The 115343-nt window shown below is 73.1% G+C and carries 101 protein-coding genes, 1 tRNA gene and 1 pseudogene (2 of these 103 cut by a window edge); 39 read left to right on the plus strand and 64 right to left on the minus strand.

Annotated elements, in window-relative coordinates; translation table 11 throughout:
- The 3 genes from ACTEI_RS34660 to nagA all read left to right on the plus strand — a co-directional run.
- Positions 1-96 carry the end of an SIS domain-containing protein gene (locus ACTEI_RS34660; protein WP_122981491.1) on the plus strand. The gene continues 840 nt to the left of window position 1, outside the view, so 96 of the gene's 936 nt are visible here — the last part of the coding sequence; the start codon falls outside the window, past its left edge; it ends in the stop codon at positions 94-96.
- 116 nt (positions 97-212) lie between these two features.
- Positions 213-1094 carry an ROK family protein gene (locus ACTEI_RS34665; protein ID WP_122982603.1) on the plus strand — a complete coding sequence of 294 codons (882 nt, stop codon included), beginning with the start codon at positions 213-215 and terminating at the stop codon, positions 1092-1094.
- Positions 1091-2176 (plus strand): N-acetylglucosamine-6-phosphate deacetylase, encoded by a 1086-nt coding sequence (gene nagA, locus ACTEI_RS34670; protein ID WP_122981492.1) that lies wholly within the window; start codon positions 1091-1093, stop codon positions 2174-2176. The genes ACTEI_RS34665 and nagA overlap by 4 nt, the downstream gene beginning before the upstream one ends.
- A 32-nt stretch (positions 2177-2208) precedes the next feature.
- Here nagA and ACTEI_RS34675 read toward each other — a convergent pair whose 3' ends face one another.
- Entirely contained in the window at positions 2209-2853 is a 645-nt protein-coding gene (locus tag ACTEI_RS34675; RefSeq protein ID WP_122981493.1) for an MBL fold metallo-hydrolase, read from the minus strand.
- A gap of 71 nt (positions 2854-2924) precedes the next feature.
- On the opposite strand from ACTEI_RS34675, the gene ACTEI_RS34680 reads away from it, so the two are divergent.
- Complete coding sequence (locus ACTEI_RS34680) at positions 2925-3365, plus strand: MarR family winged helix-turn-helix transcriptional regulator (RefSeq protein WP_122981494.1); 441 nt, start codon at positions 2925-2927, stop codon at positions 3363-3365.
- A gap of 125 nt (positions 3366-3490) precedes the next feature.
- Here the strand turns inward: ACTEI_RS34680 and ACTEI_RS34685 are convergent, their stop codons facing one another.
- Both ACTEI_RS34685 and ACTEI_RS34690 read right to left on the minus strand, forming a co-directional pair.
- Positions 3491-4198: a phosphatase PAP2 family protein gene (locus ACTEI_RS34685; protein WP_239082175.1), complete on the minus strand. Its 708-nt coding sequence runs from the start codon at positions 4196-4198 to the stop codon at positions 3491-3493.
- Positions 4199-4207: 9 nt separating this feature from the next.
- The gene (locus ACTEI_RS34690) at positions 4208-5617 is read right to left on the minus strand and encodes a trypsin-like serine peptidase (RefSeq protein WP_122981495.1); all 1410 of its coding nucleotides are present in this window, start codon (positions 5615-5617) and stop codon (positions 4208-4210) included.
- An 89-nt stretch (positions 5618-5706) separates the two neighbouring features.
- On the opposite strand from ACTEI_RS34690, the gene ACTEI_RS34695 reads away from it, so the two are divergent.
- Positions 5707-6930 carry a DUF4032 domain-containing protein gene (locus tag ACTEI_RS34695; RefSeq protein WP_122981496.1) on the plus strand — a complete coding sequence of 408 codons (1224 nt, stop codon included), beginning with the start codon at positions 5707-5709 and terminating at the stop codon, positions 6928-6930.
- Here ACTEI_RS34695 and ACTEI_RS34700 read toward each other — a convergent pair.
- Positions 6927-8672 carry a potassium channel family protein gene (locus ACTEI_RS34700; protein WP_122982605.1) on the minus strand — a complete coding sequence of 582 codons (1746 nt, stop codon included), beginning with the start codon at positions 8670-8672 and terminating at the stop codon, positions 6927-6929. The two genes, ACTEI_RS34695 and ACTEI_RS34700, sit on opposite strands and share 4 nt — an antisense overlap.
- A gap of 123 nt (positions 8673-8795) precedes the next feature.
- Between ACTEI_RS34700 and ACTEI_RS37590 the strand changes: the two genes are divergently transcribed.
- Both ACTEI_RS37590 and ACTEI_RS34710 read left to right on the plus strand, forming a co-directional pair.
- The gene (locus ACTEI_RS37590) at positions 8796-9740 is read left to right on the plus strand and encodes a hypothetical protein (protein WP_164466230.1); all 945 of its coding nucleotides are present in this window, start codon (positions 8796-8798) and stop codon (positions 9738-9740) included.
- Positions 9741-9823: 83 nt separating this feature from the next.
- Positions 9824-10360: an MSMEG_6728 family protein gene (locus ACTEI_RS34710; RefSeq protein WP_170206146.1), complete on the plus strand. Its 537-nt coding sequence runs from the start codon at positions 9824-9826 to the stop codon at positions 10358-10360.
- On the opposite strand, the gene ACTEI_RS34715 is transcribed toward ACTEI_RS34710, so the two are convergent.
- Entirely contained in the window at positions 10258-10710 is a 453-nt protein-coding gene (locus ACTEI_RS34715) for a GNAT family N-acetyltransferase (RefSeq protein WP_122981497.1), read from the minus strand. The genes ACTEI_RS34710 and ACTEI_RS34715 overlap by 103 nt on opposite strands.
- Positions 10711-11037: 327 nt before the next feature.
- Between ACTEI_RS34715 and ACTEI_RS34720 the strand changes: the two genes are divergently transcribed.
- The gene (locus tag ACTEI_RS34720; protein ID WP_122981498.1) at positions 11038-11856 is read left to right on the plus strand and encodes an alpha/beta hydrolase; all 819 of its coding nucleotides are present in this window, start codon (positions 11038-11040) and stop codon (positions 11854-11856) included.
- Between the two features lie 112 nt (positions 11857-11968).
- On the opposite strand, the gene ACTEI_RS34725 is transcribed toward ACTEI_RS34720, so the two are convergent.
- Positions 11969-13057 (minus strand): ABC transporter ATP-binding protein, encoded by a 1089-nt coding sequence (locus ACTEI_RS34725; protein ID WP_122981499.1) that lies wholly within the window; start codon positions 13055-13057, stop codon positions 11969-11971.
- 137 nt (positions 13058-13194) lie between these two features.
- Between ACTEI_RS34725 and ACTEI_RS34730 the strand changes: the two genes are divergently transcribed.
- Positions 13195-13268 (plus strand) — tRNA-Thr (locus tag ACTEI_RS34730).
- Between the two features lie 274 nt (positions 13269-13542).
- Here the strand turns inward: ACTEI_RS34730 and rlmB are convergent.
- From rlmB to ACTEI_RS34750, 4 genes are all read right to left on the minus strand, one after another.
- Positions 13543-14667, minus strand: a complete 1125-nt coding sequence (rlmB, locus tag ACTEI_RS34735; protein ID WP_122981500.1) for a 23S rRNA (guanosine(2251)-2'-O)-methyltransferase RlmB — start codon at positions 14665-14667, stop codon at positions 13543-13545.
- On the minus strand, positions 14667-16082 hold the full coding sequence (gene cysS, locus ACTEI_RS34740) for a cysteine--tRNA ligase (protein ID WP_122981501.1): 1416 nt from the start codon (positions 16080-16082) through the stop codon (positions 14667-14669). The genes rlmB and cysS overlap by 1 nt, the downstream gene beginning before the upstream one ends.
- A gap of 78 nt (positions 16083-16160) precedes the next feature.
- The gene (locus ACTEI_RS34745) at positions 16161-17816 is read right to left on the minus strand and encodes a S8 family serine peptidase (protein ID WP_122981502.1); all 1656 of its coding nucleotides are present in this window, start codon (positions 17814-17816) and stop codon (positions 16161-16163) included.
- Positions 17817-17895: 79 nt separating this feature from the next.
- Positions 17896-19251, minus strand: coding sequence for a class II fumarate hydratase (locus tag ACTEI_RS34750; protein ID WP_372443205.1), 1356 nt, complete (start codon positions 19249-19251; stop codon positions 17896-17898).
- Positions 19252-19498: 247 nt separating this feature from the next.
- Here ACTEI_RS34750 and ACTEI_RS37595 point away from each other — a divergent pair, with 247 nt between their 5' ends.
- Entirely contained in the window at positions 19499-20005 is a 507-nt protein-coding gene (locus ACTEI_RS37595) for a hypothetical protein (RefSeq protein ID WP_164466232.1), read from the plus strand.
- A gap of 193 nt (positions 20006-20198) precedes the next feature.
- On the opposite strand, the gene ACTEI_RS34765 is transcribed toward ACTEI_RS37595, so the two are convergent.
- The 3 genes from ACTEI_RS34765 to ACTEI_RS34775 form a co-directional block, all read right to left on the minus strand.
- Positions 20199-21869, minus strand: coding sequence for a fumarate hydratase (locus ACTEI_RS34765; RefSeq protein ID WP_122981506.1), 1671 nt, complete (start codon positions 21867-21869; stop codon positions 20199-20201).
- Positions 21870-21941: 72 nt separating this feature from the next.
- The gene (locus ACTEI_RS34770; protein WP_122981507.1) at positions 21942-23222 is read right to left on the minus strand and encodes an outer membrane protein assembly factor BamB family protein; all 1281 of its coding nucleotides are present in this window, start codon (positions 23220-23222) and stop codon (positions 21942-21944) included.
- A gap of 63 nt (positions 23223-23285) precedes the next feature.
- Entirely contained in the window at positions 23286-23771 is a 486-nt protein-coding gene (locus ACTEI_RS34775; RefSeq protein WP_122981508.1) for an Lrp/AsnC family transcriptional regulator, read from the minus strand.
- A 221-nt stretch (positions 23772-23992) separates the two neighbouring features.
- On the opposite strand from ACTEI_RS34775, the gene ACTEI_RS34780 reads away from it, so the two are divergent.
- Together ACTEI_RS34780 and hisC are read left to right on the plus strand one after the other, a co-directional pair.
- Positions 23993-25132 (plus strand): RDD family protein, encoded by a 1140-nt coding sequence (locus ACTEI_RS34780; protein WP_122981509.1) that lies wholly within the window; start codon positions 23993-23995, stop codon positions 25130-25132.
- Positions 25129-26211 carry a histidinol-phosphate transaminase gene (hisC, locus tag ACTEI_RS34785; protein ID WP_122981510.1) on the plus strand — a complete coding sequence of 361 codons (1083 nt, stop codon included), beginning with the start codon at positions 25129-25131 and terminating at the stop codon, positions 26209-26211. Before ACTEI_RS34780 ends, hisC begins: the two co-directional genes overlap by 4 nt.
- Before the next feature lie 216 nt (positions 26212-26427).
- Here the strand turns inward: hisC and ACTEI_RS34790 are convergent, their stop codons facing one another.
- Positions 26428-27657 (minus strand): MFS transporter, encoded by a 1230-nt coding sequence (locus ACTEI_RS34790; protein ID WP_239082176.1) that lies wholly within the window; start codon positions 27655-27657, stop codon positions 26428-26430.
- A 97-nt stretch (positions 27658-27754) separates the two neighbouring features.
- On the opposite strand from ACTEI_RS34790, the gene ACTEI_RS34795 reads away from it, so the two are divergent.
- Positions 27755-28834 (plus strand): ROK family protein, encoded by a 1080-nt coding sequence (locus ACTEI_RS34795; RefSeq protein WP_239082177.1) that lies wholly within the window; start codon positions 27755-27757, stop codon positions 28832-28834.
- On the opposite strand, the gene ACTEI_RS34800 is transcribed toward ACTEI_RS34795, so the two are convergent.
- From ACTEI_RS34800 to ACTEI_RS34825, 6 genes are all read right to left on the minus strand, one after another.
- A complete protein-coding gene (locus tag ACTEI_RS34800) occupies positions 28831-29982 on the minus strand; it encodes an outer membrane protein assembly factor BamB family protein (protein WP_239082178.1) in 1152 nt (383 codons plus the stop codon). The genes ACTEI_RS34795 and ACTEI_RS34800 overlap by 4 nt on opposite strands.
- A 33-nt stretch (positions 29983-30015) precedes the next feature.
- The gene (locus ACTEI_RS34805) at positions 30016-31011 is read right to left on the minus strand and encodes a hypothetical protein (protein ID WP_239082179.1); all 996 of its coding nucleotides are present in this window, start codon (positions 31009-31011) and stop codon (positions 30016-30018) included.
- Positions 31012-31353: 342 nt separating this feature from the next.
- Positions 31354-32490, minus strand: a complete 1137-nt coding sequence (locus ACTEI_RS34810) for a hypothetical protein (RefSeq protein WP_239082180.1) — start codon at positions 32488-32490, stop codon at positions 31354-31356.
- A 202-nt stretch (positions 32491-32692) separates the two neighbouring features.
- The gene (gene ispF, locus ACTEI_RS34815; RefSeq protein ID WP_122981514.1) at positions 32693-33181 is read right to left on the minus strand and encodes a 2-C-methyl-D-erythritol 2,4-cyclodiphosphate synthase; all 489 of its coding nucleotides are present in this window, start codon (positions 33179-33181) and stop codon (positions 32693-32695) included.
- 232 nt (positions 33182-33413) lie between these two features.
- Complete coding sequence (gene ispD / locus ACTEI_RS34820) at positions 33414-34142, minus strand: 2-C-methyl-D-erythritol 4-phosphate cytidylyltransferase (RefSeq protein WP_122982608.1); 729 nt, start codon at positions 34140-34142, stop codon at positions 33414-33416.
- Positions 34143-34186: 44 nt separating this feature from the next.
- Entirely contained in the window at positions 34187-34672 is a 486-nt protein-coding gene (locus tag ACTEI_RS34825) for a CarD family transcriptional regulator (protein WP_014447856.1), read from the minus strand.
- A gap of 334 nt (positions 34673-35006) precedes the next feature.
- Here ACTEI_RS34825 and ACTEI_RS34830 point away from each other — a divergent pair, with 334 nt between their 5' ends.
- Positions 35007-35795: a hypothetical protein gene (locus tag ACTEI_RS34830; protein WP_122981515.1), complete on the plus strand. Its 789-nt coding sequence runs from the start codon at positions 35007-35009 to the stop codon at positions 35793-35795.
- A 98-nt stretch (positions 35796-35893) separates the two neighbouring features.
- Here ACTEI_RS34830 and ACTEI_RS34835 read toward each other — a convergent pair whose 3' ends face one another.
- From ACTEI_RS34835 to ACTEI_RS34845, 3 genes and pseudogenes are all read right to left on the minus strand, one after another.
- Complete coding sequence (locus ACTEI_RS34835) at positions 35894-36346, minus strand: DUF6023 family protein (protein WP_122981516.1); 453 nt, start codon at positions 36344-36346, stop codon at positions 35894-35896.
- Entirely contained in the window at positions 36343-37401 is a 1059-nt protein-coding gene (locus ACTEI_RS34840; RefSeq protein WP_122981517.1) for a type III polyketide synthase, read from the minus strand. Before ACTEI_RS34840 ends, ACTEI_RS34835 begins: the two co-directional genes overlap by 4 nt.
- Positions 37402-37514: 113 nt before the next feature.
- Positions 37515-38270: pseudogene (locus ACTEI_RS34845) on the minus strand (methyltransferase domain-containing protein); the annotation flags it as partial.
- Between the two features lie 528 nt (positions 38271-38798).
- Between ACTEI_RS34845 and ACTEI_RS34850 the strand changes: the two are divergent.
- The 4 genes from ACTEI_RS34850 (at position 38799) to disA (ending at position 43185) form a co-directional block, all read left to right on the plus strand.
- Positions 38799-39626 (plus strand): UbiA family prenyltransferase, encoded by an 828-nt coding sequence (locus ACTEI_RS34850; protein ID WP_122981519.1) that lies wholly within the window; start codon positions 38799-38801, stop codon positions 39624-39626.
- Between the two features lie 94 nt (positions 39627-39720).
- Positions 39721-40467: a hypothetical protein gene (locus tag ACTEI_RS34855; protein ID WP_122981520.1), complete on the plus strand. Its 747-nt coding sequence runs from the start codon at positions 39721-39723 to the stop codon at positions 40465-40467.
- A 31-nt stretch (positions 40468-40498) separates the two neighbouring features.
- A complete protein-coding gene (radA, locus tag ACTEI_RS34860; RefSeq protein WP_122981521.1) occupies positions 40499-41923 on the plus strand; it encodes a DNA repair protein RadA in 1425 nt (474 codons plus the stop codon).
- An 83-nt stretch (positions 41924-42006) separates the two neighbouring features.
- Positions 42007-43185 (plus strand): DNA integrity scanning diadenylate cyclase DisA, encoded by a 1179-nt coding sequence (gene disA, locus ACTEI_RS34865; RefSeq protein WP_122981522.1) that lies wholly within the window; start codon positions 42007-42009, stop codon positions 43183-43185.
- A 207-nt stretch (positions 43186-43392) separates the two neighbouring features.
- On the opposite strand, the gene ACTEI_RS34870 is transcribed toward disA, so the two are convergent.
- The 4 genes from ACTEI_RS34870 to ACTEI_RS34885 form a co-directional block, all read right to left on the minus strand.
- Positions 43393-43902, minus strand: coding sequence for a 2'-5' RNA ligase family protein (locus tag ACTEI_RS34870; protein ID WP_122981523.1), 510 nt, complete (start codon positions 43900-43902; stop codon positions 43393-43395).
- A 3-nt stretch (positions 43903-43905) separates the two neighbouring features.
- Positions 43906-44664: an adhesin gene (locus ACTEI_RS34875; protein WP_122981524.1), complete on the minus strand. Its 759-nt coding sequence runs from the start codon at positions 44662-44664 to the stop codon at positions 43906-43908.
- A gap of 83 nt (positions 44665-44747) precedes the next feature.
- A complete protein-coding gene (gene def, locus ACTEI_RS34880; RefSeq protein ID WP_307837874.1) occupies positions 44748-45251 on the minus strand; it encodes a peptide deformylase in 504 nt (167 codons plus the stop codon).
- Complete coding sequence (locus ACTEI_RS34885; protein WP_122981526.1) at positions 45248-45754, minus strand: glycine cleavage system transcriptional repressor; 507 nt, start codon at positions 45752-45754, stop codon at positions 45248-45250. Before ACTEI_RS34885 ends, def begins: the two co-directional genes overlap by 4 nt.
- Before the next feature lie 21 nt (positions 45755-45775).
- On the opposite strand from ACTEI_RS34885, the gene ACTEI_RS34890 reads away from it, so the two are divergent.
- Positions 45776-46669 carry an HhH-GPD family protein gene (locus ACTEI_RS34890; protein WP_122981527.1) on the plus strand — a complete coding sequence of 298 codons (894 nt, stop codon included), beginning with the start codon at positions 45776-45778 and terminating at the stop codon, positions 46667-46669.
- A 147-nt stretch (positions 46670-46816) separates the two neighbouring features.
- Here the strand turns inward: ACTEI_RS34890 and ACTEI_RS34895 are convergent, their stop codons facing one another.
- From ACTEI_RS34895 to ACTEI_RS34945, 11 genes are all read right to left on the minus strand, one after another.
- The gene (locus ACTEI_RS34895) at positions 46817-47362 is read right to left on the minus strand and encodes a hypothetical protein (protein WP_122981528.1); all 546 of its coding nucleotides are present in this window, start codon (positions 47360-47362) and stop codon (positions 46817-46819) included.
- A 131-nt stretch (positions 47363-47493) separates the two neighbouring features.
- Positions 47494-50016: an ATP-dependent Clp protease ATP-binding subunit gene (locus ACTEI_RS34900; protein WP_122981529.1), complete on the minus strand. Its 2523-nt coding sequence runs from the start codon at positions 50014-50016 to the stop codon at positions 47494-47496.
- A 372-nt stretch (positions 50017-50388) separates the two neighbouring features.
- Positions 50389-50745 (minus strand): histone-like nucleoid-structuring protein Lsr2, encoded by a 357-nt coding sequence (locus ACTEI_RS34905; RefSeq protein ID WP_122981530.1) that lies wholly within the window; start codon positions 50743-50745, stop codon positions 50389-50391.
- A gap of 104 nt (positions 50746-50849) precedes the next feature.
- A complete protein-coding gene (gene lysS, locus ACTEI_RS34910; protein WP_122981531.1) occupies positions 50850-52358 on the minus strand; it encodes a lysine--tRNA ligase in 1509 nt (502 codons plus the stop codon).
- Between the two features lie 138 nt (positions 52359-52496).
- The gene (locus tag ACTEI_RS34915) at positions 52497-53255 is read right to left on the minus strand and encodes a type III pantothenate kinase (RefSeq protein WP_122981532.1); all 759 of its coding nucleotides are present in this window, start codon (positions 53253-53255) and stop codon (positions 52497-52499) included.
- A gap of 75 nt (positions 53256-53330) precedes the next feature.
- Entirely contained in the window at positions 53331-54188 is an 858-nt protein-coding gene (gene nadC / locus ACTEI_RS34920; RefSeq protein WP_122981533.1) for a carboxylating nicotinate-nucleotide diphosphorylase, read from the minus strand.
- A gap of 112 nt (positions 54189-54300) precedes the next feature.
- Positions 54301-55947, minus strand: a complete 1647-nt coding sequence (locus ACTEI_RS34925) for an L-aspartate oxidase (protein ID WP_122981534.1) — start codon at positions 55945-55947, stop codon at positions 54301-54303.
- A 61-nt stretch (positions 55948-56008) separates the two neighbouring features.
- A complete protein-coding gene (locus ACTEI_RS34930) occupies positions 56009-56944 on the minus strand; it encodes a septum formation family protein (protein WP_122981535.1) in 936 nt (311 codons plus the stop codon).
- A gap of 187 nt (positions 56945-57131) precedes the next feature.
- Complete coding sequence (panD, locus tag ACTEI_RS34935; RefSeq protein ID WP_122981536.1) at positions 57132-57560, minus strand: aspartate 1-decarboxylase; 429 nt, start codon at positions 57558-57560, stop codon at positions 57132-57134.
- The gene (gene panC / locus ACTEI_RS34940) at positions 57560-58393 is read right to left on the minus strand and encodes a pantoate--beta-alanine ligase (protein ID WP_122981537.1); all 834 of its coding nucleotides are present in this window, start codon (positions 58391-58393) and stop codon (positions 57560-57562) included. Before panC ends, panD begins: the two co-directional genes overlap by 1 nt.
- On the minus strand, positions 58390-59271 hold the full coding sequence (locus tag ACTEI_RS34945) for a Rossmann-like and DUF2520 domain-containing protein (RefSeq protein WP_122981538.1): 882 nt from the start codon (positions 59269-59271) through the stop codon (positions 58390-58392). Before ACTEI_RS34945 ends, panC begins: the two co-directional genes overlap by 4 nt.
- 227 nt (positions 59272-59498) lie before the next feature.
- Here ACTEI_RS34945 and ACTEI_RS34950 point away from each other — a divergent pair, with 227 nt between their 5' ends.
- Entirely contained in the window at positions 59499-60443 is a 945-nt protein-coding gene (locus ACTEI_RS34950; protein WP_122982609.1) for an SAM-dependent methyltransferase, read from the plus strand.
- Between the two features lie 162 nt (positions 60444-60605).
- Positions 60606-61730, plus strand: coding sequence for an NADH-quinone oxidoreductase subunit D (locus ACTEI_RS34955; protein ID WP_122982610.1), 1125 nt, complete (start codon positions 60606-60608; stop codon positions 61728-61730).
- A 1-nt stretch (position 61731) separates the two neighbouring features.
- Here the strand turns inward: ACTEI_RS34955 and ACTEI_RS34960 are convergent, their stop codons facing one another.
- The 4 genes from ACTEI_RS34960 to ACTEI_RS34975 form a co-directional block, all read right to left on the minus strand.
- Positions 61732-64164: a hypothetical protein gene (locus tag ACTEI_RS34960; RefSeq protein ID WP_164466234.1), complete on the minus strand. Its 2433-nt coding sequence runs from the start codon at positions 64162-64164 to the stop codon at positions 61732-61734.
- A gap of 96 nt (positions 64165-64260) precedes the next feature.
- Positions 64261-65262, minus strand: a complete 1002-nt coding sequence (locus ACTEI_RS34965; protein WP_122981540.1) for a glycine betaine ABC transporter substrate-binding protein — start codon at positions 65260-65262, stop codon at positions 64261-64263.
- 137 nt (positions 65263-65399) lie between these two features.
- Positions 65400-66116 carry an ABC transporter permease gene (locus ACTEI_RS34970; protein WP_122981541.1) on the minus strand — a complete coding sequence of 239 codons (717 nt, stop codon included), beginning with the start codon at positions 66114-66116 and terminating at the stop codon, positions 65400-65402.
- Positions 66117-66135: 19 nt separating this feature from the next.
- On the minus strand, positions 66136-66858 hold the full coding sequence (locus tag ACTEI_RS34975) for an ABC transporter permease (RefSeq protein ID WP_122982611.1): 723 nt from the start codon (positions 66856-66858) through the stop codon (positions 66136-66138).
- Between ACTEI_RS34975 and ACTEI_RS34980 the strand changes: the two genes are divergently transcribed.
- Complete coding sequence (locus ACTEI_RS34980) at positions 66831-67838, plus strand: ABC transporter ATP-binding protein (protein ID WP_122981542.1); 1008 nt, start codon at positions 66831-66833, stop codon at positions 67836-67838. The two genes, ACTEI_RS34975 and ACTEI_RS34980, sit on opposite strands and share 28 nt — an antisense overlap.
- Positions 67839-68011: 173 nt before the next feature.
- Here ACTEI_RS34980 and ACTEI_RS34985 read toward each other — a convergent pair whose 3' ends face one another.
- The 7 genes from ACTEI_RS34985 to folP all read right to left on the minus strand — a co-directional run bounded on the left by ACTEI_RS34985 (position 68012) and on the right by folP (position 72497).
- Positions 68012-68494: a hypothetical protein gene (locus ACTEI_RS34985; protein WP_122981543.1), complete on the minus strand. Its 483-nt coding sequence runs from the start codon at positions 68492-68494 to the stop codon at positions 68012-68014.
- 48 nt (positions 68495-68542) lie between these two features.
- Positions 68543-68824, minus strand: coding sequence for a hypothetical protein (locus ACTEI_RS34990; protein WP_372443206.1), 282 nt, complete (start codon positions 68822-68824; stop codon positions 68543-68545).
- Positions 68825-68840: 16 nt separating this feature from the next.
- Positions 68841-70067 (minus strand): ABC transporter permease, encoded by a 1227-nt coding sequence (locus ACTEI_RS34995; RefSeq protein ID WP_122981545.1) that lies wholly within the window; start codon positions 70065-70067, stop codon positions 68841-68843.
- Between the two features lie 127 nt (positions 70068-70194).
- On the minus strand, positions 70195-70728 hold the full coding sequence (locus ACTEI_RS35000; RefSeq protein ID WP_122981546.1) for a DUF3180 domain-containing protein: 534 nt from the start codon (positions 70726-70728) through the stop codon (positions 70195-70197).
- Complete coding sequence (folK, locus tag ACTEI_RS35005) at positions 70725-71252, minus strand: 2-amino-4-hydroxy-6-hydroxymethyldihydropteridine diphosphokinase (RefSeq protein ID WP_122981547.1); 528 nt, start codon at positions 71250-71252, stop codon at positions 70725-70727. The genes ACTEI_RS35000 and folK overlap by 4 nt, the downstream gene beginning before the upstream one ends.
- Positions 71249-71614: a dihydroneopterin aldolase gene (gene folB / locus ACTEI_RS35010; protein WP_122981548.1), complete on the minus strand. Its 366-nt coding sequence runs from the start codon at positions 71612-71614 to the stop codon at positions 71249-71251. Before folB ends, folK begins: the two co-directional genes overlap by 4 nt.
- A gap of 73 nt (positions 71615-71687) precedes the next feature.
- Entirely contained in the window at positions 71688-72497 is an 810-nt protein-coding gene (gene folP / locus ACTEI_RS35015) for a dihydropteroate synthase (protein WP_122981549.1), read from the minus strand.
- A 363-nt stretch (positions 72498-72860) separates the two neighbouring features.
- On the opposite strand from folP, the gene ACTEI_RS35020 reads away from it, so the two are divergent.
- From ACTEI_RS35020 to ACTEI_RS38830, 7 genes are read left to right on the plus strand one after another with little or no spacing between them, the layout of a single operon-like run.
- The gene (locus ACTEI_RS35020) at positions 72861-73157 is read left to right on the plus strand and encodes a hypothetical protein (protein ID WP_122981550.1); all 297 of its coding nucleotides are present in this window, start codon (positions 72861-72863) and stop codon (positions 73155-73157) included.
- 1 nt (position 73158) lies between these two features.
- Positions 73159-73521: a hypothetical protein gene (locus tag ACTEI_RS35025; RefSeq protein ID WP_122981551.1), complete on the plus strand. Its 363-nt coding sequence runs from the start codon at positions 73159-73161 to the stop codon at positions 73519-73521.
- A gap of 28 nt (positions 73522-73549) precedes the next feature.
- The gene (locus ACTEI_RS35030; RefSeq protein ID WP_122981552.1) at positions 73550-76915 is read left to right on the plus strand and encodes an ATP-binding protein; all 3366 of its coding nucleotides are present in this window, start codon (positions 73550-73552) and stop codon (positions 76913-76915) included.
- A gap of 1 nt (position 76916) precedes the next feature.
- Positions 76917-78893 carry an MFS transporter gene (locus ACTEI_RS35035; protein WP_122981553.1) on the plus strand — a complete coding sequence of 659 codons (1977 nt, stop codon included), beginning with the start codon at positions 76917-76919 and terminating at the stop codon, positions 78891-78893.
- Between the two features lie 3 nt (positions 78894-78896).
- Positions 78897-79442 carry a hypothetical protein gene (locus tag ACTEI_RS35040; RefSeq protein WP_122981554.1) on the plus strand — a complete coding sequence of 182 codons (546 nt, stop codon included), beginning with the start codon at positions 78897-78899 and terminating at the stop codon, positions 79440-79442.
- Positions 79439-80563 carry a M23 family metallopeptidase gene (locus ACTEI_RS35045; protein ID WP_122981555.1) on the plus strand — a complete coding sequence of 375 codons (1125 nt, stop codon included), beginning with the start codon at positions 79439-79441 and terminating at the stop codon, positions 80561-80563. Before ACTEI_RS35040 ends, ACTEI_RS35045 begins: the two co-directional genes overlap by 4 nt.
- Positions 80563-81165: a hypothetical protein gene (locus tag ACTEI_RS38830; protein ID WP_122981556.1), complete on the plus strand. Its 603-nt coding sequence runs from the start codon at positions 80563-80565 to the stop codon at positions 81163-81165. Before ACTEI_RS35045 ends, ACTEI_RS38830 begins: the two co-directional genes overlap by 1 nt.
- Position 81166: 1 nt before the next feature.
- Here ACTEI_RS38830 and ACTEI_RS35055 read toward each other — a convergent pair whose 3' ends face one another.
- Complete coding sequence (locus ACTEI_RS35055) at positions 81167-81601, minus strand: hypothetical protein (protein ID WP_239082182.1); 435 nt, start codon at positions 81599-81601, stop codon at positions 81167-81169.
- A 411-nt stretch (positions 81602-82012) separates the two neighbouring features.
- Here ACTEI_RS35055 and ACTEI_RS35060 point away from each other — a divergent pair, with 411 nt between their 5' ends.
- The 3 genes from ACTEI_RS35060 (at position 82013) to ACTEI_RS35070 (ending at position 85806) form a co-directional block, all read left to right on the plus strand.
- Entirely contained in the window at positions 82013-84613 is a 2601-nt protein-coding gene (locus tag ACTEI_RS35060; RefSeq protein ID WP_122981558.1) for an FtsK/SpoIIIE domain-containing protein, read from the plus strand.
- Between the two features lie 210 nt (positions 84614-84823).
- Positions 84824-85519 carry a hypothetical protein gene (locus tag ACTEI_RS35065; protein WP_122981559.1) on the plus strand — a complete coding sequence of 232 codons (696 nt, stop codon included), beginning with the start codon at positions 84824-84826 and terminating at the stop codon, positions 85517-85519.
- A 26-nt stretch (positions 85520-85545) separates the two neighbouring features.
- The gene (locus tag ACTEI_RS35070; protein WP_122982612.1) at positions 85546-85806 is read left to right on the plus strand and encodes a hypothetical protein; all 261 of its coding nucleotides are present in this window, start codon (positions 85546-85548) and stop codon (positions 85804-85806) included.
- 49 nt (positions 85807-85855) lie between these two features.
- Here ACTEI_RS35070 and folE read toward each other — a convergent pair whose 3' ends face one another.
- The 6 genes from folE to dacB all read right to left on the minus strand — a co-directional run bounded on the left by folE (position 85856) and on the right by dacB (position 93118).
- Positions 85856-86503 (minus strand): GTP cyclohydrolase I FolE, encoded by a 648-nt coding sequence (gene folE, locus ACTEI_RS35075; protein WP_122982613.1) that lies wholly within the window; start codon positions 86501-86503, stop codon positions 85856-85858.
- The gene (gene ftsH / locus ACTEI_RS35080) at positions 86500-88512 is read right to left on the minus strand and encodes an ATP-dependent zinc metalloprotease FtsH (protein ID WP_122981560.1); all 2013 of its coding nucleotides are present in this window, start codon (positions 88510-88512) and stop codon (positions 86500-86502) included. Before ftsH ends, folE begins: the two co-directional genes overlap by 4 nt.
- Before the next feature lie 296 nt (positions 88513-88808).
- Positions 88809-89384, minus strand: coding sequence for a hypoxanthine phosphoribosyltransferase (gene hpt / locus ACTEI_RS35085; protein WP_122981561.1), 576 nt, complete (start codon positions 89382-89384; stop codon positions 88809-88811).
- Between the two features lie 65 nt (positions 89385-89449).
- Entirely contained in the window at positions 89450-90442 is a 993-nt protein-coding gene (gene tilS, locus ACTEI_RS35090; protein ID WP_122981562.1) for a tRNA lysidine(34) synthetase TilS, read from the minus strand.
- A 2-nt stretch (positions 90443-90444) separates the two neighbouring features.
- A complete protein-coding gene (locus ACTEI_RS35095; protein ID WP_122981563.1) occupies positions 90445-91503 on the minus strand; it encodes a zinc-dependent metalloprotease in 1059 nt (352 codons plus the stop codon).
- A 70-nt stretch (positions 91504-91573) separates the two neighbouring features.
- Positions 91574-93118 carry a D-alanyl-D-alanine carboxypeptidase/D-alanyl-D-alanine endopeptidase gene (gene dacB / locus ACTEI_RS35100; protein ID WP_239082183.1) on the minus strand — a complete coding sequence of 515 codons (1545 nt, stop codon included), beginning with the start codon at positions 93116-93118 and terminating at the stop codon, positions 91574-91576.
- A gap of 789 nt (positions 93119-93907) precedes the next feature.
- Here dacB and ACTEI_RS35105 point away from each other — a divergent pair.
- Positions 93908-94408, plus strand: a complete 501-nt coding sequence (locus ACTEI_RS35105; RefSeq protein WP_122981564.1) for an inorganic diphosphatase — start codon at positions 93908-93910, stop codon at positions 94406-94408.
- Positions 94409-94517: 109 nt separating this feature from the next.
- On the opposite strand, the gene eccD is transcribed toward ACTEI_RS35105, so the two are convergent.
- Positions 94518-95951 carry a type VII secretion integral membrane protein EccD gene (eccD, locus tag ACTEI_RS35110; RefSeq protein WP_122981565.1) on the minus strand — a complete coding sequence of 478 codons (1434 nt, stop codon included), beginning with the start codon at positions 95949-95951 and terminating at the stop codon, positions 94518-94520.
- Between the two features lie 129 nt (positions 95952-96080).
- Between eccD and eccCa the strand changes: the two genes are divergently transcribed.
- The 3 genes from eccCa (at position 96081) to ACTEI_RS35125 (ending at position 102184) form a co-directional block, all read left to right on the plus strand.
- Positions 96081-100007 (plus strand): type VII secretion protein EccCa, encoded by a 3927-nt coding sequence (gene eccCa / locus ACTEI_RS35115; RefSeq protein ID WP_122981566.1) that lies wholly within the window; start codon positions 96081-96083, stop codon positions 100005-100007.
- Between the two features lie 457 nt (positions 100008-100464).
- Positions 100465-101781: a type VII secretion-associated serine protease mycosin gene (gene mycP, locus ACTEI_RS35120; RefSeq protein WP_372443208.1), complete on the plus strand. Its 1317-nt coding sequence runs from the start codon at positions 100465-100467 to the stop codon at positions 101779-101781.
- A 184-nt stretch (positions 101782-101965) separates the two neighbouring features.
- Entirely contained in the window at positions 101966-102184 is a 219-nt protein-coding gene (locus ACTEI_RS35125; RefSeq protein ID WP_122981568.1) for a hypothetical protein, read from the plus strand.
- Here ACTEI_RS35125 and ACTEI_RS35130 read toward each other — a convergent pair.
- From ACTEI_RS35130 to ACTEI_RS35150, 5 genes are all read right to left on the minus strand, one after another.
- Positions 102162-103340, minus strand: coding sequence for a MarP family serine protease (locus ACTEI_RS35130; RefSeq protein WP_122981569.1), 1179 nt, complete (start codon positions 103338-103340; stop codon positions 102162-102164). The genes ACTEI_RS35125 and ACTEI_RS35130 overlap by 23 nt on opposite strands.
- 27 nt (positions 103341-103367) lie before the next feature.
- Positions 103368-104096 (minus strand): NUDIX hydrolase, encoded by a 729-nt coding sequence (locus ACTEI_RS35135; RefSeq protein ID WP_122981570.1) that lies wholly within the window; start codon positions 104094-104096, stop codon positions 103368-103370.
- Positions 104093-104650: a TlpA family protein disulfide reductase gene (locus ACTEI_RS35140; protein WP_239082184.1), complete on the minus strand. Its 558-nt coding sequence runs from the start codon at positions 104648-104650 to the stop codon at positions 104093-104095. The genes ACTEI_RS35135 and ACTEI_RS35140 overlap by 4 nt, the downstream gene beginning before the upstream one ends.
- Positions 104647-105429, minus strand: coding sequence for an endonuclease III (gene nth / locus ACTEI_RS35145; RefSeq protein ID WP_122981572.1), 783 nt, complete (start codon positions 105427-105429; stop codon positions 104647-104649). The genes ACTEI_RS35140 and nth overlap by 4 nt, the downstream gene beginning before the upstream one ends.
- Positions 105430-105521: 92 nt before the next feature.
- Entirely contained in the window at positions 105522-106709 is a 1188-nt protein-coding gene (locus ACTEI_RS35150) for a CapA family protein (protein WP_122981573.1), read from the minus strand.
- 205 nt (positions 106710-106914) lie between these two features.
- On the opposite strand from ACTEI_RS35150, the gene ACTEI_RS35155 reads away from it, so the two are divergent.
- From ACTEI_RS35155 to ACTEI_RS35165, 3 genes are all read left to right on the plus strand, one after another.
- Positions 106915-107592, plus strand: a complete 678-nt coding sequence (locus tag ACTEI_RS35155; protein WP_014447921.1) for a Crp/Fnr family transcriptional regulator — start codon at positions 106915-106917, stop codon at positions 107590-107592.
- 213 nt (positions 107593-107805) lie between these two features.
- Positions 107806-109182, plus strand: coding sequence for a carboxyl transferase domain-containing protein (locus ACTEI_RS35160; RefSeq protein ID WP_122981574.1), 1377 nt, complete (start codon positions 107806-107808; stop codon positions 109180-109182).
- An 11-nt stretch (positions 109183-109193) separates the two neighbouring features.
- A complete protein-coding gene (locus ACTEI_RS35165; protein WP_122981575.1) occupies positions 109194-111197 on the plus strand; it encodes an ATP-binding protein in 2004 nt (667 codons plus the stop codon).
- Between the two features lie 76 nt (positions 111198-111273).
- On the opposite strand, the gene ACTEI_RS35170 is transcribed toward ACTEI_RS35165, so the two are convergent.
- Together ACTEI_RS35170 and ACTEI_RS35175 are read right to left on the minus strand one after the other, a co-directional pair.
- On the minus strand, positions 111274-112266 hold the full coding sequence (locus tag ACTEI_RS35170; RefSeq protein ID WP_122981576.1) for a serine/threonine-protein kinase: 993 nt from the start codon (positions 112264-112266) through the stop codon (positions 111274-111276).
- A gap of 31 nt (positions 112267-112297) precedes the next feature.
- Positions 112298-115343: the 3' portion of an adenylate/guanylate cyclase domain-containing protein gene (locus ACTEI_RS35175; protein ID WP_122981577.1), read on the minus strand. The gene runs 584 nt beyond the window's last position; only the last 3046 of its 3630 coding nucleotides appear in the window; its start codon lies off the right edge, out of view; its stop codon occupies positions 112298-112300.

The raw sequence follows: 115343 nt of genomic DNA on the forward strand, positions 1-115343 counted from the left end.
CGGGTGGCCGTGCTGCTGGCCACCACCCAGGGCCTCGACCCGGACAACCCGGGCGGTCTGCAGCGCTCCATCGTGCTCTCCGACCAGCTGTCGTGACCGACGGCGCCGAGCAGCACCCGGCCGGGCCGGGAGACCACCACGCCGGCCCGGACACCACCGGGCCGGCGCCGTCCGATCCCGTCGTCGTCGCTCTCGACGTCGGCGGCACCGGGATGAAGTGCGCCCTGGTCCGCCCGGACGGCCGGGTGCACCACGAGGAACGCCACCCCACCCTGGCCGGGCGCGGCCCGGAGGCGGTCACCGGGAACATCCTGGCCGTCGCCGAGGGGCTGGCCGCCCGGGCCCGCGCGGACGGGCTCACCCCGGTCGCGGCCGGCATCGCGGTGCCCGGGGTGGTCGACGAGGTCACCGGGGTCGCGGTCTGGTCGGCGAACGTGGGGTTCCGGGACGTGCCGCTGCGCGACCTGGCCGCCCGCCGGCTGGGCCTGCCCGCGGCGCTCGGGCACGACGTGCGCGTCGGCGCTCTCGCCGAGGCCCGCCTCGGCGCCGGGCGCGCCCGGCGGCACGTGCTGTTCGTCGCGATCGGCACCGGCATCGCCGGTGGCCTGGTGGTGGACGGCGCCGGATACCCCGGCGCGCACGGCGCGGCCGGCGAGATCGGGCACGTCACGGTCCGGCCCGGCGGCACGCCGTGCGGGTGCGGCCTGCGGGGCTGCCTGGAGGCGGAGGCCTCGGCGAAGGCGATCGGGCGGCGGTACGCCGAATTGTCCGGCCAGCCTCGCGCCACCGCCTTCGACGTGGCCACCCGGGCCGCGGCCGGCGAGCGGCTGGCCACCGGGGTGTGGCAGGACGCGGTCGAGGCGCTCGCCGACGGCCTGCTCACCGCGCAGGCGCTGTACGACGTCGGCGTGATCGTGCTGGGCGGCGGCCTCGCCGAGGCCGGCGACCGGCTGCTCGCGCCGCTGCGGGACGCGTTCGCCCGGCGGGTCACCTTCCACCGCAGCCCCGAGATCGTCCGGGCCGAGCTGGGCGACACCGCCGGCTGCCTGGGCGCCGCCCTGCTCGCCCTCGATTGTCTGGGGACCACCGCATGACTCGCCTATCCGGCCGGATCGTCACCCCCGGCGGGGTCGTCACCGGACACCTCGACCTGTCCGGCCCGGCCATCGCCGCGATCGTCCCGGACGACACCGCCGGCGACGACGTGATCGTGCCCGGCTTCATCGACCTGCACTGCCACGGCGGCGGCGGGCACACGTTCACCACCGGGGACCCGGCGGCGGCCCGCGGGGCGGCGGCCTTCCACCTCTCGCACGGGACCACCACGCTGCTGGCCAGCCTGGTCAGCTCGCCGTTCGAGCTGATGCGGTCGGCCACGCTCGCCTACCGGCCGCTGGTCGAGCAGGGGGTGCTGGCCGGGATCCACTTCGAGGGGCCGTACCTGTCGGCGGTGCGGTGCGGAGCGCAGAACCCGGCACACCTGCGGAACCCGGTCCTGGCCGAGCTGACCGAGCTGATCGAGTTGGGCGCGGGCAGCGTGCGGATGATGACCGTCGCCCCCGAGCTGGACGGCGCCCTGGACGCGATCGCCCTGCTGCGCGACGCCGGGGTGCTCGCGGCGATCGGGCACACCGACGCCTCGTACGCTCAGACGCACGCCGGCGTGCGGGCCGGCGCGACCGTGGCCACCCACCTGTTCAACGGGATGCGCCCGCCGCACCACCGCGAACCCGGACCGGTCGTCGGCCTGCTCTCCTCGACCGCGACCGTCGAGCTGATCGCCGACAACATCCACCTGCACCCGGGGATGCTGGCGTTCGCCGCGCACAGCGCCGGCCCGGGCCGGTCGATCCTGGTCACCGACGCGATGGACGCCACCGGGATGCCGGACGGCGCCTACGAGCTGGGCGGCCAGGCGGTCGTGGTGGCCGACCGGGTGGCCCGGCTGGCACAGGGCGGCGCGATCGCCGGCAGCACGCTGACCATGGACCTCGCGCTGCGCAACGCGGTCGCCGCCGGGCTGCCGCTGACCGACGCCGTGGCCATGTCGTCGACCACCCCGGCCCGGCTGCTGGGTCTCACCGACCGGGGCGCGCTGGCGCCCGGCCTGCGCGCCGACATCGTCGTGCTGACCGCGGACCTGCGACTCAAGCGGGTCCTCCGCGGCGGCGCGTAGAGCGCCGCCCGGACCGGTCCGGCGCGAGGCGCTCACGTCAGCCGGTGCGACTCGCCGGGGGCCAGCCGGGTGTAGGGCACGCCGGTCGGGGCCGGACCCTGCGGACCGAGGAAGGCGCCGACCATGCTCACGCCCACCTGGTTCAACGCGCCGTCGTGCACGGCGAGGGCCCGCTCCGGCCGGACCTCGCGCACCCAGTCGATCAGGTCGGCGACCCGGGACCACGGGCCGTGCACCGGCAGCAGCAGGGTGCGCACCGGGGCGTCCGGCACGGTGAGCGCGTCGCCGGGGTGGAAGACCGCTCCGTCGACCAGGAAGCCGACATTCGCCACCCGTGGGATGTCCGGGTGCAGCTCGGCGTGCCACCGGCCGTAGACGCGCACCTCGAAGCCGTTCGCGGTGAACGCGTCGCCCTCGCCGACCACGTGCACCCGCGCCGGGTCGCCGTCGAACGCCGCGGCCACCGACGCGTTGGTCCAGACCTGCAGGGCCGGGTTGGCGGCCAGGGCGGCGGCCAGCCGCTGAGCGCTGAAGTGGTCGACGTGCTCGTGCGTGATCAGCGCCGCGTCGGCGCCGGCGAGGGCGTCCTCCGGCGTCAGGCCGCCCGGGTCGATGACCAGGCGACGGCCGTCGCGCTCCAGCGTCACACAGGCATGGCCGTGTTTGGTCAGTTCCATGAGAGCCTCCCGAGGGATATACAACACCGCTGTACATCTCGAACTGTACAACGCCGCTGTATAGTTTCGGCATGGCGTCGGACACCGAAGACATCGCCGAGCAGCTGCGGCAGGCGGTCGGACGCCTGGTGCGCACCACCCGGGCGCACGCCGACACGCTGCCGCACACGCACGCCGAGACGCTGGGCTACCTGAGCCGCCTGGGGCCGCGGACGATCGCCGAGCTGGCCGCCCTGCGACGGGTGAGACATCAGAGCATGAGCCGCACGGTCGGGGAGCTGGAAGCGCTCGGGTTCGTCAGCCGGGCCGCGAACGAGGCCGACGCGCGCAGCTTCATGATCGAGCTGACCCCGGCGGGGGCGTCCGCGCTGGAGACCGACCGGGCGGCGCGCCGCAGGTGGGTGGCGGCCCGGATCGCCGGCCGGCTCACGCCGCAGGAGCAGCGCCTGCTGGCCCGGGTGCCGGCGCTGCTGGACCGGCTGTCGGACGACGCGGGCCGAGCCGGGGCGTGACACGACGGCCGGCCGGGAGCCGCGCCGCGGCCGGCCGGGGGCGCGGACGTCGCGCACCCGCAGGCACGGGGCGTGGCGTCGAAGCCTGCGGACGGGACTCCACCGGGCGTACCCGGTTCGGATCCTCAGAGGCCCGCCGGGCGCTCCCAGCCGCGCAGGTCGGGCAGCGGGACCCGGTCCCACGGGACGCGTTGCACGAGGCGGGCCAGGACCAGGCCGAGGAGCAGCCCGGCGACCGAGTCGGTGAGCCAGTGGAAACCGGTGTACAGCGTGGTGCTGAAGACGATCACGACCGGGAGGACCCGCAGGGCGAACCACTCCCCGCGGGTGAGCGCGCGACGCAGCAGGGCCGCGGCGAGGATCGCGAACACCGTGAACCACACCAGCGAGTTGCCCACGTGGCCGGACGGGAAGCTGCGGCTCTCCACGCCGCTGGCGACCGGGTTGAACATCTCGGTCCTGAACGGTCCCGGATAGCGCGGCGCGGCACGGTCGAAGAACAGCTTCATCGGGCCGATGGTCAGGTAGGTCACCACGTAGGCGGCGACGAACGGCAGCGCCGCGCGGACCGAGCGGGTCCGGTGCACCAGCAGACCGGTCAGGATCAGCCCGACCGGGGTCAGTACCTGGCCGCCCTGGCCCAGGTAGTTGAGCACCCGGGCGCTCCAGTACGGCACCGCCGGCTGGTGCGTCAGCGCCCAGTCGGCCACCCGCTGGTCCAGGCTCAGCAGGTGGCCGTCGACGAGCGCCCCGGTCAGCGCCACGAATGCCGCCACCAGCAGCAGGTCGGGCCACCAGGGCAGGGCGCGGCGCGCGGGGATCGTCCGGGTCACGCATCAAAACTAGAGGTACGCGCGCAACCGCCCGGCCAGCAGGTCGCCACGGACGCCGGAGTTCGGGCAGCCGCCGAAGTGGTGCAGCGCCACCACCTGGTTGGTCCTGCGGGACAGCACCGGCGAGCCGGACGAGCCGCCCGCGGTGTCGCACAGGTACGACACGTCGGAGTGCGCGGCGTAACCGGTGTAGTCCGGGTTGTCGACCGCGCAGTTGGCGGCCCGGTCGCCCTTGGCGCCGGCGATCCGGGCCGGTTCACCGGCCGGGTGCTGCGGCACGTAGAGCTCGGCGCCCTTGGCCGGGCGCACCGGGTCGAGGGTGAGGTAGCCGAATTTCTCGATCGAGGCGAAGCCGTCGACGCTGAACAGCGTGTAGTCGAGCACGTGGTCGGTGGAGAGCACCTGGTCACCCCAGACCTTGGTGGGCTTGAACACGTCGAAACCGCCGCACCGGGCGCACTGGTAGTTGAACCACACCTCGGTGTCGTACGCCTCGCCGGAGGTGGTCAGGCAGTGGTTGTTGGTCAGCATCCGGTTCTTCGGTCCGACCCGCCAGCCGGTGCACAGCTCGGTCCCGTTGATCAGCAGCCGGGCGACCGCCTTGGACTTGACGTAGGCCACCGGATCGCTGGACTGGTAGCAGACCGCGTCGGCGGAGGTGTCCACCCCGCAGATCGACTCCTCCCGGCCGGTCCGCCCGGGCCGCCCGAGGCCCGGCTCCGGCACCCGGGCCTGCTCGGTACGGCTGAACCCGCGCGCCACCCGGTCCACCGTCACGCCGAGCCCGTCCAGCGCCGTGCGCAGCCCGAGCGGATCGGCCGCCCGGTGCACCTCGACCACGGCGGTGTCCCCGGTGATCGACATGGCCCAGCGGTGCTCGTCGCCCGGTTCGTACCGGTACGACTCGGTCCGGGCCGGATTCGAGACGGTCACGTAGTCGCCGGGCAGCATCGCCAGCCGGGCGAAGTGCAGCTTCACGTACGACGCGCCGGGGTAGCGGAAGGTCTCCTCGCGCGGGCCGGCCCGGTAGCCGAGCAGCGCGCCGACCGAGAGCAGCTCGCCGACGCGCTGACGGCGGGCGGTCGGGCCGGGGGCCGGGGCGGACTCCAGCACACGCCCGGTGGCGGCGGTGCTCGCCGGGGCGGCCGGCGACCGGCGGCCGGACCGCGGGGCCGGTTCCCCGGCGGCACGGGAGCGGGGCGGCGCCACAGCCCCGGCCCGCCCGGGACGCGCCGGGGAACCGCTGGTCGTGGCGGGCAGCGACGCCTCGGCCGCCACCGGGGTACGCGGCACCCCCGGGGCCTGGTGCCAGGTGCGGACCGGACCATCGCTGCCGCGTGTCGCCGTCATCGCGCCGGCCACCCCGGCCAGCACGAGGGCGGCGCACGCTCCGACGACGATTCCTGCCTTGCGTCGCATGCCACTCCCGAACGTCGTAGGCGTTTTGGCACCTGTGTAACGAGCCACGTACGAGCGCGACGCGCGCAGCGAACGGGCACACTTGGGCGGTGCGCATCACCTCCGCCCTCATCGACCCCGCGCTGCTGGACCTGCCGTGGCACGTGCCGCTCGAGGAGTGGCCGGCCGACCACCTGGTCGCCCTGCCCCAGGGCATCTCCCGGCACGTCGTGCGGTTCGTGAAGCTGAACGACGTCGTCTACGCGATGAAGGAGACCCGGGAGCGGATCGCCGAGAAGGAGTACGACCTGCTCCGCGCCCTGGAACGGATCGACTTCCCGGCGGTGCAGGCGGTCGCCATCGCCACCGACCGGCGGACGCTGGACGGCGAGCCGCTGGAGACCGTGCTGGTCACCCGGCACCTGCAGTTCTCCCTGCCGTACCGCGCGCTGTTCTCCCGGGTGCTGCGCCCGGACACCATGAACCGGCTGCTCGACGCGCTGGCCGCCCTGGTGGTGCGGATGCATCTGACCGGCTTCTCGTGGGGCGACTGCTCGCTGTCCAACACGCTGTTCCGGCGGGACGCGGGCGCGTTCGCGGCCTACCTGGTGGACGCGGAGACCGGCAATCTCTACCCGAAGCTGTCCGAGGGGCAACGCAGCGAGGACATCGAGATTCTCCGGCTGAACATCTTCGGCGAGTGCCTCGACCTGCAGGCCGCCGAGCTGCTGCACGAGTCGATCGACCCGGAGAGGGTGGTCGACGACATCGTGGCGCGCTACGAGCGGCTGTGGCACGAGGTGACCTACGAGCAGGAGGTCGCGCGGGACGCCCGGCACCACATCGAGCGGCGCATCCGGCGGCTCAACGAGATGGGTTTCGACGTCGCCGAGGTGTCGATGTCCACGATGGACGGTGGCTACCGGGTGCGGCCCAAGGTCGTCGACGCCGGTTACCACACCCGCCGGCTGATGCGCCTGACCGGCCTGGACGCCGAGGAGAACCAGGCCCGGCAGCTGCTCAACGACCTGGACGCCTACCGCGCGGAGAGCGCGCTGACCGACGAGCAGCAGGCGGCGCACCGCTGGCTGACCGAGGTCTTCGAGCCGGTCGTCCGCGCGGTGCCGGCGCACCTGCGCCGGAAACTGGAGCCGCAGGAGATCTTCTCGCAGATCATCCAGCACAAGTGGCTGCTGTCCGAGCGGGCCGGCCGGGACGTCGGGATGGCTCCGGCGGTGCAGTCGTACCTGACCGAGGTGCTGGTCAACAAACCGGACGAGCAGGCCGTGCTGGGCGTGGACGCGGACGAACTGGACTCCGCGATGGCCCCCTAGAGGACCGGTTTCGAGCGTTCGACCAGGGCGCGCAGGCCGCGCTGGCGGGCCGCGACCAGGATCCGGTCGCCGGCGGCCAGCACCCGGCGCGGATCCGGCCGCCAGTCCATCCACTCCTGCGCGGCCGCGGACATCGCGATCACCCGGGCCTCACCCGGGTGATCGACCGCGCTCAGCGGGGCGCCGTCGAGGTCGGAGCCCTCCCGGACGGTGACCGTGCCGACCAGCAGGGCGTGCCGGTCGACCGGGATGCTGGCGTGCACGTTGCGTTCCAGCAGCGCGGCGGCGAAGACCGGGGCGCAGAGCCGGGACACGCTACGCGACGTGTTGATCTGGAAGGCCGACTCGATCCGCCGGGCGAAGTCGTCGTCGAACAGCCGCAGCACCACCCGCAGGTCCTCGCGGATCGCCCGGGCGTACAGCGCGGCCTGCAGGTTCACCGGATCGTTGGTGGAGACCACGACCAGCGCGCGGCAGGTGTCGATCGACGCGGCCCGCAGCGTCTCCTCGCGGGACGCGTCACCGACGATCACCGGTATGCCGCGCCGCTGCGCGGACTTCACCCCGCGGGCCTCGGCGTGCCGGTCGATGGCGACCACCCGGACACCGAGGTCGTGCAGCCGGCGCAGCACCTGGGTGCCGACGTTGCCGAGCCCGACCAGCACGATGTGCTCGCGCAACTGCCCGGCGAGCCGGCCCTGGCTGAGCGCCAGCCGGGCGTTCACCATGCCGTCCACCACCGCGGCGGTGATCAGCGGCAGCAGCGCCAGCCCGGCGACCGTCAGCACCAGCTGGGCGGCCTGCGCGACCGCGTTGCGCTGCTCCTCCACATCGGACGCGCCGACCGCGGTCATCAGGGTGACGTAGATCGACTCCCAGAGGTCGTGGTCGGTCTCGTCCCAGGCGTTCAGCACCGCGCCGGCCAGGACCGTGGTGACCAGCGTGATCAGCACCGCGACGCCGAGCTTGCGGTTGAGCGCGGCGCGCAGCGCCCGGCCGACGGCGGTCAGCGGGTGGCGCCGGCGACCGGCCCGGGCCAGCAGCCGGCGGGTGACGTCCTCACCGGGTGGGCGGCCGGCGGCCTCGGCCAGCACCAGGTCGTCCGGCCGGGCCGCGGGGGCCTCCGGCTCGGCCGGCAGCACCGCCACCTCGCCCGCGGTCCCGGTGGCCAGGGTGGCCATCACGCTGCGGCCGGGCACGTCGCCGCGGTGGGCGACGTAGAGGGTACGGCCACCGTGGCGGAAGTGGGTGGGCGCGACCTCGCCGAGCGCCGCCGCGACGAACGCCGGAGCGGCCATCTCGGCGTCGGAGAGCACCACGTAGTCCGGGAAGATCCGGCTCACGCTGCCGCCCAGCCCGGTGTTGAACATCCGGACCACCACCCGCAGCTTCTCCTCCACCTCGCGGGCGCAGAGGGCGGCGTGCAGGTTGACCATGTCGTCCGGCATCACCAGGGCGAGCGCGGCCGCCCCGGCCAGCCCGGCGTCCCGGAACGTCCGCTCGTCCAGCCGGTCGGCCTGGCGCAGCGCGACGCCGCGATCCTCGAGCACCTTCAGGTCGGGCACGTCTGGCCGGATGCGGTGCGGGGTGATCACCGTGAGGCGGATCCGGTGCCGCGAGTTCGCCAATTCCTCGGCGAGTGTCCAGACCAGCGCGTCCGCGCCGCAGACGACCAGGTGGAGCCGGGTGTCACCGCCGGGATCGCGGGGGTGACCGGCATCCGGACGGGTTACGGCACTCACGTTCACGAATCGTAGTCAGCCGTTACCGCCCCGTGGGGCCACCCGTTGCCCCATCCGACACCATTCGTCCGAGTTGGTGGGTATTTACCCGAGCCCATCGTCCGAAGTGGCTGGAGAAGATCAGTGCGCAAGTTGTGGTACGCCGGAGCCGGAATGATCGCCGGCGGGATCCTCGTCCTCGGGGCGGCCCCCGCCCAGGCGGACGTCGCGTCCCCCGACAAGCCGAAGCCGAGCCCCGCCGAGACGCCGGACGACGACCCGATGGGTACCGCGCTGGCCTGGACCAGGGGCCTGCGTCTGTCCGGTCCGACCGGCGACGACCCGGTGGGCCGCGACGGCGTCTTCACCCTCGACCGGGGCACGCAGCGACTCTTCCAGGTCACCTTCGGCCAGGACGACGCCGCCGGGGACGAGCCCGGTAAGGAGAAGGCCACCCGCGCCGACCGGCACCGCGCCCGGCCGGCCCGCGAAGCCGGCCGGGGCGGCAACCGGTTCGCCGGCTCGGTCAGCTCGCCGCTGCTCGGCGGCGCCCGGGTCACGGTCACCGGCGCGCTGCTGCCGGACGGGAGCCGGGCCACGGAGAGCGGCCCGGCCGCGCGCCTGGCCCCCGCCGACCGGGACGTCCGGCCCGCGTCCGGGATGCCGCCGGGCGGCTCCCCGATCGCCCCCGGCGACCTGCTGCCCGGCCCCACGCCGCAGCCCTCGGACAGCCCGGCCCCGCCGTACGGGCCGGCCGGCCCGGCCCGCCCCGGCTTGGACCCGTCCGCCCCGGCCGTGGTGAGCCCGTCCGCCCCGGTGGCGGAGGACCCGTCCGCCCCGGCGGCCACGGACCCGTCCACCCCGGCAGCCACGGACCCGGCTGCCGCGGCAACCGTGGAGCCGTCCGCCGCGGCAGCCGGGGACCCGGCCGGCACCGACCCGTCGGTCCTGGTGGACCCGGCCGGCACCGGCCCGTCGGTCCTGGTGGATCCGGCCCCCTCCGGGACCCCCTCGCCCGCGCCGTCCAGCACACCGACCGCCAAGATCGACGATCCGCGCCTGAACGAGGAGCCGATCGACGCGAACTGACCACCGCACGATCGGGAGCGCGCACCGCCACCGCGGTCGCGCGCTCGCCGTTTCAGCCCCCGCGATCAGGGAAAATCCCGGTGATGCAGACGTTCCTGCCGTACCCGGACTTCCTGGAGAGCGCGGCGGTGCTGGATGCCAGACGGCTCGGCAAGCAGCGGGTCGAGACGATCCAGGTGCTCCGCGGGCTCACCGTCCCGGGGTACGGCTGGCGCAACCACCCCGCGGTGGTCATGTGGCGTGGCTACGAGGAGGCGCTGGTCCGGTACGGCCTGGCCATGTGCGAGATCTGGACCGCCACCGGCCGCGCCGACACCTGCGCCGCCACCCTCACCGCCGACCTGCGGGCGTACAAGGGCATCACGGTGGTCCGCAGCCAGCCGGAACTGGCCCGGGTCGTGGCCCTGCCGCCCTGGCTCGGCCACCCGGAGCTGCACCGCAGCCACCAGTCCGCGCTGATCCGCAAGGATCCGGACACCTACCGCCCGATCTTCGGCGACGTGCCGGACGACCTGCCCTACTTCTGGCCGGGCGCCGGGACCGAGTTCGGCCAGTCGCCGATCAGATCCCAGCTCAACAACGTGAACGTGGTCTCCTCGAGCGCCCCGGCGGACCGGTAGGTGGCCAGCGCGGCCGCGTTGTCGGTCTCGGTCGCCACCCACATGCCGTAGCAGCCGTGCGCACGGGCCACCGCGGCCAGCGCGTTGACCAGCGCGGTCCCGATGCCCTGCAACCGGGCCACCGGGGTCACCCCGAGCTCGTAGATCAGCATCTCGGTGCCCTTGTCCGGGTGGGTGGTCTCGACACCGGAGATCATCCCCACCGGGCGGTCCGCGTCGTCGTAGGCGAACAGCAGGTGGTGCGTCGGGTCGCCGAGGAAGCGCCGGGTCGCCTCGGCGATCGGGGGCGCGTCGAAGAGGTCGGCCCCGCGGTGGATCTCATCGGCGGACGTGACGCGTTCGATACGCATGGGGCCACCCTAAGGCGAGACCGGTGCGCGATGGCCGGCCATCCGGTGTGGACCCGGCGCAGTCGCGCGCTGGACGGTGCCGGCGCCTGTCGCTAGGGTGGCGATGTGCCCCGGATGGGCCGACACGATGGAGGCACCAGCTTCAGCCGTCGCTGAGCTACGACGCGTCACCCGCGTGACCTGCCGATCGAGCCCATCCGCAGATCCCCGGCACCACCCCACGGGCGCACCCCGCTCGTGCCGGGCGGTCCCGGCTCCCGGCTCGGAACAGGTTCTCGGCAAGCTGCAAGCCGGCCTCCGTCGTCCCCACCACGACGAGAGGAACGGATGACAACCGACACGAGCGGCGCCACCGCCGGGCGTCCGGACGCCGCACGGCGTGACCATGCCACCGGCGCGCCGGACATCACCGTCTACCCGGCCGAACGGTTCCCCGGCCCGCGGCCGGCGGTGCTGGTGCTGCCCGGCGGCGGCTACCGGTTCCACGCCGAGCACGAGGGCGAGGGGTACGCGCGCTGGCTGAGCGGGATCGGGCTGCACGCGTTCGTCCTGCGCTACCCACTGATGACCGACCACCGGTTCCCGGCGCCGCTGGAGTCCGGCCGTGCCGCGCTGGAATGGATCCGTGCCGGTGGGCACGGGCTGGACGTCGGCCGGCACGTCGGCGTCATCGGATCGAGCGCCGGCGGGCACGTCGCCGGCCTGCTGGCGACCGGAACGGTGATGTCCACGGAGAAGCTGGCCGCGCCACCGCCACGCCCGGACTTCGCGATCCTCGCCTACTCACCGGCGGACCTGCGCCTGCTGCCCGACGCGCCGGTGGAGTGGATCCTCGACGGGCGGATGGACCTGCGCGACGAACTGTCGCCGGCCCGCAACGTCGACGCCGGCACCGGGCCGACGTTCCTCTGGGCCACCGCCGAGGACCCGCCCGGATTCCCGAACGCGCTCGCCTACGCGACCGCCCTGTTCCACGCCGGCATCCCGGTCGAACTGCACATCTATCCCCGCGGGCGGCACGGGCTCGGCCTGGCGGACGGCGTCGCCTACGGCGCGCACGGCGACCTCCACATCCCGCACACGGCGCGCTGGGCACCGGCGTGCGAGGCGTGGCTGCGGGCGGAGGGATTCCTCCCGGCCGGCTGAGCCGGCCACGGACGCCGTCCCGCCGGTCCGGACCGCTCCCGGCCGGCGGAGAACGTCCGTACCCACGGAAAAGGCCGCCCGGCGACGGGCGGCCTCACCGTGGAACGTCAGATCAGACCCGGACGCCGGTACCGGCGTGGAAGACGTGGATCGCCTCCGGGTTCGGCTTGATGTAGACGGTCTCGCCCATGTGCGGCATGTAGCGCCGCTCGGTCCGGACCACGAACCGCTCCGAGCCGCCCGCCAGGTCGGCGTGGCCGTACACGTTCGCGTCCGAACCCAGGTCCTCCACCAGGTCGACCTTGATCGGCAGCGCGCCGGCCGACTCGGTGACGACGGCGGCGGCCTCCGGGCGGAAACCGATGGTGACCTTGCCGTCCCCGCCGTTCTGCGCGGTGGCGACCTGCTCGCGGGTCAGCGGGACGGTCAGCGCGCCGAAGCTGGCGCCCGCCTCGGTCAGCGGCACGGTCTTGATGTTCATGGCCGGGGAGCCCATGAAGCCGGCGACGAAGACGTTGCCGGGGGTGTCGTAGAGCGCCCGTGGGGTGTCCACCTGCTGCAGCACGCCGTCCAGCATGACCGCCACCCGGTGCCCCATGGTCATGGCCTCGACCTGGTCGTGGGTGACGTAGACGGTGGTGACACCGAGCTTCGCCTGCAGCGTGGCGATCTGCGAGCGGGTCTGCACACGCAGCTTCGCGTCCAGGTTCGACAGCGGCTCGTCCATGAGGAACACCTGCGGCTGCCGGACGATCGCGCGGCCCATCGCGACACGCTGACGCTGACCACCGGAGAGCGCCTTCGGCTTACGCGACAGGTACTCCTCCAGCTGCAGCAGCGAAGCCGCCTCCTTGACCGCGCGGTCGATCTCCGCCTTCGGCGTCTTGCGCAGCTTCAGGGCGAACGCCATGTTCTCGTACACCGTCATGTGCGGGTACAGCGCGTAGTTCTGGAACACCATGGCGATGTCACGGGACTTCGGCGGCAGGTGGGTGACGTCCTTGTCGTTGATCAGGATGCGGCCGCGGTCGACATCCTCCAGGCCGGCGAGCATGCGCAGGCTGGTGGACTTACCACAACCGGACGGGCCGACCAGGACGAGGAACTCGCCGTCGCCGATCTCGAGGTTCAGCTCGTTGACCGCGGGGCGCTCGGAACCCGGGTAGATCCGGGAGGCCTTCTCGTACGTGACGGTAGCCATGGTGAATCGACTTCCTTTCCACCGGCAGGAACGTGCCGGACGATCCGAGTAGAAGGAACAGCCCCGCCACCGTATTTGTTTTTGACCGACCTGCCAAGATGGCGGCCGCGGGTCGGGACGTTATGCTGAGGCCATTCGCCCCTGTAGCTCAGCTGGCCAGAGCACCCGTCTTGTAAACGGGAGGTCGTCGGTTCGATCCCGACCGGGGGCTCGGCGGCGGCCGCCCGGTGTCCGCGGAGTGCGCGGACCTCGGCCGCGCACGCATTCTGCCCGGGGCCGACCCCCGTACCCCCGCGTTACGGAGGTTGCGGCGGCTGGGCCGGGTCGGGCTTCGTTCCTCGCCCGATTCGGGTTGCTGCCGGTGCGGCGGAAGTGACGCCCGGAGTCGCTCGGGTCTGCTGGGGGCGACGCCGGGGGAATTCCGGCTGGCGGAGACATGGAAAAGGGCCCGGCGGTTGATCGCCGGGCCCTTTTTCCGTACGACGTCAGGCCCGCATGCGGCGGCGGGACACCTCGGCGAGGGTGACGGCGGCGGCGACGCTGGCGTTCAGCGACTCCACGTCGGAGGCCATCGGGATGCGCACCCGCAGGTCGCAGGTCTCGCCGACGAGCCGGGACAGGCCCCGCCCCTCCGAGCCGACCACCACGATCAGCGGCCCGATCGCCGCCTCCAGCTGGTAGAGGTCGGTCTCGCCGTCGGCGTCCAGGCCGATCGCGGTGAAACCGGCCTTCTGCGCCGACTTGATCGCCCGGGTCAGGTTGACGACCTGGGAGACCGGCACGCGGGCGGCCGCGCCGGCGCTGGTGCGCCAGGCGGTCGCGGTGATGCCGGCGGCCCGCCGCTCGGTCAGGAACACGCCGTGCCCGCCGAACGCGGCCACCGACCGGATCACCGCGCCCACGTTGCGCGGGTCGGTGATCCCGTCCAGGGCCACCAGCAGCGGCGACGTCTGCTCCAGGGCGGCGGCGACCAGGTCGTCGAAGTCCTCGTACGCGAACGGCGGCACCTGCAGGCCGACACCCTGGTGCAGCACCCCGCCGGTCATCCGGTCCAGCTCGTTGCGGCTGACCTCCAGGATCGGGATGCCCCGGTCGGCGGAGGTCCGGACGATCTCGGCGACCCGCTCGTCGATGTCGATGCCCTGCGCCACGTACAGCGCCGTGGCCGGCACCAGCGCGCGCAGCGCCTCCACCACCGGGTTGCGGCCGAGCAGCAGCTCGGGGCCTTCCTTGGTGGGGTTGGACTTGCGGCCCGGCGCGACCCGCGGGCCGCGCGGACCGGCCGCCCGGCCACCCCGCACGGCGCTGGGACGGCTGACACCGGCGCCCCGGCCACCGCCGCGACCCCACGTGGTGTCCTTGGTACCGGGCATGCCGACCTTGGGCGCGCGGCCCTCGGCCGCCGCCGCGCGGCGCTCCTTCTCCTGCTTGCGCGCGGTCTTGTCGGGCAGTTTCTCGGTGCCCGAGTACGCCTTGTGCCAGGGCCGCTCGTCGGCCGGCAGGGTCTTGCCGCGCCCCTTGAGCCTGGCGCGGTTCTTGCCGCCCGAGCCGACCGGGGCGCCCTTCTTGGCGGTCGCCCGCTTGCTCGCGTTCTGTGAATTACCCGGCATCAGTGCTGCTCTCCTACCGTCCAGCGCGGACCGGCCGGAGTGTCCTCCACCTGAATACCCGCGTTCTTGAGCTGGTCGCGCACCTGATCGGCGGCCGCCCAGTCCTTCCGTGCCCGGGCCTGCGCCCGCTGTTCCAGAGCCAGGGCGACCAGCGAGTCGACCACCGGCTTCAGGTCGTTGCCGCCCTCGCCGCCACCCCAGGCGTCGTCGAGCGGGTCGAGGCCCAGCACCCCCAGCATGGCGCGGACCGCGGTCAGCGCGCCGCGGATCGCCGGCTCGTCACCGGCGGTCAGGGCGGTGTTGCCCTCCCGGATGGTGTCGTGCACCACCGCGAGCGCCGCCGAGGTGTTCAGGTCGTCGTTCATCGCCTCGGCGAACGCCGGCGGGACCGCCTTGGGCCGGCCCGGGCCGACGATCTCGGCCGCGCGCTGCACGAAACCCTCGATCCGCTTGTACGCCACCGCGGCCTCGCGCAGCGCGTCGTCGGTGTAGTCGATCCGCGAGCGGTAGTGCGGGCTGCCCAGGTAGTAGCGCAGCTCGACCGGGCGGATGCCGGCCTCGGTCACCGCGGTCAGGTCGATCACGTTGCCCAGCGACTTGCTCATCTTGGAGTCGCCCAGGTTCAGCAGCGCGTGGTGCACCCAGAACCGGGCGAACCCGAGCCCGGCCGCCCGGGACTGGGCCTGCTCGTTCTCGTGGTGCGGGAAGGTCAGGTCGAGGCCGCCGCCGTGGATGTCGAACTCGTCGCCGAGATAGCGCCGGGCCATCGCGGAGCACTCGATGTGCCAGCCGGGACGGCCCCGCCCCCACGGGGACGGCCAGTACGCGTCCTGCGGCTCGTCCGCCTTGACGCCTTTCCACAGGGCGAAGTCGCGCACGTCGCGCTTGTCGCGCTCCGGCGCGTCGCCGGCCGACCGCATGTCGTCCGGTTTCTGCCCGGACAGCGCGCCGTACTCCGGGAAGGAGCCGACGTCGAAGTAGACGTCGCCGTTGGCGGCCGCGGACGGGTACGCGTGACCGCGCTCGATCAGCGCGGCGATCAGGTCGTGCATCTCGGTGATGTGCCCGGTGGCCAGCGGCTCGTAGGTGGGGGCCAGCACGTTGAGCGCGCGGTAGTCGCGGTCCAGCAGGAGCCGGTTCGCGTAGGCGATGGCCCAGTACGGCCTCTGCTGCTCCAGCGACTTCTGCAGGATCTTGTCGTCCACGTCGGTGACGTTGCGGACGAAGGCGACCTCCAGCCCGGTGTGCAGCAGCCAGCGGCGCAGCACGTCGTAGTTGACGGCGGACCGCAGGTGACCGATGTGCGGAGGTGACTGCACGGTGACGCCACACAGGTAGATCCCCACCTGACCGGGCGTCATCGGGACGAAGTCCCGGACCGATCGGGTCGCGGTGTCGTACAGGCGCAGAGTCACCGTACAAGGGTACCGACCCGGCGCCGGGGACGACCGCCCCGCCCGCGGGACACGGACGGGGCGGTCGTCGAGGGACGATCAGCGGCCGCCGACCGCCGCGTACGCGTCCACGATGCCGTGGCCGTAGAACCCGTTGAAGTTCGTCCCGCCCTCGCAGAGCGCGTCGAACTCGGCCGGGCGGCCCTCCTGCGCGTAGCTCTGCAGGCGCGGCTCCGGGCACGCGTGCTCGACGGCCGTGCGGTACAGGATCCGCTCGACCACGCTCGGCAGCAGGATCTTGCCGCCGCGCCGGAGGTCGGGCAGGCCGTAGCGGCTGACGATCAGGGCGCCCACGCCCGCCGCGTGCGGCGTGGCCATCGAGGTGCCCTGCAGGTACGTGTAGTAACCGCACTGGCCGGCCTTGGTGCAGTCCTTGAACACCGTGCTCTCGCCGGCCGGGGTGATGTTGCCGGCCTCGTCGACCAGCCCCTCCTCCTTCAGCACCTTCAGCGGGTAGCTGGAGAGGATGCGGTTGCCCGGCGTGTTGTAGGTGTCGGTGCCGAACCCGTCCCGGGCGAACCCACCCGGCGCGGAGACCGAGATCTGCTCCAGGCCGTAGTTGGAGTAGTCCGCCTTGCGGGTGGACGGGCCGACCGCCGACACGCCGATCACGTGCGGGCCCTCGACCGGCAGGTCCCAGCAGGACGAGTTGTCGATCGGCCGCGAGTACGGGTCGCCGCCGTAGTCCGGGCTGGAGACGTCGGTCCGCGGCTTGCCCAGGTCCTCGTGGTTGTTGCCGAGCGCGCCGAAGAGCGTGACGCCCCGGGCGTGCGCGTAGTTGAGGGCCCGCTTCATGGCGGTGATGATCGCCTGCTGCTCGGCCTGGTCCTCGGGGCTGTCCGCGGGGTTGGCCGTGCAGTTGTAGAGCCACGGGTCGACGTAGAACGACATGTTGACCACGTCGAGGCCCTTGTCGCCGGCGTACGTCAGGGCGTTGACCACCGGGTCGAGGAAGAAGAACCCGGAGTCCTGGCCGCCCTTGAGCTCGACCAGGGTGACGTCCGGCGCGACACCGGAGAGGCCGGTGCCGTTGAGCGCGGCGCCGATGGTGCCGGCCACGTGCGTGCCGTGCCCGCCGTCGTCGGTGCCGACCGGGTCGAGGCAGCCCGCGGTCTCGCACTCACCGTCGATGGCGACGATGTCCGGCGCGAAGTTGCGGGACAGCCGGGTGCTGAAGTTCTGGCCGAGGTCCGGGTTCGACGCGTCCAGACCGGTGTCCAGCACGCCGACCGTGACGCCGCGGTCGCCCTTCTCGATCTTGCGGGCCTTGTCGGCCCGGATCATGGACAGGCCCCACAGCTTGTCGTCCAGCGGGTCGGCCTTGGCCGGGCCCTTGCCCTTGCCCTTGCCGCCCGCCTTCAGACCGTGCTCGACCCTCTCCAGACCGTTCGGCGCGTACCCGATGGCCTTGCGCTCGGACGCCCCGATCAGGGCGGGCGAGGCGGTCGCCTTGGTGTCGAACTTGGCGTCGGTCGAGGTCACCCGGTACACGCCGACGGCGTCGTTACCGCTCACGACGGTGCCGCCGGCTGCCTTGATCGCGGCAGCCGCGTCCGACGCGGAGACCCCGTCGGCGGCGACCACCGTGTAGTCGACCGCGGCCGTCGGCTCCGCCACGGCGGAACCGGGGACCACGGTCAGAAACGCCAGACCCGTCAAGGTGACGACGGCTCCGGTAGCGAGACGTCTTCTCATGGAATGCGCTCCTCCTGGGAGTTGGTCTTCGCATCCCATCGGGAAAGATCGTTCATGGCAAGGTCGAGGAGAGTCTATTTCACGGCCTTGTCATCTTCAGAACATCAAGGGCCTGATCGAGCTGCTCCTCGGTTAGAGTGCCGGCGCTCACGTGCCCGCGCTCGATCACCACCTCGCGGATGGTCCGGTTGGTCGCCAGCGCCTGCTTGGCGATCGCGGCGGCCTCGTCGTACCCCAGGAAGCGGTTGAGCGGGGTGACGATCGACGGGGAGCCCTCGGCGTACCCCCGGGCGATCTCCTCGTTCGCCTCCAGGCCGACCACGCACCGGTCGGCGAGCTGGCGGGCGGCCGCGGCCAGCAGCCGGACGGACTCCAGCACGTTGCGGGCCATCACCGGGAGCATCACGTTCAGCTCGAAGTCGCCCTGGGTGCCGGCGAAGGCGACGGTCGCGTCGTTGCCGATCACCTGGGCGCAGACCTGCCGGACCGCCTCGGGCACCACCGGGTTCACCTTGCCCGGCATGATCGACGAACCCGGCTGCAGGTCGGGCAGGCGCAGCTCGCGCAGCCCGGCCCGGGGACCGGAGCCCATCCACCGGATGTCATTGGCGATCTTGTAGAGGCCGGCCGCCACCACCCGCAGCTGCCCGGACGCCTCGACCAGCGCGTCCCGGGCGCCCTGCGCCTCGAAGTGGTCGCGGGCCTCGGTCAGCGGCAGCCCGGTCTCCTGCGCGAGCAGCGCGATCACCGCGGGCGCGAAACCGGGCGGGGTGTTCACCCCGGTGCCCACCGCGGTGCCGCCCAGCGGCAGCTCACCCAGCCGCGGCAGGGTGGCGGTGAGCCGCTCGACGCCGTTGGTGACCTGCCGGGCGTACCCGGAGAACTCCTGCCCCAGGGTGACCGGGGTGGCGTCCATCAGGTGGGTGCGCCCGCTCTTGACCACGTCGGCCCAGGTCTCCGCCTTGGCGCGCAGCGCGCCGGCCAGGTGTTCCAGCGCGGGGATCAGGTCGTCGCTGACCGCCTCGGTGGCGGCCAGGTGGATCGAGGAGGGGAACACGTCGTTGCTCGACTGGGACGCGTTCACGTGGTCGTTCGGGTGCACCGGACGGTCCAGGGCACGCGACGCCAGGGTGGCGATCACCTCGTTGGCGTTCATGTTCGACGAGGTGCCCGAACCGGTCTGGAAGACATCGACCGGGAACTGATCGTCGTAACCGCCGGCGGCGACGTGCGCGGCCGCCGTCGCGATCGCCTCGGCCAGATCCTTCTCCAGCACCCCGAGCTCGGCGTTGGCCCGCGCGGCGGCGCCCTTGATCCGGGCCAGCGCGCGGATGTGCGCCGGCTCCAGGCCACGGCCGGAGATCGGGAAGTTCTCCACGGCGCGCTGGGTCTGCGCCCGCCACAGGGCGTCGGCCGGCACCCGCACCTCGCCCATCGTGTCGCGTTCGATCCGGTAGCCGCTCTCGTCAGTCGTCACCGGACCATCCTCTCTCGACCGCAGGCACGGCGCAGTCGATCGTGCCGTTCGCGAGCTCGGCGGGTGTCCCGGTGACCACGTCCGGCCGGGCGCCGCGGGCGGTCCCCGCAGGTACTCCACCGTTCCCGCCCGGTTGGACGGGAACCGGAACGGAACGTACCGTCGGCGGAGTTTCCGGCCTCCCCCCGACGAAGAGGATCCACTGATGCGACCCGCCATCCTGGCCGTCCTCGCCGGCGTGCTGCTGACCGGTGCCGCCTGCGACAGCGATGCGGAGGTCCACGAGACCGGCGCGGCGGCGGCCCCGTCCCCCACCACGGCGGCCACCAGCGCGGCGCCCGACTACTCGGCCGACACCGCGGAGGTGTGCGGACGCCTGGACAAGGTCTTCACCGGCGAGCTCAACGACTTCGGGTCCGCGATCGGCAAGATGATCGCGTACAAGGAGGCGAAGCAGGCCGACAAGGCCGCCGAGGCGGAGAAGGCGGCGGCGGCCGAGCTGAGATCGGCCGGCGGGCAGATCCGCAAGGAGACCAGCGCCGCGCTGGACCCGGAGCTCAAGGCCGCCGGCGAGAGTTCGGCGCGGAAGCTGGAGGCGAGCGCCAAGGACCGCGCGTACATCAAGAGGATCAGGAGCACCACGGATCTGGACCGGACGCTGAAACCGCAGCTCGCCGAATGGTTGAGCCCGGTGGCCGGGTACTGCGCCTGACCCGCCGGCCGCATGGCGCCCGGCGCCGTCGCGCTCCCGGTGCCCGGGGAACGACCGGGCCGCGGCCGAGGACGTGCCGAGCCTCGGCCGGATGACCGCGAGGTCGGCGCGGCGGTCGGTCCGTACGCGCACGTGGCGGCCTCCCCACGGTCATCCGGCCCAGGGGGAGCCGGTCACCCGCCGACGGGCCCGGTCACGTCCGGGAACCGATGCTCAGGACGGGCTTGGTGACCTCGGCGAAGAAATCGTTGCCCTTGTCGTCGACGACGATGAAGGCGGGGAAGTCCGCCACCTCGATCTTCCAGACCGCCTCCATGCCGAGCTCCGGGAACTCGAGCACCTCGACGTGCCGGATGCAGTCCTGGGCCAGTCGCGCCGCCGGACCGCCGATCGAGCCGAGGTAGAACCCGCCGTGGGTCTGGCAGGCCCGGGTCACCTGCGCCGACCGGTTGCCCTTGGCGAGCATCACCATCGAGCCGCCGGCGGCCTGGAACTTCTCCACGTACGAGTCCATCCGCCCGGCCGTGGTCGGCCCGAACGACCCGGACGCGTACCCCTCCGGGGTCTTCGCCGGGCCGGCGTAGTAGACCGCGTGGTCGCGCAGGTACTGCGGCATCGGCTCGCCGGCGTCCAGCCGCTCGGCGATCTTGGCGTGCGCGATGTCCCGGGCCACCACCAGCGGGCCGGTCAGCGACAGCCGGGTCTTCACCGGGTACCTGCTGAGCTCCGCGCGGATCTCGGCCATCGGCCGGTTCAGGTCGATCTTGACGACCTGCTCCGACTCCAGGTGGTCGTCGGTGACGTCGGGCAGGAAGCGGGCCGGGTCCGTCTCCAGCCGCTCCAGCCACACGCCGGACGGGGTGATCTTGGCTACCGCCTGGCGGTCCGCCGAACAGGAGACCGCGATGGCGACCGGGCAGGACGCGCCGTGCCGGGGCAGCCGGATCACCCGCACGTCGTGGCAGAAGTACCGGCCGCCGAACTGCGCGCCGATCCCGAAGTCCCGGGTCAGCTCCAGCACCGCGGCCTCCAGCTCGAGGTCACGGAAGCCGTGCGCCTGCATGGAGCCGGCGGTGGGCAGGTTGTCCAGGTACTTCGCGCTGGCCAGCTTCGCGGTCTTGAGCGCGTGCTCGGCGCTGGTCCCGCCGATCACGATCGCCAGGTGGTACGGCGGGCAGGCCGACGTGCCGATCAGGCGCAGCTTCTCGTCCAGGAACTGCATCATCCGCTGCGGGTTGAGCAGCGCCTTGGTCTCCTGGTACAGGTACGACTTGTTGGCCGAGCCGCCGCCCTTGGCCATGAACAGGAACTTGTACGCGTCCGGCTGCCCGTTCGGGTCCTCCGCGTACAGCTCGATCTGCGCCGGCAGGTTCGTCCCGGTGTTCTTCTCGTCCCACATGGTCAGCGGGGCGAGCTGCGAGTAGCGCAGGTTGAGCCGGGTGTACGCCTGGTACACCCCGAGCGCGACGGCCTCCTCGTCGCGCCCGTCGGTGAGCACGTGCCGGCCGCGCTTGCCCATCACGATCGCGGTGCCGGTGTCCTGGCACATCGGGAGCACGCCGCCGGCCGCGATGTTCGCGTTGCGCAGCAGGTCCAGGGCGACGAACCGGTCGTTCGGCGACGCCTTCGGGTCATCGATGATCGAGCGCAGCTGCGCGAGGTGCGCCGGGCGCAGGTAGTGCGCGATGTCGTGCATCGCCTCGGCGGTGAGCTGGGTCAGCGCGGACGGCTCGACGGTCAGGAAGCGGCGCCCGCCCGGGCCCTCCACGACGTCCACGCCCTCGTCCGTGACCAGGCGATACTCGGTCAGGTCGTCGCCGGTCGGCAAGAGCGGCGAGTAGGTGAAAGCGGCGCCTCTGCTCATGAGCGGCAAGCCTAGGGCAGCGGGCCCGGGCGATGCGAACCCGGCACCCGGCGGGTGTCGATGCCGCGCCGGTCAGCCGTACGGCAGATACGCCATGTCGCGCCCGGAAACCAGGAGCAAACCGCCGGGTCCGGCGGTGAAGACCTTCGCGTCGGTACGCACATCGGCACGTACCGCCCCGGACGCCGGGTCCAGGGCCGTCACCCGTCCGGACGAGACCACGATCACCGCGTGCGGGGTGACCGCCGCGCCCGCCTTCGCCCGGCCGTTCTGCCGCCACACCATCCGGCCCTTGGCGAACGACCAGCCGCGGATCGTGTCGCCGGAACGGATCACCGCGTACCGGTCGTCCACCGCGAGCACCTCGGCGCTCCGGTCGCCGTACCAGAGGATCCGCCCGTCCGACCCGCTGATCAGCTCCTGCCGGCCGTACGGGTCCACGCCGAGCAGCACGTCGTACCCACCGGCCGGGTCCCGCTCCGGCCGGCAGTCGCTCTCCGCGGTGCGCAGGTTCAGGCCGTCGCGCTTCCACACCACCCGGCCGCTCGGCGGCGAGGTGGCCACCACGCCGTAATAGCAGGTGCCGTCGCGGGCGGTGCCGGTGACGGTGAGCACCCGGCCGCCGACCACCGCGATCCGCTGGCCGGCACCCGGCCGCACGGTCTGCGCCACGCGGCCGCGGGCGGTGTCGACCACCCGGATCCGGCCGTCGTCCGGGATCCCGAGCAGGCCGGGCATCACCGCCGGGCCGGCCGCGTCGTCGTCCACGTCGGCGCTGCCGAGCCGGCGGGCGTCCGGCAGGTCCGGGTTGGCCGCGTGCAGCACGAAGCCGATCCCGCCGGTCGGCACCGACCAGAGCCGCGTGCCGGCCCGCGGGTCCCAGGCGGTGAGCCGGCAGTCGTCGCCGTCCGCACAGCGCAGGTCGACGATGCCGTTCTGGTAGGTCCAGACCGCGGTGGCCTCGGTGTCCGACCGGCGTACCGTGCCGGTGCGCGGGTCCAGCACCTGGTAGCCCTTGGTGAGCAGGCGCCCGGTGACCACCACGGCGTCCGCGCCGCGCCCGGCGACCGTGGCCCAGTCCGCGTCGGCCTCCCACAGCCGCACCGCCGTGGTCAGGTTGTACGCCTCGACCGAGGTGCGGTACTCGACGATCACCGACTCGCCGGCGATCGCCACGCTCTGCGGCGCGCCGCCGAGCTGCTGCTGCCATCGGGTGCCGGGGGCGAGCGGCCCGCTGGTGCTGATCCACTTCCACAGGCCCGGGAACGGGTTCCACATCCCGGTCGCGGCCAGCACGGTGACGGTGACGGCGGCGACCAGCGTGAGACCCTTCACCGCTCCGGAGGAGGCCATGCGGGCACATTAGTGAGCCCGATCCACCTCTCCACAGGAGCGTAGAAAGCCCGTGTCGTGGGCTTATATCCGAGTTGCCGCCCGGGCCAGTGGCACCGTCCGGTACGGGATCAGCTCGGCCAGCGCGATGATCGTGTGCGCCCGGCGGATGCCCTCGTACCCGACGATCTTGTCGATCACCCGTTGCAGGTCGGCGTTCGAGCGGGCCACGATCCGGCACAGGATGTCGCCACCTCCGGTGATCGTGTGCGCCTCCAGCACCTCGGGGATCTCGGCCAGGTGGTCGGCCACGGCGTCGTGCCCGTACCGCTGACTGATCTCCAGGGTCACGAAGCTCATCACGCCGAAACCGATCGCGGCCGGCACCACGTCCGGGCCGAAGCCCTTGATCGCGCCCCGGGCGGTCAGCTTGTCCAGCCGGGCCTGCACCGTGCCGCGGGCCACACCGAGGCGCCGGGACAGCTCCAGCACACCGATCCGCGGCTCGGCGGCGAGCATGGCGATCAGTCGCGCGTCGAGCTCGTCGAGCTGGACAGTGTGTTCAGTCATCCCCGCCCCTCACCTTACCGATCGTTCAGATTGACCAGGACGGAATGGGACTGTTGCCCATCGGGGTGCGGCCCGTCAATCTCGACGCGGGTCCGCCGGCTCACCGGCCGGCCGCGGCCCACCCGGCCCGCCGTATCCTTCGAGGTGATCGAGCGCCGCGGCGACCTGTGACGTGACCTGCGCGCAGGGAACCGTCAGATTGTCGTGATAAAGGTTTGCGCATGAGTTCCCTTCCCGCGGGTTGGTACAAAGACCCGGCCGACACCAGCACCCAGCGTTACTGGGACGGTGAGGGCTGGCTGGGCCAGGCCATCCCGGCCGACGCGGTGCCACCGGACGGGCCGCCCGCGGTCGAGGCGGAACCGCCCGCGCCGACGCCGCCACCGGCGCCGCCCACCCCGCAGCCGTACGCCGCGCCGCAACCACATCCGGGTCACCCGGGCCATCCGGGCTACGGCCCGCCGCCCGGCTGGATCCCCCCGGCCGGCCAGCCCCCGGCCGGCTGGCAGCAGCCGCCGCCGGGAGCACACCTCCCGCCCGGGGCACAGCCACCCCCGCCCGGCTGGCAACAGCCCCCGCCGGGAGCACACCTCCCGCCCGGGGCACAGCCACCCCCGCCCGGCTGGCAACAGCCGCCGTCCCCGCCCGGCTGGCAACAGCCGCCGTCCCCGCCCGGCTGGCAACAGCCGCCGTCCCCGCCCGGCTGGCAGCAGCCGCAGGGGTGGCAGCCGCCGCAGCCGCCGCACGCCTACCTCTACCCGGTGCCGGAGGCCCGCCCGCACGGCCTGCCGCTCGCCGGCCTGGGCCAGCGCCTGCTCGCCCGGCTGATCGACATCCTGGTCGTGCTGCTGCTCAACGTCGTGGTCAACGGCTGGTTCGCCTACCAGTGGTGGCAGGACTTCTGGCCGATCTACACGCAGTACGTCGACCAGATCATGGCCGGCGGCGACCCCGCCATGATCCAGCCGACCGCCCGGATGCAGACCCTGCAGATGGCCGTCATCCTGCTCGCCACCCTGCTCTGGCTGGGCTACGAGGCGCCGGCCATCAGCGGGCGCGGCCAGACCCTCGGCAAGCGGCTGATGGGCATCAAGGTGGTCGGGCTGGACAGCACCGCCCCGATCGGCTTCCGGCGCGCGTTCGCCCGCTGGGCGCAACTGGGCATGTGGACGCTGCTCTGGTGGTGCCTGGTGGGGGTGGTGATCCAGCTGCTGGACTCGCTCTCCCCCACGTTCGACCCGCGCCTGCGGCAGGCCTGGCACGACAAGGCGGCCCGGACCGTCGTCGTGGCGCTGCCGCCGCGCGCCCAACCGACCGTCGAGGCCGCGCCGCGCGGCGACCACCCAGGAGGACCACGATGACCCGCCTGACCCGCGCCGATCTGGACGCGCTGCCCCCCTACGTGCCCGGTCGCAACGTCGCCGACCTGGCCCGCGAGCTGGGCATCGCCGAGGCGATCAAGCTGGCCAGCAACGAGGTGCCGTACGGACCGCTGCCCGGCGTGGTGGAGGCGGTCACCGAGGCCGCCCGGCAGATGCACCGGTACCCGGACATGGGCGTGCTCGCCCTGCGCGACGCCCTGGCGCAGCGTCTCGGGGTGGCCGCCGACCGGGTGGTCACCGGCTGCGGCTCGGTGGCGCTGGCCGAGATCCTGGTCAAGGCCACCTGCCTGCCCGGCGACGAGGTGCTCTACTCCTGGCGGTCCTTCGAGGCGTACCCGATCGTCGCGGCCGGGGCGGGCGCGACCAGCGTGCGGGTGCCGAACACCCCCGGACACGGCCACGACCTGCCGGCGATGGCCGACGCGGTCACCGACCGCACCCGGCTGATCTTCGTGTGCAACCCGAACAACCCGACCGGCGCCGCGCTGCACCGGCCGCAGCTCGACCGGTTCCTCGCGGCGGTGCCGTCGGACGTGCTGGTGGTGCTCGACGAGGCGTACCGGGAACTCGTCACCGACCCGGGCGTGCCGGACGGCCTGGCCACCTACGGCGACCGCGCCAACGTCGTGGTGCTGCGCACCATGAGCAAGGCCTGGGGCCTGGCCGGTATGCGGATGGGTTACCTGGTCGCCCAGCCGGAGGTGGCGGCGGTCGTGCGCAAGGTGCTGACCCCGTTCTCCACCAGCCTGGTGGCGCAGGCGGCGGCGCTGGCCGCGCTGCGCCAGGAGGACGAGGTGATCCGCCGCTGCGCCCTGGTCACCGCGGAACGCGAGCGGGTCACCGAGGCGCTGCGCAAGCTGTCCGTCGACGTGCCGGAGAGCCAGGCGAACTTCGTCTGGCTGCCGATCGGTGAGCGGACCGCGGCGTTCGCCGCCACCTGCGAGAGCCGCGGTGTGATCGTGCGCGCCTTCCACCCGGACGGCGTGCGCGTCACCATCGGCACCCCGGAGGAGAACGACGCGTTCCTGGCCGCGGCGGAGGCGGCTCTGGCTGCCTGACCCGCCGCCGCGACGCACCTGGCCGGTCCGCGAATCCGCCGCGGGCCGGCCAGGCTTTCCTTGCGGCCGTCGATGACGTTACCGCCGCGCCGGCAAGGTGCGGCGGCTCCGCGCGCGCTTACCCCTAACGGGTGTCCGCGGCGCTCGGCGGTGGCTCCGCGCGCTTATCCCTGACGGGTGGTCCGCGGTGGCGCTCGGCGGTGGCTCCGCGCGCGCTTACGCCTGACGGGTGTCCGCGGTGGCCGCCGCGGAGGCCCGGTGGTGCTCCGCGGCGCTGATCCGGACCGGGAAGACCTCCCGCGACGCCAGCACCAGCAGTCCGGCCAGCACCGCGAGCACGGCGGCGAGCAGCGGCAGCGTGCCGAGCCGGCCGGCCGCGACGAGCCGCTCCCCGACGAACGCCCCGCCGCCGATCCCGATCTGGAACGCCACCACGTACACCGCGGAGGCGGCGTCCCGGGCGGTCGGCGCGACCCGCATCGGCGCCGCCCCGAGGAAGACCGGGATGGCCGTGAACGCGCCGCCCCAGAGCAGGGTGGCCAGCACCGTCGGCGCCGCGCCGAGCACCGGAGCGAGCAGGGCCACCGCCCCCGCCTGCACCGCGAGCAGGATCAGCAGCAGCGGGCCGGGGCGCCGGTCGACGTGCCGCCCGGCCAGGAACGTCGTCACCAGTCCGACCACGCCGTACCCGAGCAGCAGGGCGCTGAGCGCGGTCCCGTCCAGCCCGGCGTCCCGGCGGACCAGCGGCGCGATGTACGTGTACGCGGTGAAGTGCCCGATCACCAGCACCGCGGTCACCAGGCACAGCCGCGCCACCCGCCGGTCGCGCAGGATCCGGACCGCGTTGCGCAACTGCCGTCCGGGCCCGGCCGCCATGTCCCGGGGCAGCGGCGGCAGCTGGGGCAGCACCGCCAGCAGCAGCGCCACGCAGACCGCGCCACCGACGGCCATCAGCGCGACCGCGAACCGCCAGCCCAGCCACTGCCCGAGCGCGGTGCCCAGCGGCACGCCCAGCACGATGGCGAGCGAGTTGCCCAGGAAGGTCAGCGCGGTGGCCCGGCCGACCTGCTCGGGCGGGGCCAGCCGGGCGATGATCGGTCCGATCACCGACCAGAAGACGCCGTGCGCGAGCGCGCAGATCAGCCGGGACAGCGCCAGCACCGGGAAGGTGGGTGCGAAGGCCGCGGCCGCCTGGGAGACCGCGAAGATCGCTACCGTGGCGGCGATCAGGGTGTGCCGCGGGATCCGCATGGTCAGCGCGGTGAGCGGGATCGTGCTGAGCGCGGCGACCAGGGCGTAGCTGGTCAGCAGCAGGCCCACCCGGGCCTCGCTGACGTGCAGGCCGGCCGAGATCTGCGGCAGCAGGCCGACCGGCAGGGTCTCGGCGGCGACGTAGAAGAAGGCGGAGGCGCCGAGAACGACCAGCGGGGGGCGGTGGAGTTGCACCTCCCCACAATAAGCTCGTAGCAAGAGCATAAACAGGGGGACGGATGTGACGACGCGCTCGACCGAACTGCTCCGCGTGGTGCACCACAGTCCGGGCGTGACCAGGGCGGACGCCGCGCGGCTGCTGGGCGTCGGCACCGGCGCGGCGACCGAGCTGGTCAGCAAGCTGAGCCGGGCCGCGCTGCTGACCCAGGGCCCGGCGGCACCGAGCGGCACCCGGGGCCGGCCGACCACCGTGCTGCTGCCGCACCCGGACGGCCCGCTGGTTCTCGCCGTCGCGATCACCCCGGAGACCTGGCGGGTCGAGGCGGTCGAGCTGGGCGGCGCCACCGCCGCGGAACGGCACGGCCGGCACGCCGGCGCCACCTGGGCCGGGGTCCGCGGCCCGGTCCGGGCCGCGATCGACGAGCTCCGCCGCCGGTACGGGCCTCGCCTGCGCGCCGCCGGCATCTCCGCGCCCGGCACGGTCTCCCCCGACCTGCGCCTGCGGGCCGTCACCGCCGGCTGGCACGACGTCGATCTGCGCACCCTCTGCCCGGACGCCGAGGTGTTCGTGGCCGGCAACGACGCCACCCTGGCCGCCGCCGCCGAGTCGCACCGCGGCGCCGCGGTCGGCGCGTCGGTCGCCCTGCACCTGCGGATCGAGGCCGGCCTGGGCGGCGCCGTGGTGGACGGCGGCCGCCCGGTGATCGGCGCCCGAGGCGCGGCCGGCGAGTTCGGCCACATGCCGTTCGGCGATCCGGCGGTCCGCTGCCCGTGCGGCGCGCGCGGCTGCTGGGGGATCGCGGTGGACGGGCACGCGCTGGCCCGGCTGCTGGGCCAGCCCGCCCCGGTCGACGCGATCACCTACGCCCGCCGGGTGATCGCCACCGCGTCCCGCGCCACCGCGCCCACGACGCCGGAGGCGGCCGCGGTCCGGGCCGTCGCGGCGACCCTGGGCCGGGGCATCGCCGGGCTGGTCAACGGGCTCGACGCCGACCTGGTCACGCTCGGCGGCCTGGGCGCCGACCTGCTGGCCACCGCCCCGGACGAGATCGGCGCCGCCTACCGGGACGGCCTGATGTCGATCCACCGCCGGTCGCCGCCACCGATCGTGACCGCCGCGCTCGGCGACCACGGCCCGATCGCCGGGGCCGCCGAGGAGGCCTGGTCCGCGCTGCTGCCCCGGCTCGCCTAGTACGCGGCGACCAGCACCGTGTCGAGCGTGTAGTAGTAGAGCGGCGACTCCGGATCGTCCGGCCCGTCCTCGCGCAGCCGCTCGATCGCCAGGTAGTGCTCGGCGATCATCAGGCCGCCGATGTCCCACCGGTCGTCCTCCCGGCCGTAGGCCAGGTGGTACCGGAACCGCTCCGCACCGGTCGCCGCGTCCACGCCGACCAGCCAGTGCTCCGGGGTCAGCAGCAGCACCGCGCTGGACGTGCCGCCCAGCACCCGCGCCGGCCCCGGCCGGTGCCACGTCGTGGCCCCCTCGGCGGTGGCGGCGGTCACCGCGCCGTCCCCGGCCGACACGATCGTCCCGGCGGCGACCGTGGCGTCCGCCCGGTCCAGCGCGACCGCCCGGCGCGGCGTGCCCGGCCCGGTCAGCCAGCCCCGGCCCGCCGAGTCCCGGACACCGGCGCAGTTGGAGCGCGCCACCGAACAGCCGACCGGGGTGAACGGCCCGGCCGGCCAGCCCGCCGCGGGCCGTCCGGTGGCCAGGTCGTAGGCGCCGGTCGCGCAGGCGTACACGCCGCCGGTGGTGGTGAAGCCGTCCGCGCACCCGGCCGGGACCGTGACGCTCCAGCGCCGGGCGCCGGTGCTCACGTCGTACCCCAGCAGGGTCTGGTCCGCGGTGACCACGACGGTCCCGGCGGCGATCCGCAGACCCGGCGGGTTCCACACCGCCGCGGCGCCGGTCCGGTGGCCGGCGTAGTCCGGCGCCGCCGGACCGCCGGCCCGCCAGACGATCTTCCCGGTACGCCCGTCGAGCGCGATCACCGCGCCGTCGGACCACCGGCTGACCACCGTGGCGCCCTCCGCCACGACTCCGCTCAACTGCTCCGGCCAGCGGCGCAGCGACCACCGGGACGTGTAGACCGCCTTGCCCCAGATCGGCTCGTCGGCGCGCACCTGGTGCTTGGCGGCGTAGACCCGCAACCGGTCCTCGATGATCAGGGGCGCCACGTTGATCCGCCCGGTCACGCCCGGAGCGGAGACCACCTCCAGCGGGTACGGCCGGGTCGCGGTGTCCAGCACCTCGGCCGGCCGCAGGATGCGCCATCCGACCAGAACCGTAGCCAGCAGCAGGAGCACCGCCACCGAAGCACGCAGCAGCACCCGGGTCACGGGCGAAAGTATTCCAGGTTCACTTCCGGACGATCACTCGTACCCACCGCTGACCAGTCCGAGCCGGACCAGCTCGGTGAGCGGCTCGACGACGTTCGCCGCGCCGAAGCCGGCGAACAGCGGCCGCGCGTCGTCGCGGTGCGACCGGGCCGGCTCCACCAACGGCACCGGATGGGTCGCGGCGAGCGCCTCCGCCACCTCGGCCACCTCCCCGCCGTCCGCCGCGAGCAGCGTGGCGACCAGCACGTTGAGGAAACCATGATGGGTGAACCCGGTCTCCGGGTCGGTGTGCCGGGTGGCGTGCCGCAGGCCGGCGGCCAGCTTGAACGGCAGGTCGCGGTCACGGCAGGCGCAGATCACCGCGGCCAGCTCGACCGGGGTCGGGAACAGCTCGGCGGCCAGCCCGCCGACCCGGAACTTCGGGGCGAGCGGAAGGCCCTCCCGGCGCGCCTCGGCGACCGCGTCCAGGGCGCCGAGCAGGCCCCAGCTCAGCGGGATCTCCGCCCAGACCCGCAGGCCGCTCGCCCGGTCCGGGCCGGGCTCGCCGCCCGCCCGCCGCGGGCCGGGCTCGCCGTTCGTCAGATCCGGGGCACGCCCGCCGGCCACCCGGTCCGGGCCGTTCTCGCCGCTGGTCCCGGGTTCGCTCCGGGCGCCGATCGCGGCGGCTCCGGCCGTCTCGGTGGCCGCGAACGAGCGCAGCGTGGCCAGGCCGGGCTGCGGATCCTCGCCGCGGCGGGCCACCGCCGCCTCGACCTGCTCGACCACCATGCCCGCGGCGCGCAGTTTCTCCACCATCGCCGGCAGCGCGCCCACCGGGATGTCACCGACCAACGCGGCGGCGAGCCGCGGTACGGGCTCCGCGCCCACCGCCGAGGCCGGAATCAGCAGGGCGCCGATCAGACCCGAATACCACGCCGTGGTGTGCTCGCGATGTTTCGCCGCGGCCTCGGCCAGACCGATCGGACTGGGCGGCAGCAGGGACGCGTCATCGACTAGCCCGGCGTACAGCGGAGGCATCATCGTCGACACGATTTCGAACCTAACGGACCATCCGGGAGCCGGACAACAGTGTGGTCACACCGCCCCGCCGGCCAATCCCACGGTCAGCCCGGTGGGCAGCGATTTCTCGGCGCGGATCCCCGGGGTCCGGAGGCGCGCCCCGGGCACGGGCACGGCGTGTGCGGCACGCCCGTCCGGCCCCGGCAGGCCCGTCCGGCCCCGGCCCCGGCCCCCGGCAGGCCCGTCCGGCCCCGGCACGCCCGTCCAGCCCCGGCACGCCCGTCCGGCCCCGGCTCCGCATCCGGCCCCGGCTCCGCGTCCGGCCCCGGGCCGCCCTGTGGCGGGCCCGGCCAGGACGGCGGCGCGGCGCGGTCACCGGCGGCCGAGCAGCACCACCAGCTCCGCGACCGCGGCCAGGACCATGCCCCCGATCAACGTGGGCAGGCCGCCGACCGCCGCGTAGGCCACCAGGAACAGCGGCGCGGCGAAGGTCAGGTACAGCGCGGCGGCCAGCCACCGGTCACCGGCCCGCAGGCGGGACAGCACCATGCCCACCGGCTCGGCCGGCCGGCTGCGGAACCAGAGCACCACCGCGGCGAAGACCAGGACGCCGATCAGGCCCGCCCAGACCCGCGAGATCCCGACACTGACCAGCGTCATCGCGGCGGTGAGCACGGCGGCGACCAGGGTGCCGTTGGCGCCGTACCGGATCGTCTGGAGCACCGCGCCGGCCGAATCGGCGGAGACGTCCAGCACCGGCTTGCGCGGCCGGCTGACCGCCGGCGGCTCGGACCAGTTCGACGGGGCGGGACGCACCGCCGGCTCCTCCGGCCGGTCCTCCGGCGGCGCCTGAGCGGGCGGGACGCCCAGCGACGCCTCCTCGGCCAGCTCCTCCAGCGCACGGGCCCAGCGCCGCCGCTCCAGCCGCACGATGCCCACGTCCTGGCCGGCATCCCCGATCGTCGCGTCCAGCTCCAGCGCCTCCGCATATGCCCGCTGGGCCAGGTCGAACAGCCGCAGCCGGGCCGCGACCACGGCCAGCACCAGGTGCGCCTCCGCCTCGGTCGGCGCGATCCGGACGCCGTTCCACGCGGCGTTGAGCGCCTCCTGACCGTTGCGCGACTCACTGAGCAGCGCCGCGCCGGTCCGTTGCGCGTACGCATCCTCCGGCCACGTCCGCAGGATCTCGCCGGCCACCCGGGCCGCCTCCCCGAACCGCCGGCTGTCGGTCAGCGCCATCGCGCGCACCACCAGCGGCGCCACCGTGGCCGGCCCGGTCGCGGCGGCCCGCTCGGCGGCCGCCAGCGCCTCGACCGGCTGCTCCGCGGCGAGGTGGATGCGGGCCAGCGTGGCCAGCAGCGCGCACTCGTCGGGCGTGGCGCTGGGCGCGGCGCTCAGACCGGCCGCGATCTCCTCGGCGGCCTCGTCGTAGCGGCCGAGGTCGGCGAGCAACAGCGCACGCTGGCGGTGCTCCTCCGGCGTGGTGTCGGACTCCATGGGGGCGGGCACAGTCGGAGCGTAGGCGGTCTACCTGTAAATCACATGGGCCGGGGGTGAGCCCGCACGACCGGAGGCGCGGTTCACGGCCGGTCACCGGCTGCGGCCCGGGATCGGGGTCGCCGGGCCGGAACGCTTCCCGGCCGGTCACCGGTCCCGCCGACCGGGTCGTCGCGGAGTCCGGCGAGCACCACCCGCGCGCCCGGGCCGGTGCCTAACCGGCCGTGCCGGCCTCGGGGTACACCATCGCCACCGCGATCCCCGCCAACCCCTCGCCCCGACCGGTGAGCCCCAGCCCGTCCGTGGTGGTCCCGGCCACCGTCACCGGAGCCCCGACCGCGGCGGAGAGCACCTCCTGCGCCTCCGCCCGGCGCTTGCCGATCTTCGGGTGGTTCCCGACCACCTGCACCGAGACGTTGCCGATGGCGAACCCGGCAGCCCGCACCAGGCGCGCCGACTCGGCCAGCAACATCACCCCGGCGGCACCCGCCCACTCCGGGCGGCTGGTCCCGAAGTTGCTGCCCAGATCACCGAGCCCGGCCGCCGACAGCAGCGCATCACAGGCCGCGTGGGCGGCGACGTCGGCATCCGAGTGACCGGCCAGTCCGGGCTCCCCGGGCCACTGCAGCCCGGCCACCCAGCAGGGCCGCTCATCGTCGAATGCGTGCACGTCCGTTCCGATGCCCACCCGCGGAATGATCACGCCGTCACCCTAGCCACCGGCGGGTCCCGGGCACGTTGCTGGTCACCCGCCGCCGACGACGCGTCCCGGCCCGGCGGGGCAGCACAGAACGGTACCGCTCGTCACCCACCGGCGCGGCCCGCGACGCGGCCCGGCCCGGCAGGGCGGCACAGGACGGTACCGCTCGTCACCCACCGGACGCGGCCCGCGACGCAGCCCGGCCCGGCAGGGCGGCACAGGACGGTACCGCTCATCACGCACCGGGCGGTGCGGCCTGCGGCGCGTCCGGGTCCGGCAGGGTGAGGAGGTGGGTGGCGAGTGCCAGATCGATCGGACGGGTGATTTTCAACGCCAGATCGGAACCGGGAACGCAGCGGACCGGGGTGCCGAGTTTCTCGACGGCGCCGGCGTCGTCCGTGTGCGAGTCGGCGGCTGCGGCGTGGGCGGCCCGCAGCACCGGCGCCCGGAAACCCTGCGGGGTCTGCACCGCCCGGAGCACCGCGCGGTCCACCGTGCCGAGCACGGTCTCGCCGGCGTCGACTTCCTTGATCGTGTCGACCACCGGAAGTACCGGGATCACCGCGTCGGCCCCGTCCCGGACCGCGGCGGCGACCCGCTCGACCACCGACGGTGGGGTGAGGCAGCGGGCCGCGTCGTGCACCAGCACGATCGGAACGTCGTCGGGAACGGCCGCGAGCGCGGCGGCCACCGACTCCTGCCGGTCGGCGCCGCCGGCCACCACGGTGACCGGAGCCACCGGCGTGAGCAGGGTGAGCACCGCGTCGACGTCGGCGGGCGGGGCGGCCACCACGATCATCCGGACCGACGCCGCCGCGGCGAGCCGCCGCACCGCGTGGACGAGCAGCGGCTCACCGTCGAGCAGACGCAGAGCCTTGGGCGCACCCGGACCGAGCCGGACCCCGGCACCCGCGGCCGGAACGACGACCGCGACGTCACCGCGAGCATTGAGCTGCGCGGTCACGTCGCGGTCGGCGGGCATGGTGCTGTGCGTGATACGTCGGTGGATCAGGCCTCGGTGAGGACCTTGTCGAGCAGCACCTCAGCCTCATCCTTGGTGCTCTTCTCAGCGAGGGCCACCTCACCGACCAGGATGTCGCGGGCCTTCGCGAGCATGCGCTTCTCCCCTGCCGAGAGACCGCGCTCCCGCTCGCGACGCCAGAGGTCGCGAACAACCTCGGCAACCTTGAGCGGGTTACCGGAAGCGAGCTTCTCCAGGTTGGCCTTATAGCGCCGCGACCAGTTGGTCGGCTCCTCGGTGTGCGGAGCGCGGAGGACGTCGAAGACCTTGCCCAGGCCTTCCTCGCCAACCACTTCGCGCACGCCGACTTCCTCGGCGTTCTCAGCGGGCACCCGAACCGTCAGATCGCCCTGGGCGACACGCAGAACGAGATACTGCCTTTCAACGCCCTTGATGACCCTAGTCTCGATTGCCTCGATGAGTGCGGCCCCGTGGTGGGGGTAAACAACGGTCTCGCCGACACTGAAAACCATAGGTTCGAAACCCCTTTCGCTGTGTCTAGGGTAACACGCTCAGGCGACGGTGTCTCGCCCTGACGGTCACTGTTAGTGCAGCTCAGAGGCCCTGTGACGGGGCTTTCTACTGCTTGACAGCAGAGCGGGAAGCTGCCTAAGTAACGCAAAGTGACCGGCGAGTCACCGCTCCCGCCAACGAGTCGGAATTTCCGGACCTGATGGCTTTGCGAGATCCAGCGTATCGCTGCGGTCGGGACCGCCCCATCACTGGCGATGCGGCGTAGCGTGCGAGACGCTGGACGGAAGTTCCCCGACCAAAGCAAGATCTGGTCAGTCACGGGGGAGGTGAGTCATGGCAGGCGCGAGCGACAACGGCGGCTGGCCGCCGGACGGCGGTTCCTCGGACGAACTGCCCGACCTCCCCGAGGAGTGGGGCGTCATCGTCATCCCGGACGATCTGTCCGAGCTGTCCGACGAGGTGGAGGCGGTGCGCGCCGAGCTGCACCTGGCCCCGCCACCCAACCGCTGGCAGCGGTTCGCACGCCGGCCCGCGGTGCGCCGGCTGCGCCGATTCGGCGCCCTGCTGCTGCGCGCCCCGGTCCTGATCGTCTCGATGGCCATCCTGGTCACCGTGGCCAGTCTGTACGCGTCGACGTGGCCCGGACCGCCCCGGCAACCGGCCACCCAGCGCACCTCGGGCAGCACCCCGGCGCCGAGCACCACGCTGCCCGCGCTCGATCTGCTCGCCGCCGACGGGCACGCCGTGCCCCTGCGCGGGCAACTACCCGTGGTAGTCATCCTGACCGACGGCTGCGACTGCGACCGACTCGTCACCGAGACGGTCGGCTCCGTCCGGCCGGAGATCGCGGTGCTCGCGGTCTCCACCGCCGCGCCCTCGGCCGCCGTCCCCTCGGACGCCGTCCCGGAGAGCGGGCTGACCACCGCGCAGCCCCCGCGCGCCGACGGCAAGAACGTGCGCTACCTGCAGGACCCGGCCGGCGCCCTGCGCGACCACCTGGGCCTGACCGCTCCCGACGGCACCGCCGCCGCCATCCTGGTCAACCGGACCGGGACCATCCTGCGCACCTTCTCGCACGTCGTCTCGGTCAAGTCGATCCAGGCCGACCTGGAACGCCTCTGAGCCCGGCTTATCGCGTCGCCCACCCGGGGCGGCGCGCCGGAGCGAGCCGCGCTGGCGACGGCACGCTGCGCTCGGTTGCGCGCCACGCGGGAACGGGGTCAGTTCGGGTCGCGCTGGAGGGTGTAGCGGAAGACGAGCGGGCCCGACTCGTCCGCCACGACGCGCAGGAACAACCGGGTGCCGACCGCGACGCTGAACACCTCGGGGGTGCGCGGCCCGGAGCAGGGCAGCCCTCGCCCCGACTCGTCGTCGCCCAGGCTGACCCGGACCCGGCTGCCGTCCGGCCCCGCACACACCACGGACACCAGGAACGCGCCGCCGGTCAGGTCCTCGACCGTCGAGAACTCGTCCTCCGCGTTCAGCGCCAGGGTGTCCGACTTCTCCTGTTCCTCGGTCTCGGGCAGCAGCTGCTCGGCGGCGAGCCGCCAGTTCAACATGCGGGGATCGGACTCCGCGCGGGGCGCCGCCCGCCACCACCAGATCCCGCCCGCGACCACGAGCAGGGCGGCCAGGCCGTGCAGGATCAGGCCGCGCTCCCGTTCGCTGCTCACTCCGCGACTGTAGAGAATTCGAGCAGCGCGCCGTAGAGGGTGAGACCGGGACCGAACGCGAGCACGACGATCCGGCGCGGCGGCCGCGCCCGGCGGCGCAGGGCTTCCACCTCCAGGAGCACGGTGGCTGAGGAACAGTTCCCGTACGCCGAGAGCACCTCCCGGGAGGCCGTCAGCGCCGCGTCGTCGAGGCCGAGCCGTTCCTGCACCACGTCGAGGATCTTCGGGCCGCCCGGGTGCACCGCCCAGCCGTCCACCTCGCCGATGGTCAGCCGGTGCCGGCCGAGCAGGTCGTCGACCAGCGCGCGCACGTGGGCCGCGAGGACCGAGGGCACCTGCGGGGACAGCCCCATCCGAAAGCCCAGGTCGGTGACCTCCCAGGTCATGTGCCCGGCCGTGGTGGTGTCGGTGACCGCGGCGATCTCGCGTACCGCGTAGCCCGCTCCGCCGGGGGTGAGCACCGCGGCGGCCGCCGCGTCGGAGAACAGCGCGTGCGAGACGATCTGCTGGACGTCCGCCGCTCCGGTGCCGGCGGGCTGTATGTGCAGGCTGGTCAGCTCGGCGCAGAGCAGCAGCGCGGGACGCGCGCGAGCGGTCACGAAGTCGCTGACCGTGCCGAGCCCCGGCAACGCCGCGTAACAGCCCATGTGTCCGACGAAGAGGCGCTGCACGTTCGGTGACATGTCCATGTCCCGGGCCAGCAGGATGTCCAGCCCGGGCGTGGCGTACCCGGTGCAGGAGCAGACCGCGAACAGCCCGAGCTCGGACGCGGCCAGCCCGGCGTCGGCCAGCGCCCGCTCGACCGCGGCGCGCCCCAGCGGCACCGCCTCGTCCTGGTAGCGACGCATGCGGCGTTCGGTGGACCAGCTCGACACGTCCTCCAGCAGCGGGCTGACCGCGGCCTGCCGGGTGACCACCCCGGAATTCGCGAAGATCCGCCGGGCCAGGCCGCTGCGGCCGCCCGCGTAGTGCCGCGCGAAGAAGCCCTCCCACAACTCGTCCTGCACGGCGGAGGGCGGCAACGCCACGCCCATCCCGCTGAGCACCGCACGCATCAGGCCCCCGACCCTCGGGCCGGCCGGGCGACGCGGCCGGACCCGGGCGGCGACGCGCCGCCGTCCGAGCAGGCCCCGGGCTCCGGGCGCACCGCGGCACCGCGACCACCACCGGCGGCCGTGTCGGAGGACGACGCCGCCGCGGGCGGACGGCCGGTGGGTTTGCGCCCGATCCCCTGATAGAGGACCGCGGTGGAGAAGGTGGGCACCATCCGTCCGAGCGGGCGGCCGTCCGGGGCGCCCCGTGCCGCCAGCCACCGCACCAGCCCGGGAACGCTGGGCCGCACCCCGCGCACAGCCAGCCGGACGCCGTGCCGGGCGAACTCGGACCGCAGCCGCGCCGGCGCGACGAACAGCGCCGGGTCGTGCACCCCGACCGGCGCCAGCCCGAACCGCTCGCCCAGGGTCACCGTGACGAACCGGCTGAGCGCGGTCGCGTTCACCGTGTCGAGCACCACCAGGCCGCCCGGCCGCAGCACCCGGCACAGCTCGGCGACCGTGCCACGCAGATCGGTGACGTGCTCCAGGATCTCACCGGCCACCACCACGTCCGCGATGGCGTCGGCGAGCGGGAGCGCGGCCACGTCGGCGGCGACCGGCAGCACCTCGCGCTCGGCCGCCCGGAGCAGCCCGGCGGGCCGCAGGTCGGCGCCGACGTGCCGGTAGCCGAGGTGGCGGACGTGCGGGGCGAGCAGGCCGCCGCCGCATCCCGCGTCGAGCAGCACGCGGCCCGGCCCGGGGGCGGGCGGGATCAGCCCGGCGCGGGCCGCGGCGAGCCAGTGCAGCAGCTCGAACCCGCCGCCGGGCCGCCACCACTCGTCGGCCAGGGCGTCGTACTGGCGCGGATCGTTCCGCCGGATCGACAGCATGTGATCGAGCCTGGCACGGTTGCCGCGCACCCACCACCGGACGCGCCTGGCTGTGGAAAACCCGACCGTCACGGGACACAGTCCCTGCGGGAACCGGACCGACACGGGACACACTCGCTGCCGGGAACCGGACCGACACGGGACACACTCGCTGCCGGGAACCGGACCGACACGGGACACAGTCCCTGCGGGGAACCGGACCGTCACGGGACACACTCGCTGCCGGGAACCGGACCGTCACGGGACACACTCGCTGCCGGGAACCGGACCGTCACGGGACACAGTCCCTGCGGGGAACCGGACCGTCACGGGACACACTCGCTGCCGGGAACCGGACCGTCACGGGACACACTCGCTGCCGGGAACCGGACCGTCACGGGACACAGTCCCTGCGGGGAACCGGACCGTCACGGGACACACTCGCTGCCGGGAACCGGACCGTCACGGGACACACTCGCTGCGGAAACGCCGACGGGCGCTACGGCCACCGCATGGCAGCCGCGCCGGATCACCCGCAGACTGCTTGACATGCTGCGTCCGCTCGCCCTGCTGCGCTCGTCCCATCCGGAGCCGGGGGCCGCCGTCACCGTGGCGATGAGCCTGCTCGCGTTCGGTGCCGGGCACCGCGGGGTCCGCCTGCTCTGCGTGATCCTGTCCGTGGCGGCCAGCCAGCTCGCCGTCGGCTGGGTGAACGACTGGCTGGACGCGGACCGGGACCGGCGTACCGGACGGCTCGACAAGCCGATCGCCTCCGGTGCGGTCGCCGGCCGTACGGTGGGGATCTCGGGGTTGTCCGCGGCCCTGGCCGCGCCGCTGGCGGCGCTTGCGCTCGGCGCGCCGGCCACCGTGGCCATCGCCCTGGCCACGGTGTTCGGGCTGCTCTACGACTGGCCGCTGAAGTCCACGCCGCTGTCCGTGCTGCCCTATCTGGTGGCCTTCGGGCTGCTGCCGGCGTTCGTGGTGGTGGCGCTGCCCGGGCATCCCGCGCCGCCGGCCTGGCTGGTCGCCGCGGCCGCGCTGCTCGGCGCCGGCGCGCACTTCGCCAACGTGCTGCCCGATCTGGACGACGACGCGGCGACCGGGATCCGTGGGCTGCCGCACCGGATCGGCGCCGGCGCGTCCCGGCTGGCCGCCGCGGCGCTCCTGCTGGCCGCGACGGCCACGCTGGTCCTCGGACCGCCCGGGGCGCCGTCGTGGTCCGGGTGGGCGGCCGGCGCGGTCGCCGCCGTGGTCCTGCCGATCGGTTGGTACGCGACCCGCCGCGCCCGTGGCCGCCCGGTCGCGCTGTTCCGCGCGGTGATCGGGGTGGCGCTGATCGACGTCCTGCTGCTGATCTCCAGCGGGCCGGTGGTGTGACCCGCCACGGCCGGATGGATGGGTCGGCGCGCGCGGCCGTTTGCCGCCCATTAGGCTGATCACACACCTTGGTGTCTCTCTTTGGAGGATCGTGATGCGCTCGCTCGGAACCCGTCGCGCCGCCCTGGTCGCGGGTGCCGCCACGGTCGCTGTCATCGCGCTGGCGGGGTGCTCGGCCGGGCAGGTCGCCGAGACCGCCATGCTGGACACCCCGATCGTCGGTGTGGACGCGAATTCCGCCGACGACAGTGTCTTCGTGCGTGACGCCACGGTGCAGTACAACGGCCTCGAGGGTTACGCCAAGGACGCGAACGCTCCGCTGCAGCTGAGCCTCTACAACCAGACCACCACCGAGCTGACGGTCACCATCAGCAGCCGCCCGACGGACCAGCCGCAGGTCGTCTCGGCGCGGCAGGTCGGCACGGTGGGCGCGGCGGCCCCGGTGACCGGCAACCAGCCGTCCGCCGCCAACGCCACCGAGATCCCCGGCGAGGAGCCGCCGAGCGCGTCGCCGTCGCAGCCGGCGACCGCGCCGCAGCCGGGCGTCTCCGTCCAGCCCGGCGCCGCGGAGCAGCCGGCCTCGGCGCCCGCGGCTGCCCAGGTGACCCCGGCCAACATCAAGATCGCCCCGCTGGGTTCCGCCCTCTTCCGGCCGACCGACCGGCAGCCGCTGCAGGTCATCGGGCTCAGCGACGCGCTGAAGCCGGGCATGTCGGTGAACCTGGTGCTGCAGTTCAGCAACGGCAGCGCGCCGCTGGAGATCCAGGTCCCGGTCGCCATCCCGCTGTCCCCGGCCTCCCGCGCGCCGGGCAACGAGGGTGAGGACATCGAGAGCGAGTGACGATGTCGTACCCGGCGGCTAACTTGGCCGGGTGACGACCTCGCGTACCAGTTCCAAGGCAGCCCGGCCGGCCTACGTCTGCGACGCCTGCGGCCATCAGCCACCGAAATGGCTGGGCCGCTGCCCGGAGTGCGGCGAGTGGGGCTCGATCATCGAGTCCACGGTGTCGGCGCCCCTGGTCTCCGGCCGGGTGGTCAGCTCCCGGATGCCGGCCGAGCCGGCCCGGCCCATCTCGCAGATCAGCGCCGCGCCCGCGCGGGCCGTGCCGACCGGGGTCGGTGAGCTCGACCGGGTGCTCGGCGGCGGCCTGGTGCCCGGCGCGGTGGTGCTGCTGGCCGGCGAGCCCGGCGTCGGCAAGTCGACCCTGCTGCTCGATGTGGCCCAGCAGTGGGCGAGCGGCGCCGGCACCCCGTCGCTGGTGGTCAGCGGCGAGGAGTCGGTGAGCCAGGTCCGGCTGCGGGCCGAGCGGCTCGGCGCGCTGCACGAGCGCCTGTTCCTGGCCGCGGAGAACGATCTGGGTACGGTGATCGGCCACCTCGACGCGGTCAAGCCCGGCCTGCTGGTGCTCGACTCGGTGCAGACCGTCTCGGCGCCCGGCACCGAGGGCGTGCCCGGCGGCGTGACCCAGGTCCGCGCGGTCACCGCGGCGTTGGTGTCGATCGCCAAGGAGCGTGGCATCGCCACCGTCCTGGTCGGTCACGTCACCAAGGACGGTCAGGTGGCGGGCCCCCGGGTGCTGGAGCACCTGGTCGATGTGGTGCTGCACTTCGAGGGCGACAAGCATTCCTCGCTGCGCCTGGTCCGCGGGGTGAAGAACCGGTTCGGCGCGGCCGACGAGGTGGGCTGCTTCGAGATGCACGAGGGCGGGATCAGCAGCCTGCCGGACCCGTCCGGGCTGTTCCTGACCCGCTATCAGGAGCCGGTGCCGGGCACCTGCGTCACGGTCGCGATGGAGGGCCGGCGGGCGCTGGTCACCGAGGTGCAGGCGTTGATCGGGGCGGAGGTCCAGGGCTCGCCGAGGCGTACCGTGTCGGGCCTCGACAGCGCCCGGCTGGCCATGGTCCTGGCCGTGCTGGAGCGCCGCACCAAGCAGTTGAAGCTCTACAACCGCGAGGTGTTCGCGGCCACCGTGGGCGGTATCCGGCTGGTCGAGCCGTCGGCCGACCTGGCCATGGCGCTGGCCGTCGCGTCCGGCGGGCTGGACCTGGCGATGGCGCCGACGCTGGTCGCGATCGGCGAGGTCGGGCTGACCGGGGAGATCCGCCGGGTCGGTGCGGTCGGCCGGCGGCTGGCCGAGGCGGCGCGGCTCGGGTTCCGGGTGGCTCTGGTGCCGCCGGGCTGTGGCAGCGGCAGCGAGGCGGGCACGCCCAAGGGCATGGAGGTGATCGAGGTCGGCGACCTGCGTTCGGCGCTGCAGAGCGCGGCGCGGGCTTCCGCGGATCATGCCACTCGGTGACCCACCGTGACGAATCATCACGCTACGGAGCATTCATCGAACCATGCCTCGTTGCTGCGGATGACAGTTCGTAGACTGTACCGGTGCCGCTCGACCGCGATGGTTCCAAGTCCGCCAGTTCAACGCCGCGCCCCGGCGTCAACGGCGCGGGCCACCGCGCGGTGACCCCGGCCGCGGGCGCCGGCCTGACCGGGGGCGCCAGCGATCCGCTCCGGGCCAACCTCGCCCTGATGGCGCCCGGCACCGCGCTGCGCGACGGCCTGGAACGGATCCTCCGCGGCCGCACCGGCGCCCTGATCGTGCTGGGCTACGACTCGGTCGTCGAGCAGATCTGCACCGGTGGTTTCCCGCTGGACGTGGAGTTCTCCGCCACCCGGCTGCGTGAGCTGTGCAAGATGGACGGCGCCGTGGTGCTCTCCAGCGACGGCACCCGCATCGTCCGGGCGGCCGTGCACCTGATGCCCGACCCGTCCATCCCGTCCGAGGAGTCCGGCACCCGGCACCGCACCGCCGAGCGGGTGGCCAAGCAGTCGGGCTTCCCGGTGATCTCGGTGAGCCAGTCGATGCGGATCATCGGGCTCTACGTGAACGGGCAGCGGCACGTGCTGGACGACTCGGCCGCCATCCTGTCCCGGGCCAATCAGGCACTGGCCACCCTGGAGCGTTACAAGCTGCGGCTGGACGAGGTGTCCGGCACACTCTCCGCACTGGAGATCGAGGATCTGGTCACCGTGCGCGACGCGGTCTCGGTGGTGCAGCGGCTGGAGATGGTCCGCCGGATCGCCGACGAGATCTCGGGTTACGTGGTGGAGCTGGGCACCGACGGCCGGCTGCTCGCCCTGCAGCTGGACGAGCTGATGGCCGGCGTCGACTCGGACCGCACCCTGGTGATCCGGGACTACCTGCCGTCCGGGCGCAAGGCGCGGACACTGGACGAGGCGCTGGTCGAGCTGGACCTGCTCACCGCGACCGAGATGATCGACCTGGTCGCGGTGGCCAAGGCGATCGGCTACCCGGGTGCCTCCGACGCGCTGGACGCGGCGGTGTCCCCGCGTGGGTTCCGGCTGCTGGCCAAGGTGCCCCGGCTGCCGGCGCAGATCGTGGACCGGCTGGTGGACCACTTCGGGAGCCTGCAGCGGCTGCTGGGGGCGACGGTGGAGGATCTGCAGGCGGTCGAGGGGGTCGGGGACGCCCGGGCGCGGGGCGTGCGCGAGGGGCTGTCCCGGCTGGCCGAGGCGTCGATACTGGAACGCTACGTCTGACCGTCCCCGGATCGCCTCGATCGGGGGAATCCGCGCGGTCGCGCCGCCTCGTACGCCGCGGCGCGGCCGGTCACCCGGCGCGGTCCGGTGACCCGGACGTGCCCCCGGGGACGGGCGTATTCACCGACCGTGATCCCGCGAGGCGGGCTGCCGGGGACGGGCGTATTCACCGACCGTGATCCCGCGAGGCGGGCTGCCGGGGCCGGTTCACACCGGATGGGCGATGTCGCGCGCGTGGTCGGCGATCGCCGCGCCGGTCACGCTCGCCGTGAGCGGCAGAATCTCCAGACAGCGCCGGATCGCCGGGGCCATCATCGGGTTCGGCACCCGCAGCGAAACCGTGCAGTGCGGCACCCAGCGCCCCGGCAGGTAGTGTTCCCACACCGCCACCCCGCCCGCGGCCAGCCGGTCGTGCACCGTCCGGTGATGGGCCATCAGCTCCGCTGACATGGTCACGCCGAGCCAGAGCACCCGCCCCACGAACTGGCCGACGAAGTCCATCCGCAGGGTGAGCCCCCGCCCGACGGTCAGGCCGGCCAGGGCGGCGCCCGCGGCGTCCGGATCGATGGCGCGCGCCGCGGCGAGCGACACGTGCGGGCGGTGCTTCTGGTGCAGCGAGCCGAGGGTGGGGATGCCCTCCGCCTCCAGGGCCCGCCACAGCGTCCGGACCCGGCGCGTGGCGTCGACGTCCAGGTAGAGCTCCAGCGCGGCGACCAACCGTCAGGGGTTGATCGTCACGGCGACCGGGTCGCTGATGATCTGGTCCAGCCGCCCGCGCAGCTGGTAGTCCCCGGCGGGCGGGGCGGCTCCGGCCGGGACCGCCCCGGTGCACGTGCTGGACTGCCGCCCGTTCCAGGTGATGTTGAAGACCCGCTCGGCGCCCGGCGCGAACGACTGCACGTCGTTGCCCTTGACCGGGTTGCACTTGTCGGACGACCAGTACTTCTGGACGCCCTGCTCGACGTACAGCTCCTGGGCCTCGGCTCCGACGTCGCGCGTACAGGTACGCGTGCCGACGTTCTTGATCCGGATGGTGATCGCCAGGGGCGCGCCGCGCCGGAGCTTGGTGGTGGCCGGGATCGGCGTCACCGACATCTCGGTGTCCGTGCAGGAGCCGGCCCCCGGGACATTGACGTTGGTGTCCGCCCCGGTGCCGTTGGGGGGCAGCAGGCCGCTGTCACCGTCGCCGGTCGACTGGGTCTGGACGCCGTCCGGGTCCGGGTACGCCTGACCGCCGGCCGGCGCGCTGTCGAGCAGCCCGTCGGCATCCGGGGTAGCCGACGCGGACGCCGACGCCGGGTGCGAGGCGGGTGCCGGCGTCGGGTACTGCGACGACGCGTTCTTGGTGCCCGGTTTGCTGCCGTCCTCGTGCGAGCACGCCACGAACCAGACGATGATGCCCAGCAGCAGGGCGCCGAGCACGACCGCACGCCGCCGCCAGTAGACCGCGGGTGGGAGGGGACCAACCGTCGTACGCATGATGTGGCCCACCGTAAACCCGGATCCGCCGGGCGTTGCGCGCGACGCGCCGGATAACCGACACCAAGAACGCGGACCGCTCGTTATAGGTAGACCTTGCGCCGGTATATCGCGTGCGCACCGGCCACCCGATCGAGGAACAGCTTTCCCGCGCAGTGATCGATCTCATGCTGCAGGGCGCGCGCCTCGAACGCGTCCGTGGTGATCGTGACCGCCTCGCCGGTGCCCGGTCGCCGGCCCTCGACCACGATCCGGGCGGCCCGTTTGACGTCGCCGGTCAGATCGGGGACCGACATGCACCCCTCCCGGCCGAGCCGCCACCGGCTCGCCTCGACGATCTTCGCGTTGCAGAGGGCGAACGTGCCGTGCGTGGTGGCCGCTTTCGGATGCCCGGTCACGTCCACGCAGAACACCTGCGCCGGGACGCCGACCTGCGGCGCGGCCAGCCCCACGCAGCCGGGCGAGACCCGCATGGTCTCGATCAGGTCCTGGGCCAGCCGGACGATCTCCGGATCGGCCGGGTCGACCTCCTCGGCGACCGTGCCGAGCACCGCCGCGGGCGCGGTGACCACGGTCAGCACGGTCACAGCAGCTCCGATTCGGCCCGCCGCAGCGTCACGTCGACACCCAGCTCGGCCCCGGCGACCGCGAGCCGCTCGGCCAGCTCGTCGGCCCGCCCGGGCGGCAGGTCCACCTCGGCGACCAGCACGTAGAGCGGGCCGGTGAGCCGCGTGGTGAGATCGGTGATGTTGCCGTCGGCGGCGGCGACCACCCGGGTGACCGCGGCGACGATCCCGAGCCGGTCCGCGCCGTGCACGCTCACCAGGTACGGCTCACCGCGCACCACGCCGTCCGCCTCCGGCCCGACCGCCCGCACCGTGGCGAGCAGGCCGGGGCCGAGGCCGGAGAGCGCCTGCCGCACCTCGGCCGCGCCCGGCCCGGTGCAGATCAGGGTCATCGCGAAGTGGCCGCGCAGCCGGGTCATCGTCGAGTCGCTCAGGTTCGCGCCGACGGCGGCCAGCGCCTCGGCCACGTCGGCGACGATCCCGGTCCGGTCCGGCCCGATGACGGTGATGGCGAGCTCATCCACCCGCCTACAGTAAGTCCTGCTATGACTCTCGCGGACGAAGCCATCAACTGGTACGACACCCATGCCCGTGACCTACCGTGGCGGCAGCCGGAAACCACCCCCTGGGGTGTCCTGGTCAGCGAGGTGATGCTCCAGCAGACCCCGGTGGTCCGGGTGGAGCCCGCCTGGCGGTCCTGGATGACGCGCTGGCCCACCCCGGCCGCGCTGGCCGCCGATCCGCAGTCCGAGGCGGTACGCATGTGGGGCCGGCTCGGCTATCCACGGCGGGCGATGCGGCTGCACGCCTGCGCGGGGGCGATCGTGGAGCGGCACGGCGGCCGGGTGCCGGACGATCTCGACCAGTTGCTGGCGCTGCCCGGGGTGGGGACGTACACCGCTCGTGCGGTGGCGACCTTCGCGTACGGCCAGCGGCACCCGGTGGTGGACACCAACGTGCGCCGGGTGGTGTCCCGGGTGGTCGAGGGCAGGCCGGACGCCGGCCCGGCGACCACGGCGGCCGACCTGACCGCGATGGCGGAGCTGCTGCCGCAGGAGCCGGCCCGCGCGGCGCGGGCCAGCATCGCGTTCATGGAGCTCGGCGCGATCGTCTGCACGGCGCGGGCGCCGAAGTGCGTGGACTGCCCGTTCCACGCGGTCTGCGCGTGGCGGCTGACCGGCGAGCCGCTGCCGGCCGGGCCGAGCCGCAAGCCGCAGCGTTACGCGGGCACCGACCGGCAGGTCCGTGGCCTGCTGCTGGAGGTGCTCCGGCACGCGACCGGCCCGGTCCCCCGGCAACGCCTGGACGTGGTCTGGGCCGACGAGGTGCAGCGCGCCCGCGCCCTCGCCGGGCTGGTCGAGGACGGCCTGGTGGAGCGGTTCGGCGCCGATTTCATCCTCGCCGGGGACACGCCCCGGGGTGAGATCCAGACCCTCTGACGGTACCGGCGCCGGCCTCCCCCGCCGCGCCCCGATCCGTTCCCGCTTCCCGGGCCGGCCGCACCGGGCGGCGCCCGCCGCGCGGTCCCTCCGTGGCGCGCCTGTCGCGGTGACGCCGGGTGCGGCCGCGCACGCCGGAGCGGCGCATCAGATCTGCCGCAGCCAGGCGACGAGGAACAGCGCCCCCGCCGCGCCGGCCAGAGCCGCCACCGGCAGCACCCAGGCGCCGCCCGGCTCGCCGGCCAGTCGCGCCGTCCACCGCCGGTGCAGCGCCGCGATGCCGGCCAGCGCGGCGATACCGGCCGCCGCGAGCGCGACACCGACCAGGAGGTGCGCCGCCCAGGCCCGGCCACGTCCGGGGCCGCCCCAGGAGGTGTCGTACGGACCGGGATCGATCCATCCGTAGCCCACGCCGCGCGCCACGAACAGGATCCCGACGCCCAGCGGGATCAGCGCCAGCAACCCGAGCAGCAACCCGGCCAGGGCGTTCCCGGCGGCCGGTGCGGGGCGCTCGGGCAGCGTGGCCGGGTGGGGCAGCCGGCTCTGCCAGCCGTTGGCCAGTTGGACGGCGCTAGCGGTCAGCCCGAGCAGGGTCAGTCCGAGGCTCGCGGCGCTGATCATCGGCAGGCCGGCGCAGTAGAGCACGGACTGGGCGATGCCCCGGAACGGTCGCCGGTCGATGCTCGTCGTCATGGCCGGGAACCTATGGGGCGGTTCGGGCGGACGGCGTCACCCCACGGTACGCACCCACGGTCGTACCGGGGTACGACGTGCGACGGCCCGGCTGCGTTCGCAGCCGGGCCGTCGCGCCCTACGTCAGCGGGTCACTCCTCGCCGGTGGTCGCGCCGAGGTCGGCCGGCACCGCGTCGGGCACCGACACGCCGCGGTCGGCGCCTCGGAAGACCAGCTTGGACTTCTCCACGTTGGCCGGGTCGCCCTCGCAGTCCACCACCACGATCTGGCCGGGGCGCAGCTCGTTGAAGAGGATCTGCTCACTCAGCGTGTCCTCCAGGTCCCGCTGGATCGTCCGGCGCAGCGGCCGGGCGCCCAGGACCGGGTCGAAGCCCTTGTTCGCCAGGTACTTCTTCGCGTTGTCGGTCAGCTCCAGGCCCATGTCCTTGTTCTTGAGCTGGCCCTCGATACGCGAGGTGAAGATGTCGACGATCTGCAGGATCTCGTTCTGGCGGAGCTGGTGGAAGACGATCGTGTCGTCGATACGGTTCAGGAACTCCGGGCGGAAGTGCTGCTTCAGCTCGTCGTTGACCTTGACCTTCATCCGGTCGTAGTTGCTCTCCTCGGCCTCGGAGGCCTGGAAGCCCAGCGACACCGCCTTGGCCACGTCCCGGGTGCCCAGGTTGGTGGTCAGGATGATGACGGTGTTCTTGAAGTCCACGATCCGGCCCTGGCCGTCGGTCAGGCGGCCGTCCTCCAGGATCTGCAGGAGCGTGTTGAAGACGTCCGGGTGGGCCTTCTCGATCTCGTCGAACAGGACCACGCTGAACGGCTTGCGGCGCACCTTCTCGGTGAGCTGGCCGCCCTCGTCGTAACCGACGTAGCCGGGAGGGGCACCGACCAGGCGGGACACCGTGTACCGGTCGTGGAACTCGGACATGTCCAGCTGGATCAGCGCGTCCTCGCTGCCGAACAGGAACTCGGCGAGCGCCTTGGACAGCTCGGTCTTACCGACACCGGACGGGCCGGCGAAGATGAACGAGCCGGACGGCCGCTTCGGGTCCTTCAGGCCGGCCCGGGTACGCCGGATCGCCTTGGACACCGCCTGGACCGCGTCCTCCTGGCCGATGACGCGCTTGTGGAGCTCGTCCTCCATGCGCAGCAGCCGGGAGGTCTCCTCCTCGGTGAGCTTGTAGACCGGGATGCCGGTCCAGTTGCCCAGGACCTCGGCGATCTGCTCGTCGTCGACCTCGGACACCACGTCCAGGTCGCCGGCCTTCCACTCCTTCTCCCGCTGGGCCTTCTGGCCGAGCAGCTGCTTCTCCTTGTCGCGCAGCTGGGCGGCGCGCTCGAAGTCCTGCGCGTCGATCGCGGACTCCTTGTCGCGACGCACCTGGGCGATGCGCTCGTCGAAGTCACGCAGGTCCGGCGGCGCGGTCATCCGGCGGATGCGCATCCGGGCGCCGGCCTCGTCGATCAGGTCGATCGCCTTGTCCGGCAGGAACCGGTCGGAGATGTACCGGTCGGCCAGCGTCGCGGCGGCCACCAGGGCGGCGTCGGTGATGCTGATCCGGTGGTGCGCCTCGTAGCGGTCGCGGAGACCCTTGAGGATCTCGATGGTGTGCGCCAGCGACGGCTCGCCGACCTGGATCGGCTGGAAGCGGCGCTCCAGCGCGGCGTCCTTCTCCAGGTGCTTGCGGTACTCGTCGAGGGTGGTCGCGCCGATGGTCTGCAGCTCGCCACGCGCCAGCATGGGCTTGAGGATCGAGGCGGCGTCGATCGCGCCCTCGGCGGCGCCGGCGCCGACCAGGGTGTGGATCTCGTCGATGAACAGGATGATGTCGCCCCGGGTGCGGATCTCCTTGAGCACCTTCTTCAGGCGCTCCTCGAAGTCACCGCGGTAGCGGGAGCCGGCGACCAGCGCGCCCAGGTCGAGCGTGTAGAGCTGCTTGTCCTTCAGGGTCTCGGGCACCTCGCCCTTGACGATGGACTGGGACAGGCCCTCCACCACGGCGGTCTTGCCGACGCCCGGCTCGCCGATCAGCACCGGGTTGTTCTTGGTACGGCGGGACAGCACCTGCATGACCCGCTCGATTTCCTTCTCCCGGCCGATCACCGGGTCGAGCTTGCCCTCCCGGGCGGCCTGCGTCAGGTTGCGCCCGAACTGGTCGAGGACCAGCGAGGTGGACGGCGCGGCCTCGCCGGTGGCGGTGCCCGCGGCGGCCGGCTCCTTGCCCTGGTAGCCGGAGAGCAGCTGGATCACCTGCTGGCGGACCCGGTTGAGGTCGGCGCCGAGCTTGACCAGCACCTGGGCGGCGACGCCCTCGCCCTCACGGATCAGGCCGAGCAGGATGTGCTCGGTGCCGATGTAGTTGTGCCCGAGCTGCAGCGCCTCCCGCAGGGAGAGCTCCAGCACCTTCTTCGCCCGCGGCGTGAACGGGATGTGCCCGCTCGGCGCCTGCTGGCCCTGGCCGATGATCTCCTCGACCTGCTGCCGGACACCTTCGAGGGAGATGCCGAGGCTCTCCAGAGCCTTCGCGGCAACGCCTTCTCCCTCGTGGATCAGGCCCAACAGGATGTGCTCTGTACCGATGTAGTTGTGGTTGAGCATCCGGGCCTCTTCTTGGGCCAGGACGACAACCCGTCGCGCTCGGTCGGTGAACCGCTCGAACATGCCCTCGTGCTCCTCACGTGCCGTGCGCCAATGCTGAGCCTGTCTCAACAGCTGGCGGGGCCAGCGCACGGGCATCGGTGATGCCCGTGCTGTAACTCTATCGCCGCCCGGAGCATCCGCTGAGCCCTCGCAGCCCCTCGAAACGATCCGCAACGTTGATTTAGCCAACTTCGCACGCTCAGCGGCTCTTCCCCCACCCGAACGTGTACGCGCACAGCGAAATCCGCCCGGTCCACAACCTGTGGACAACACTGCCCGCCCTGTGGATAACCGTACTCAGGGAGACCCGGCGACGGGCCGGAAGCACGCGGAGAGGGCGTGCCGATCACGGCACGCCCTCTCCGCCGGGCGCCCGCGGCGCCCGCTACGACGTCAGGCCCGGCCCGGGCCCTTCGCGTGGTACTCGTCGACGATCTCCTGCGGGATGCGCCCGCGGTCGGAGATGTCGTACCCGGCCTTCTTCGCCCACTCCCGGATCGCCTTGTTCTGCTCCCGGTCCGCGGCCGCACCGCCCCGGCCGCGCGCCGCGCGACCGCCGACGACCACACCGCCGCGGGCCACCTTGGTGCCGGCGCTCACGTACGGAGCGAAGACCTCCCGCAATTCGGCGGCGTTCTTCTCCGAGAGGTCGATCTCGTACTGAATACCGTCGAGCGCGAACTTCACCGTCTCGTCGGCGTCGCCGCCGTCGATGTCATCGACCAGCTTGTGAATGATCTGCTTGGCCACGCGCCGTTATCCTCCCGAACACAGGTTCTCTCCCACGCAATGGGAGAACAATAACGCCAGGGGCACATCGCCCGTCAATGGCGGGGGCGATAATTGATGGACGGCTACTCCGCGCGGACCAACGGGAAGAGGATCGTTTCCCGAATGCCCAGGCCGGTGAGCGCCATCAAGAGCCGGTCGATTCCCATTCCCATGCCGCCGGTCGGCGGCATTCCGTACTCCATCGCCCGGAGGAAATCCTCGTCCAACTGCATCGCCTCGGCGTCCCCGCCGGCCGCCAGCAGCGACTGCGCGTGCAGCCGTTCCCGCTGGACGACCGGGTCGACCAGCTCCGAATACGCGGTGGCGAGCTCGAAGCCGGCCACGTACAGGTCCCACTTCTCGGTCAGGCCGGGCGTCTGCCGGTGCGGGGCGGTCAGCGGCGCGGTCTCCTCCGGGTAGTCCCGGACGAAGGTGGGCGCCTGCAGGGTGTGCTGCACCAGATGCTCGAACAGCTCCTCGGCGAGCTTGCCGGCGCTCCACCTGGGGTCGACACCGAGCTGCACCTTCTCCGCGTAGCGCCGCAGCTGCGCCAGCTCGGTCCGGACGGTGACCTCCTCGCCGAGCGCCTCGGAGATGGCGCCGAAAAGGGTGATCGTGTTCCACTCGCCGCCCAGGTCGAGCTCGGTGCCGTCGTAGTGGGTGACCACGTGCGAGCCGGCGACCGCCTGCGCGGCCTCCTGAATCCACTCCCGGACCTGGACCTGCATCACGTTGTAGTCGGCATACGCCTGATACGCCTCGAGCATGGCGAACTCCGGAGAGTGCGTGGAGTCCATGCCCTCATTCCGGAAGTTCCGGTTGATCTCGAAGACCCGGTCGATGCCGCCGACCACGGCGCGCTTCAAAAACAGTTCCGGGGCGATCCGGAGATAAAGATCGGTGTCCAGCGCGTTGCTGTGCGTCACAAACGGCCGGGCGGTGGCGCCACCGTGCAGCAACTGCAACATGGGCGTTTCCACCTCGAGATAATTACGCTGGAACAGCGACTCGCGCAGGCTGCGGACCACGGTCGCCCGGGTCCGCACCGTGTCCCTGGCCTGCGGCCGGACGATGAGGTCCACGTACCGCTGCCGGACCCGGGTCTCCTCGGAGAGCGGCTTGTGCGCGACCGGCAGCGGGCGCAGCGCCTTGGCGCTCATCGACCAGGAGCCGGCGAGCACGGAGAGCTCGCCGCGCCGGCTGGTGATCACCTCGCCGGTGATCGCGACCAGGTCGCCCAGGTCGACCAGCCGCTTCCAGTCCTCCAGCCGCTCGGCGCCGACCCGGTCCAGCGAGAGCATCGCCTGCAGCTCGGTGCCGTCGCCCTCGCGCAGGGTCGCGAAGCAGAGCTTGCCACCGTTCCGGATGAAGATCACCCGGCCGGTGATCGAGACCTGGTCGCCGGTGGCGGTGTCGGTCGGCAGCTCCGCGTACTGCTTGCGGATCTCGGCCAGGGTGATGGTCCGGGGGACGGTGACCGGGTAGGGCGGCACGCCCTCGGCCAGCATCCGGTCCCGCTTCGCCCGGCGGACCTTCATCTGCTCGGGGAGATCCTCGGCGGGGTCGGTCGCTGGCGTGTTCTGCTCGGTCACGGCACGTCTTCCTGTGGAGTGGGGCGGGGCAAGGACCTGGAAAGCCTACTCAGGCCGGTCGGTGGGATCGCATCGGTTTCCGCCGCGGGGCCGGCGCGGTACGGCCGCACCGGTTCCCGCCGCGGGCGCCGGCACGCGTCAGACGTTCCGCTCGTACACCATCCGCAGGCCGATCAGCGTGATCATCGGCTCGTGCGCGGTCAGGGTGCGGCACTCGTCCTTCACCAGCCAGGCCAGGCCGCCGGTGGCGATCACCGCGCGGACCGGGCCGATCTCCTCGACCATCCGCTCCACGATCCGGTCCACCTGGCCGCCGAAGCCGTAGTAGAGCCCGGCCTGCAGGCACTCCACGGTGTTCTTGCCGATCACCGAGCGCGGCTTGGTCGGCTCGACCTTGCGCAGTTGGGCGGCCCGGGCGGCGAGCGCGTCGAAGGAGATCTCGATGCCCGGGGCGAAAGCGCCGCCGAGGAACTCCCCCTTCGCGCTGATCACGTCGAAGTTCGTGGTCGTGCCGAAGTCCACCACGATCGAGGGCCCGCCGTAGAGGGCGTGCGCCGCCAGGGTGTTGACCACCCGGTCGGCGCCCACCTCCTTGGGGTTGTCGATGGCCAGCTGCACCCCGGTCCGCACGCCCGGCTCGACGATCACACTGGGCACGTCGCCGTAGTACCGCTTGAGCATGGTGCGCAGGTTGCGCAGCGCGGCCGGCACCGTGGAGCAGGCGGCCACCCCGGTGATCTCCACCGCGTCACCGGCCAGCAGACCCCGGAACATCAGCCCGAGCTCGTCGGCGGTCGAGTTGGCATCGGTCTTGATCCGCCAGTTGTGCACCAGTTTGTCGCCGTCGAAGGTCGCCAGCACGGTGTTGGTGTTGCCGATGTCAATGCAAAGCAGCACGGGTGCCCCTAAGAATCACAATCAAGACCCCTAATTTGTACGCGCCACGGCTGCCCCCGACCGCGCCAGGTCGCCTCAACGCGGCCGCAGATCCAGCGCGATGTCGAGGATCGGCGACGAGTGCGTCAGCCCGCCCACGGACATGTAGTCCACGCCGGTCGCCGCGTACGCCGCCGCGGTCGCCAGGGTCAGGTTCCCGGTCGCCTCCAGCTCGGCCCGCCCGCCGACCGCGCCGACCACCTCGGTCAGCAGCTGCGGCGACATGTTGTCGCAGAGCAGGAACGTGGCGCCGGCCGCCACCGCCTCCTGCGCCTCGGCCAGCGTGGTCACCTCGACCTGCACCGGCACGTCCGGGAAGGTCTGGCGCACCAGCCGGTACGCGGCGGTGATGCTGCCCGCGGCCAGCTTGTGGTTGTCCTTGATCATGGCGACGTCGTACAGGCCCATCCGCTTGTTCGTGCCACCGCCGACCCGGACCGCGTACTTCTCCAGCGACCGCAGCCCCGGCGTGGTCTTGCGGGTGTCCAGCACCGTCGCCGTGCTGCCGGCGAGCTGGTCGGCCCACCGGCGGGTGTGGGTGGCCACCCCGGACATCCGGCTGATCAGGTTGAGCGCGGTCCGCTCGGCGGTCAGCAGCGCCCGGGTCGGTCCGGTGATCACGGCCAGCACGTCGCCCCGGACCACCCGGTCGCCCTCGGCGGCGATCTGCCGGAACTCCGCGTGCCCCTGCGAGGTGACCGCGAAGACCTCGGCGGCCACCGGCAGGCCGGCCACCACGCCGTCGGCGCGGGCGACCAGCTCGGCGGTGTCCACCTGGCCGGCCGGGATGGTGGCCTCGCTGGTCACGTCGCGGGCCGGCTCGCCGAGGTCCTCGGCGAGCGCGGTCAGCACGATGCGCTGCACCTCGTTGAAGTCCAGCCCGTAGTCGATCACGCGGTGCCCCTTTCGGCGTGCTGTGCCGGCCCCGGCCTCGCTGCGGCGCAGTCGGTCACGTGGCCCCGTTCGGCGTGCCGGCCCGCCCCCCGCTGCGCTGCGGTCCGGACGATCACGCCATTTCCTGGAAGGTCTGGGTCATCATCCCGTCCGCGCCGACCGCGTCCAGCAGGTGGCCCCGCCACTCGTCGGCCGCGTTCGGGTGATCCTCCCGCCAGTGGCACCCGCGGGTCTCCCGCCGGGTGCGCGCCGAGGCGACCAGCGCGGTGGCGACGGTCAGCAGGTTGGTCGCCTCCCACGCCGCGGTGTTCGGGGTGGCGCGGGACTCGGCCAGCCGGCTCAGCTCCTTGGTCGCGGTCTCCAGCGAGTCGGCGGAGCGCAGCACGCCCGCGCCGCGGGTCATGGCGCGCTGCACCTCGGGCCGGATCGCCGGGTCGGCCACCCAGGCCGGGGTCATGTTCGCCCGCACCGGTTCGGCCTGCGGCGGCAGGTCCCGGTGGATGTCGTCGGCGATCCGCTTGGCGAACACCAGACCCTCCAGCAGCGAGTTGCTGGCCAGCCGGTTGGCGCCGTGCACGCCGGTGCAGGCGACCTCGCCGCACGCGTACAGGCCCGGGATGCTGGTGCGGCCGTGCAGGTCGGTGCGGACCCCGCCGGAGGCGTAGTGGGCGGCCGGGGCGACCGGGATCAGCTCGGTCGCCGGGTCCACGCCGGCGCCCCGGGTGGAGGCCATGATGGTCGGGAAGCGCTGCTCCAGGAACTGTTTGCCGAGGTGCCGGGCGTCCAGGTAGACGTGGTCGGCCCCGGTGGCCCGCAGCACCCGGTAGATGCCCTTGGCGACCACGTCACGCGGGGCCAGTTCGGCGAGCTCGTGCCGGCCGAGCATGAACCGCTCGCCGTTCTCGTCGACCAGGTGCGCGCCCTCGCCGCGCAGCGCCTCGGAGATCAACGGACGCTGCACCGAGGTCACCCCGGAGGAGACGAACGAGGTCGGGTGGAACTGCACGAACTCCACATCGGTGACCTCCGCGCCGGCCCGCAGCGCGAGCGCCACGCCGTCGCCGGTGGAGACCGACGGGTTCGTGGTGGACGCGTAGACCTGACCCATCCCGCCGGTGGCCAGCACCACCGCACGGGCCAGCACCGCGCCCACGCCGTCCTCCGAGCCCTCGCCGAGCACGTGCAGGGTGATCCCGCAGGCGCGGCCGTCGGCGGCGCGCAGCAGGTCCAGCACCAGGGCGTGTTCGACGAGCCGGATCCACGGGTCACGGCGGACCGCGGCGTGCAGCGCGCGCTGCACCTCGGCGCCGGTGGCGTCGCCGCCGGCGTGCACGATCCGGTCCGCCCGGTGGCCGCCCTCGCGGGTCAGCATCAGCGAGCCGTCCGGGTTGCGGTCGAACTCGGCGCCCCGGCGGATCAGCTCGCGGATGCGCGCCGGGCCCTCCTCCACCAGCACCCGCACCGCCTCCGGGTCGCACAGCCCGACCCCGGCGATCTCGGTGTCGTAGGCGTGGGCCTGCGGGGTGTCCAGCGGGTCGAGGACCGCGGCGATCCCGCCCTGCGCCCAGCGCGTCGAACCGTCGTCGATGTTGACCTTGGTGACCACCGTGACGTGCAGACCCTGCTCACGCAGGTGCAGGGCGGCGGTCAGCCCGGCGATGCCGGAACCGACCACCACCACGTCGGTGGTCTCGTTCCAGCCCGGCTCGGCGGCGGCGAGCCGGCGCGGCAGGGCCGGCAGATCCGCGAGAGGTGACATGTGGTCAGTACACTCCGCCCCCGCGCACCCGTCACGCCGGGGGCACCATCAGTGGTCACCGTTACTTGTACTGGACCGGCAGGGCCTTGGTCCCCTTGCCCTTGAGCGACGAGGTCAGCTCGGCGCCGTCCAGCCAGAGATAGCACCGCACGCCCCGGTCGCCCTGGGCCCACACGTCCGCGTTGCCGGGCAGCGACACCACCCCGGTGCGGAACTGCAGGTTCTTGTCGTCCGGCACGCCGGTGTACGCGGCCACCACGCCGCGGCAGCCGTCGTGGAACTCCTCCCAGGCGGCATCCCCCTTCGGGTACGACGCGTCCGCCGGCGCCTGCCACACCCCGGCGAACTCGGCGTTGTGCCGCTGCCCGCAGGAGGCCGCCGGCATGGTGTCGATCGCGCCCCGGGCGTCCAGCCCGATCGCGTAGCAGCCCAGGTCGAGCGGGCTGCTCGTGGCCAGCGCGCCGCGCAGGCTGCCCTGCCGCTCCACCAGAGCCCCGTTGTCCTCGATCGAGTCCAGTTCCACCACCTCGCAGCGGAACCAGCGGGAGCCGCCGGTCCACGCGGCCGGCGACGGGTGGGTCACCCCGATCCACAGCCGCGCGGTACGCCAGGGACCTGCCACGTACTCGGTCGTCGCGCGGTCACAGACGCGGTACGCCGCACGCGCCCCGGCGGAGGTCTCCACCGGCGGCTGCTCGGCGTCCGCGGCCGCGCCGGTGTACGTGCCCACGAAGACCGTCTCGGTGCGGTGCTGCACCGCGCAGTCGACCTCCTCGTAGGTCGCGCGCGGTCCGGTCGCCGCGAAGTTGGCCAGGTGGCATGTCCCGGACATCGGCTCGAACCCGGTCGCCGGGGCCATCGCGCCCCAGTCGTTGGTGAGGTCGCCGTCGACGTTGCCGGGGTTGCCGCATCCGGCCGCGAGCAGCAGCATCACGCCCAGCGCGGCGGCCCGGTCGACGCGTGGACCGGGACCCGATCGGGCACGCCAGTGTCGCATGAAGGGCCCTCCCACACGCCGCCGATGTCCGATTTATCGATCATATGGTGATCACACCGGTTCATCGGCGACGTTCGGGAAAGTCACTCCCGGCACGCACGGGCCGCGACGCGCGGGCGCGGGCCCGGCACGAGGGGCGCTCAGCACGGGTCGCCGGCCGGCACGAGGACGCGACCCGCGCCACGGATCAGTGCGCGGACAGCGTCAGGTCGCCGCGGACCAGCTCACCGGCCATCCCGGCGACCGCCTCGGCCGGGTCCGCGCCCAGCTCGATCACCCGGTTGTCGGCGTCCACGTGCACCACCCGGGGCTGGTAGGCGCGAGCCTCGGCGTCGTCCATCTGCCCGTAGGAAATCAGGATGACCAGGTCGCCGGGGTGCACCAGGTGCGCGGCGGCGCCGTTGATCCCGATCACGCCGCTGCCGCGCTCGCCGGGGATCACGTACGTCTCCAGCCGCGCCCCGTTGGTCACGTCGACGATCGCCACCTGCTCGCCGGGCAGCAGATCGGCCGCCTCCATCAGGTCGAGGTCGACGGTCACCGAGCCGACGTAGTGCAGATCGGCCTGGGTCACGGTGGCCCGGTGGATCTTCGACTTGAGCATGGTGCGGAGCATCAGGCTTCCTTCCGGAGAACGATCGGAACGTTGTCGATCAGGCGGGTGGCGCCGACCCGGGCGGCCACCAGCAGCCGGGCCGGGCCTTCCGCGGGCACGGGGCCCAGGTCCGGGCCGGTCAGCTCCAGGTAGTCCAGGCGTACGCCGGGCTCCTGGGCCAGCACGTCCCCGGCGGCGGCCAGGACCGCCTCCGGATCGCCGTGCCCGGCGCCCGCGCGCAGCGCGCGGGACAGCGCCAGCGCGGCGGTCCGCTCCCGCGGCGAGAGGTACCGGTTACGGCTGGAGAGCGCCAGGCCGTCCCCCTCGCGTACGGTCGGAACACCGACGATCTCCACGCCGAGCTCCAGGTCGAACACCATCCGGCGGATCAGCGCGAGTTGCTGGAAGTCCTTCTCGCCGAAGTAGGCGACGCCGGCGCGGGTGAGCCGCAGCAGTTTCTCCACCACGGTCAGCATCCCGGCGAAGTGCCCGGGACGGCTCGCGCCCTCCAGGATCGCGCCGAGCGGGCCCGGGTTCATCGTGATCGACGGCGCCCCGCCGGGGTAGACGTCGTCCCGCCCGGGAGCGAAGACCACCGCCGCCCCCTCGGCACGGCAGGCCGCCAGGTCCTCGTCGAGCGTCCTCGGGTACTTCTCGAAGTCCTCGTTCGGCCCGAACTGCAGCGGGTTCACGAAGATCGTCACGACCACGAACGGGGAGCGCTCGCGGGCCACCCGGATCAGCTGCCGGTGCCCCTCGTGCAGCGCGCCCATCGTCATCACGACCGCGATCTCACCGGTCGCGGCGTCGAGCGCGGCGGCCAGCTCGTCGCGGGTGTGCGCCACCCGGGTCATGCCGCGCTCCCCACCGTGCGCGGCGCCGTCCGGTCGGTCGCGGCCCGCGACAGCACGTCGAGCAGGGCCGCGGCGTCGTGCGGGCGCAGCCGCCCGGCCGCGACGGCACGGTCCGCGGTGCGCCGGGCCAGGCTCAGGTACGCCGGGACCGCCTCCGCCGGCATCCGGTCCAGGTGCTTCGCGACCGTGCCGGCATCGCCGCGGGAGACCGGCCCGGTCAGCGCGGCGTCGCCCATCCGCAGCGCGTTGTCCAGCGCCGCGGTCAGCAGCGGGGCGAGCACCCGCCCGGGCTGTGCCACACCCGCCGCGCGCAGCACGTCGGCCGCCTCGTTGACCAGCGTGACCAGGTGGTTCGCGCCGTGCGCGAGGGCCGCGTGGTAGACCGGCCGGGCCTCCTCGGCGATCCACTCCGGCACGCCACCCAGGTCGGCGACCAGGCGGGTGGCCAGCGCCCGGTCCCGGGTGGTCACCCCCCAGGCGATCCCGGGCAGCCGGGCCAGGTCGGTGTCCGCGCCGGTGAAGGTCATCGCCGGGTGCAGGGCCATGCCCCGCACGGGGCCGAGCACGTCCAGGCCGTGCGCCCCGGAGGTGTGCGCCACGATCTGGTGCGGCCGCAGCGCCCCGGTGCCGGCCAGGCCGGCCACCACGCCGCGCAACGCGTCGTCGGGCACGGCGATCAGCAGCAGGTCGACGGCGGCGCGGGCCACCTCGTCGGCGGGCCGGATCGCGGCGTCCGGCAGCAGGCGCGCGGCCCGCTCCCGGGAGGCGGTGGAGACGGCGGCGGCGGCGACCACCCGGTGCCCGGCCGCGTTCAGCGCCGCGCCCAGCACGGCGCCCACCCGGCCGGCGCCGATGACGCCGACGGTCAATGCGTTCATGGATCCAGTCCTCGTGTCGGGGTACCGGTCGAGCGCCAGTATGCGCCGTCGTAACACGCGCGTAGCAACCACGTGTGAACAACCGCACCGGCCGGGTTGCCCCGCGCGTACCCCGGACGCCTCTGCCCGGCCGGGGCCACGCGTGGTATCCCGCCCGGAGCGCCGGCCGGGCCCCGCGAGGGCGGCACTAGGCTGGCCCGGTGGCGGCGATCGGGTGGCGGCTCGCGATGCAGTCCGCGCTCTACGGGCCGGACGGGTTCTTCGTACGCCCACGGTCCGGGCCAGCTGATCACTTCCGGACCAGTGTGCACGCGTCCCCGCTGTTCGCCGAGGCCCTGCTGCGGTTGGTCGAGCGGGTCGACGTCGCGCTCGGGCATCCGGCGCGGTTCGACCTGGTGGACGTCGGCGCCGGGCGCGGGGAGCTGCTCGGCGCCCTGTGCGCGAGGCTGCCCGCGGGCCTGGCCGCCCGGGTCCGCCCGGTCGCGGTCGAGCTGGCCCAGCGGCCCGACCGGCTGCCCCCGGAGATCACCTGGCGGCGCGACGTTCCCGAGACGGTCACCGGGCTGCTGCTGGCCACCGAGTGGCTGGACAACGTGCCGCTCGACATCGTCGAGACCGATGAGCGCGGGCGGCTGCGCAAGGTGCTGGTCGACCGGGCCGGCCGCGAGACGCTGGGCGCCCCGGCCGACCCGGCCGAGGTCCTCTGGTCCGCCCGCTGGTGGCCCGGGCCGGGCCGGATCGAGATCGGCGCACCCCGGGACGCCGCCTGGGCGGACGCGGTGAACCGGGTCCGCCGCGGTGCCGCCCTCTGCGTCGATTACGGTCACCGCCGCGACGAGCGGCCGGCCTGGGGCACGCTGGCCGGATTCCGCGGGGGCCGGCAGGTCACGCCGGTTCCGGACGGCGACTGCGACGTGACGGCGCACGTCGCCATGGACTCGGTCGCGGGCGCGAGCGGTCTGCCGTACCAAATCGTCCGTCAGCGTGACGCCCTGCGCGCGCTCGGGATCAGCGGCGCGCGCCCACCGCTCAGCCTCGCCTCCAGCGACCCGGCGGCCTACCTGCGCGCCCTGTCCTCGGCCGGCGCGGCGGCCGAGTTGACCGCCCCGGGCGGCCTCGGCGCGCACTGGTGGCTGTGGCAGCCGGTCGGTCTGGACCTCCCGCTCCGCTGAGGACCGGCCCGGCCGCCGGGGCGGAGCCGCGCACGCGCCACGGCCCCGGGCGGAGCCGCGCACGCGCCACGGCCCGGACGCACCGGGCCGGCTTCGAACCTGGGCCCGACCGGGCACCGCCGACCGTGCGACGATGCGTCTGTGACGGACGCGCTGCGGGAGATGACGGTCGGGACCGGATCCGGGCTCGAGACGGCGGACATGGTCCTCAACATCGGTCCGCAACACCCGTCCACGCACGGCGTGCTCCGCCTCAAGCTGACCCTGGACGGGGAGCGGGTGGTCGCCTGCGAGCCGATCGTCGGCTACATGCACCGCGGCGCCGAGAAACTCTTCGAGGTACGCGACTACCGGCAGATCATCATGCTGGCGAACCGGCACGACTGGCTGTCCGCGTTCTCCAACGAGCTGGGCGTGGTACTGGCCGTCGAGCGGCTGATGGGTATCGAGGTGCCCGACCGGGCGGTGTGGCTGCGGATGGCCCTCGCCGAGCTGAACCGGGTGCTGAACCACCTGATGTTCCTCGGCTCCTACCCGCTGGAGATCGGCGCGATCACACCGATGTTCTACGCGTTCCGGGAACGGGAGACGCTGCAGGCGGTGATGGAGGAGGTCTCCGGCGGGCGGATCCACTACATGTTCAACCGGGTCGGCGGCCTCAAGGAGGAGGTGCCGGCCGGGTGGACCAAACGCGCCCGGCAGGCGGTCGCGGCGGTCCGGCGGCGGATGCCCGACCTGGACGGCATCATCCGCCGCAACGACATCTTCATGGCACGGACCGTCGGCGTCGGCGTCCTGTCGGCCGCCGACGCCGCCGCCTACGGCGCCTCCGGCCCGGTGGCGCGGGCGAGCGGACTGGACTTCGACGTACGCCGGGACGAGCCCTACCTCTTCTACGACCAGCTCGACGTGCCGGTGGTGACCCGCACGGCGGGCGACTGCCACGCCCGTTTCGAGGTGCTGCTCGACCAGGTGTACGTGTCGCTCGACCTGGTCGACGAGTGCCTGGACCGGGTCGAGCGGACCGGCGGGCCGGTCAACGTGCGGCTGCCCAAGGTGGTCAAGGCGCCGGAGGGACACACCTACGCGTGGACCGAGAACCCGCTCGGGGTGAACGGGTACTACCTGGTGTCGCGCGGCGAGAAGACGCCGTGGCGGCTCAAGCTGCGCACCGCGTCCTACGCCAACGTGCAGGCGCTGGCCACCCTGATCCCCGGCTGCCTGGTGCCCGACCTGATCGCCATCCTCGGGTCGATGTTCTTCGTCGTCGGAGACATCGACAAGTGACTCACCAGCGGCCCCGGGCCGCGGCGTCGTCCCGGTAACCGGGCATACCGGCGAAGTCCGCCAGCGAGCCGACGTTGGTGTCGTTGGCCGACGGGCGGTGCCGGCGGGCCCTGTACTGGCCGGAGTCACCGGGAGCGGGCGCGTGGCCGCCGCTGTCCGGCTCGGCGTCGCCGGTGTGGTAGCCGCCGTTGTCGGGTCCGTAGCCGTTCACCGGGTGGTCCGGGTCGTAACCGTTCGCCGGGCCGTCCGGGCCGTAGCCGGTCGCCGGGCCGTCCGGGCCGTAACCGTTCGCCGGGCCGTCCGGGCCGTAACCGTTCGCCGGGCCGTCCGGGCCGTAACCGGTGAGCGGGGCGTTCCCGGGGTAGCCGTTCGGCGGGACGTGCGGGCCGTAACCGTTCACCGGGGCCGGGGGACCGTAACCACTATCGGGGTCGTCGCCGCCGTAACCGGTGCCGCCGTAACCGTTCGCCGCGCCGTCCGGGCCGTAGCCGGTCGCCTGGCCCTCGGGGGCGTAGCCGTTCGCCGGGTCCTGCGGGCCGTAGCCGTCCACGGGGTCGTCGTATCCGGGGGTGAAGTCGCCGTCCGGCCGGGCGGCTCCGGAGTAGCCGCGCGGCGCGCCGAAATCGCCGTCCGGGGCGTCCGGACGACCGTACACCGGTCCGGGCCGGACGGCGGCGGCCGCGCGGGCGGGCGGGCCGGCCGGGACGGAGGCCTGGCCGGCGGAGCCGTAGACACCCTTCTGCGCCGGGATCCCGGCCGGGCCCGGCATCGGCCCGGTGCGGGGCGCACCACCGCCGGGCGCACCACCGCCGGGCGCTCCACCGCTGCGGGGCGCGGCACTGCCGGCCATGCCCCCGGGTGCTCCCCCGCCGCGGGGAGCGCCGCCGCCGGGTGCCCCTCCGTTGCGGGGCACGTTGCTGCCGGGGGCCCCTCCGCCGCGGGGGGCGCCGCCGGGCCCTCCCCCGCCGCGAGGGGCACCGCTGCCGGGAGCCACCCCGCTACGGGGGGCGCCGCTGCCGGGAGCCACCCCGCTACGGGGAGCGCCGCCGCCCGGGGCTCCGCCACCTCGGGGGCCGCTGCTGCCGGCGGCTCCGCCACTTCGGGGCACGCCGCCGCTCGGCATTCCGCCGGGGGCGGGAACTGCGCCGCTACCCGGCATCGCGCCGGCATTCGGTGGGGTGACCGCGGCCCGGGCGGCGCCGACGGCCGGCGGGGGCACCGAGGCGGCGCCGCGCTGCCGGGGCATCGGGCCGGTGGACGGCGCGGGCCCGGGAGCCGCGCCGGCCGGTCCGGAACCGACCGAGGCCGACCCCACGGAGGCGGACCCGACGGAGGCGGACCCGACGGAGGCGGACCCGACGGAAGCGGACCCGACGGAAGCGGAACCGACCGAGGCCGAACCGGCGGCCGGGCCGCCGCCGGTGGCCGAGCCGGTGGCCGAGCCGGTGGGGACGGCGGCCGAAGCACGACCCGCCGGGCCGCCGGGTGACATCGGACGGGCGCTGCCGGCGGCCACCGCGCGGCCGTTGCCGGGGCGCGCCGGCTCCGGAGCGGGGACGGCGGATCGGCCGTAGTCGTCGTAGTACTCGTCCGGCTGATCGCCGTAGCCCGGATCCGGGCCGTAACCGGCCTCGGCGTCGTAGCCGGCGCCGGGGTCGTAGCCGGGGTCGCCGTCGTAGCCGGCCGGCCCGGGGCCGTAGGTGGCGGGATCGTCGAAGCTCTGCGGGCCGCGCACGTTCGGCGGGCCGGTGAAGCCACCCTGCGGCGCACGCCCGTTCGGCTCGAAGCCGCCGCCCGGGGCGAAGTCGCCGGACGCGAAGCCCTCCGGCGCGAGGCCGTCCGGAGCGAACTCACCCTGCGCGAAGCCGCCCGGAGCGAACTCACCCTGCGCGAAGCCGTCCGGAGCGAACTCACCCTGCGCGAAGCCCTCCGGAGCGAACTCACCCTGCGCGAAGCCCTCCGCGCCGAAGCCGTCACCGGGACCGCTGTCCGGGCCGAAGAAACCGCCGTCCGACTCGAGCTCCGCTGCGCGCTCACCGCCGCGAGCCGACTGCGCAGAGTAAGCGCCGGCGGTCCCCGCGGCGACCTGCGCCCGCCCACCCGGTTTGCGCGGGGTCAGCGGCGGACGGTTCGGGTCGGAGCCGCCGGCCGGCGTCGCCAGCTCGGCCCGCAGCTTGTCACGGAGCCGGTCGACCTCCTCCGCCACCCGGTCCTCGACATCCATCCGGAGCAGCACCGGATCGCTGCGAATCAGCACCGACGCGCCGATCAGCACGACGCTGACCGCGATCAGCAGCACGGCGAACCGGGCCGAGTTCGAGTTCCCGCCGACCAGCACCACGGCGGCCGCGAGCGGAGCGAGGATCACCCCGGCCCAGACGAGGCCGCGAAGCAGGCGTGCGCTGTGTCCCGCTGGAGAGTCCCGTTCCGGCATGGGGGCAGATGTTACCGAGAGTGCGTCCGGGACGAAACGGCCGAACGCCGAGTGGCATACACCGACCCGGCGTTCCGCACGTCGTTCGACCGGTTGTCAGCCGGCGGCGAGCGCACCGTCCGAGCTGAGGACCAGACCCACCGAGATGGTGCCCTGCTTCAGGGCGTTCTTGGTGAGCGGGCCGCCGGCGTCCAGCGTGTCGAACCGGCCGGCCTGGAAGTTGTACGTCGTGACCAGGCCCTGCTGGCACTTGGGCCGCTGCGGGCACTCCGCCGGGCCGCCCAGCACGGTGGCCGCGCCGGAGCACTTGCTCGCCAGGTCGGAAAGCGTGCTCACGGCGTACTTCTGGGCGAACGCCGTGGTGACGGCGAACGCGTTCTGGTCCTGCGCCGTGCTGGGCTTGCCGAAGACCAGGCCGCGCTTGTCCCCGAGAGACTTGAGGGCGGCCACCGTGGCGTCCAGATCGGACGACGACGGGTCCGTGGCGTTCTTGTCCACCTTGCCGGACAGGAAGGTCGCCAGGGTCGCGGCATACTCCGGGACGACGGTGATGTCGCCCTTCTCCAGGGCCGGCTCGTACAGCTCCCGGTTGCCGATCTGCTGGACCTTCACGGTGTAGCCGGCGGCGGTCAGCACGATGCTGTACAGCTCGCCGAGCGTGGCGCTCTCGCTGAAGTTCGCCGCGCCGACGGTGACCTTGCCGCCCTGGCCCCGGGCGATGCCCGCGGTCAGGTTGTTCGCCGTGGCGAACTCCTGGGCGGCGGCCTTGGACGACTTGCGGTCGATGTCGACGGCCTTGTTCAGCTCGATCAGCTTGGCGGTGTCGAGCGCCGCGGACACCCTGTCCAGCGCCGCGATCAGCTCGGCGCTGGCGGCCTTCTTGTTGACGGCCGGGATGACGTTGTCGGTGTTCTGCAGCTTCTTGTCGTCGGTCAGGACGACCAGCTCGTTCCCGGCGACCGGGGCGCAGCCCGCACCGCCGGCGGCAGCCGCGGACGGGGGCGCCTCGGTGCCGGAGGAGCCGGCTTCGCCGCAACCGGCAAGAACGACGACGGCCGCGGCGAGGGCGCCGGCCGTGCGGAGGAGATTCAGATGCATACTGCCGCCTTCTGTGCCCCGGTGCCGCCCGGGTGGCGGCTCCGCGTGTCCGACGGGCAGCCGGATGCGTGCCCGCTCTGTGTTTCCGTCATTCCTACCGTGTGGGTATGACAAGATCACCCATTGATGCCGGAGCGTTATCCGGTAGTCACCTCCGCGGCCGGCCGGCGTCGCCCCCGGACCCGCAGCGCCGGTGGGGTGACCAGGCGCTGGAGCAGGGCGAGCAGCCCCTCGACGAGCAGCGCGAGAAGGGCCACGGCCAGGCCGCCGGCGACGATCTGGCCGCCGCCGCCGTTGCTCATCCCGAGCCCGAAGCCGGCGCTGATGATCTGCCCCAGGCCGCCGCCGTTGACCAGCGCGGCCAGCGCCGCGGTCGCCACCACCTGCACCGAGGCGGTCCGCAGCCCGGCGGCGAGATAGGGCACCGCCAGCGGCAGCTCCACCTGGCGCAGCAGCTGCGCCCCGGACAGACCCATCCCGCGGCCCGCGTCGCGGATCTCCGGGTCCACCGACCGCAGCCCGGTGTACGCGTTCGCCAGCAGCGGCGGCACCGCGAAGACCGCGAGGGCGACCACGACCGGCGGCTTGCCGAAGCCGAGCGGGGTCAGCGGCAGGATGGTCAGCAGCGCCAGGGTCGGGATGGCCAGGGTGAGGTTGGCGACCGTGACCACGGCCCCGCCGCCCCGGCCGCGGTGCCCGAGCCAGATGCCCAGCGGCCAGCCCACCGCGCAGCCCAGCAGCACCGCCCACAGGCTGATCACCAGGTGCTCGGTGAGCCGGTCGAGCAGTCCGCCGGGGTTCGTCCAGTTGAGCGGGTCGTTGAGCCAGACGATGCCCTCGTTGAAGTAGTTCATGCCGCCCCTCCGCGGTCGCTCATGCCGCCCGTCCCCGGGTCCACGGCGTCAGCAGCCGGCCGACCCCGGCCAGCAGCAGGTCGAGCACCAGCGCCAGAGCGACGCAGAGCAGCGCCCCGGTGAGGATCTCCGCCCGGTAGAAGTTGTTCCGGAACCCGCCCAGGATCAGGTCGCCCAGGCCGCCCTGGCCGATCAGCGAGCCGACCGTGACCAGCGCCACGGTCGAGACGGTGGCGAGGCGGAGCCCGGTGAGGATGCCGGGGAGCGCGAGCGGCAGCTCGACCCGCAGCAGCCGCCCGAACCGGCCGTACCCCATGCCGGTCGCCGCCTCGACGACCTCGGGCGGCACCTGGGTGAGTCCGGCCAGCGAGTTGCGGACCAACACCAGCAACGCGTACAGCACCAGGGCGATCAGCACCGAGGTGGTGCTGGTGGTGCCCACCAGCGGGGCCAGCAAGGACAGCAGCGCCAGCGACGGAATCGTGTAGAGGATGCCGGACAGTGCAAGAATCGGCGCGGTCAGCGGTTTGATCCAGTAGGCGATCACCGCGAGCGGCACGGCGACGACCAGGGCGATGAGCACGGTCTGCGCGGTCAGCTCGGCGTGGAAGCGCAGGGCGGTGCCGATCGCGTCGGCGTTCTCGTGGACGTACCGCCAGGAGAACCACGGATTCCCCGGGCCGTCATCGGCTGGTGCGGCCACCGGCGTCAACGATGCCGGGCCCCAGGACAGGAGAGACATACGTGGACGCTACCGCGGCATCGATCAATCTGGTGGACGTCGGCAAGGTGTACCCGGACGGCACGGTCGCCGTCGACGGGTTCAGCCTGGAGGTGCGCGCCGGTGAGCTGGCCGTGCTGATCGGCGCCTCCGGCTCCGGCAAGTCCACCATCCTGCGCATGATCAACCGGCTCATCGAACCGACCCGCGGGACCATCACCATCGATGGCCGCAACGTCCTGGAGCAGGACCCGGTGCGGCTGCGCCGGCAGATCGGTTACGTGATCCAGAACGTCGGGCTGTTCCCGCACCAGACCGTCCGGGCCAATGTCGGCACGGTCGCCCGCCTGCTCGGCTGGGACCGCAGGCGGATCAGCGAGCGGGCGGACGAGCTGCTGGAGATGGTCGGGCTGGACCCGGCCCGGTACGCCAGGCGGTACCCGCACGAACTCTCCGGCGGCCAGCGGCAGCGGGTCGGGGTGGCCCGGGCCCTCGCCGCGGACCCGCTGGTGCTGCTGATGGACGAGCCGTTCTCCGCGGTCGACCCGATCGTGCGGGCCCGCCTGCAGGAGGAGTTCCTGCGCCTGCAGGCCACCGTGCGCAAGACGATCGTGCTGGTCACGCACGACATCGACGAGGCGATCCGGATGGGCGACCGGATCGCGGTGCTGGCCGACGGCGGCCGCCTGCTGCAGTACGCGACGCCGGGCGAGCTGCTCAGCCGCCCGGCGTCCACGCAGGTGCGCGACTTCGTCGGCGCGGACCGGGGCATCCGCCGCCTGGCGGTGACCCCGGTCCGGGACGTGATGACCGCACCGGACAGCGCGGCCGTCGACGGCCGGCCCACCGTGGACGTGTCCGCCACGCTGCACGACGCGCTCGCCGTGATGCTGACCGAGGACACCCCGGCCGTGCTGGTCACAGAGGACGGGAACCCGGTCGGTCAGGTCACCCGTGCAGCCGTCTTCGAGGCCCCCGTACCGAAAACCACCCCGGTCTGATCCCGGCCGGCTCTCCCCGTTCCGTTCCGCCCCGACCGCGGCCGGCAACGCCTGTCGCCCGGCGATGACGGGAGCGCCGGAAACGGTGAACGAAGCGGCACCGTTTCCGGCGCTCCCGTCATCGGCTCAACGGGGCGACATGCCGCCGGGCGAAGCGCGGCGGACGAACCCGGTCAAGCCCGTCCGCCCAGACTGGCGAGGCCGACGATCCAGCCGACGAAAAGGCCGTACTGGGCGCCGCTGCCGGCGGACTGGAATGCGGCCAGCAGGGACGGGTTGCTGAGGAAGAGCGTGGCGAGCAGGGCGGCGAACCCGCCCGCGAAGACGTACGCGGCCCAGCCGGCGAAGAACTGGCTGATCGTCCCGCGCGCCCGGGCGAGCTGCGAGCCGGGCAGCAGCAGGAGGAAGACCAGGGTCAGCAGGACGACCAGGATCGCCTTGAGATCGCCGACCACCACGTCGCGCAGCGAGTCGGCGGTGTCGAACTGCCAGGCCGGCCAGTTCAGCAGGCGCAGCCACCAGCCGCCGGCGGTGTTCGCGTCGGTGGTGTCCATGGCCCAGTCGCCGTACCAGGGGCTGCCGAAGACCAGAACGAGTATGAGCGCGGCGAGCGTGCCCGCGCCGGGTGCGGTCTTGTATCTGTTGCCGAGAGCCATGGCCGCGCTATTTCCCGGCCCGCCGACGGGCTCAAACGACAGGCGTCACTACTTGCTGAGGTAGTCGATGAAGGCGGCCCGCAGCAGCGGCTCGTGCGCGCCGAGGTCGCGTCCTTCCAGCTCACGCCAGAGCGCGACGGCCTCGTCGACGGTCGGCCCGATCGAGTGCGGCGCGCCGTCGAGCGAGGCGGCCTCGTCGGCGTCCGGCAGGTGCTTGAGCACCGACCAGAAGAAACGGACGTCACGCTGCTCGCGGGCCTTGGCGAAGGCGCGCTCGCGCAGCTCTTCGGTGGGCAGGGCGTCCAGTTCGGCGAAGCCGGGCGTGGTCATGTCCGAAAGCATACTTTCAGCGGCTGGCGTTCCACGGACCGTCGTCCCAACGGTCGCCGCGCGCGGCCGGGGTGTTCCAGGTCTCCGGCAGGGTCGGCGACCAGGTGCTGAGTCCGGTGGACGGCGCGGCGTTCCAGTCCTGGACGGTGGCGGCGCGGGCCAGCCGACCGTACGACTCGACGACCCGGGTGGCGATCAGGCCGGCGACCACCACCGAGCCGGCGATCGCGAAGAGCGAGATGTCCAGCTCCCTGCGGCTCTGGTAGTCCAGGAACAGGGTCAGCCCGATGACCGCGAAGAGCGTGCCGAAGATCCCGCCGCGCCGGCCGAACGCGCTGGTCCCGCCGAGCAGCGCCAGGCCCAGCCCGATGCCGGTCCACTCCAGCCCGGTGCCGGGCCGGATCGGACCGGCGGCCTGTCCGGCCAGTATCGTCCCGGCCCCGGCCGCGAAGACCGCGGACAGCATCAACGCGACCAGCACCGGCAGGACGACCGCGGCGCCGCGCCGACCGGCCGGGTCGCCGACCGGGCGCATCCGGCCCAGGAAGCGGCGCACCGGCCCGATCGCGCCCAGCACGCCGCCGAGCACGGCGAGGATCGCGAAGCCGCCGAAGAGTACGAAGGCGCGGTCGGTGGGCTGCCAGTCGCCCTGCACCGCGACCGGGGCGACGCGCAACTGGTCGAAGGTGATCACCGCGAACCCGGCGGCCAGGGTGGCCGCCCAGCCCGGCACGTGCAGCACGAGCACCAGCAGGCCGACGATCAGGCCACCGGCGGCCGCGATGATCAGGGCCGGGACCAGCGCCCGGAGCGTGCCGTCGTCGCTGTTCTCGGCGAACTGGAACTCGGCGGCCAGCACGATCGGGCCGATCGCCAGGTTGGGCACCCCGGCGCGCAGTGACAGACCGGCGCCGAGTGTGATCAGGCCGATCGCCGCCCCGGTGACCAGCAGGCCGTCCAGGGCGGGCCGCTGCAGGGCGGCGGCGTCCTCGCGCCAGAGCAGGAAGCCGAGCACCCCGGCGACGACCAGGAGCACGACCTCCCAGCCCAGGTGCACGCCGAGCCGGTCGCGGCCGTCGTCCTCGGCGGGCGCGGGCGAGGCGGTCACCGGCGCGGACAACGACTCATCGAGGGTGCCGCCGCCCGCCGTGTCGTCGAACTGGACGCGACGGCGGTACGCGGCCGGGTCGGTCTCCCCGGTGCTCTCGCCGGGACGACGGATCGTCGTGTCGTCGTACGCCATGGTCCGCGCCTCCTTACGCCTCCACGAGCGGTTCGAGGCGCACGCTACTCCCGGACAGGCCGCCCGCCGCAGAGGATACGGACGCGAGACGGCCTGGAGTTCACGCCCCGGAAGCCTGCGACGCGCGTCAACGCCCGCCGGCCGGGCGGTCGGAGTCGTCGTCCTGCCGGTCCGGCCGGTGCGGCACCCGGCAGGACCGTTCCAGCCAGAGCGCGGCGCCGACCAGCGCGCCCGCCGCGACCAGCGTGGTGGCCACGGTCGGCACGTCCGACCGGGCGGCGTCGGTGGGCTCCAGCACCAGCCACGCCAGCACGCCGGCGGAGAAGCCCGCGGTCAGCGCGCCGACCAGCGACGACGCCTTGGCCAGCGCGACGTAGCGGGCCACCAGCAGCGGCTCCACCGGGGGCGCACCGGGCTTGCGCTGGATCCGGGCGCTGGTGTTCTGCGCCAGGTAGGCCTCGGTGAGGGTCAGCGCGACCAGCACGACCGCCGCCGTCCAGGGCAGCGGGGCGACCCGGTAGAAGAACTGGTTGTAGCCGAGCAGCAGCCAGCCCAGGGCGGCCCCGACCAGCGCGGCCAGCACCAGAGCCGAGGCACTCGTCGGCTGCAGTGACGGGTCGGTCCGGCGCCCGCCGGGGGCGTCGTCGGGGTTGGCGCTCACGTCGTCGACTCTAGCGACAGATCCGGACGTGGCGTCATCGCGGCGACATCCCCAGCGAGTTCCGGCGCGTTCAGCAGCGCGGCGAGCGGACCGTGCCCGGGCAGCTCGCCGTCGGCCTCCAGGTCGAGCCACGGGCGCAGCACGAACGCGCGCAGGTGCGCACGCGGATGCGGCAGGGTCAGGTAGGGATCGTCGCTGACCACCGGACGGCCGTCGGCGTCCCACACGGCGATCACGTCGACGTCCAGGGTGCGCGGTCCGAACCGGCGCGCCGGGTCCCGCTCGCGGCCCGCGGCCGCCTCACAGGCGCGGGCCCGCTCCAGCCAGTCGCGCGGGGCGGCGGCGGGATCCGCCGCGAGGACCACGGCATTGAGGTACGACGGCTGCTCCGTGTCGCCCCACGGCGGCGTCTCGTAGACCCCGGAGACGTGCCGGACGCACCGGCCGAGCACGGCCACCGCCGTGCGCAGGTGCGCCGCCCGGTCGCCCAGGTTGCTCCCGATCGCCAGCACGGCCCGGCTCATGCCGCACGCTCCCGGCGCAGGGTCACCGCGACGTCGGCGAACTCGTGCGGGATCGGGGCCTGCGGCTTGTGCACGGTGACCTCGGCGGCGGTCACCCGGGGGTCGCCCAGACAGACGTCGAGCAGCCGGTCGGCCAGGCGTTCCAGCAGGTTGACGGGCTCGCCGGTGAGCACCGCGACCAGCGCGGTGGCCAGTTCGCCGTAGTGCACGGTGTCGGTGACGTCGTCGGTCGCGGCGGCCCGGCTCAGGTCCAGGTCGAGCCGGACGTCGACGAGGAAGTCCTGGCCCTGCTCGCGCTCGAAGTCGTACACCCCGTGCCGGCCGCGGGCGCGCAGCCCGGTCAGCGTGATCCGTCCGTTCACGATTCTCCTCCTCTGGCTCGGTTCCACGTCAGCTCGGCCCCGGCCCGGGGGCGGGCAGCCCGAGGTCGTACCTCTAGTTCCTGGTGAGTCGCGGCGACCCGGTGGCGCGCCACACGGCCAGGGCGTCGGCGGTCTCGCGCACCTCGTGGACCCGGACACCCCAGGCGCCGGCGGCGACGGCCAGCAGTGAGGTGGCGAGGGTGGCCGCCTCGCGGCCGGACACCGGTCGCGGCGTGCCGTCCGGTCCGGCCAGCAGGCGGCCCAGGTAGGTCTTGCGGCTGGCGGCGAAGAGCACCGGGTGGCCGAGGTCGACCAGGACGTCCAGGTGGGCGCTGAGCGCCCAGTTGTGTTCCGCGGTCTTGGCGAAGCCCAGACCCGGGTCGAGGACGATCCGGGTGGGGTCGACGCCGGCCGCGACGGCCGCGTCCACGCGGGCCCGCAACTCGTCGCGCACCTCGGTGACCACGTCGCGGTAGTGGGCGAGCCGCTGCATGTCCCGGGAGTGGCCGCGCCAGTGCATGAGGATCCACGGGCAGCCGGCCGCCGCCGCGACCGCGGCCATCCCCGGGTCGGCCAGCCCGCCGGAGACGTCGTTGATCATCACCGCACCGGCCGCCAGGGCGGCCTCGGCCACGGCGGCGCGGGTGGTGTCGATGCTCAGCGGCACCCCGGCGGCGGCGAGACGCTCGATCACCGGTACCACCCGGGCGGTCTCGGTGGCGGCGTCGACGCGTTCCGCGCCGGGGCGGGTGGACTCGCCGCCGACATCGACGATGTCCGCGCCCTGACGGAACAGCGACATGCCATGTTCCACCGCGGCGTCGAGGTCGGCGTAGCGCCCGCCGTCGGAGAAGGAGTCCGGCGTGACATTGAGGACACCCATCACGACCGGGTGATCCGTGTGGAGCAGTTCAGCGCCGATGACCTGGGCTTCTGTCGACGAAGTCAGCACGCGTCGAGAGTACGGGGCCGAGGTGGTTCGAACAGGTGTACGATGCGCCGTGACGCAGACCCCACCAGCCCTTCACCTTGGGTAACGAAACGGACGCTTGTTGCTCGCAAGTACGAGCCGTACTCTTCGGATCTGGGCATCATGAAGTGACCGAAGAGAGCAGACGAGCATGGCAGTGCCCGAATGGCTCACTCGACGTAGTGGGCTACAGGCTGCACGATATGGGCGTTGCCGCACGGCTTCACAACTGCAGCGTGTCCGTACCCCCCATACCGGACACGGGGAGGTTTACCGATGATTGCCACCGAGCTCGCCGGTCACGTCGCGACGGCGTTCCACAGCGGCACGCTCGCTGCCGCGGCCGATCCCAAGGGCATCAACACCGAGGGCATCGTCACCTTCTTCGCGAGCAACATCGCACCGATCCTGCTGGCGGTGCTCGGCGTCATCTTCATCGGCCGGGCCAGCCGCGGTGAGATCTCCAAGGTGCTCACCAGCTCGGCGATCGCCGTGGTGGGCCTGGCGTTCATCGCCGGAGCGGCGACCCTCTTCTTCCTCGGCGACTACCTGATCAAGCTGATCTTCAACTGAGATGCGGCTCCGGACCGACGACGACATCTACCGGGCCCGCCTGGTCTATCTCGGCCCGCCCGGCTACACCCTGCCCGTCCACCTGCCGTACGCGCAGTACGGCATGTTCGTCGTGCTGGTGCCGCTCTTCATGGCGATCCACTACCTGATCACGCTCGACTTCGACCCGTTCCCGGCCTGGGAGATCGCCCTGGCCATGGTCACCACGTCGTACGTGTTCCGGCATGTCGACCCGGACCGGCCGGCCCGGGTGGTCATCCGCACCGCGCTCACCGACTGGCGCCGCACCCGCGAACCCGCCGTGGAGCGACGCGATCCGAGACTTGTCGCCACTCGCATCCGCGTCCGGGAGGAGTTGGTATGACCTCATCGACCCTCGGTGGTGTTCACGCATGACCGCCAACCCTCCGCACGGGCATCCCCGCGCGGCTGCACCCTCGCCGGGCAGGCAGAGTAACGGTGTGCGTCCGGACCACTACTCCCCGCCCGAATCGCTGGACGGCGCCGAAGAGTTCGTCACCGCGCCCGGGCACGGCGGCGTGGGCGTGTTCCAGGCGCCACAGACCGTCCGCGCGCCGAGCGCCCCGGTCGACACCACGATGGACATCGACTCCCCGTTCCTCGACCTCTTCGGCGGAACCGGCGCCCCCGCCCGGCCGAGCGCGCCCACCCGTCCGAGTGATCTTCCGGTGGATCCCGCCGAGACCAACGGGCATCGCGCCAACGGCTCCGGGCCGGTCCCGCCGCCGACCCCCCCGGTCACGGATCCACCGGGTGGTGGCGCCGGATCGACGGCCGTCCCGGTCGACGTGCCGTCGTCCGCCCCGCCCGCCTCGAACGGCTGGCCGGACGCCCCGTTCACCCGGGCCCCGAGCGGTCCCGAGCCGGACTTCTACCCGGAGCCGGCGGCGGTGCCCGACGACCCGGACGCCGACGACTGGTCGGAGTACGACGAGTGGCCGCCACCGCGGCAGCCGGCGAGCCCGCCCGCGACCGTGGAACCGGTCGCCACCCCGCCGCTCTGGCAGAACGTGGCCACACCCGGCCGGCCGGCGCCCGCCCCCGAGCCGGTCGCGGCCGCCCTGCCGGTACCCGTACCCGAAAAGGCGCCCGCCAAGCGCAAGCCGAGGACTCCGGCGAAACGCGAGGCGGCCGGCCGCAAGCAGCCGAAGGCGCCGCGTCCGGCGCCGCTGCGCCCGCAGAAACTCAAGTTCAACGACCGCGACCCGGCCATCGAGCTGGCGATCAGCGAGATCGCCGGGCACCTCACCTTCACCCAGAGCACCGTCACGGCCTGGTACTACCTGCCCGAGGTGCGCTGGGCGTTCCGGCCGGACGCGGAACGCGAGGCGCTGCTCAGCGCGATCTCCGAGCAGTACGCGGGCCTGGCCGGCTTCCGGCTGCACCTGCGGCGCACCACCCGCCCGTTCCCGGCCGACGAGTGGGCGCGCACGGTGGACTCGTTCACCGCCAAGCCGCTGCCCGACGTGCACGGCGCCACGTCCTGGTCGGACCATCTGGTCGCGGCGCAGCGGCACCTGCTGTCGGTCAACCACGCGGAGGGGCAGACCTATCTCGGCGTCACCTTCGCCCGGCGCTCGCTCGGCGACACGTTCTCCGAGCGGGTGCTGCGCGTCTTCGGCCGCGGCACCTCGGAGAACGAGCGGCGCAAGCTGGGCCGCACGGTCGAGCAGTTCGACGAGGTGCTCAACGCGTTCGGGATGCGCGGCCGGCGGGTCACCCCGCAGGAGCTGGAATGGCTGCTGTTCCGCTCGGTGGCGCTGTGCATGGCGCCGCCCGGGCTGCTCTCCCCGGTCTCCAACGGCCACTGGGAGACCGGCGACCTGCTGGCACTGACCGAGCAGGTGGAGCGGTACCGCACGCCGTACGGCTCCACGGTGAAGCTGGTGAACCGGATGACCGGTGAGGAACGCCACATCGCGGTGCTCTCGGTCGGCCGGATGGAGCCGCTGGAGATCCCCGAGAAACACGAGCCGTGGCTGCACTTCCACGAGCGGCTCCCGTGGCCGATGGAGCTCTCCTCCCGGCTGGACATCCTCGGCTCGGGCAGCTCCTTCAAGAACCTGGAGCACCGGCTGCGGATGATCCGGTCGCAGCAGCTGGACTACGCCGAGCACGGCATCGACGCCCCACCGGAGCTGGAGCGGCTGGCCAAGCGCGCGCTGGTGATCGGCGACGAGATGACCACCGGCCTGCCCACCGAATCGGCCCGGGCCCACGGCTGGCACCGGATCGCGGTCGGCGGCGCCAACCGCGAGGAGTGCCTGGAACGCGCCCGGCGGCTGATCCAGCTCTACTCCCGTGAACTGCGGATCTCCCTGCAACACCCGAAGAACCAGGATCAGCTGGCGCGCGAGTTCATCCCCGGCGAACCGATCGCCAACACCGGGTACGTCCGGCGGATGCCGGTCAAGCTGCTGGCCGCGGCGCTTCCGCAGGCCGCCTCCACGGTCGGTGACCGGCGCGGCGACCTGATCGGGCGGACCGCCGGCACCTGCCGCCGGCCGGTCTTCCTCGACCTGCACTTCCCGATGGAGGTACGGGAACGCTCCGGACTCGGCGTCTTCGTGGCCGAGCCGGGCGGTGGCAAGTCGACGCTGATGGGCGCGCTCGGCTACCTCAACGCCCGCCGCGGCGTGCAGGTGACCCTGCTCGACCCGTCCGGGCCGCTCGCCCGGCTGTGCCAGATGCCGGAACTGCGTCCGTACAGCCGGGTGCTGAACCTCACCGGATCCGAGCAGGGGACGCTCGCGCCGTACGCGCTGATCCCGACCCCGATCCGCTCGGAGTTCCCGACCGGCCCGACCGGCGACCGGGAGTTCGAGATCGCGGTCTCCAACGCCCGCGCCGAACGCCGCATGCTGGTCCAGGACATCTGCTCGATGCTGGTGCCGCCGCAGGTGGCCAAGGAGGCGTCCACCGCGACGCTGCTGCGGCACGCCGTCCGGCAGGTCCCGGCCGAGGAGACGTCCACCCTCGACGACGTGGTCGCCACCCTCCAGGGCCTGGACGACGACGGCAGGGAGCTGGCCAACCTGCTGCTGGACACCGCGGAGATGCCGCTGGCGCTGCTCTTCTTCGGTCGCCCCCCGCAGCACCTGCTCGGCGCCGACTCCGCCCTCACCGTGATCACCATGGCCGGCCTGCGGCTGCCCGACCTCAAGATCGAGCGGGAGTACTGGTCGGCCGAGGAGTCCCTCGCCCTGCCGATGCTGCACACCGCCCACCGGCTCGCCGTGCGACGCTGCTACGGCGGCTCGATGTCGTCCCGCAAGATGGTCGGCCTCGACGAGGCACACTTCATGGAGGGCTGGCGGTCCGGACGATCGTTCCTGGTCCGGCTCGCCCGCGACTCCCGGAAATGGAACCTGGCCGCGCTGGTCGCCTCCCAGAACCCGCGCGACATCCTCGGCCTGGACGTGCAGAACCTGGTCTCCACGGTCTTCGTCGGCCGGATCGCCGAGGACCAGGAGATCGCCTCCGAGGCGTTGCGGCTGCTGCGGGTCCCGGTCCATGACGGCTACGAAGCGACGCTCGCGTCGCTGTCCCAGGTGGACACGTCATCCCAGCACCGGCTGGGCTTCCGCGAATTCGTCATGCGCGACGTGGACGGGCGGGTCCAGAAGGTTCGCGTCGACGTCTCGTACGTCGACGGGTTGTTGGAGCACCTGGACACGACGCCTGGAGCGGCGCAGCAGCCTGCGGTGGTGCCGCTCCCGTCCGACCTGGAGGTTTGAGATGGTGCGGCGGGGGTTGGCGCTGTTTTCGGCCATGGTTGTGCTGGTGGTGGCGTCGATCGCCTGGGCGGTCGCCGCACCGTCGGGGGCGTACGCAGCCCCCGGCAAGGCACCCGGCGGGCCCTGCAGCCTGGAAGAGTGGAAGAAGGACTTCCGGCAATGTGTCAACCGCCTCAAGGATGCAGCAGGCGAAAAGGCGTCCTGCGAAAGCGCACCTACACCCAGCACCCCTGACTCTGGCCTGGCGGGATGGTTCGCCGAAAAACCAGAAGCGTCCAATCAGCCAGGCCCCAAAGGCATGTACACCCTTTACGGATATGCCGGATACAGCTTTCCAATCTACGACCAAGAAGGCGGTTGCACCGCACCACTGACAGAAGCCGACTCGCGAATAGAATCGACCATCGCGAACGGTGAGTTCATGGTAGCGACGGCGATTATCGGCGCATCGAACGCACTCCGTGAGCGAGCTTGGGACCCGCAGTCGCTCTGGGGCTGGGCCGACACGCTGGTTCAGCAGGCAACTACGGCGGTCTACCAGAAGGTTTTTACGGCATTCGGCGTTATCACCCTGGCAATTGTCGGCATCTACCTCATCTGGCGGTCTCGGCAAGCGGACATGGGGGCAGCAACGACAACTGCCGGCTGGGCCATCTTGGTCATGGTCGGCGTCACCGCGATCGCTGCCTGGCCTGTTCGGTCAGCCAATCTCGCCGACCAAAGCCTCGTAACCTCGCTCAGTGTGGTGCACGACGCTGTAGGCCCCAGAGCCCAGAGCCCAGCGTCCGGTACCGACTGCAAGCTGGGTAAGGCCGACGCCTGCACAGACAAGCGGCCACCGGCAGTTCGCGCCAGCGACACAGCCACCGAAACGATGCTCTATCGAAACTGGCTTCGGGGCGTTCTTGGATCTGCCGACAGCGAAACCGCACAAAAGTACGGTCTCGCCCTTTATGATGCCCACTCTCTACGCTGGGACGAGGCCGAGGAGATCCGCAAGAACCCAGCCATCCGAGAAGCAACACTAGAGCGCAAGAGAACTCAATGGTCGCTCGTTGCACAACAAATCAAGACCGAAGATCCGGAGGCGTATGACTACCTCCAAGGGACCAATGGCATGGAACGGATTGGCTCGGGATTCATCGCCGCCCTAGCTGCACTGATGTTCGCCATGTTCGACCTAACCGCCTCGGTTCTTGTGCTCCTCGGCTTCCTGATCTTCCGATGGGCGGTAATCGCGGTTCCTATTCTAGGAACAATTGGTCTCCTGAGGCCGGCAAGCGCTGGCATCCGACGCCTCGGTAATGCCGTTGTAGCAGCGATCTTCAATATCGCCATCTTCGGGACAGGCGCTGCCATCTACCTCTTTGCCGTAGACCTCATCATGAACACGGCAAGCCTTCCGGGATGGTTGCAGGTGGTTCTGGTCTGGCTGTGCGGCGTTGTGGGCTGGCTGCTGCTTCGCCCGTATCGCAGGATCACTCAACTCGGCGGTAAGGACGGCGCTGCCACCATCGCCTCCGGCGGGTCCTGGCATCGCCGCTTCTTCCGGGACATGCGCGAGGCCGCGAAGCTGGAGGTCGCCGAGGGCGGCAGCACCCGTGAGCCCGTGATCGGCAAAGACGGGCGCGTTGTCTTCATCGAACAGCGCAACCTACGCCCTGAGGCTCGGCTCGAAGACCCGGCGCACGCGGCTTCGACCCGCAGCGAGACGGCCGCCGTCGCCACCCTTGGTGACGAGCCCCGACCGGGCCTTCCGGTCCGTCCGGACGGCAACGAGTCCGTCCGTGAGGGCAAGCCGGCTGCGGTGGAACCCACCACGCCGAACCGACCTGCTCCAGTGCGTGCTCGGCGCACCGCCGAATGGACGGAGCCGGACGTGGCAGAGCGCCCGACATCGTATGCCATCTATCGCCCGGAGACCGGTTCGACCACCCAGGAACCGGCGACGCCCCGGGTGCGGTCAGAGGCGAGGTGACGCATGTCGGGAGTGATCGCGCGCGGACTCAACGCCCTCTTCCGCTCGCGTTGGGGAATAGCCCTGGTTCTTGCCGTCATCGTGCTCGCTGTGGTCGGCGTCGGACGACTGTTCTCCGACGGAGATGCCGGCTCCCCCTTGGCCGGCCTCGGTTCGCCGGCTCCCGCGATCAGCATCAACCCGGCCGACGACGACAGTGTCGTCTCCTCGGAGCCACCGCCCACCCCGAAGACCAGTCCCGGACGTGCCCAGCCGGAGGCGGTGGCCTACGCCTTCGCCTCGGCATGGGTGAGTCACACCGGCGTGACGTCGAAGAAGTGGCTCGACCGCCTGGTTCCGAACGCCTCCACCGATCTCGCTGACCAACTTCGTGGCGTCGACCCGGCCGGCGTTCCGGCGAACCGAGTGGTCGGCCGCCCGGTCGTGGAGGCGGTCAACGACACCCTGGTCAACGCGGTGGTGACGATGGACTCCGGCAGGCTGAGCCTGCGCCTGGTCGCACCCGACGGCCATTGGCTCGTGGACGGCATCGACTGGGAGGCGGCGTGAGTCTCCGGCGGCCGCGCAAGGTCGTACTTCTGGCCGCTCTGGTGACCACCCTTGCGCTGCTGTGCTGCGCCGGAAGCGTCACGGTCATCCTGTTCGGCGGGTTCAGCGACGATGACGACGAACGCGCCAACCTCACCATGGCCGCGTTCGGATGCGGCGAGGCCGGTCCGATCGATCCCAATGCCGAACTGCCGGACGTCCGGGAGTACGGCGACCAGCAGGTCCGTAACGCGGCCATCATCATCAATGTCGGCGCGAAGATGCGGATGCCGCCGCGCGCATGGGTGATCGCGGTGGCGACCGCGATGCAGGAGTCCGGGCTGGTCAATCTGGGCCATCTCGGCGCCCGGAACGACCACGATTCGCTCGGCCTCTTCCAGCAGCGGCCGAGCTCGGGCTGGGGCACGCCGGAACAGGTCCGGGATCCGGAGTACGCCGCCACGAAGTTCTACCAGAAGCTCAAGAAGGTACGAGGCTGGGAGAAGAAGTCCCTGACCCGGGCGGCGCAGGCGGTTCAGATCAGCGCCTACCCGGACGCCTACGCCAAGCATGAACCGGCCGCGACTCAGATGGTCAACATGCTGGCCGATGGTGCGGCCAACGCGGTGGGGAACTCCCTGTCGATGGAATGCGCGGCGTCGGGCCAGATCGCCGCGTCCGGCTGGACGAACCCGGTCCAGGCGGAAGTCGGATCCGGCTTCCGGACTCCGGAACGGCCCAACCACCAGGGTGTCGACCTGATGGTCGGTAGGTACGCGCCGATCGTCGCGGCGGCAAGCGGCATCGTGTCGATGGTGAAGTGCGACGAGGACTTCCGGGGTCGGAAGACGTGCAACGTCGACGGGTACCCGGGCAAGGGCGGATGTGGCTGGATGGTGGAGATCGAGCATGCCGGGAACGTGATGACCCGGTACTGTCACATGGTGCAGCGCCCCTTCGTCCACAAGAACCAGAAGGTCACCGCGGGTGAGGTCATCGGCCGTGTCGGCACAAGCGGCAACTCGTCCGGTCCCCACCTGCACTTCGAGGTCCATATGAACAATGACCGATCGAGTGCCGGCGCGACGAACCCCGTGCCGTTCATGCAGCAGCACGGCGCACCACTGGGCGACGCCGGATAATGAGCGAACCCGTTCCCGACCCTTTCTTCAGTCAAGCCAGCTGGGAGCTTGAGCCTCCTCGGCCAGTCGTTCCAGTGCCGGCCACAATGAGCGGACAGCTGCGAGGCCGTCGAGTTCTTATCGGCCTGCCTGGCCTTGGATGGCGCTGCGATCTCCGAGCTGATGAGAAGGTAGTCCAAGGAAGTCGGACCTACATTCCCGTAATGCCAGAAGCGGAATGGTACCGGGCCGAGTCGGAGCAAACTGAAGTATTCGCTGCCCTCGTTCCGATTGACCGCGTTTGGGTGGAAGACCTAGGCGTGTCCGCCCCATTCGTATCGGCCACGCCACCGAAGCCGAGGCTGGTCTCACTCGATGAGCCCTCTCGACGACTACCGGTACCAGCCGATCAGGCCACCTCACTGACAGGCCAGCGCGCGGTTCGGCTTCTAGACGATGGTGGCGAAGAGCGAGACTTACGCGTCACCACCGAGCTGTATACGAGTGAAAATGGTGAAGTCTGCGCACGCGTGGCCATCGAACTGGAGTGGTACCGGTGGGCATGGAACGGACGAGTTCCGCAGACCCTAGAGGTACCGTCTCGCCTTCTGTGGCTTGAATAAGTCAAGATTTGGGGCTGGCGGAGCACACTCTCCAGCCATCATCGTCAGCCATGTCGAATATCCAAGGATCAAACGTCTCCTCCGCTCCGCCGGATATCGTTCGCACGATATCCGCAATGGCTGTAGCGCGCCTACCAGAGACCTCCACAGCGAGATTCTTCCAGGTAACCATTACCCCTACCGAGTACTTATCTTCAGTTCTCCTGATCTCTTCTCGGAAGGTGTTCAAACGACTGAGATCACTACCTTCCTTGCAAGTGTAAAGCGCGGATTGCTCATCGTCGCGATCGGCAAGATAGGCGCCAAGGAAATTCACCAGGACGGCGCTTGGGTCCGATCGTTTGATTTCGGTGGCGTTGTCGTAGAGGGCGACCACCACCCCCACTCCCCCCAGGCACAGCAGGGCCATGATCCCCGCCCCCAACGCCAGCAACAACCGCGATCGCCGGCTCCGCAAGCGGTCTCGGCGTCCGGGCCGCGGACCCGCACCACCCCCGGGCCGCGGGCCCGCACCACCTCCGGGTGGCGGGCCGACCGGCGCGGTGCCGTCCGGCGACGCCGCCGGTACCGTAGGCGGCGTCGGTCCCACTCCGGTCTCCGGCTCACGTGGCTGCATACATACGACACTAATTCGTCGTCGCCGTCGCCTCACGACAGGACGAGTGCCGATCGGCGAACCGTCCCCGTCCCGCGTCCGTACTGATCTCCGGTCGGCTCGGGCGTCTCCTGTCAGGACACGCGGGCCGGGCATCGCGGGGCGGACACCCCGCATGCCCCCGAATCGCGTCGGGACCGCATTGCGTGTAGCCACGCTCGTCTGGGATAGGTTTTATGCGCGCGACAGGAGGTGACGGCAGTGGCGGATTCGGCTCTGCGGGTCCGGCAGGCCGCCGCTCTGCACCGGCAGGCGGTGGCGACAGCGGACGCGGCCTCCGCCGCGCTGGAGGCGTATGCGCCCAGCGCCGCCGATCCGCGGGAACAGCATCGCCTGGCCGAGCAACTGCGGATGGCCGCGGCCCAGCTCACGCCCGGCTGGCTGGGGGCGCCGCTGGACGCCCTGACGCCCCGGGCGCCGCTCGGTGGCGGGTCGTCACCGCAGTTCGTCCGGATCGGTGTGGCGCAGCCGCTGGACGACGCCCGCTTCCCGGCGATCGTTCCGCTGCTCGGCGCCGGTCATCTCACGGTCGACGCGAGCGCCACCGATCCGCGGGTGTTCGGGCTGCTCCGGGCCGTGTTGCTGCGCCTGTTCGCGGCCGCCCCGGCCGGTTCACTGCTGGTGCGCGCGGTCGACGGGGTGGGGGGCGGCGCGGTGTTCCAGCCGTTCGAGGAGCTGGCCGACGCCGGCCTGATGTCCCCACCGGCCACCGACCGTCAGGGGCTGCGCGAGGTGCTCTCCGAGGCGGAGAAGTGGCTGCGCCCGGTCCGCGGCGGCGGCACGTCCCGCCGGGCCCGGCGGGACCGGATGCTGCTCGTGGTCATCGCCAGCCTGCCCGAGCTGACCGAGGGTGAGGAGCTGCGCCGGATCGCCGCTCTGGCGCAGCAGGGCCCGGACTCCGGCCTTCACCTGATCGTGGCCGGCTGGCCGCCTCCACCGCTGACCGCGGAGACCACCCAGCCCCCGCTGCCGCGCACCACGTCGGTCTCGGTGCGTAACCCGTTCGCGGTGGTCGGTGACCCGCCCGGGGGATCTTTCGGGTCGACGGCGGACGCGCCGTGGCTGAACGCCCCGGTCTTCCTCGACGAGGATCCCCCGCCGCACCTGGTCGACGCGGTGTGTCAGGAGCTGGCCGCGCACACCGCGGCGGCCTCCCGGGTGACGCTGTCCGATCTGCTGCCCGAGCCGGCCGAGGAGTTGTGGTCGGCGGACGCGGCGGCCGGGGTGGAGACGGTGGTCGGGCATCACGGTGACGTGCCCCTGGTGCTGCGGTTCAACGATCTGACCCCGCACTGGATGGTCGGCGGTCGTTCCGGGGCCGGCAAGACCGCCTTCCTGATCAACGTGCTGTACAGCCTGGGCGCCCGGTACTCCCCCGACGAGCTGGCTCTCTACCTGCTCGACTTCAAGGAGGGCGTGTCGTTCGCCGAGTTCGTCCCGACGCGGCGGGACCGCACCTGGCTGCCGCATGCCCGCGCGGTCGGGGTGGAGTCGGACCGGGAGTACGGCCTGGCCGTGCTGCGCGAGCTGGACGCCGAGATGGGCCGCCGCTCGATGGCGTACAAGCGGGCCGGTGTCTCGCGGTTCGCCGACCTGCGCGCGGTGGCGGCCGAGGAGGGCCGGGGCGGTCCACTGCCCCGGGTGCTGTGTGTCATCGACGAGTTCCAGGTGCTGCTGGCCGGCAACGACCCGACGGCTGCCGAGGCGGTCGGCCTGCTGGAGTCGCTGGCCCGCAAGGGCCGGTCGTACGGCATCCACCTGGTGCTGGCCAGCCAGACCGTGCTCGGCGTCGAGGCGCTCTACGCGAAGCGTGACTCGATCTTCGGCCAGTTCCCGGTGCGGATCGCGCTGCCCGGCGGGGGCGACGTGCTGGAGCCGACCAACGACGCGGCGGCCGGGCTGCCGCTGGGCAGCGCGGTGGTGAACACGGCCGGTGGCCTGGGCGGCCCGCGCGGCGCGACCCGGGGTCACGAACGGGTGGTCCGGTTCCCCGACCCGCACGCCGATCAGGAGCTGCTCAGCGAGCTGCGGCACAGGTTGTGGGGGGCGCGGGCCCCGGAGTCCGTCCCGCCCCGGATCTTCGCCGGTTACGCGCACCAGCATCTGGCCGACGACCCGACCTACCGGGCCGCGCTGGCCGGCCGGGCGAGCCGCCCGACCGCCCTGGTCGGCCGGATCATCGACGTGAACCTGTCCACCGCGGCGTTCCCGCTGGACTCGTCGCCGGGGCGGCACCTGGCGATCCTGGGCTCGCAGACGACCGGTGCGGAGGTGCTGGACGCGGCGGCCCGCAGCGTGGCGGCGTGTCACGCGCCTCGGACCGCCCGGTTCGTGATCGCCTCGCTGGTCGCGGAGGGGGATGCGCTGGCCGAGGCGCTGGCGGCGGAGATCGCCCACCGTCAGGAGGTGGTCGTCGTGGACGCCGCCGGGCTGGCCGCCGAGCTCGACGCCGAGCACCCGGGCTACCGGGTGGTGTTCGGGATGGACGCGGCCCCGCCGGGTGGCCTGGCCGGGCTGCGGCAGCTGCTGCGTGCCGGGCCGAGCCGGGGCGCGCATCTGCTGTCCTGGTGGCGCGGCGTGCGCCGGTTCAACGAGGAGACCGGCGGCAGTATGGGACGCGAGGACGTGGCCGGTCTGCTCTTCCTGAACGTGCCGCAGGCCGATGTGACGCTGATGCTGGGCCGGCCGGTGGACTGGCACCCACGGCCGAACCGTGCGCTGCTGCACGACCGGCACACCGACCGGACGGTCACCGTGGTCCCGTTCGTCCAGCCGGAGGGCGGCGACGCATGAGGCGGCAGCCGGAACGGATCCCCGAAGTGACGTGCGCCGGCAGGCGACGGCCGATGCGGCGCGGGGCCCGCGCAACCGTGGCGGCCCACGCCGGAGGGCGACGCGTGGGGCGGCGGATCCGACGAATCGAAGAGGCGGCGTCCGCCGGAAGGCGCAACCCATGACGGCGGCGGACGGACAAAGCGACGTGGCCCGGAAGGGTGCGAACCCATGACGGAGCAGGCAGAGCAGAGCGGGCTGGTGCCGTCCCAGGCGGCCCCGCCCGGCTCCGGCCCGTGGGCCGCCTATCTGGCGGCGGCGCGCGAGCTCGACGTGGTGCGCCGCGCGGCGAGCTCGGTGGCCGGGGAACAGGCGGCGACGATCGCCACCGCCTGGCAGGAGCTTTCCGCGGTACGGGCCCGGCTCGCTCCGCAGCGGGCCAGGCTGGTGCGCGATTTCGGCGTACCGGAGGTGGATCTGACGCCGCAGGACGGTGAGCGGGCGGCGGCGCTGGCCGCGGTGACCGGCGGTCCGGGGGCTGTCCTGGCGGCGCTGCGCCAGGCCCGGGCCACCGCGGATGCCGCGGATCATGCCTTCGTCGGTCCGGCGCCGGCCGGTCCGGGCCGTCCGTGGGCACGGAACCTGCTGGTGTACGGCCCGTTCGCGGCCGCGGTGTTGTTCGTGCAGATCATTCTCTACCTGGTGGCGCCGAGTGGCTCGCTGCCCACCTACACGCTGCTGTGCGGGCTGAGCATGCCGCTGCTGGCCTTCGGGCTCGGCTGGGCGACCATCGGCTTCGTGTGGGGTCCGGACGCCGAGAAGAGCGGGGCGCCGGTCGACCGGACGCCGGTGCTGGGCATCGTCACCTGCCTCACCCCGGTGCTGCTCACCTGCATGGGCGTCGGCCTGCAGGCGCTGTTCGACTGACCGATCCGACGACGAGAGGGATGGCCATGGCGAACGTCGAAGAAGTCAAGGTGAGCGTCGCCGCCTCGGTGGACGGGGCGCAACGGGCGCTCGCCGGCATCCAGATGGTCGCCGACCAGCTGGACCAGTCACTGGCGCTGCTGCGGCTGACCGCGGTCGGGTCGTTCCACCCGAGCACCGCGGCGGCGATCTCGCAGCTGGAGCAGGCCCGCCTCCGGCTGGACGAGGCGACCCAGTTGACGCGGGCCGCGATGGAGTCGGCCAACCAGTTCCGCGGCCTGATCTGACCTGGGAGGCGGCTCACGTACGCGAGCCGCCTCCGGCGATGAGTCCGATTCAGCGGGCGTTGATCAGCGCCATCGCCTCGGCACGGACCTTGCCGTCGTTCTGGAACGCGCCGCGCACCGCCGAGGTGACCGTCCGCGCGCCGGCCTTGCGGATCCCGCGCATCTCCATGCACAGGTGCTCACACTCCAGCACCACGATCGCCCCGCGGGCGCCCAGCTGCGCCATCAGCAGGTCGGCTATCTGTGAGGTGAGTCGCTCCTGGACCTGCGGCCGGCGGGCGAAGACCTCGACCAGGCGGGCGAGTTTCGACAGGCCGGTGATCCGGCCGTCGGCGCCCGGGATGTAGCCGATGTGCGCGAGGCCCTTGAACGGCAGCAGGTGGTGCTCGCACATGCTCTGCACCTCGATGTCCCGGACCAGGACGAGTTCCTCGTGGTCGGCCTCGAAGGTGGTGGTGAGCACGGTCGACGGGTCGACCCGCAGGCCGGCGAAGAGCTCCGCGTAGGCCCGGGCGACCCGGGCGGGGGTCCGGGCCAGGCCGTCCCGATCCGGGTCCTCACCGATCGCGATGAGGATCTCCCGGACCGCCTTCTCGATCCGCCCGAGGTCGACGGCCTGCTCGACCGGGGTGCCGGTGAGCTTGCCGTCGACCAGACGGGCGGCGAGGTAGTCGAGTTCGTCGTGCGCGCTGATCAGTTGCTGCCTTCCGCGGAGCCGTTGGCGTTCGGCCCGACGGCGATCTGACCGTCCGCCTCGGCCTGCGCCTTCAGCTTCTCCCGCTCGGCCGGGGTGAGCACCGGCGGGGCCTCCGACGGCAGCCGCTTGCCGAAGCCGTTGAAGGGCGACATCGGCGGGCGCTTCTGCACCCGGGCGCAGATCCGGTTCATGTCCTCCTGGGTGATGGTCTCCTTCTCCATCAGCTCCAGGACCATGTTGTCGAGCACGTCGCGGTACTCGACCAGGATCTCCCACGCCTCGTCGTGCGCGAGCTCGATGAGCGCCCGCACCTCGGAGTCGATGTCGGCCGCGACGGCGTCCGAGTAGTCCTTCTCGTGACCCATGTTGCGGCCCATGAAGGGCTCGTCACCGCTGGTGCCGTACTTCACCGCGCCCAGCTTGGAGCTCATGCCGTACTGCGTGACCATGGCGCGGGCCAGGCCGGACGCCTTCTCGATGTCGTTGCCGGCGCCGGTGGTGGGCTCGTGGAAGACGAGTTCCTCGGCGGCCCGGCCACCCAGCGCGTACGCCAGGGTGTCGATCATCTCGGCGCGGGTCTGGGTGTACTTGTCCTCGGTCGGCAGGACCAGGGTGTGCCCGAGGGAGCGGCCGCGCGGCAGGATCGTCACCTTGTGCACCGGTGCGGAGTGCGGCAGGGCGTAGGCCACCAGCGCGTGCCCACCCTCGTGGTACGCGGTGATCTTCTTTTCCTTGTCGCTCATCGCCCGGGTGCGGCGCTCCGGACCGGCGATGACCCGGTCGATCGCCTCCTCGAGGAACTCGTTGGAGATCGCCCGCTTCTCGTTACGGGCGGTCAGCAGCGCGGCCTCGTTGATCACGTTGGCCAGGTCGGCGCCGGAGAAGCCGGGGGTCCGCCGGGCCACCGAGTCGAGGTCGACGTCCGGCGTGAACGGCTTGCCCTTGGCGTGCACCCGCAGGATCGCCTTGCGGCCCTCCATGTCCGGGTTGTCCACCGGGATCTGCCGGTCGAAGCGGCCGGGACGCAGCAGCGCGGGGTCCAGGATGTCGGGCCGGTTGGTGGCCGCGATCAGGATCACGCCGCCCTTGGTGTCGAAGCCGTCCATCTCGACGAGCAGCTGGTTGAGCGTCTGCTCGCGCTCGTCGTGGCCACCGCCCATGCCGGCGCCGCGGTGCCGGCCGACCGCGTCGATCTCGTCGACGAAGACGATCGCCGGCGCGTTCGACTTGGCCTGCTCGAACAGGTCGCGGACCCGGCTGGCGCCGACACCGACGAACATCTCCACGAAATCCGAACCGGAGATGGAGTAGAACGGGACCCCGGCCTCGCCGGCGACGGCGCGGGCGAGCAGCGTCTTACCGGTACCCGGCGAGCCGAACAGCAGCACGCCCTTCGGGATCTTGGCGCCCAGCGCCTGGTACTTCGCCGGGTTCTGCAGGAAGTCCTTGATCTCGTGGAGCTCCTGGACCGCCTCGTCGGCGCCCGCCACGTCGGCGAACGTCGTCTTCGGCGTGTCCTTGGTGATCATCTTCGCCTTGGACTTGCCGAAGTTGAGCACCCGGGAGCCGCCACCCTGCATCTGCGACATGAACAGCAGCAGCAGAACCACCAGAATGGCGATCGGCAGCAGGTTGATCAGCAGACTGAGCAGGATGTTGTCGCCGGAGACGGTGGTGTTGATCGTCCCGTTGATCCGTCCGGCCGCCTTGGCCGCCCGGACGTCCTCCCAGATCTGGCTGGTGACCTCGTACGGATATTGGGTCTCGATCTTGTCGGTGGTCTTGCCGTTGAACTGCTGGGCATCCTTCAGGTCGATCTGGAGCGTCTGCTCCTTGTCCTTCTGGACGACCTTCTCGATGCCGGGCTGGTTCAGACGCTCAAGAGCGACCGAAGTATCTACTCGCTGGTAGCTCGGACCACTGGTGAAGAATGAGCTCAGCGCGACTACGCCGATGATCACCAGAATGATCCAGACCACCGGGCGGCGGAAGAAACGCGTACGTTCCATACTGTTGTCGGGCGCCAAGCGCCCGGACCCTCCTGATCGGCGTCCTGGTCACCTCAACGTCGCCGCCCACCGGCGGCTGCCGTAGATCAATTCCCCGCTTTGCGGCGGTGAATCACTCCCGGCCCCTCCGGCGCTCGTGACACCACGCCATCGGTCACTCGACCGTACACCGTAGGCACGGTTTGCGAACCCGTGAGGCCGGAGGGCGAACTCGGCGTAACCCCCCGCAATCCAGCGCGTTTCAGCGATAAAACGGCCCATAACCACCATTACTGAGAACACGCTGAGAAAACGGTTCAGCTACGGGCGTACACCTCCGGCTTCAGAACGCCCACGTACGGCAACTCCCGGTAACGCTCAGCGAAGTCCAGCCCGTAGCCGACCACGAACTCGTTCGGGATGTCGAAGCCCACGTAGCGGACCGGGACCTGCACCTTCACCGCGTCCGGCTTGCGGAACAGCGCGACCACCTCGACGCTGGCCGGCTGGCGGGACTCCAGGTACTTCATCAGCCAGGACAGGGTCAGCCCCGAGTCGACGATGTCCTCGACCACCAGCACGTGCCGGCCGGTGATGTCCCGGTCCAGATCCTTGAGGATGCGCACCACGCCGGACGAGGTGGTGCCCTGTCCGTACGACGAGACGGCCATGAACTCCATCTCGGTGGACGGCCCGTGCCGCCCCAGCGAACGGGCGAAATCGGCCATGAACATGACCGCGCCCTTCAGCACGCAGACCAGGAGGATCCCGTCGGTGGCAGCGGCGTGATCCGCGGAAACCTGCTTCGCCAGCTCGTCGATCTTCTCGCGGATCTGCTCCTCCGAGATGATCACGTGGTCGATGTCGGCGTCGTACCAAGAACCATCAGCCATGACTCTAAGCCTGCCGCATCGAGGTTACCGTTCGTGAAACGGGGCCGCTTTCCGATCCGGGCCGCTCACTTGATATGGGCCGCAACCACCCGAACGAGGTCACTTCCCCGCCGCGCCACGGCGATCCCGGCCGGCAGGAAGACCGGCCCCTGCCCGTGCCAGTCGGTCACCAGCGCGTCCAGAGCGCTCACGTGCCGGTACGCCAGCGCGCCCCCGGGCGCCCCCAGCTCCCGCGCCCACCGGTGCAGCACCCGTCCCCGGATCGCGGCGGGCAGCCCGGCCAGCGCCGCCGCCGACAGCCCGCCGGCCGAGCGCGCCCGCTCGTGCGCCTCGGCGGCCAGCTCGTCCAGCGCCGCGTTGTCCGCGGCCACCAGCGCGGCGGTACGGGCCAGGTTGCCGACCACGGCCGGGCCCAGCTCGGCCACCAGGGCGGGCAGCGCGGCGCCACGGACCCGGGCCCGGGCGTACGCCGGATCGGTGTTGTGCGGGTCCTCCCAGGGCGCCAGGCCCAGGGCGGCACACGCCTTGCGGGTGTCGCCCCGGCTCACGTCCAGCAGCGGCCGGCGGAACACCCCGCGCCGCCGCGGCATCCCGGACAGCCCGCGCGGACCGGCGCCGCGGGCCAGCGCCAGCAGCACCGTCTCGGCCTGGTCGTCACGGGTGTGCCCGAGCAGCACGGCGGCCGCTCCCAGATCGCTCGCGGCGGCCTCCAGCGCCTGGTAGCGCGCGGTCCGGGCGGCGGCCTCCGGGCCACCGGGCAGGCCGGCCACCGTGACCGCCGACACCCGCACCGGGTCGAAGCCGGCGTCCCGGGCCCAGGCCGCCACCGAGCGGGCCCGGCGCTCCGAGCCCTCCTGCAGGCCGTGGTCGACGGTGACCAGCCCGACCCGCCCGGCGGCGCCGCGCCGGCCCAGCACGAAGTGGGCCGCGGCGGCCAGCGCCAGCGAGTCCGCGCCGCCCGAGCAGGCGACCAGCACGAGCGCGCCGGCCGGCAGGTCCGCCAGGCCGCGGCTGACCGCCGACCGGACGGCGGCGACCGGGGCCGGGATCCGGGCCATGGTCAGTCGAGCACCGGGTGCGTGCCGTGGACCCGTGCCACCCAGGCGTCCGGATCGCCCAGCTCGGCCAGCCAGGGCAGGGTCAGCGGGGACTCGAAGACCTTGTTGAAGCCGTCCATCCCGACCCGCTCGACGACGCCGTGCACGAACTTGCGGCCCTCGGCGTACTGCCGCATCTTGACCTCGATGCCGAGCAGGCGGCGGATCGCCTTCTCCAGCGGGTTGCCGCCCTCGCGGCGGCGGTTGAACTTGGCCCGGATCGACTCGACGCTGGGGATGACCTCCGGGCCGACGCCGTCCATCACGAACTCGGCGTGCCCCTCCAGCAGGGTCATCAGCGCGGTGAGCCGGTCCAGCACGGCCTTCTGCCCCGGGGTCTGCACGATGTCCAGCACCGAGACCCGGCTCTCCGGGTCGCGCAGCGCCTCGGCCAGCGTCCCGACGCCGCGCCGCAGGCGTTCCAGCATGTGCTCGCCGCCCTGCGAGGCGTCGACGAACGACTGCACCTGGCCCAGGAAGTACCCGCGCATCCAGGGAACCGCGGTGAACTGGGTGCGGTGGGTCACCTCGTGCAGGCAGACCCAGAGCCGGAAATCGCGCGGGTCCGCGCTGATCTTGCGCTCCACCTCGACGATGTTCGGCGCGTTCAGCAGCAGTTGGCCGGGCTCACCGGAGAAGACCTCATACTGCCCGAGGACGCGGCCGGAGAGGTAGGCCAGGATCGTGCCGGCCTGCACCCCGGTCATCCGGGAGCCGATCGCGTCGGCGAACGCCCCGGGCTGCCGGTCCCCGGAGAGCTTGGTGACCAGCGGAGTGATCACCTGCTGCAGGCCGGCGATGTTCACCCTCGCCCAGTCCCGCCGGTCCACCACCCGCACCGGCGGAACCTCGACCTGTGCGGCGAGGCCGGTGTAGGCGGCCACGTGCCCGGCCGCCTCGTCGGTCAGCTCCCGCAGCTCGGACACCACCCGAGCGGCCTCGTCATAGGAGACCGCGGGGCCGGATTTCGACAGCGCGCCCGCGGTCGCGGCCGCCAGATCCCAGTCAACGAACTGCGCCATGGAGCCGACAGTACCCGCGCGGCTCCACAGCGCACTCCGGTGAAACCCCCCGGTTGTCCCCCGCCGGGCGCTACGAACAGCCGCAGGCGACCAGCCGGGCGGCGACCTTGTCCAGCGCCGCCTTGGCGGTGGACGGGTCCGAGGTGCCGCTGGCCATGACGGCGAAGGCCAGCACCCGTCCGTCCCTGGTGACCAGCACTCCGGCGAGGGTGTTCACCCCGCTCAACGTGCCGGTCTTGGCCCGCACCACGCCCTGCGCCGACCGGTTCGGGCTGGGCGTGACGAACCGGGTCCGCAGCGTGCCGGACCAGCCGGCCACCGGCAGCCCGTTGAACATCGCGGAGAGCTCGGGTCTGGTGCCGCCGGCCGCCAGCGCGAGTGTCTGCACCAGCAGGTTCGGGCTGATCCCGTTGTGCCGGGACAGGCCGCTGGCGTCGTACAGGCTCGCCTCGTCGGCGGGCAGGCCGAGCTCACGCAGCTTGTCGAGCATCGCCTCGGAGGTCGCGTCGAAGCTGGCCTCGACGCCGGCGGCGAGCGCGACCTGCCGGCCCATCGCCTCGGCCAGGGTGTTGTCGCTCTGCTGCAGCATCCAGTCGAGGATCTGCACCAGCGGCGGCGACTGCACCGTGCCGAGCTCCTGGCCGGGGCTGATCCCGGCCGCCGGGGCCGAGGCGCCGGCCGACGCGCCGGTGGCGCCGGCCGCGGCCGGCGCCTCACCCTTGGCGACCTTCTCCGACGGCACGCCGAGCTGGTCGGCGAAGGCCCGGCCCGCCGCGAGCGCCGGATCTCTGTACCGGGGATCGCCGCCGGTCTCGTTGTGCACCGGCGTGACCCGCCCGGCGTTGGTCATCAGCGCCTGGATCCGGGACACCTGCCCGCCCGGCGAGATGTCGGCGGAGTCCCAGCCGACCGCCGTCTCCGGGCCGCTGAACAGCGAGACGTCCACCGTGACCCGGGTGATCGGGGTGTCCCCCATCGCCTTCTTCACCTGCGCGGCCAGCCGGTCCAGCCGGGCCGCGCCGGGGAACTGGCCCTTCGCGCCGATCGACAGCGTGGGGTCACCGCCGCCGACGATCACCACCTCGCCCGGCTTCCTCCCGGCCACCGCCCGGGTGGTCAGCCGGTAGGCCGGGCCCCGGGCGGCGAGCGCGGTCACCGCGGTGAGCAGCTTGGTGGTCGACGCCGGAGTGGTCAGCAGCTCCGCGTTGCGGGAGTAGAGCACCTGCGCCGAGGCCACGTCGAGCACCGAGACGTGCACGGTCGACCCCAGCGCGGAGGATCCGACCAGCGGGTCCAGCGCCTCCTGGACCGCCGGTCCGGTCGGGGCCCGACCCTGCGCGGCTGCCGCGACCAGCACCGGAGTGGGTGTCGGGTCCGGCGTGACGGCCACCGGCGCGGACGTCGCCGGGTCGGCGCCGAGCCATTCGTCGACCGGGCCCGGGCGGGCCACGAGACCGACCGCCGCCACCGCGACCAGGACGGCCGCGGCGGCCACACCGGAGATCAGTTTCGTACGGGAACCGGGGTTGCCCGTGGTCGTCGGGGCGTCGGGGCGCGGCGCGGCCTTGGCCGGCGGCCGGACCCCGGCGGGCGCGGGCGGTCGCGCGGTGTTCAACGGGACGGAGGCTTTCCCGTACGCCATGGGAGCCGCCGCCGCGACCGCCTTGGCGGGCTGGGGCGGCGGGCCGATCCGGTCGGCCGCGGGGGAACTCGCATGGCCCGGCGGGTATCCGCCGGCCGGCGGTTGGCCCGCACCGCCCGACGGGTATCCGGCCGCCGGGGGCTGTGGAACCGCGCCGCCCAGCGGGTGACCGGGCGCCGGGGGCTGCGGAGCCACGTCGCTCAGCGGGTGACCGGACGCCGGGGGCTGTGGAACCGCGCCGCCCAGCGGGTGACCGGACGCCGGGGGCTGCGGAACCGCACCGCCCAACGGGTGACCGGACGCCGGGGGCTGTGGAACCGCACCGCCCAACGGGTGACCGGACGCCGGGGGCTGCGGAACCGCACCGCCCAACGGGTGACCGGACGCCGGGGGCTGTGCAGCCGGGCCGCTCGACGGGTATCCGCCCGGCGGCGGGACCGGCATCGTCCGGTGCGGATCCGGCGCCGGGCCGCCCGGGAAGGCCGGCGCGCCGGGGTAGGACGAGGGCACACCGGCCGGCCCGGATTGCCACTTACCCGAATCCGGGCGGTCCGCCCCGCCCGACACGCCGTCGTAGTCCGGACCGTTCTGTGAATCTTGCCTCGTCACACGCCCCTCCTCGCCTGTGGCGTCAGACTTAGGGGAGACTAGCGACATCCGGCACACCGTTGCGCGCGGATCCTGCGGGCCTGCTTCCACCCCCCGCTTCCCGCCCGGCGGACCGGTCCATTCCAGCGGGCAAGCAAAAGGGGAGCGAAAACAATGGATTTCGACGTTCTGGTTGAGATCCCCAAGGGGCAGCGCAACAAGTACGAGGTGGACCACAAGACCGGCCGCATCCGGCTGGACCGGACCCTGTTCACCGCCACCCAGTATCCCGCCGACTACGGATACATCGAGGGCACCCTGGGCCAGGACGGCGACCCGCTCGACGCCCTGGTGCTGATCCAGGAGCCGACCTTCCCCGGCTGCCTGGTCCGCGCCCGCGCGATCGGCATGTACCGGATGACCGACGAGAAGGGCCGCGACGACAAGGTGCTCTGCGTGCCCTACGAGGACCCGCGCCAGGAGCACCTGCGGGACATCCACCACCTGGGCGAGTTCGACCGGATGGAGATCCAGCACTTCTTCACGGTCTACAAGGACCTGGAGCCGGGCAAGTCCGTCGAGGGCGCGACCTGGGTCGGCCGCGTCGAGGCGGAGAACGAGATCAAGGCGTCCTTCGAGCGCGCCCAGGCCGCCGAGGCCGAAGGAGAGCACTGACCACTCGCTTCCCGCGCACCGCTGACGACCGCACCTGCGAGGCCCCGGCCCCGCAGGTGCGGTCGTATGGCCACCGGTCCCGGCGGTCGCCGGCCGAGTCGGGAACCGGTCAGAACGAGATGCCGCTGATCGCGCCGTAGAGCCCGGCGACCGCGCAGGCCACCGGGATCACCGACACCGTGGCCAGCACGTCCAGCAGGTCGGCGGCCCGCCCCAGGTAGGGCGACGGCACACGGTCCGACCAGGTCACCCCGGCCACCACGATGACCAGGGCGAGCAGCACACACCCGGCGGTGACCGCCGGCAGCACGTCCGCGCCGGCCGTGCCGAGCAGGTCGGCGCCGAGCGCCACGAAGGTTGCCAGCCCCGCGGCCACCAGCGGCAGGCGCTGCCGCCGGGTGCGGAACAGCCGGGACCGCAGCAACAGCGCGAGCGCGCTCACCGACAGCAGGAGCCGGGCCGCCAGGGTCTCCGTCCCGGCCAGCGCCACGGCCGCCGCGCCCACCAGGACCGCGTGGCCGAGCAGCAGACCGGTCAGCAGGTCGTCGGTGCGGCGCACGGCGGCGAGGACCACGGCGCGGTCCGGCCGGCGGCGGATCGCGTCCAGCGCCGACCCGTCCGGCTCCGCCGGGACATCGGCGAAGAACTCCTCCTCGGCGGCCACCCCGACCGGCAGGCTGACCGGTGGCATCGGGGTCCGGCCCAGGCGGATCGCCAGCACCGGCAGCAGCGGGACCCCGCAGACCAGCACCGCCAGCAGGGCCGCCGCACCGGCCGCCGGGCCGGCCACCAGAGCGGTCAGGGCGCCCGCCGCGCCGAGCACCCCGGTGGTCACACCGGCCGTGAAGACCCGGGCGCCGGCCACCACCCCGGCCCGGCTCAGCAACGCCGCCACCAGCGCCGCGGAGCAACCGGCGAGCAGCTCGGGGGCGCCGGCACCCGAGGCACCGGCCGGCTCCGCCGAGGCGACCAGGGCCACCCCGCCGGCGAAGGCGTAGACCACGGCGAAGCCCCCGAGCACCACGCCGGCACCGCCCGCGCCGTACGCCCGGGAAGCGGTCGTCGCGGCGAGCACCAGCACGAGCGCCAGGCCGAGACCGGCCCAGCCCGCGCCGTCGCCCCGCGGGTCGCCGCCGAGCAGGGCGATCAGGCCGCCGGTCAGCGCGGTCGCGGCCGCGACCAGCGCGGTCGCCCGGGTGGCCGCCGGGGTCCAGACACCGCCGCGCCGGCGGGCGCCCTCGGCGAACGCCTCGACGACGTCGTCGTACTCCAACTCGGGCCAGTCCTGCTGGGCCGCGCGCAGGTGCAGCACCTCGCCGTCGCGCACCCCCTGGGAATGCAGGCCCCGGCCGGTCTCCAGGGCCGCACCGTCGGCGCGCCGCAGCACCCATCCGCCGTGCCGCTCACCGGCGTCGGCGAGGTCCTCACCGGCGTGCCGGAGCACCTCCGGCAACAGCTCGGCCAGCGGCACGTGCTCCGGCAGGGCCACGTCCACCCGGCGCTGCGGGGCGCAGATCGTCACGCGCGCCAGACCGATGGTCACCAGGGCCCTCCCGGTTGTCCACAGGGGAACGGATCGATGCTGCGGGATCGACGGCACTTTACCTAGCATGGGCGCGTCGTGATGCCCCGTGACCGTCGGGGCACGGACAGCGACGGGAGGCGTGCGCGGATGGGCACCGTGGTGATCAGACGGGCCGAGCGGCGGCCGGCGCCGGAGATCCCGGTCGGCGACCTGCCGGTCGAGCCGCCGCCGGAGGTGCCGCCCGAGGTCGGCGGGCGCTGGCAGCAGGCGCTCATGGTGTTGCCCATGCTGGGCGGCACGGTCGCGATGGCGATGATGATGGGACAGGGGCGTGGTGGCCCCTACTCGTACGTCATCGGCGGTCTCTTCGGGATCTCCGCGCTGGCCATGCTGACCAGCTCGGTCGGCTCGGCGGCCGGCCCACGCCGGGCCGAGATGGCCGCCGCCCGCCGGGAATATCTGCGACATCTGGCCACGCTGCGCCGCCGGGTCCGCCAGACCGCGCGCCGGCAGCAGGCCGGCCTGCTCTACCGCCATCCCGACCCGTCCCGGCTGTGGTCCACGGTGGCCAGTCATCGGGTCTGGGAGCGCCGGCCGGACGACCCGGACTTCGGCGTGGTGCGGGTCGGGCTCGGACCGCAGACGCTGGCCACGCCGCTGCTGCCGCCGGCCACCCGGCCGCTGCACGAGCTGGAGCCGATGAGCGCGGGCGCGCTGCGCCGGTTCCTGGACACCTACTCGGTGGTGCCGGACCTGCCGGTGGCCCTGGCACTGCGCGGTTTCGCCCGGATCCACCTGGCGGGCGGCGAGCCGGCCCGGGCCCTGGTCCGGGCCGCGGTCGTCCAGCTCGCGGTCTTCCACGCGCCGGAGGACCTGCTGATCGCGGTCTGTGCCGGTCCGGACCGGCGGCCGGAGTGGGAGTGGGTGAAATGGCTGCCGCACGGCCTGCACCCGCGGCGTGCCGACGCGCTGGGGCCGCTCCGGCTGGTGGGCGACTCCGGGTCCGAGGTGGACGCGCTGCTCGGCGACGTGCTCGCCGGGCGGCCCCGGTTCCACCCCGGCGCACCGGCCGGGTCGGCGCCGCACGTGGTGATCGTCCGGGACGGCGCCGGCCCGCTTGCGCCGGCGGACGGGCTCGACGGCGTGACCGTGCTGGACCTGGACACGCCGCCGCCCCGGCTGCTCGACCGGGCCACCCTGGCGCTGGCCGTGGATCGGACCGGCGCCCTGCACACCGCCACGATGGACGTCACGGCCGAGGCCGGTCGCGCGGACGCGCTGCCGGTGGCCGCCGCCGAGGCGACCGCCCGCCGGCTGGCGCCGTTGCGCCTGGCCGGCGCGGCCGACCCGGACGGCACCCCGGCGCCGGTCGAAACCGGATTCTGCGAGCTGCTCGGCATCGGCGATCCGGAGAGTTTCCGTCCGGCACACGGGTGGCGTCCGCGACCGGCCCGCGACCGGCTGCGGGTCCCGATCGGGGTCACCCCCGAGGGCCTGCCGGTCGAACTGGACCTGAAGGAGCCCGCGCAGGGTGGGATGGGTCCGCACGGCCTGCTCATCGGCGCCACCGGATCGGGTAAGTCGGAGCTGCTGCGCACCCTGGTGCTGGCACTGGCCGGCACGCACTCCTCGGAGTCGCTGAACTTCGTGCTGATCGACTTCAAGGGCGGGGCGACCTTCGCCTCGCTCGACCGGCTGCCGCACACCGCCGCGCTGATCACCAACCTGCGCGACGAGCTGCCGCTGGTCGACCGGATGGCCGACGCCATCGACGGCGAGCTGATCCGGCGGCAGGAGCTGCTGCGCCGCGCCGGCAACTTCGCCGGGCTGCCCGACTACGAGCGCGCCCGGGCCGCCGGCGCGACGCTGCCGCCGTTGCCGTCCCTGCTCGTGGTCTGCGACGAGTTCGCCGAGCTGCTGCAGCACAAACCCGACTTCATCGAGATGTTCCTGCAGATCGGCCGGCTCGGGCGGTCCCTCGGCGTGCATCTGCTGCTGGCCAGCCAGCGGCTGGAGGAGGGGCGGCTGCGCGGGCTGGACACCCACCTGTCGTACCGGATCGGGTTGAAGACCTTCAGCGGCATGGAGTCGCGGGTGGTGCTCGGGGTCGCCGACGCGAGCGAGCTGCCGAGCGCGCCCGGGCACGCCTACCTGAAATCCGGCAACGGGCCGCTGATCCGGTTCCGGGGCTCGTTCGTGTCCGGGAAGCTGCGCCGGGCGGGCGCCGCCGGTGACGGCACGGCCGGAGCCGGTGAGGCGCGGGTGTTGCCGTACACCACCCGGGTGCTCCCGGCGCCATCCGCCCCGGCACCGGCGACCGAGCCGGCCGAGCCGGTGCCCGGTGAGCCCACCCTGCTCGGCGTGCTGGTCGAGCGGATGGCCGGGCAGGGGCCGCCGGCTCACCGGGTGTGGCTGCCGCCGCTGGACCGGTCCGCCTCGCTCGACGACCTGCTCGGGCCGCCGGTGACCACCGCCGACCGCGGGCTGGCCTGCGCGAACCCGGCGCTGCACGGCGCGCTGCAGGTGCCCGTCGCGCTGGTCGACAAGCCGCGGGAGCAGCTGCGTGACGTGCTGTGGCTGCAGCTCGCCGGGTCGGCCGGGCACGTGGCGGTGGTCGGCGGCACGCTCAGCGGCAAGTCCACCGCCCTGCGGTCCCTGATCTGCGGGCTGGCGCTGACCCACACCCCGGCCGAGGCGCGGGTGTACTGCCTGGACTTCGGCGGCGGGGCGCTCGGCGGGCTGCGGGACCTGCCGCACGTGGGCGGGGTGTTCGCCCGGCTGGAGGCGGAGGGCGTACGCCGGACCGTGGGTGAGCTGGTGACCCTGCTGGCCGCACGCGAGCGCTCGTTCGCCGAGCTGGGCGTCGCCTCGATGGCCGAGTTCCGGCGGTCGCGCGCGGGGGCCGACGTGTTCCTGGTGGTGGACGGCTGGGCGACGGTGCGGGCCGACTTCGAGGAGCTCGAACCGGTGCTCACCGATCTGGCGACCCGGGGACTGTCGTACGGCATCCATCTGGTCGCCGCGGCGTCCCGGTGGATGGATTTCCGGCCGGCCGTGCGGGACCTGTTCGGCTCCCGGGTCGAGCTGCGGCTGGGCGACACGTCCGACTCGTACGTCGGGCGCCGGGCGGCGGTGACCGTGCCGGAACAGCAGCCGGGACGGGGCGTGATCGAGCACCCCGAGGCCAAAGGGCAGTGGCTGCACCTGCTCACGGTCCGACCCGAGGTGAGCTCGCTGGGCGACACCGGCGGGCTGGTCAAGGCGGTGGCCGCGGCGTGGGACGGGCCGGTCGCGCCGCCGGTGCGGTTGCTGCCCGCGTCGGTGGCCTACGCGGACATCGCCGCCGCGGGCGACGGCCTGCGCCTGCCGATCGGGGTGGCCGAGGCCGACCTGCGGCCGGTGACCATCGACTTCGCCACCGACCCGCACTTCCTGCTGCTGGGCGACGCCGAGTGCGGCAAGTCGTCGTTCCTGCGCACCCTGGCCACCTCGGTGACCGGCCGGTTCGCCCCCGAGCAGGCCCGCATCATCCTGGTCGACTACCGCCGCAGCCTGATGGACCTGCCGGAGACCGAGCACCGCATCGGGTACGGCATGCAGACCCAGCCCACGCTGGAGCTGATGCAGTCGGTGGCGGGATACATGCAGCGGCGGCTGCCCGGACCGGACGTCACCGCGAGACAGCTGCGGGAGCGCTCCTGGTGGACCGGGCCGGAGCTGTTCGTCCTGGTCGACGACTACGACCTGGTCGCCGCCGGGCCGGTCAATCCGCTGGCGCCCCTGCTGGAGTACCTCCCACAGGCCCGCGACATCGGGCTGCACCTGGTGGTCACCCGGCGGGCCGGCGGCGCGAGCCGGTCGCTCTACGAGCCGGTGATCCAACGGCTGCGGGAGCTCTCCGCGCCCGGGCTGGTGATGTCGGGACCACCCGAGGAGGGCGCGCTCATCGGCACCGTCCGGCCGGAACGACTACCACCCGGACGTGGCCGTCTGGTCACTCGCCGCGAGGGGGTCCGCCTGATCCAGCTGGCGCATCACGAATCCGACCCGGAGACAGACTCCCCGTGCGATTAGAGACCGCCGCCCGCAGCGACACGCCACTGTTTCGGAGTAATCTCCCCCCATCGACTGACCATCATCACGAATGGCGACGCCGACACGTGACCAGAGCGAGCGCAACCTCCCGGCCGCAACGGCCGTGGTGTCGTGCACCCTTCGGCGGTGTCCGTTGCTGAGCGCGCGCCGCCTCGGGACGGTCGCTCTCGCCGGTTTCCTGGCGGTGGGGCCGGCGGCCGCGCCGGCCTGCGCCGCCGGGGCGGCCGGACCGATCGAGCGGCTCCGAACGATCGAGCGGCTCCCGCACGGCGCGATGTCACCTCTGTCGCCGGCCGGGCTGCCACTCACCGCCGCCGGGGCGCCGGCAACCCTGCCCGCAACACCGGTGGCCGTGGGCGAGGTACCTGCAACCCTGCCCGAGGTACCGGCCGCCGCGGCCGAGATACCGCCCGCCCTGCCCGAGGCATCGGCCACCTTGGCCGAGGTACCGGCCGCCCTGGCCGAGATACCGGCGGCCGTGGCCGAGATACCGGCAACCCTGAGCGGGGCGTCGGCGGATCTCACTGCGGCGCTCTTCGGTGAGCCGGGTGTCACCGACGAGGTGCTGGAGAGCGGCACGCTGGTCAAGCCGGTGGCCGAGCCCGGGGCCGCGCGCGAGGACACGGTGCGGGCCGACGAGTGGCAGGTGGGAACGCTGCGCCTGGCCGACGCGTGGACGTACGCGGACGGCGCCGGGGTCACCGTCGCGGTGATCGACTCCGGGGTGGACGCCCACCACCCCGACCTGGCGGGCCAGGTGCTGCCCGGCCTCGACCTGGTGAACAGCAAGGGCGACGGCAATTCCGATCCGGTCGGTCACGGCACCACGGTCTCCGGCATCATCGCCGGCCGCAACGACGACAACACCGGCGTGGTGGGGGTCGCCCCGAAAGCCAAGATCCTCCCGGTCCGGGTGCTGGACGAGAACAACCGCTACGACGACGCGCTGATCGTCGCCAAGGGTCTGCGCTGGGCCGTCGACCACGGCGCCCGGGTGGTGAACATGTCGCTCGGGGGCAGCGCGAACAGTCCCGCGCTGGCCGCCGCCCTGGACTACGCGTTCGCCAAGGACGTGGTGGTGATCGCCTGCACCGGCAACGTGAACGCGACGTCCAGCACGCGCGGGGTCTGGTATCCGGCCCGCGAGCCCGGCGTGCTCGCGGTCGCCGGCATGGAGCGCAACGGCACCGACCTCTGGTCCGGCTCGATCACCGGCCGGGAGACCGTGGTGGCCGCGCCGGCCACCGAGCTGGTCGGCGCCCGGCCGGGCGGTTACTGGAAGGTGCAGGGCACCAGCTTCGCCGCGCCGATGGTGACCGGGACCGCGGCGCTGATCCGGTCACGCTGGCCGGACATGCCGGCCGGTGAGGTGATCAACCGGATCATCCGGACCGCGAAGGACCGGGGCGCGCCCGGCCGGGACGACGTGTTCGGGTTCGGGATGGTGGACCCGGCAGAGGCGCTCACCGCGACGGTTCCGGAGGTGGAGAGCAACCCGCTGGACACCACGCCGCCGGTCGGGGTGGCCCGGTTCGGCAGCGCGCCCGCCCCCGGCGAGGCGCAGTCCGCGCCGGACGACGCCCGCCGTGGCAACACCGCCGCGGCACCGGGAACGAACGGCGGATGGGCCGCGCCGGCCACCGCGCAGCCGGCCGGGACGGATCACGGCCGCTGGCTGGCTATCGCCCTGTTCGCCGTCTCGGCCCTGGCCGGTGGCCTGACGATCCGCCGCTTCGCCAACACCGCGGGCTGACCCCGCCCACCCTGGATCCGCCCTTTCAGGAGGCAGCCCGCAACGACTTTCCGGGAGCCAGCCCGCGACGAACTCTTCCGGGGGCCAACCCGCGACGAGGTTCTTCCGGGAAGCCAACGAGCGACGAGCCCCTTCCCGGGAGCCAGCCCGCGACGACCGCACGCCCGACACCCGACCGGCCGGCATGAGCCGAGCCCGAGCGGCCAGGCCGGACGCTGCCGACCAGCCCGCCTCCGACCGACTGAGCGAGCTCAGGCCGCACACCCGAACCCAGCCCACCGACCCCGACCCCGACGCCGACGCCGACATCGACATCGACATCGACATCGACATCGACATCGACATGGGAACCCGGCAGCACGGACAGCCGGCGGCCGGGATCAGGCGCAGTCGCCGGTCCTGACGCCGCGGGTGCTCTCGCGGCCCAGCTTCGCCACCGGCGCCGCCTCGGCCGCGGTCAGGGCGAAGCCGACGTTCTTGTCGTCCGCCGCCGCCGCGAAGATCACGCCGAGCACGTCGCCGGTCGGGGAGATCAGCGGACCGCCCGAGTTGCCGCTGCGGACCAGCGACTTGATCGTGTAGATCTCCCGGGTCACGTCGCCGGACTCGTAGATGTCCGGTCCGGTGATGTCCCCGACGTCACGCACCCGCGCGGACTGCGCGTTGTACGGCCCGTCCTGCGGGTAGCCGAGCACGATCGCGCTGGCCCCGCTCGCCGCCGCCTTGCTGACGAACGACATCGCCGGCGCGGTGAGCCCGGGCACCCGGAGCACCGCGAGGTCCCGTTTCGGGTCGTAGACCACCACGGTGCCCTCCAGCTGCCCGCGCGAGGTCTCCACGACCACCTCCCGGGTGCCGGCGACCACGTGCGCGTTGGTCATCACCCGCTCGTCGGCGTACACGAAACCGGTGCCCTCGATCCGCCGGGAGCAGCTCGGCGCCGCGCCGAGCACCTTGAGCACCGACTTCTTCGAGGTTTGCACGACCTTCGAGTCGCGCAGCGCCGGGTCGGGCTCGGCGACCTCCTTGGCCTGGGTGCGGGTGAGCCCGCCGAAGACGTCCGGGAACCCGTTGGTGTCCAGCGTGTCGCGCAACGCCGAGGAGAGCGCCTGCGCCCGTTCCGGCATCAGCCCGTTGATCCCGCCCAGGATGGCGCTGCTGCGCACCGCCTTGTTGATCCCGGGGAACGGGGTCGAGCCCATCGGCACCGCGACCAGCCAGGCGGCCAGCAGCACCGCGACCACCGAGACCACCGCGCCACCGGCGTCGTCGAGATGCTGCAACGGCCGGTTGAAGATGGCCCGGCGCAGGCTGGTGCCCAGCCAGCCGGCCAGGGTCTGCCCGAGCACGGCCAGCGCCAGGATCACCGCCAGCGCGACGGCCAGGCGCACCGTGCCGTCGGCGAACTGCCGGGCCAGCAACGGGCCGAGTTGCAGCCCGATCAGGACTCCGCTGAAGAACCCGCCGAGCGAGAGCGCACCGATCACGAAGCCCTGGCGGTACCCGCTGATCGCGAAGAGCAGCATCAGCACGATCAGGATGACATCGACCACTGGCACTCACTCAACATAGAAGTCAGGCGCACGTCACGGCACCACCTCGTCGGGTGCGCCCCCGCGCGCCGCCGGCACCGGGGCCTCGGCGTCGGGAAGCTCCACGACGCGGCCCTGGTCCCACGGGCGCGCCCAGCCCGCCATGTCCAGCAGCACCGAGATCACCCCCGCGGTGAAACCCCACACGAGCAGCCCGCGGACCTGGAAGGCCGGCGCGACCCAGCCGCTCGGGTGTCGTACCTGGATACGGTTCTGCGGGTCGGCGAGTTCACTGATCGGCAGCCGGGCCACGTGGGCGACCTCGGCGGGCTGCAGCGGGTGGACCGGATGCGGCTTGCGCCACCAGGCCAGCACCGGGGTGACCGAGAACCGGCTGACCGGGATCCACAGTTCCGGGAGCAGGGCCAGCGGGTGGGCGCTGGACACGTCCAGGCCGACCTCCTCCTGGGCCTCGCGCACCGCGGTGGCCACCGCGTCGGCGTCATCCGGGTCGGTGGCGCCGCCCGGAAAGGCGGGCTGCCCGGCGTGGTTGCGCATGGTCGCGGCCCGCTGCAGGATCAGCAGGTCGGGGCCGCCCGGGGTGTCCGCGGCCGGCGGGCTCTCGCCGAGCAGCACCAGGACCGCGCTGGAGCGCCCGGGGCCGCCGGCGGGCCGGCGCAGCGAGGTGAAGTCTTCGGTACGACAGGTGGACACCCGGGCCAGAAGTGGCTCGAACCAGGCTGGGAGGTCGTCCGGCCGGTCCAGCAGCACGCCCTGACTCATAGGGCGACCTCGATGCCGGTGTGTTCGCGCAGCTGCCGGCTCAGTTCGGCGGCGTCCATCGGGTACCGGTGGACATACCTCTTCCCGTCCGCGCCGATGAAGATGGTGCTGGGCAGGGTGACCGTGCCGACCCCGTCGGCCAGCCGGTGTTCCGGGTCGAACAGGTTGGGCATGGTGATGCCGTGGTCGGCTGCGAACGAGGCGGCCGCCCCGCGGGTGTCCCCGCTGTCCACTCCGAGCACGGTCAGCCGGCCGGCGGTGCGGTCGGCGAGCCGCTGCATGACCGGAAGCTCGGTGCGGCACGGGCCGCAGTACGACGCCCAGATGTTGATCACCGCGGGTCCGCGCAGGTCGGCCAGCCGGACCCGGCCGCCGCCGGTGAAGCAGGCGAGCGAGACGTCGGGCAGATCGGCGCCGCCGCCGGAGAGCGCCGGGCAGGCCGCGAACGGCGAGGGGTCCGCGGGGTCCGCCGGCGACTCGGTCGCGGTGCCGCCGGTGCACCCGGCGATCAGCAGCAGGGCCGCCACGACCGGCGCGGTGTGTCGCAACCTCACGGCTCCTCCGGGGCGAGGACGGCCGCGGCCGGTACGAGCTGCGGGTCCACGCCCGCGGCGGCCGCCAGGTCACGGGCCCGGGGCCCCTTGAGGAGCTTGGCCGCCGGGACGGCCTCGGTCGGGCCGGTGCCGTACGACGGGCAGAGCGCGGCGAGCGTGCACGCCCCGCAGGCCGGTTTCCGCGCATGGCAGACCCGCCGCCCGTGGAAGATCACCCGGTGCGACAGCATGGTCCAGTCGCGTTTCTCGATCAGGTCGGCGACCAGGAACTCGATCTTCACCTCGTCGGTCTCGTCGACCCATCCGAAGCGGTTGGCGAGCCGGCGGAAGTGTGTGTCGACGGTGATGCCGGGCACCCCGAAGGCGTTGCCGAGGATCACGTTGGCGGTCTTTCGCCCGATGCCGGGGAGCGCGACCAGCTCCTCCAGTTTGCGCGGCAGCACGCCGCCGTGTTGCTCCTCGAGCTGCTGTCCGAGCCGGATCAGCGAGTTCGTCTTGGCCCGGAAGAAGCCGGTGGGCCGCAGGAGCTCCTCCATCTCGGCTCGGTCCGCGGCGGCGTAGTCGGCGGCCGACCGGTATTTCGCGAACAGCCGCGGGGTCACCTGGTTGACCCGGACATCGGTGGTCTGTGCGGAAAGGATGGTCGCCACGGCCAGCTCCAGCGGCGTGCTGAAGTCGAGCTCGCAATGCGCGTCCGGATGCGTGTCGGCGAGCAGCCGGGCCATTTTCCGGGCCCGGCGCTTCCGGCCGATCGGGGTCTCCCCCGCGAAACGCCTCATCGACCGCTGGAGCAGAGCTGTCCCGGCGTCGGCGGGCGCGTTGCGGGGACGGGTCACCGGTAAAGAGTACGTCGGCGGGTCGCCCCGTCGCCTCACGCGGCGGGCTTGATCGTCCCGTCGGCGCCGATCGTCGCCCCGCTCTCCGGGAAGTCCGCGGCGGTCAGGTCGGCGACCAGCTCCCGGCCGCGTTCGTCGGCGGTGTCCCGGGTGGGCAGGCCGGCACTGTTCATGTAGGTGGAGAGGAACCGGCCACCGGCGTACGACCCGTCCGCGGTCAGGGTGACGCGCAGGACCCCGGCGTACTTGAGGATGCCGTCCTTGGACAGCGTGCGCCCGCCGCCGGCGAAGTTGCCCAGGCTGTACGCGATCAGCTTGCCCCGGTAGAACTCCATGCCGCGCAACACGTGCGGCCCGTGCCCGATCACCAGGTCCGCCCCGGCATCGATCACCGTGTGACTGAACTTGATCGGGTCGCCCCGGTTCTCCCCGAAGAAGCTCTCACTGCCCGGCTCGACGTGGTTCTTGCTCGCGCCCTCGGCGCCCATGTGCGCCTGCACCACGACCAGGTCGGCCTGGCCCGCGGCACGTTTCACCACGGCGCGGGCGTGCGTGAGGTCGTTGAGGTCGTTGGCTCCGGCGTACGGCGAGAAGCCGACCACCGCGACCTTGACGCCCTTCGTCTCGACCACGGTGATCTGGTCCTCGGCGCCGGTGTGCCGCAACCCGGCGCCCTCCAGGGCCTCGATGGTGTTGCGGAACCCGGCCGCGCCGAAGTCCTTGGCGTGGTTGTTGGCCGTGTTCAGCAGCTGGAACCCGCCGTCGGCGAGGTGCTCGGCATAGGACGGCGGGGATCGGAAGGCGAAGCAGTTCGGCGAGGGCGGGGAGCCGCACTTGGAGGTGCCGGTGTCCTCGGTGAGCGGCTGTTCCAGGTTGCCCATGACCAGATCGGACGCCAGAGCCTTGCGGACCGAGTCGAAGAAGCCGGCGCCGTTGCGCGGCGGCAGCCCGCCGGGCGCGCTGGCCATCATGATGTCGCCGGTGGCGGAGAGGGTGACCGTCGGCAGGGCGGCCGACTCCGGCCGCGCCCCGGTCGAGTTGCCGGTCGAGCCGGGCGCCGGCGCGGCGGTGGATCCCTGCCAGGCGGGCTTGTCGTCGCCACGCCGATCGGCCAGGGCGACGCCACCGAGACCCAGGCCCGCGAGGACAACGAGAGCTAACCCGACTTTGAGGGCAAACCGCCCGGAACGGCGCTCGCGGTGGGAGCGGGGGTGCGAATTCATCGACCCGGACGATACCGTCGAGTCGCAGCCCGGAGCGACCGACGAACGTGCCGTCCCGATATGCCCGGACCGTCGAATTGTCACCACCGGTCTCGGCAAACCTGGTTACCGTCCAGTATCTGGATCAAGGGGTGGCCGCCCGTTTCCCGCCCGCGTGCGCCTAGACTGATCGAGCGCAGACGTTGCGCGTTTCGGAGGTGCGGCGATGGATGAGGTACTGGCGCGCAGCGGAATCTTCCAGGGCGTTGACCCGGAAGCCGCCGAGGCGCTCGCCAAGGAGATGGACACGATCGAAGTCCGCAAGGGCGACGTCGTCTTCAACGAGGGCGAGGCCGGCGACAGTCTGTATATCGTTCTGTCCGGCAAGATCAAGCTCGGTCGCCGGGCGGCGGACGGACGGCAGAACCTCGTCTCCATCATGGGCCCGTCCGACATGCTCGGCGAGCTCTCCCTCTTCGACCCGGGCCCGCGCACCGCGACCGCGACCGCGGTGACCGACAGCCGGCTCGCCCGGCTGAAGAAGTCGTCGCTGCGCCCGTGGCTGAACAACCGGCCGGAGATCGCCGAGCAGCTGCTGCGCGTGCTGGCCCGCAGGCTGCGCCGCACCAACGACGCGCTGGCCGACCTGATCTTCACCGACGTGCCCGGCCGGGTCGCGAAGAACCTGCTGCAGATGGCCGGGCGCTTCGGCACCCGGGACGGCGGCGTGCTGCGCGTCACCCACGACCTCACCCAGGAGGAGCTGGCCCAGCTGGTCGGCGCCTCGCGGGAGACGGTGAACAAGGCGCTGGCCGACTTCGCCTCCCGCGCCTGGCTGCGGCTGGACGGCAAGAGCGTGATCATCCTCGATCCGGAGCGGCTCGCCCGGCGCGCCCGGGTCTGACCCTCCGCCCTCCCACGTCATAGGGGCTGTCCTGCGGGGCAGCCCCTCAAACGTGCTTGATCCACCCTTCCCGGTGACCGGCGCTCGCAAGCCGGATCCGTGTCGTGCCCGCACGGCCACTCGTTACGGAGGTGGCCGAGAGGCACCGGCGGGACATGGGAAGGGCGCGGCATTGAACGCAGGTAGGGGCGTAGCGGGCATCGGGGTCGTTTCATGACCGTGCTCGGCACCACGCTGGACCCGCGCGACCCGGCATACCTGGAGGGGCGCAGCACCACCCTGCAGCGGCTCGCCGCGCTGGAGGCCGCCCTCGACGAGGCGCGCGCCGGCGGCGGCGAGAAGTGGGTGACCCGGCATCACGCGCGCGGCAAGCTGCTGCCCCGGGAGCGCATCGAGATGCTGCTCGACCAGGACAGCCCGTTCCTGGAGCTGTCCCCGGTGGCGGCCTGGGGCTCGGAGTTCCCGGTCGGCGCCAGCGTCGTCACCGGCATCGGCGTGGTCGAGGGCGTCGAGTGCGTGGTCATCGCCAACGACCCGACCGTGGACGGGGGCGCGGTCAACCCGTACACCGCGAAGAAGATCCGCCGGGCCGCCCGGATCGCGTCGGAGAACCGGCTGCCGCTGGTCAACCTGGTGGAGTCGGCCGGGGAGGCGGCCCCGGCCGGGAGCATCGCCCGGGAGCTGAGCCGGCTCACCGCCGACCGGGTGCCCACCGTGTGCGTGGTCTTCGGCACCACCAGCGGCGACGCGGCGTACCTGCCGGCCCTCTCGGACTACACGATCGTGGTACGCGGGCACGCCAAGGTGCTCACCATCCACCCGCAGCGCTCCGGTGTCGAGGTACGCGCCACCCCGGTGGTGCCGGCCGGCCCGGCCGGGCCGGCCGACCAGCTCGCCGAGGACGAACGGGACGGGCTGCGCCTGGCCCGCCAGTGCGTACGCCGCTTCAACTGGCGCAAGCAGGGCCCACCGCCCCGGAGCACCCACCCGCCGGAGCCCCGCTACGACAGCGAGGCGCTGCTGTGCCTGGCGGCCGCCGGGCCGGACCGCTTCGACCCGCGCGAGGTGCTCGCCCGGGTCCTCGACGACTCCGACTTCGACGAGTTCAAACCGGGCCAGGGCAGCGTGCTCGTGGCCGGATGGGGGGAGCTGCACGGTTACCCGATCGGAGTACTGGCCAGCCCGGGCGCCTGGTTCTCCCCGGCCGAGTCGCAGAAGGCGGTGCACTTCCTGCAACTGGCCAACGCCACCGCCACGCCGGTGCTGTTCCTGCGCCACCCCGGGCCGCCCGCGCCCGGCGACGGCGAGACCGCCGACGTACGCCACGACGCCCCCCTGGTGCACGCGGTCGCCAAGTCCACCGTGCCGCACCTGGTCCTCACCATCGGCCCGGAGCCCGGCGGCACACCGGCCCGCGCCGACGAGCCCCGCTTCCAGTTCAGCTGGCCGCGTCCCACGGCGGAGCCCGCCGCGGCCGACGACGGCGTCATCGACCCCCGCGACACCCGTACGGTCCTCGGCCTCTGCCTCTCCGCAGTGCACAGCGCCGCCGTGGCAGGTGCCGAACACGTCGGCGTGTTCCGACCCTGAAAGGTAGACCCGTGATCCGACGACTCTTGGTGGCCGACCGTGGTGAGATCGCCCGCCGGGTGTTCGCCACCTGCCGCCTGGTCGGCATCGAGACGGTCGCCGTCTACTCGGACGTCGACACCGACGCCCCGCATGTCAACGAGGCCGACTACGCCGTCCACCTGGAGGGCAGCACCCGGGCCACCACGTACCTCGAACAGCACGCGCTGATCGCGGCCGCCAAACGGGCCGGCGCGAACGCCGTGCACCCGGGCAACGGGGTGCTCGCCGAGGACCCGGAGTTCGCCGCCGCGGTGGTGGACGCCGGAATGATCTGGGTCGGCCCACCGGCCGCGACGCTGCGCACCCTGCACCGCAAGACCGAGACGAAGAAGCTGGTCGCCGAGGCGAAGGTGCCGGTGCTGCCGACGTTCACCGACCCGGAGACGGTGCCCGGCTTTCCGGTCCTGATCAAACCGGACACCGGCATCGGGGGCGTCGGGATGCGGGTGGTCCGGGACGCCGCGACGCTGGCCGAGGCGGTCGCCTCGACCCGGCGCGAGGTGGACGGCGAGGTGTTCTGCGAGCCGTACGTCCCCAACGTCCGGCACATCGAGGTGCCGATCCTGGCCGACGCGATGGGCGCGGTGGTGCCGTTCGGCGAGCGGGAGTGCTCGGTGCAGCGCCGGTACCAGAAGATCGTCGAGGAGACCCCGTCGCCGGCGGTGGACGCCGCGCTGCGCGAGGACCTGTGCCGGGCGGCGATCGTCGCGGTCCGGGCGCTCGGTTTCGTCGGCGCCGGCGCGGTCGAGTTCCTGCTGGACTCCGACGGCGACTTCTGGTTCCTGGAGCTGACCCCGACCCTGCAGACCGACCACGCGGTCACCGAGTGCACCTCCGGCTACGACCTGGTCCGGCTCCAGTTGCTGGTCGCCGAGGGCGGCAGCCTGCCGATGCCCGGGCCGCCGCCGATCCGCGGGCACGCCATCGAGGTGCGCATCTGCGCGGAGGATCCGGCGTACGCGTGGCTGCCCTCGGCGGGCACCCTGCACCGGTTCGCGGTGCCCGACGTGGCCGGTTCGTTCCGCCCGCTGCCGCAGCCCGGCCTGCGCCTGGACTCCGGGGTCGCGGACGGCTCGGTGACCGGTATGCACCACGACCCGATGCTGGCCAAGCTGATCGCCTGGGCGCCGTCCCGGCAGGAGGCGGCCCGGATGCTGGCGTCCGCGCTGGCCCGCGCCCAGCTGCACGGCGTGGTCACCAACCGGGACCTGCTGGTGCGGACCCTGCGGCACCACTCGTTCCGGGCCGGCGACATCGACACCGGTTTCCTGGACCGGCATCCCGAGGTGTTCGCGCCGCTGCTCTCCTCGGTGGACGCGGTCCGATTGTCCTGCCTGGCCTCCGCGCTGGCCGGCGCCGCCGACCGGCGGGCCAGCGCGCCGGTGCTGAGCACCCTGCCGTCCGGCTGGCGCAACGTGCCGTCCGGCTCGCAGACCGCGGTCTACGACGGCCCGACCGGCCCGGTCGAGGTCGGCTACCGGATGAACCGGCACGGTGAGCTGGCCGGCTGGTGGGTCCGCTCGGTCGACCCCGAGGAGCTGGACCTGGCCGGGCTCGGGCAGGCCCCGGTGGACGAACACCCGCCGATCGTGGTCGTCTCGGCCCGGCGCGACCGGGTGGTGCTCAACGTGCAGGGCATCCGGCTGGCGGTCCTGGTGCACCGGGTCGGTGATGTCTCGTACGTGGACAGCCCGGAGGGTTCGGTCACGCTCCGCGAGATCTCCCGGTTCCCGCTGCCCGCTCCGGAGGCCGCGGAGAGCTCGCTGATCGCGCCCCTGCCGGGCGCGGTGCGGCGCGTGCTGGTGGTGCCGGGCCAGCGGGTCCGGGCCGGTGAGCTGCTGCTGACGCTGGAGGCGATGAAGCTGGAGCACCCGGTCCACGCGCCGTCGGCCGGTGTGGTCGCCTCCCTACCGGTCCACCCGGGCGCCGAGGTGGACACCGGCGAGCTGCTGGCGGTCCTGGACCCGGAGTGACGCGGGTGGTCCCGGGGCCTGGCCCGTGGCCTGCGGACGGGGCCCGCCGATGCGTACCGGGGAAGGGGTTTCTCGGTTACCAGCTGAACCACTTGGTGAAGAAGCCGGTCTTGCGGCCCTGGGTGTGCACGGTGGGCGTCTCGTCCGACCGGGTCGGTGTGGCCGGGGCGACCGGCCGCGGCCGGGGCGGCACGAACGTCGACGACGAGCGGTAGACCGACGGTGACGGCGGCGGGGTGTTCGGGTCCAGGTGCAGGTTGCTCAGCAGGTCGAGCAGCTCCTGGGCGGACGGCCGGGACTTCGGGTCGTTGTCCATGCCGCGGCGCAGCACGTCGGTCAACGCGGCCGGCACCCCGGGCAGCTCCGGGATCGGCTGCTGGAACAGGTCCATCAGGGTGACCAGGCTGGGGCTGCGGTCGCTGGGCCAGCGTGGCGGGCGGCCGCTCATTATCGCGTAGAGGGTGGCGCACAGCGAGTAGACGTCGGCGGCGCCGGACGGGCTCTCGTGCCGGAACATCTCGGGCGGCGCGTACGCCGGGGTGAGCACCTCGAGGGTCACCGACGAATCGCGCATCTCCCCCAGCACGGCCAGCCCGAAGTCCGCCAGCACCGCCTGGTTGAACTGCGAGTACAGGATGTTGGCGGGCTTGACGTCGCGGTGCAGCACCCCGTTGGCGTGGGTGTGCACCAGCGCGTCGGCGATCTTCACCCCGACGTCGCGGGCCTCGGCCGCGCCGAGCGGCTGGACCCGCATCCGGTCCAGGTACGACCCGTCGCAGAGCTCCATGATGAGGTACGGATGCTGGTCCACCGTGACGCCCACATCGAACAGGTCGACCACGTGCGGATGCGACGACATCCGCCCGGCGGCGCGCGCCTCGCGCAGGAAGCGGGCCTGGTCCCGAGCGTTGTCCAGGGTGCGGTTCTCCATCTTGATGGCGACCTCGCGCCCGACGGAATCCTGCGTGGCCCGGTAGACGGTCGCGTAACCACCCCGGGCCATGACCGACAAGCCGGACATGCCTGGAACGTATGGCACGGGCAGGGCGCCGGGCGGTGTCTCCGTCACGGTGTAGAAAATACGCCAGCCACCCGGGAGATCATCCCGGCATGTCAGACGCGTAGGCGACAGTTTCCGCCGGGGGCGGTTCCACCGCGGTGACGGCCAGCGTGTCCCGCAACTCCTCGGCGGCGGCGCGCTCGCTGGCCTGCTCGGTGGCGTACGCCAGCCGGACCGCCTCCTCGGCCGCCGCCCGCGCCTGGACGTACCGGTCCGAGGCGGCCAGCACCCGGGCCCGGACCATCGCCGCCAGCACCCCGCTGCGCACGTCCTCGGCCGGCACCTCGCGGGCCCGCTCGATCCAGGTCAGCGCGGACTCCACCCGGCCCTCGGCGAGCAGCGCGGAAGCGTACGACGCCAGCGCGTGCCGCCGGGAGAACAGCAGCGACGGCGCCGACGTGTCGCTGGCGATCGGCGCCAGCAGCCCCACCGCGGTCGCCGCGTCGCCCGCCCTGGTCCGCGCCTCGGCCAGCAGCACGCGCGGCCCGACCTGGGCGGGGGCCAGCGAGTTGTGCGGCTCCACCGAGGTCATCACCCGGCGCGCGTCGGCCTCCGCGGTGGCCAGGTCGCCACGTTGCAGCGCGACGAACCCGTGCAGGGTGCCGGCCATCCCCAGCAGCAGCGGGTGACCGGTCTTGTCGGCGTACCAGAGAGCGTCACCGAGCAGGTCCGCGGCGTGGTCGAGCTCGCCGACCCCGCGGGCGATCACCCCGCGCACCACCATGGCCAGGCCGCAGCCCCAGTCGTCGGAGACCTCCTGGAACTCCCGGTACGCCCGCCGTGCCTGGCTGTCGGCCGCGCCCAGGTCGCCGAGCTCGGCGGCGGCGTACGCCTCGACCACGCGCAGCGTGCCGACCGCCCAGCCCTCACCGACCCGGTCGCCGAAGGGCAGGAAGATCCGGGCCAGCCGGCGCGCCTCCTGCAACCGGCCGGCCAGCAGCCGGGCGAACGCCGTGGTGCCGCGCAGCCAGGAGCGGCCCACCGGGTCGCCGAGCTCGGCGAAGAGCCGCGCGGCGCGGCCCAGCACCGCGTCGGTGCCGGCGAAATCCCCCCGGGTGGTGGTCACCCAGGCGAGGTTCTGCAGCGCCCAGGCCTGCCCGTGCCGGTCCCCGGCGGCCAGCGTCACCTGGTACGCGGCGGCAAACCGGCTGCTGGCCTGGCTCAGCCGGCCGTTCAGGAAGTCGGCCATGCCCAGCCGGCGCATCGCGTTCGCCCGCTCCGGCAGCAGCTGCGCCTCGGTGGCCACCTCCAGCGCCTCCTGCCAGGCGGCCACCGCCCGGCCACCGTCGCCGAGCGCCTCGTGCGCCCGGCCCACCACGATCATCGCCTCGGCCCGGCAGACCGGGTCGTCGCCGGCGCTCTTGCTGATCTTCTCGCCGTGCGCCAGCGCCTCCTCGGCCCGGCCCAGCCGCAGCATGGCGCGGGCCAGCACCAGCTGGTCGGGCAGCGGCAGGTCACCGCCGGCCAGCTGGGCGGCGCGCTCGGCGTACTCGATCGCGGCGGCCGGCTCGATGTTGGCCAGCGCGCGCCGGGCCATCCGGCCGAGCGCGGCCACCGCCAGGCCGGCCACCTCGCGCACCGCGGCGTCCGGGCGCAGCCGGACCGCGTTCGCCAGGTCGATCGCGGCCTCGGCGTGGGTGGCCACGAACGCGTCCCGCTCGTTGTCGCTCAGGCTCAGCCGGGTGGCCGCGTCGGCGTGCCGGCCCACCGTCTCCGGCGCGGCCCAGGTGGCCAGGTAGGCGTGCCGCTCGGCCAGGTCCGCCTTGCCGATCCCGGCGTACGCCGCCTCGCGCATCAGCGGCGTGGTGAACTGGAAGCCGCCGCGGCTGCGGTGGATCATGCGCCGTTGCAGCAGCTCGTCCACGGCCCGTTCGAGCTGGGCCGCGAGGTCCACGCCGGGCGGCAGCTCGCTCGGCGCGCGGCGGTCCTGCAGCGCCTCGAGCACCCCCGCGGGCACCGTGGTGCCGGCCACCGACGCGTCCCGCAGCACCGCGCGCGGCTCCGACGGCAGCGCGTCGATGCGGGCCGCGAGCACCGCGGCCAGGTCCCGGGAGAGCAGCTGGCTGCCCAGCGAGCCGGCCGCGAGCTGCCACTTGCCGGCCGCGTTCGCGCCGACCGCCGGGGTCAGCGCGCCCCGCTCCATCAGCAGGGTGACCATCTCGGCCAGGTAGAACGGGTTGCCCTGGGCGGTGGCGAGCATCCGGTCGGTGTCCGGTTGCGGCAGTTTCCCGCCGCTCAGGTACGACGTCAGCAGCCGCGACGCGTCCGCGCCCCGCAGTGGCGGCAGGGTGTGCACCTCGGCGTCGGAGAGCCGGGTCAGCGCCCCCGCCGTACGCACCAGCTCCGGCCGCCCGAGCAGCAGCACCACCACCGGCCCCTCCAGCAGCGACAGCGTGCTGCCCAGCGCGTCGACCGTGGTGGCGGTGGCGTCGTGCAGGTCGTCCACGATGACCATCAGCGGGGTGGTGGCGGCCATCGCGTTCAGCAGGTCGGCGACCGCGATCGAGATCGCCTCGGCGTCCACCCGTTTGGCGCTCGGCGGCCAGTCCGCGGGCGCGGCCGGGCCGCCCGGGCTGACCGGGGCCTCGCCGTAGCCGAGCAGCACCAGCAACCGGTCGATGTCCAGCGGCACGCCGAGCCGCTGGGCCACCTTGCGCAGCCGCTCCTCGACGACCGTGCGGCCGACCGTGGCGACCACGTCCTTGGGCAGGCCGGCGGCCTTGCGCACCAGGTCGGCCAGGGGCGCGTAACGGCGCCGCTCGCCGAACGCGCGGCAGCGCACCCGCAGCACCCGGGCGCCGTGCCCGGCGTACGGCCCGGTGCCCACCTCGTAACCGGCGGCGAGCCGTTTCACCTCCCCGGCGAACCGGGACTTGCCGATCCCGGCCTCGGCGGTCATCACCAGCACCCGGGGGGTGCCCGAGTCGATCGCCTCGGCCAGCCGTCCGGAGACCCGGCCCAGCTCGGCCTCCCGGCCCACGAACGGCGCCTCGTCACCCAGGCCGGAGCGGGTGCCCGGGGCGTCGTGCAGGCCGAGCAGCTCGTAGGTGGGCACCGGCTCACGCTTGCCCTTGAGCCGCAGCGGC

The organism is Actinoplanes teichomyceticus ATCC 31121 (assembly GCF_003711105.1).
GTDB classification, from domain to species: Bacteria; Actinomycetota; Actinomycetes; order Mycobacteriales; family Micromonosporaceae; genus Actinoplanes; species Actinoplanes teichomyceticus.

Bases quoted from the DNA above. Each gene is read 5' to 3' on its own strand.
- eccCa (WP_122981566.1), top strand. From the start codon at position 96,081: ATGGGCACCGTGGTGATCAGACGGGCCGAGCGGCGGCCGGCGCCGGAG.
- panD (WP_122981536.1), bottom strand. From the start codon at position 57,560: ATGCTCCGCACCATGCTCAAGTCGAAGATCCACCGGGCCACCGTGACC.
- ACTEI_RS35065 (WP_122981559.1), top strand. From the start codon at position 84,824: ATGACGGAGCAGGCAGAGCAGAGCGGGCTGGTGCCGTCCCAGGCGGCC.
- ACTEI_RS34895 (WP_122981528.1), bottom strand. From the start codon at position 47,362: ATGACGACGAGCATCGACCGGCGACCGTTCCGGGGCATCGCCCAGTCC.
- ACTEI_RS34830 (WP_122981515.1), top strand. From the start codon at position 35,007: ATGGCAGGCGCGAGCGACAACGGCGGCTGGCCGCCGGACGGCGGTTCC.
- nth (WP_122981572.1), bottom strand. From the start codon at position 105,429: ATGAGGCGTTTCGCGGGGGAGACCCCGATCGGCCGGAAGCGCCGGGCC.
- hisC (WP_122981510.1), top strand. From the start codon at position 25,129: ATGACCCGCCTGACCCGCGCCGATCTGGACGCGCTGCCCCCCTACGTG.
- ACTEI_RS34965 (WP_122981540.1), bottom strand. From the start codon at position 65,262: ATGCATCTGAATCTCCTCCGCACGGCCGGCGCCCTCGCCGCGGCCGTC.
- ACTEI_RS34715 (WP_122981497.1), bottom strand. From the start codon at position 10,710: ATGCGTATCGAACGCGTCACGTCCGCCGATGAGATCCACCGCGGGGCC.
- ACTEI_RS35160 (WP_122981574.1), top strand. From the start codon at position 107,806: ATGACCGTGCTCGGCACCACGCTGGACCCGCGCGACCCGGCATACCTG.
- ACTEI_RS35125 (WP_122981568.1), top strand. From the start codon at position 101,966: ATGAGCCGAGCCCGAGCGGCCAGGCCGGACGCTGCCGACCAGCCCGCC.
- ACTEI_RS34680 (WP_122981494.1), top strand. From the start codon at position 2,925: ATGGCGTCGGACACCGAAGACATCGCCGAGCAGCTGCGGCAGGCGGTC.
- folK (WP_122981547.1), bottom strand. From the start codon at position 71,252: ATGAGCCGGGCCGTGCTGGCGATCGGGAGCAACCTGGGCGACCGGGCG.
- ACTEI_RS34990 (WP_372443206.1), bottom strand. From the start codon at position 68,824: ATGACCACGCCCGGCTTCGCCGAACTGGACGCCCTGCCCACCGAAGAG.
- ACTEI_RS34745 (WP_122981502.1), bottom strand. From the start codon at position 17,816: ATGAGAAGACGTCTCGCTACCGGAGCCGTCGTCACCTTGACGGGTCTG.
- ACTEI_RS34850 (WP_122981519.1), top strand. From the start codon at position 38,799: ATGCTGCGTCCGCTCGCCCTGCTGCGCTCGTCCCATCCGGAGCCGGGG.
- ACTEI_RS35035 (WP_122981553.1), top strand. From the start codon at position 76,917: ATGGTGCGGCGGGGGTTGGCGCTGTTTTCGGCCATGGTTGTGCTGGTG.
- ACTEI_RS34875 (WP_122981524.1), bottom strand. From the start codon at position 44,664: ATGCGTACGACGGTTGGTCCCCTCCCACCCGCGGTCTACTGGCGGCGG.
- panC (WP_122981537.1), bottom strand. From the start codon at position 58,393: ATGACCCGGGTGGCGCACACCCGCGACGAGCTGGCCGCCGCGCTCGAC.
- ACTEI_RS37595 (WP_164466232.1), top strand. From the start codon at position 19,499: ATGCGACCCGCCATCCTGGCCGTCCTCGCCGGCGTGCTGCTGACCGGT.
- tilS (WP_122981562.1), bottom strand. From the start codon at position 90,442: ATGGCCCGGATCCCGGCCCCGGTCGCCGCCGTCCGGTCGGCGGTCAGC.
- ACTEI_RS34770 (WP_122981507.1), bottom strand. From the start codon at position 23,222: ATGGCCTCCTCCGGAGCGGTGAAGGGTCTCACGCTGGTCGCCGCCGTC.
- ACTEI_RS34985 (WP_122981543.1), bottom strand. From the start codon at position 68,494: ATGGCTCTCGGCAACAGATACAAGACCGCACCCGGCGCGGGCACGCTC.
- ACTEI_RS34765 (WP_122981506.1), bottom strand. From the start codon at position 21,869: ATGAGCAGAGGCGCCGCTTTCACCTACTCGCCGCTCTTGCCGACCGGC.
- ACTEI_RS35070 (WP_122982612.1), top strand. From the start codon at position 85,546: ATGGCGAACGTCGAAGAAGTCAAGGTGAGCGTCGCCGCCTCGGTGGAC.
- ACTEI_RS34725 (WP_122981499.1), bottom strand. From the start codon at position 13,057: ATGGCTACCGTCACGTACGAGAAGGCCTCCCGGATCTACCCGGGTTCC.
- ACTEI_RS34720 (WP_122981498.1), top strand. From the start codon at position 11,038: ATGACAACCGACACGAGCGGCGCCACCGCCGGGCGTCCGGACGCCGCA.
- ACTEI_RS34995 (WP_122981545.1), bottom strand. From the start codon at position 70,067: ATGGCGTACGACGACACGACGATCCGTCGTCCCGGCGAGAGCACCGGG.
- nagA (WP_122981492.1), top strand. From the start codon at position 1,091: ATGACTCGCCTATCCGGCCGGATCGTCACCCCCGGCGGGGTCGTCACC.
- ACTEI_RS34690 (WP_122981495.1), bottom strand. From the start codon at position 5,617: ATGCGACGCAAGGCAGGAATCGTCGTCGGAGCGTGCGCCGCCCTCGTG.
- ACTEI_RS34955 (WP_122982610.1), top strand. From the start codon at position 60,606: ATGACGGTCGGGACCGGATCCGGGCTCGAGACGGCGGACATGGTCCTC.
- ACTEI_RS35020 (WP_122981550.1), top strand. From the start codon at position 72,861: ATGATTGCCACCGAGCTCGCCGGTCACGTCGCGACGGCGTTCCACAGC.
- ACTEI_RS34840 (WP_122981517.1), bottom strand. From the start codon at position 37,401: ATGCGTGCGGTGCTCAGCGGGATGGGCGTGGCGTTGCCGCCCTCCGCC.
- ACTEI_RS34775 (WP_122981508.1), bottom strand. From the start codon at position 23,771: ATGACTGAACACACTGTCCAGCTCGACGAGCTCGACGCGCGACTGATC.
- ACTEI_RS34960 (WP_164466234.1), bottom strand. From the start codon at position 64,164: ATGCCGGAACGGGACTCTCCAGCGGGACACAGCGCACGCCTGCTTCGC.
- ACTEI_RS34970 (WP_122981541.1), bottom strand. From the start codon at position 66,116: ATGAACTACTTCAACGAGGGCATCGTCTGGCTCAACGACCCGCTCAAC.
- ACTEI_RS38830 (WP_122981556.1), top strand. From the start codon at position 80,563: ATGAGCGAACCCGTTCCCGACCCTTTCTTCAGTCAAGCCAGCTGGGAG.
- hpt (WP_122981561.1), bottom strand. From the start codon at position 89,384: ATGGCTGATGGTTCTTGGTACGACGCCGACATCGACCACGTGATCATC.
- ACTEI_RS34825 (WP_014447856.1), bottom strand. From the start codon at position 34,672: ATGGTTTTCAGTGTCGGCGAGACCGTTGTTTACCCCCACCACGGGGCC.
- ACTEI_RS34980 (WP_122981542.1), top strand. From the start codon at position 66,831: ATGCCGGGCCCCAGGACAGGAGAGACATACGTGGACGCTACCGCGGCA.
- folP (WP_122981549.1), bottom strand. From the start codon at position 72,497: ATGGGTGTCCTCAATGTCACGCCGGACTCCTTCTCCGACGGCGGGCGC.
- ACTEI_RS35135 (WP_122981570.1), bottom strand. From the start codon at position 104,096: ATGAGTCAGGGCGTGCTGCTGGACCGGCCGGACGACCTCCCAGCCTGG.
- ACTEI_RS34950 (WP_122982609.1), top strand. From the start codon at position 59,499: ATGCAGTCCGCGCTCTACGGGCCGGACGGGTTCTTCGTACGCCCACGG.
- ACTEI_RS34945 (WP_122981538.1), bottom strand. From the start codon at position 59,271: ATGAACGCATTGACCGTCGGCGTCATCGGCGCCGGCCGGGTGGGCGCC.
- ACTEI_RS34930 (WP_122981535.1), bottom strand. From the start codon at position 56,944: ATGCGACACTGGCGTGCCCGATCGGGTCCCGGTCCACGCGTCGACCGG.
- ACTEI_RS34780 (WP_122981509.1), top strand. From the start codon at position 23,993: ATGAGTTCCCTTCCCGCGGGTTGGTACAAAGACCCGGCCGACACCAGC.
- ACTEI_RS35025 (WP_122981551.1), top strand. From the start codon at position 73,159: ATGCGGCTCCGGACCGACGACGACATCTACCGGGCCCGCCTGGTCTAT.
- ACTEI_RS35105 (WP_122981564.1), top strand. From the start codon at position 93,908: ATGGATTTCGACGTTCTGGTTGAGATCCCCAAGGGGCAGCGCAACAAG.
- ACTEI_RS34710 (WP_170206146.1), top strand. From the start codon at position 9,824: ATGCAGACGTTCCTGCCGTACCCGGACTTCCTGGAGAGCGCGGCGGTG.
- rlmB (WP_122981500.1), bottom strand. From the start codon at position 14,667: ATGCCGGGTAATTCACAGAACGCGAGCAAGCGGGCGACCGCCAAGAAG.
- ACTEI_RS34925 (WP_122981534.1), bottom strand. From the start codon at position 55,947: ATGTCACCTCTCGCGGATCTGCCGGCCCTGCCGCGCCGGCTCGCCGCC.
- ACTEI_RS35150 (WP_122981573.1), bottom strand. From the start codon at position 106,709: ATGAATTCGCACCCCCGCTCCCACCGCGAGCGCCGTTCCGGGCGGTTT.
- ACTEI_RS34975 (WP_122982611.1), bottom strand. From the start codon at position 66,858: ATGTCTCTCCTGTCCTGGGGCCCGGCATCGTTGACGCCGGTGGCCGCA.
- ACTEI_RS34890 (WP_122981527.1), top strand. From the start codon at position 45,776: ATGACTCTCGCGGACGAAGCCATCAACTGGTACGACACCCATGCCCGT.
- ACTEI_RS35095 (WP_122981563.1), bottom strand. From the start codon at position 91,503: ATGGCGCAGTTCGTTGACTGGGATCTGGCGGCCGCGACCGCGGGCGCG.
- ACTEI_RS34675 (WP_122981493.1), bottom strand. From the start codon at position 2,853: ATGGAACTGACCAAACACGGCCATGCCTGTGTGACGCTGGAGCGCGAC.
- ACTEI_RS34750 (WP_372443205.1), bottom strand. From the start codon at position 19,251: ATGGGCGAGGTGCGGGTGCCGGCCGACGCCCTGTGGCGGGCGCAGACC.
- ftsH (WP_122981560.1), bottom strand. From the start codon at position 88,512: ATGGAACGTACGCGTTTCTTCCGCCGCCCGGTGGTCTGGATCATTCTG.
- ACTEI_RS35155 (WP_014447921.1), top strand. From the start codon at position 106,915: ATGGATGAGGTACTGGCGCGCAGCGGAATCTTCCAGGGCGTTGACCCG.
- ACTEI_RS34900 (WP_122981529.1), bottom strand. From the start codon at position 50,016: ATGTTCGAGCGGTTCACCGACCGAGCGCGACGGGTTGTCGTCCTGGCC.
- ACTEI_RS34665 (WP_122982603.1), top strand. From the start codon at position 213: ATGAAGTGCGCCCTGGTCCGCCCGGACGGCCGGGTGCACCACGAGGAA.
- ACTEI_RS35030 (WP_122981552.1), top strand. From the start codon at position 73,550: ATGACCGCCAACCCTCCGCACGGGCATCCCCGCGCGGCTGCACCCTCG.
- ACTEI_RS34855 (WP_122981520.1), top strand. From the start codon at position 39,721: ATGCGCTCGCTCGGAACCCGTCGCGCCGCCCTGGTCGCGGGTGCCGCC.
- ACTEI_RS35040 (WP_122981554.1), top strand. From the start codon at position 78,897: ATGTCGGGAGTGATCGCGCGCGGACTCAACGCCCTCTTCCGCTCGCGT.